Annotated in this window: 103 protein-coding genes, 3 tRNA genes and 1 other RNA gene (1 of these 107 running past the window's edge); 72 read left to right on the top strand and 35 right to left on the bottom strand. The window is 53.9% G+C overall.

Annotated elements, in window-relative coordinates; all coding sequences use genetic code 11:
* The 7 genes from N7326_RS08515 to N7326_RS08485 form a co-directional block, all read left to right on the top strand.
* Positions 1-1,032 carry the 3' portion of an ABC transporter ATP-binding protein gene (locus tag N7326_RS08515; protein ID WP_259289622.1) on the top strand. It extends 720 nt beyond the left edge of the window, so the window shows 1,032 of its 1,752 coding nt (coding positions 721-1,752); its start codon lies off the left edge, out of view; its stop codon occupies positions 1,030-1,032.
* A gap of 419 nt (positions 1,033-1,451) precedes the next feature.
* Entirely contained in the window at positions 1,452-2,573 is a 1,122-nt protein-coding gene (locus tag N7326_RS08510) for a hypothetical protein (protein ID WP_259158654.1), read from the top strand.
* A 133-nt stretch (positions 2,574-2,706) separates the two neighbouring features.
* The gene (locus tag N7326_RS08505; RefSeq protein ID WP_263088484.1) at positions 2,707-3,462 is read left to right on the top strand and encodes a ComEA family DNA-binding protein; all 756 of its coding nucleotides are present in this window, start codon (positions 2,707-2,709) and stop codon (positions 3,460-3,462) included.
* Positions 3,459-5,126, top strand: coding sequence for a ComEC/Rec2 family competence protein (locus N7326_RS08500; RefSeq protein ID WP_263088483.1), 1,668 nt, complete (start codon positions 3,459-3,461; stop codon positions 5,124-5,126). The genes N7326_RS08505 and N7326_RS08500 overlap by 4 nt, the downstream gene beginning before the upstream one ends.
* On the top strand, positions 5,123-6,064 hold the full coding sequence (gene holA / locus N7326_RS08495; RefSeq protein ID WP_259158657.1) for a DNA polymerase III subunit delta: 942 nt from the start codon (positions 5,123-5,125) through the stop codon (positions 6,062-6,064). Before N7326_RS08500 ends, holA begins: the two co-directional genes overlap by 4 nt.
* An 18-nt stretch (positions 6,065-6,082) precedes the next feature.
* A complete protein-coding gene (locus N7326_RS08490; protein ID WP_263088482.1) occupies positions 6,083-6,505 on the top strand; it encodes an ankyrin repeat domain-containing protein in 423 nt (140 codons plus the stop codon).
* A complete protein-coding gene (locus N7326_RS08485; RefSeq protein ID WP_259158659.1) occupies positions 6,492-7,127 on the top strand; it encodes a LysE family translocator in 636 nt (211 codons plus the stop codon). Before N7326_RS08490 ends, N7326_RS08485 begins: the two co-directional genes overlap by 14 nt.
* 38 nt (positions 7,128-7,165) lie before the next feature.
* On the opposite strand, the gene rpsT is transcribed toward N7326_RS08485, so the two are convergent.
* The gene (gene rpsT, locus N7326_RS08480) at positions 7,166-7,429 is read right to left on the bottom strand and encodes a 30S ribosomal protein S20 (RefSeq protein ID WP_259079752.1); all 264 of its coding nucleotides are present in this window, start codon (positions 7,427-7,429) and stop codon (positions 7,166-7,168) included.
* A gap of 175 nt (positions 7,430-7,604) precedes the next feature.
* On the bottom strand, positions 7,605-8,153 hold the full coding sequence (locus tag N7326_RS08475) for a growth inhibitor PemK (RefSeq protein ID WP_259079754.1): 549 nt from the start codon (positions 8,151-8,153) through the stop codon (positions 7,605-7,607).
* Positions 8,154-8,261: 108 nt separating this feature from the next.
* Between N7326_RS08475 and lepA the strand changes: the two genes are divergently transcribed.
* The 11 genes from lepA to N7326_RS08420 all read left to right on the top strand — a co-directional run bounded on the left by lepA (position 8,262) and on the right by N7326_RS08420 (position 24,536).
* Entirely contained in the window at positions 8,262-10,109 is a 1,848-nt protein-coding gene (gene lepA, locus N7326_RS08470) for a translation elongation factor 4 (RefSeq protein WP_259079768.1), read from the top strand.
* Positions 10,110-10,303: 194 nt separating this feature from the next.
* Complete coding sequence (locus N7326_RS08465) at positions 10,304-10,849, top strand: CAP domain-containing protein (protein WP_259158660.1); 546 nt, start codon at positions 10,304-10,306, stop codon at positions 10,847-10,849.
* A gap of 711 nt (positions 10,850-11,560) precedes the next feature.
* Positions 11,561-13,405 (top strand): BCCT family transporter, encoded by a 1,845-nt coding sequence (locus N7326_RS08460; RefSeq protein WP_396124772.1) that lies wholly within the window; start codon positions 11,561-11,563, stop codon positions 13,403-13,405.
* A 278-nt stretch (positions 13,406-13,683) separates the two neighbouring features.
* Positions 13,684-15,264, top strand: a complete 1,581-nt coding sequence (locus N7326_RS08455) for a SpaH/EbpB family LPXTG-anchored major pilin (RefSeq protein WP_259079775.1) — start codon at positions 13,684-13,686, stop codon at positions 15,262-15,264.
* 88 nt (positions 15,265-15,352) lie between these two features.
* Positions 15,353-16,219: a class C sortase gene (locus N7326_RS08450; RefSeq protein WP_263088481.1), complete on the top strand. Its 867-nt coding sequence runs from the start codon at positions 15,353-15,355 to the stop codon at positions 16,217-16,219.
* The gene (locus tag N7326_RS08445; RefSeq protein WP_263088480.1) at positions 16,220-17,503 is read left to right on the top strand and encodes an isopeptide-forming domain-containing fimbrial protein; all 1,284 of its coding nucleotides are present in this window, start codon (positions 16,220-16,222) and stop codon (positions 17,501-17,503) included.
* Between the two features lie 104 nt (positions 17,504-17,607).
* Complete coding sequence (locus N7326_RS08440; RefSeq protein WP_263088479.1) at positions 17,608-21,528, top strand: DUF5979 domain-containing protein; 3,921 nt, start codon at positions 17,608-17,610, stop codon at positions 21,526-21,528.
* An 18-nt stretch (positions 21,529-21,546) separates the two neighbouring features.
* Positions 21,547-22,446, top strand: a complete 900-nt coding sequence (locus tag N7326_RS08435) for a class C sortase (protein WP_259158665.1) — start codon at positions 21,547-21,549, stop codon at positions 22,444-22,446.
* Positions 22,447-22,486: 40 nt separating this feature from the next.
* Positions 22,487-23,029, top strand: a complete 543-nt coding sequence (gene nrdI, locus N7326_RS08430; RefSeq protein WP_259079796.1) for a class Ib ribonucleoside-diphosphate reductase assembly flavoprotein NrdI — start codon at positions 22,487-22,489, stop codon at positions 23,027-23,029.
* Positions 23,030-23,065: 36 nt separating this feature from the next.
* Positions 23,066-23,719 carry a hypothetical protein gene (locus tag N7326_RS08425; RefSeq protein WP_259079804.1) on the top strand — a complete coding sequence of 218 codons (654 nt, stop codon included), beginning with the start codon at positions 23,066-23,068 and terminating at the stop codon, positions 23,717-23,719.
* A gap of 547 nt (positions 23,720-24,266) precedes the next feature.
* Positions 24,267-24,536 carry a hypothetical protein gene (locus N7326_RS08420; protein ID WP_259079806.1) on the top strand — a complete coding sequence of 90 codons (270 nt, stop codon included), beginning with the start codon at positions 24,267-24,269 and terminating at the stop codon, positions 24,534-24,536.
* Positions 24,537-24,930: 394 nt separating this feature from the next.
* Here the strand turns inward: N7326_RS08420 and N7326_RS08415 are convergent, their stop codons facing one another.
* Positions 24,931-25,203 carry a hypothetical protein gene (locus N7326_RS08415; protein ID WP_259079808.1) on the bottom strand — a complete coding sequence of 91 codons (273 nt, stop codon included), beginning with the start codon at positions 25,201-25,203 and terminating at the stop codon, positions 24,931-24,933.
* 200 nt (positions 25,204-25,403) lie between these two features.
* On the opposite strand from N7326_RS08415, the gene N7326_RS08410 reads away from it, so the two are divergent.
* Together N7326_RS08410 and N7326_RS08405 are read left to right on the top strand one after the other, a co-directional pair.
* Positions 25,404-27,038: a dynamin family protein gene (locus N7326_RS08410; protein WP_259289614.1), complete on the top strand. Its 1,635-nt coding sequence runs from the start codon at positions 25,404-25,406 to the stop codon at positions 27,036-27,038.
* Entirely contained in the window at positions 27,031-28,599 is a 1,569-nt protein-coding gene (locus tag N7326_RS08405) for a GTPase (RefSeq protein WP_259158668.1), read from the top strand. The genes N7326_RS08410 and N7326_RS08405 overlap by 8 nt, the downstream gene beginning before the upstream one ends.
* 126 nt (positions 28,600-28,725) lie before the next feature.
* Here N7326_RS08405 and N7326_RS08400 read toward each other — a convergent pair whose 3' ends face one another.
* Both N7326_RS08400 and N7326_RS08395 read right to left on the bottom strand, forming a co-directional pair.
* Entirely contained in the window at positions 28,726-29,502 is a 777-nt protein-coding gene (locus tag N7326_RS08400) for a fumarylacetoacetate hydrolase family protein (RefSeq protein ID WP_259079817.1), read from the bottom strand.
* A gap of 214 nt (positions 29,503-29,716) precedes the next feature.
* Positions 29,717-31,657, bottom strand: a complete 1,941-nt coding sequence (locus tag N7326_RS08395) for a solute carrier family 23 protein (RefSeq protein ID WP_259079819.1) — start codon at positions 31,655-31,657, stop codon at positions 29,717-29,719.
* Between the two features lie 154 nt (positions 31,658-31,811).
* On the opposite strand from N7326_RS08395, the gene N7326_RS08390 reads away from it, so the two are divergent.
* Positions 31,812-32,438 (top strand): hypothetical protein, encoded by a 627-nt coding sequence (locus N7326_RS08390; RefSeq protein WP_259079821.1) that lies wholly within the window; start codon positions 31,812-31,814, stop codon positions 32,436-32,438.
* 270 nt (positions 32,439-32,708) lie between these two features.
* The gene (locus N7326_RS08385) at positions 32,709-33,293 is read left to right on the top strand and encodes a class I SAM-dependent methyltransferase (RefSeq protein WP_263088476.1); all 585 of its coding nucleotides are present in this window, start codon (positions 32,709-32,711) and stop codon (positions 33,291-33,293) included.
* A 44-nt stretch (positions 33,294-33,337) separates the two neighbouring features.
* Here the strand turns inward: N7326_RS08385 and pflA are convergent, their stop codons facing one another.
* The 3 genes from pflA to N7326_RS08370 form a co-directional block, all read right to left on the bottom strand.
* Positions 33,338-34,204: a pyruvate formate-lyase-activating protein gene (gene pflA / locus N7326_RS08380; RefSeq protein ID WP_259079828.1), complete on the bottom strand. Its 867-nt coding sequence runs from the start codon at positions 34,202-34,204 to the stop codon at positions 33,338-33,340.
* Positions 34,205-34,295: 91 nt separating this feature from the next.
* A complete protein-coding gene (gene grcA2 / locus N7326_RS08375) occupies positions 34,296-34,547 on the bottom strand; it encodes an autonomous glycyl radical cofactor GrcA2 (RefSeq protein ID WP_259079829.1) in 252 nt (83 codons plus the stop codon).
* Between the two features lie 127 nt (positions 34,548-34,674).
* Complete coding sequence (locus N7326_RS08370) at positions 34,675-36,756, bottom strand: pyruvate formate lyase family protein (RefSeq protein WP_259079833.1); 2,082 nt, start codon at positions 36,754-36,756, stop codon at positions 34,675-34,677.
* 565 nt (positions 36,757-37,321) lie between these two features.
* Between N7326_RS08370 and N7326_RS08365 the strand changes: the two genes are divergently transcribed.
* Positions 37,322-38,383 (top strand): sialidase family protein, encoded by a 1,062-nt coding sequence (locus N7326_RS08365; protein WP_263088472.1) that lies wholly within the window; start codon positions 37,322-37,324, stop codon positions 38,381-38,383.
* Here N7326_RS08365 and N7326_RS08360 read toward each other — a convergent pair.
* Both N7326_RS08360 and N7326_RS08355 read right to left on the bottom strand, forming a co-directional pair.
* Positions 38,380-39,516, bottom strand: coding sequence for an alpha/beta hydrolase (locus tag N7326_RS08360; protein WP_259079836.1), 1,137 nt, complete (start codon positions 39,514-39,516; stop codon positions 38,380-38,382). The two genes, N7326_RS08365 and N7326_RS08360, sit on opposite strands and share 4 nt — an antisense overlap.
* A 162-nt stretch (positions 39,517-39,678) precedes the next feature.
* Positions 39,679-40,419, bottom strand: a complete 741-nt coding sequence (locus N7326_RS08355) for a YggS family pyridoxal phosphate-dependent enzyme (protein WP_259079838.1) — start codon at positions 40,417-40,419, stop codon at positions 39,679-39,681.
* Between the two features lie 72 nt (positions 40,420-40,491).
* On the opposite strand from N7326_RS08355, the gene N7326_RS08350 reads away from it, so the two are divergent.
* Entirely contained in the window at positions 40,492-41,778 is a 1,287-nt protein-coding gene (locus tag N7326_RS08350) for an alpha/beta hydrolase (protein ID WP_263088469.1), read from the top strand.
* Positions 41,779-41,936: 158 nt separating this feature from the next.
* Positions 41,937-42,875 carry a bile acid:sodium symporter family protein gene (locus N7326_RS08345; RefSeq protein WP_263088468.1) on the top strand — a complete coding sequence of 313 codons (939 nt, stop codon included), beginning with the start codon at positions 41,937-41,939 and terminating at the stop codon, positions 42,873-42,875.
* 51 nt (positions 42,876-42,926) lie between these two features.
* Here the strand turns inward: N7326_RS08345 and N7326_RS08340 are convergent, their stop codons facing one another.
* The 5 genes from N7326_RS08340 to brnQ form a co-directional block, all read right to left on the bottom strand.
* A complete protein-coding gene (locus tag N7326_RS08340) occupies positions 42,927-44,378 on the bottom strand; it encodes a dipeptide ABC transporter ATP-binding protein (RefSeq protein ID WP_263088467.1) in 1,452 nt (483 codons plus the stop codon).
* Positions 44,378-45,205 (bottom strand): ABC transporter permease, encoded by an 828-nt coding sequence (locus N7326_RS08335; protein ID WP_263088466.1) that lies wholly within the window; start codon positions 45,203-45,205, stop codon positions 44,378-44,380. Before N7326_RS08335 ends, N7326_RS08340 begins: the two co-directional genes overlap by 1 nt.
* Positions 45,206-46,147 (bottom strand): ABC transporter permease, encoded by a 942-nt coding sequence (locus N7326_RS08330; protein ID WP_259158676.1) that lies wholly within the window; start codon positions 46,145-46,147, stop codon positions 45,206-45,208.
* Positions 46,138-47,676, bottom strand: a complete 1,539-nt coding sequence (locus N7326_RS08325) for an ABC transporter substrate-binding protein (RefSeq protein ID WP_263088465.1) — start codon at positions 47,674-47,676, stop codon at positions 46,138-46,140. The genes N7326_RS08330 and N7326_RS08325 overlap by 10 nt, the downstream gene beginning before the upstream one ends.
* Positions 47,677-48,030: 354 nt before the next feature.
* Positions 48,031-49,395, bottom strand: coding sequence for a branched-chain amino acid transport system II carrier protein (gene brnQ / locus N7326_RS08320; RefSeq protein WP_263088464.1), 1,365 nt, complete (start codon positions 49,393-49,395; stop codon positions 48,031-48,033).
* Between the two features lie 340 nt (positions 49,396-49,735).
* On the opposite strand from brnQ, the gene N7326_RS08315 reads away from it, so the two are divergent.
* Positions 49,736-50,233 carry a hypothetical protein gene (locus tag N7326_RS08315; protein WP_259289610.1) on the top strand — a complete coding sequence of 166 codons (498 nt, stop codon included), beginning with the start codon at positions 49,736-49,738 and terminating at the stop codon, positions 50,231-50,233.
* 26 nt (positions 50,234-50,259) lie between these two features.
* Complete coding sequence (gene idi, locus N7326_RS08310) at positions 50,260-50,799, top strand: isopentenyl-diphosphate Delta-isomerase (RefSeq protein WP_263088462.1); 540 nt, start codon at positions 50,260-50,262, stop codon at positions 50,797-50,799.
* Here the strand turns inward: idi and N7326_RS08305 are convergent.
* Together N7326_RS08305 and N7326_RS08300 are read right to left on the bottom strand one after the other, a co-directional pair.
* Positions 50,796-51,593, bottom strand: a complete 798-nt coding sequence (locus N7326_RS08305; protein ID WP_263088461.1) for a phosphotransferase — start codon at positions 51,591-51,593, stop codon at positions 50,796-50,798. The genes idi and N7326_RS08305 overlap by 4 nt on opposite strands.
* The gene (locus N7326_RS08300) at positions 51,590-52,801 is read right to left on the bottom strand and encodes an alpha/beta fold hydrolase (RefSeq protein ID WP_263088460.1); all 1,212 of its coding nucleotides are present in this window, start codon (positions 52,799-52,801) and stop codon (positions 51,590-51,592) included. The genes N7326_RS08305 and N7326_RS08300 overlap by 4 nt, the downstream gene beginning before the upstream one ends.
* Before the next feature lie 33 nt (positions 52,802-52,834).
* On the opposite strand from N7326_RS08300, the gene N7326_RS08295 reads away from it, so the two are divergent.
* The 8 genes from N7326_RS08295 (at position 52,835) to N7326_RS08260 (ending at position 60,044) form a co-directional block, all read left to right on the top strand.
* On the top strand, positions 52,835-54,895 hold the full coding sequence (locus N7326_RS08295) for a M3 family metallopeptidase (RefSeq protein WP_263088458.1): 2,061 nt from the start codon (positions 52,835-52,837) through the stop codon (positions 54,893-54,895).
* 4 nt (positions 54,896-54,899) lie between these two features.
* Positions 54,900-55,106 carry a hypothetical protein gene (locus N7326_RS08290; protein WP_259079861.1) on the top strand — a complete coding sequence of 69 codons (207 nt, stop codon included), beginning with the start codon at positions 54,900-54,902 and terminating at the stop codon, positions 55,104-55,106.
* 258 nt (positions 55,107-55,364) lie between these two features.
* On the top strand, positions 55,365-56,168 hold the full coding sequence (locus tag N7326_RS08285; RefSeq protein WP_263088457.1) for a glycosyltransferase: 804 nt from the start codon (positions 55,365-55,367) through the stop codon (positions 56,166-56,168).
* A complete protein-coding gene (locus tag N7326_RS08280) occupies positions 56,146-57,045 on the top strand; it encodes a phytoene/squalene synthase family protein (RefSeq protein WP_259079865.1) in 900 nt (299 codons plus the stop codon). The genes N7326_RS08285 and N7326_RS08280 overlap by 23 nt, the downstream gene beginning before the upstream one ends.
* The gene (gene crtI, locus N7326_RS08275) at positions 57,042-58,598 is read left to right on the top strand and encodes a phytoene desaturase family protein (RefSeq protein ID WP_259079872.1); all 1,557 of its coding nucleotides are present in this window, start codon (positions 57,042-57,044) and stop codon (positions 58,596-58,598) included. The genes N7326_RS08280 and crtI overlap by 4 nt, the downstream gene beginning before the upstream one ends.
* The gene (locus N7326_RS08270) at positions 58,595-58,924 is read left to right on the top strand and encodes a lycopene cyclase domain-containing protein (RefSeq protein WP_259079874.1); all 330 of its coding nucleotides are present in this window, start codon (positions 58,595-58,597) and stop codon (positions 58,922-58,924) included. The genes crtI and N7326_RS08270 overlap by 4 nt, the downstream gene beginning before the upstream one ends.
* Positions 58,921-59,190: a lycopene cyclase domain-containing protein gene (locus N7326_RS08265; RefSeq protein ID WP_259079876.1), complete on the top strand. Its 270-nt coding sequence runs from the start codon at positions 58,921-58,923 to the stop codon at positions 59,188-59,190. The genes N7326_RS08270 and N7326_RS08265 overlap by 4 nt, the downstream gene beginning before the upstream one ends.
* Positions 59,187-60,044 (top strand): prenyltransferase, encoded by an 858-nt coding sequence (locus N7326_RS08260; RefSeq protein ID WP_259079883.1) that lies wholly within the window; start codon positions 59,187-59,189, stop codon positions 60,042-60,044. Before N7326_RS08265 ends, N7326_RS08260 begins: the two co-directional genes overlap by 4 nt.
* Here N7326_RS08260 and N7326_RS08255 read toward each other — a convergent pair.
* The 3 genes from N7326_RS08255 to N7326_RS08245 all read right to left on the bottom strand — a co-directional run bounded on the left by N7326_RS08255 (position 60,041) and on the right by N7326_RS08245 (position 63,956).
* Positions 60,041-60,790 carry an ABC transporter permease gene (locus tag N7326_RS08255; protein WP_259079885.1) on the bottom strand — a complete coding sequence of 250 codons (750 nt, stop codon included), beginning with the start codon at positions 60,788-60,790 and terminating at the stop codon, positions 60,041-60,043. The two genes, N7326_RS08260 and N7326_RS08255, sit on opposite strands and share 4 nt — an antisense overlap.
* A gap of 14 nt (positions 60,791-60,804) precedes the next feature.
* A complete protein-coding gene (locus tag N7326_RS08250) occupies positions 60,805-61,725 on the bottom strand; it encodes an ABC transporter ATP-binding protein (protein WP_263088456.1) in 921 nt (306 codons plus the stop codon).
* A gap of 107 nt (positions 61,726-61,832) precedes the next feature.
* Positions 61,833-63,956: a 4-alpha-glucanotransferase gene (locus N7326_RS08245; protein WP_263088455.1), complete on the bottom strand. Its 2,124-nt coding sequence runs from the start codon at positions 63,954-63,956 to the stop codon at positions 61,833-61,835.
* A gap of 170 nt (positions 63,957-64,126) precedes the next feature.
* On the opposite strand from N7326_RS08245, the gene N7326_RS08240 reads away from it, so the two are divergent.
* The 17 genes from N7326_RS08240 to N7326_RS08160 all read left to right on the top strand — a co-directional run bounded on the left by N7326_RS08240 (position 64,127) and on the right by N7326_RS08160 (position 81,104).
* Positions 64,127-65,965: an AMP-dependent synthetase/ligase gene (locus N7326_RS08240; RefSeq protein ID WP_259079888.1), complete on the top strand. Its 1,839-nt coding sequence runs from the start codon at positions 64,127-64,129 to the stop codon at positions 65,963-65,965.
* Between the two features lie 158 nt (positions 65,966-66,123).
* Complete coding sequence (locus tag N7326_RS08235) at positions 66,124-66,798, top strand: hypothetical protein (protein WP_259079890.1); 675 nt, start codon at positions 66,124-66,126, stop codon at positions 66,796-66,798.
* A gap of 6 nt (positions 66,799-66,804) precedes the next feature.
* Positions 66,805-67,929 (top strand): radical SAM family heme chaperone HemW, encoded by a 1,125-nt coding sequence (gene hemW / locus N7326_RS08230; protein ID WP_259079901.1) that lies wholly within the window; start codon positions 66,805-66,807, stop codon positions 67,927-67,929.
* Positions 67,930-67,933: 4 nt separating this feature from the next.
* A complete protein-coding gene (hrcA, locus tag N7326_RS08225) occupies positions 67,934-68,929 on the top strand; it encodes a heat-inducible transcriptional repressor HrcA (RefSeq protein ID WP_259079902.1) in 996 nt (331 codons plus the stop codon).
* A 362-nt stretch (positions 68,930-69,291) separates the two neighbouring features.
* Complete coding sequence (locus tag N7326_RS08220; protein WP_259289604.1) at positions 69,292-70,152, top strand: hypothetical protein; 861 nt, start codon at positions 69,292-69,294, stop codon at positions 70,150-70,152.
* A 150-nt stretch (positions 70,153-70,302) separates the two neighbouring features.
* Complete coding sequence (dnaJ, locus tag N7326_RS08215) at positions 70,303-71,427, top strand: molecular chaperone DnaJ (protein WP_259158684.1); 1,125 nt, start codon at positions 70,303-70,305, stop codon at positions 71,425-71,427.
* A gap of 2 nt (positions 71,428-71,429) precedes the next feature.
* Positions 71,430-72,176: a 16S rRNA (uracil(1498)-N(3))-methyltransferase gene (locus N7326_RS08210; RefSeq protein ID WP_259158685.1), complete on the top strand. Its 747-nt coding sequence runs from the start codon at positions 71,430-71,432 to the stop codon at positions 72,174-72,176.
* 41 nt (positions 72,177-72,217) lie between these two features.
* Positions 72,218-73,195 (top strand): PhoH family protein, encoded by a 978-nt coding sequence (locus N7326_RS08205; protein ID WP_259079911.1) that lies wholly within the window; start codon positions 72,218-72,220, stop codon positions 73,193-73,195.
* Positions 73,196-73,197: 2 nt separating this feature from the next.
* Entirely contained in the window at positions 73,198-73,788 is a 591-nt protein-coding gene (gene ybeY, locus N7326_RS08200; protein WP_259079914.1) for an rRNA maturation RNase YbeY, read from the top strand.
* A complete protein-coding gene (locus N7326_RS08195; RefSeq protein WP_259079916.1) occupies positions 73,785-75,092 on the top strand; it encodes a hemolysin family protein in 1,308 nt (435 codons plus the stop codon). Before ybeY ends, N7326_RS08195 begins: the two co-directional genes overlap by 4 nt.
* A gap of 137 nt (positions 75,093-75,229) precedes the next feature.
* On the top strand, positions 75,230-76,123 hold the full coding sequence (gene pdxS, locus N7326_RS08190; protein WP_259079917.1) for a pyridoxal 5'-phosphate synthase lyase subunit PdxS: 894 nt from the start codon (positions 75,230-75,232) through the stop codon (positions 76,121-76,123).
* Entirely contained in the window at positions 76,124-76,702 is a 579-nt protein-coding gene (gene pdxT / locus N7326_RS08185; RefSeq protein ID WP_259079925.1) for a pyridoxal 5'-phosphate synthase glutaminase subunit PdxT, read from the top strand. It abuts the gene before it with no gap.
* Positions 76,703-76,723: 21 nt separating this feature from the next.
* Positions 76,724-77,575, top strand: a complete 852-nt coding sequence (gene pdxY / locus N7326_RS08180; protein ID WP_263088452.1) for a pyridoxal kinase PdxY — start codon at positions 76,724-76,726, stop codon at positions 77,573-77,575.
* Positions 77,576-77,611: 36 nt separating this feature from the next.
* Complete coding sequence (era, locus tag N7326_RS08175; protein WP_259079936.1) at positions 77,612-78,529, top strand: GTPase Era; 918 nt, start codon at positions 77,612-77,614, stop codon at positions 78,527-78,529.
* A complete protein-coding gene (gene recO / locus N7326_RS08170) occupies positions 78,529-79,254 on the top strand; it encodes a DNA repair protein RecO (RefSeq protein WP_259079938.1) in 726 nt (241 codons plus the stop codon). Before era ends, recO begins: the two co-directional genes overlap by 1 nt.
* 33 nt (positions 79,255-79,287) lie before the next feature.
* Positions 79,288-80,025, top strand: coding sequence for an isoprenyl transferase (locus tag N7326_RS08165; RefSeq protein ID WP_259079941.1), 738 nt, complete (start codon positions 79,288-79,290; stop codon positions 80,023-80,025).
* A complete protein-coding gene (locus N7326_RS08160; RefSeq protein ID WP_263088451.1) occupies positions 80,022-81,104 on the top strand; it encodes a VIT1/CCC1 transporter family protein in 1,083 nt (360 codons plus the stop codon). The genes N7326_RS08165 and N7326_RS08160 overlap by 4 nt, the downstream gene beginning before the upstream one ends.
* A 28-nt stretch (positions 81,105-81,132) precedes the next feature.
* Here the strand turns inward: N7326_RS08160 and N7326_RS08155 are convergent, their stop codons facing one another.
* The gene (locus tag N7326_RS08155) at positions 81,133-81,558 is read right to left on the bottom strand and encodes a Fur family transcriptional regulator (RefSeq protein WP_259079947.1); all 426 of its coding nucleotides are present in this window, start codon (positions 81,556-81,558) and stop codon (positions 81,133-81,135) included.
* A gap of 343 nt (positions 81,559-81,901) precedes the next feature.
* The gene (locus N7326_RS08150) at positions 81,902-82,237 is read right to left on the bottom strand and encodes an ArsR/SmtB family transcription factor (RefSeq protein ID WP_259079948.1); all 336 of its coding nucleotides are present in this window, start codon (positions 82,235-82,237) and stop codon (positions 81,902-81,904) included.
* A gap of 430 nt (positions 82,238-82,667) precedes the next feature.
* Here N7326_RS08150 and N7326_RS08145 point away from each other — a divergent pair, with 430 nt between their 5' ends.
* On the top strand, positions 82,668-84,053 hold the full coding sequence (locus N7326_RS08145) for a glycine--tRNA ligase (protein ID WP_263088450.1): 1,386 nt from the start codon (positions 82,668-82,670) through the stop codon (positions 84,051-84,053).
* Positions 84,054-84,058: 5 nt separating this feature from the next.
* A complete protein-coding gene (locus N7326_RS08140; RefSeq protein ID WP_259079950.1) occupies positions 84,059-84,613 on the top strand; it encodes a hypothetical protein in 555 nt (184 codons plus the stop codon).
* A gap of 60 nt (positions 84,614-84,673) precedes the next feature.
* On the opposite strand, the gene N7326_RS08135 is transcribed toward N7326_RS08140, so the two are convergent.
* Positions 84,674-86,740: a TPM domain-containing protein gene (locus N7326_RS08135; protein ID WP_263088449.1), complete on the bottom strand. Its 2,067-nt coding sequence runs from the start codon at positions 86,738-86,740 to the stop codon at positions 84,674-84,676.
* Positions 86,741-86,796: 56 nt separating this feature from the next.
* Between N7326_RS08135 and N7326_RS08130 the strand changes: the two genes are divergently transcribed.
* Together N7326_RS08130 and N7326_RS08125 are read left to right on the top strand one after the other, a co-directional pair.
* Positions 86,797-87,447, top strand: coding sequence for a YdcF family protein (locus N7326_RS08130; protein ID WP_263088448.1), 651 nt, complete (start codon positions 86,797-86,799; stop codon positions 87,445-87,447).
* A 4-nt stretch (positions 87,448-87,451) separates the two neighbouring features.
* Positions 87,452-88,729: a deoxyguanosinetriphosphate triphosphohydrolase gene (locus N7326_RS08125; protein WP_259079962.1), complete on the top strand. Its 1,278-nt coding sequence runs from the start codon at positions 87,452-87,454 to the stop codon at positions 88,727-88,729.
* Here the strand turns inward: N7326_RS08125 and N7326_RS08120 are convergent.
* A complete protein-coding gene (locus N7326_RS08120) occupies positions 88,709-89,137 on the bottom strand; it encodes a ribonuclease domain-containing protein (protein ID WP_259079963.1) in 429 nt (142 codons plus the stop codon). The two genes, N7326_RS08125 and N7326_RS08120, sit on opposite strands and share 21 nt — an antisense overlap.
* A gap of 71 nt (positions 89,138-89,208) precedes the next feature.
* On the opposite strand from N7326_RS08120, the gene glmS reads away from it, so the two are divergent.
* The gene (gene glmS, locus N7326_RS08115; protein ID WP_263088446.1) at positions 89,209-91,062 is read left to right on the top strand and encodes a glutamine--fructose-6-phosphate transaminase (isomerizing); all 1,854 of its coding nucleotides are present in this window, start codon (positions 89,209-89,211) and stop codon (positions 91,060-91,062) included.
* Between the two features lie 40 nt (positions 91,063-91,102).
* Positions 91,103-92,998 (top strand): DNA primase, encoded by a 1,896-nt coding sequence (gene dnaG / locus N7326_RS08110; RefSeq protein ID WP_259079966.1) that lies wholly within the window; start codon positions 91,103-91,105, stop codon positions 92,996-92,998.
* A 42-nt stretch (positions 92,999-93,040) separates the two neighbouring features.
* Here dnaG and N7326_RS08105 read toward each other — a convergent pair whose 3' ends face one another.
* The 3 genes from N7326_RS08105 to N7326_RS08095 all read right to left on the bottom strand — a co-directional run bounded on the left by N7326_RS08105 (position 93,041) and on the right by N7326_RS08095 (position 94,085).
* The gene (locus N7326_RS08105; RefSeq protein ID WP_263088445.1) at positions 93,041-93,622 is read right to left on the bottom strand and encodes a thiamine biosynthesis protein; all 582 of its coding nucleotides are present in this window, start codon (positions 93,620-93,622) and stop codon (positions 93,041-93,043) included.
* A gap of 29 nt (positions 93,623-93,651) precedes the next feature.
* Positions 93,652-93,897 (bottom strand): hypothetical protein, encoded by a 246-nt coding sequence (locus N7326_RS08100; RefSeq protein ID WP_259079970.1) that lies wholly within the window; start codon positions 93,895-93,897, stop codon positions 93,652-93,654.
* A 114-nt stretch (positions 93,898-94,011) separates the two neighbouring features.
* A tRNA-Ile gene (locus tag N7326_RS08095) sits at positions 94,012-94,085 on the bottom strand.
* Positions 94,086-94,256: 171 nt separating this feature from the next.
* Between N7326_RS08095 and N7326_RS08090 the strand changes: the two genes are divergently transcribed.
* From N7326_RS08090 to N7326_RS08075, 4 genes are all read left to right on the top strand, one after another.
* Positions 94,257-94,329, top strand: a tRNA-Asn gene (locus N7326_RS08090).
* Between the two features lie 625 nt (positions 94,330-94,954).
* A complete protein-coding gene (locus tag N7326_RS08085) occupies positions 94,955-95,716 on the top strand; it encodes a trimeric intracellular cation channel family protein (protein ID WP_259079971.1) in 762 nt (253 codons plus the stop codon).
* Between the two features lie 10 nt (positions 95,717-95,726).
* A complete protein-coding gene (locus tag N7326_RS08080) occupies positions 95,727-96,527 on the top strand; it encodes a serine hydrolase domain-containing protein (protein WP_396124964.1) in 801 nt (266 codons plus the stop codon).
* A 156-nt stretch (positions 96,528-96,683) separates the two neighbouring features.
* Entirely contained in the window at positions 96,684-96,983 is a 300-nt protein-coding gene (locus N7326_RS08075; protein WP_259079973.1) for a hypothetical protein, read from the top strand.
* On the opposite strand, the gene N7326_RS08070 is transcribed toward N7326_RS08075, so the two are convergent.
* Positions 96,933-97,253, bottom strand: a complete 321-nt coding sequence (locus N7326_RS08070; RefSeq protein WP_259289598.1) for an acyl carrier protein — start codon at positions 97,251-97,253, stop codon at positions 96,933-96,935. The two genes, N7326_RS08075 and N7326_RS08070, sit on opposite strands and share 51 nt — an antisense overlap.
* A gap of 124 nt (positions 97,254-97,377) precedes the next feature.
* Here N7326_RS08070 and N7326_RS08065 point away from each other — a divergent pair, with 124 nt between their 5' ends.
* Positions 97,378-98,349 (top strand): alpha/beta fold hydrolase, encoded by a 972-nt coding sequence (locus tag N7326_RS08065; RefSeq protein WP_259079976.1) that lies wholly within the window; start codon positions 97,378-97,380, stop codon positions 98,347-98,349.
* A 59-nt stretch (positions 98,350-98,408) separates the two neighbouring features.
* On the opposite strand, the gene aceE is transcribed toward N7326_RS08065, so the two are convergent.
* Positions 98,409-101,147 (bottom strand): pyruvate dehydrogenase (acetyl-transferring), homodimeric type, encoded by a 2,739-nt coding sequence (gene aceE / locus N7326_RS08060; RefSeq protein WP_263088437.1) that lies wholly within the window; start codon positions 101,145-101,147, stop codon positions 98,409-98,411.
* 356 nt (positions 101,148-101,503) lie between these two features.
* Here aceE and N7326_RS08055 point away from each other — a divergent pair, with 356 nt between their 5' ends.
* The 3 genes from N7326_RS08055 to cbiB all read left to right on the top strand — a co-directional run bounded on the left by N7326_RS08055 (position 101,504) and on the right by cbiB (position 103,086).
* Positions 101,504-101,932, top strand: coding sequence for a DUF3052 domain-containing protein (locus N7326_RS08055; RefSeq protein WP_259079989.1), 429 nt, complete (start codon positions 101,504-101,506; stop codon positions 101,930-101,932).
* Positions 101,933-102,058: 126 nt separating this feature from the next.
* Positions 102,059-102,134 (top strand) — tRNA-Val (locus tag N7326_RS08050).
* Positions 102,135-102,153: 19 nt separating this feature from the next.
* Entirely contained in the window at positions 102,154-103,086 is a 933-nt protein-coding gene (gene cbiB / locus N7326_RS08045; protein ID WP_259079998.1) for an adenosylcobinamide-phosphate synthase CbiB, read from the top strand.
* A gap of 33 nt (positions 103,087-103,119) precedes the next feature.
* On the opposite strand, the gene N7326_RS08040 is transcribed toward cbiB, so the two are convergent.
* Genes N7326_RS08040 through N7326_RS08030 form a run of 3 tightly spaced genes read right to left on the bottom strand, consistent with a single transcriptional unit; the run spans position 103,120 to position 105,146 of the window.
* The gene (locus tag N7326_RS08040; protein WP_263088428.1) at positions 103,120-104,064 is read right to left on the bottom strand and encodes an SURF1 family cytochrome oxidase biogenesis protein; all 945 of its coding nucleotides are present in this window, start codon (positions 104,062-104,064) and stop codon (positions 103,120-103,122) included.
* Positions 104,065-104,067: 3 nt separating this feature from the next.
* On the bottom strand, positions 104,068-104,544 hold the full coding sequence (locus N7326_RS08035) for a low molecular weight protein-tyrosine-phosphatase (protein WP_259158699.1): 477 nt from the start codon (positions 104,542-104,544) through the stop codon (positions 104,068-104,070).
* Complete coding sequence (locus N7326_RS08030) at positions 104,541-105,146, bottom strand: HAD-IA family hydrolase (protein ID WP_263088427.1); 606 nt, start codon at positions 105,144-105,146, stop codon at positions 104,541-104,543. The genes N7326_RS08035 and N7326_RS08030 overlap by 4 nt, the downstream gene beginning before the upstream one ends.
* Before the next feature lie 48 nt (positions 105,147-105,194).
* On the opposite strand from N7326_RS08030, the gene cobC reads away from it, so the two are divergent.
* The 5 genes from cobC (at position 105,195) to rnpB (ending at position 110,991) form a co-directional block, all read left to right on the top strand.
* Positions 105,195-106,259 (top strand): Rv2231c family pyridoxal phosphate-dependent protein CobC, encoded by a 1,065-nt coding sequence (gene cobC / locus N7326_RS08025; RefSeq protein WP_263088425.1) that lies wholly within the window; start codon positions 105,195-105,197, stop codon positions 106,257-106,259.
* Positions 106,260-106,366: 107 nt separating this feature from the next.
* Entirely contained in the window at positions 106,367-107,500 is a 1,134-nt protein-coding gene (locus N7326_RS08020) for a Nif3-like dinuclear metal center hexameric protein (protein WP_263088423.1), read from the top strand.
* 872 nt (positions 107,501-108,372) lie between these two features.
* Complete coding sequence (locus N7326_RS08015) at positions 108,373-109,095, top strand: zinc ribbon domain-containing protein (protein ID WP_259080009.1); 723 nt, start codon at positions 108,373-108,375, stop codon at positions 109,093-109,095.
* Positions 109,096-110,523: a histidine phosphatase family protein gene (locus N7326_RS08010; protein WP_263088422.1), complete on the top strand. Its 1,428-nt coding sequence runs from the start codon at positions 109,096-109,098 to the stop codon at positions 110,521-110,523.
* Positions 110,524-110,552: 29 nt separating this feature from the next.
* Positions 110,553-110,991, top strand: an RNA gene (gene rnpB / locus N7326_RS08005) — RNase P RNA component class A.
* A 12-nt stretch (positions 110,992-111,003) separates the two neighbouring features.
* On the opposite strand, the gene N7326_RS08000 is transcribed toward rnpB, so the two are convergent.
* The gene (locus tag N7326_RS08000; protein ID WP_263088420.1) at positions 111,004-112,260 is read right to left on the bottom strand and encodes a galactokinase family protein; all 1,257 of its coding nucleotides are present in this window, start codon (positions 112,258-112,260) and stop codon (positions 111,004-111,006) included.
* 143 nt (positions 112,261-112,403) lie between these two features.
* Between N7326_RS08000 and N7326_RS07995 the strand changes: the two genes are divergently transcribed.
* The gene (locus N7326_RS07995; protein WP_317630511.1) at positions 112,404-112,670 is read left to right on the top strand and encodes a hypothetical protein; all 267 of its coding nucleotides are present in this window, start codon (positions 112,404-112,406) and stop codon (positions 112,668-112,670) included.
* Between the two features lie 365 nt (positions 112,671-113,035).
* Here the strand turns inward: N7326_RS07995 and N7326_RS07990 are convergent, their stop codons facing one another.
* On the bottom strand, positions 113,036-114,130 hold the full coding sequence (locus N7326_RS07990) for a CYTH domain-containing protein (protein WP_263088419.1): 1,095 nt from the start codon (positions 114,128-114,130) through the stop codon (positions 113,036-113,038).
* Between the two features lie 846 nt (positions 114,131-114,976).
* Positions 114,977-115,343 (bottom strand): hypothetical protein (locus N7326_RS07985; protein WP_263088418.1); only part of this gene is annotated, 367 nt, incomplete at its 5' end.

The raw sequence follows: 115,343 nt of genomic DNA, 5'->3' as shown, positions 1-115,343 counted from the left end.
CTGTGGTGGGAGTTTCTCGCTAATGCCTTAACTGGAAGTTTGACTCAAGTTGTGGTGGTGGCCCTTATGACGCTCATTGCACAACTCAGTTTGGACGGTTCCCTTAGCCCTATAGAAACCATTGCTTTTATGGGGGTAACACTGCGCTTTTCCCAGTTGTTGCTGATCCTTGCGGAAAGTTCTTTCGGTCTGGAATCCAGGCGTAGTAGCGCCGAAGCATTCTACGAGGTGCTCACCGCTGAAGCGCTGCCAGAACCTCGTGAGGATGCAGCGCAACCTACGCCGGGCAGTGTGGAATTTGAGCACGTGACCTTCTCCTATCTAGAAAATACTCCCGTGATCAAGAATGTTAGTTTCCTAGTTCCACCTCGGTCGATGGTAGCCCTAGTGGGGCCTTCCGGAAGTGGCAAAACGACAGTGGCACGGCTGATATCGAGGTTCTATGAAGTAGATTCCGGAGCGGTCAAAGTTGGCGGTGCGAATGTCAAGGAGTTAAAGACACGCACCCTAATGTCGCAGCTATCGATGGTCTTTCAAGAAGTCTATCTTTTTGATGACACTCTGATCGCCAATATCAGGATCGGCCGGCCCACCGCTACCGATGATGAGGTCAAAGAGGCTGCCGCATTAGCCGGTGTGACCGAAATTGTGCGACGCCTTCCCAACGGATGGGAGAGCCCGGTCGGCGAGGGAGGTAAGTCTTTAAGTGGGGGCGAAAGGCAGCGCGTGGCCATAGCTCGCGCGCTGCTAAAAAATGCGCCCATCGTGCTTTTCGACGAAGCTACCAGCGCCCTCGATCCCGAAAATGAGGCAAATATCGTGGCGGCATTTGCCACATTGCGCGAAACCTCCACTGTCGTAGTTATCGCGCATAAATTAGACACCATTATGGGTGCGGATCAGATTGTGACGCTCAACGCTCAAGGCGAGATCGAGGATATCGGAACCCATGAGCAGTTATACGCTCGCACTGGGACCTACCGTGATTTCTGGGATAGCCGAGCGAAAGCCAAAGGGTGGCACCTAGCGTAGATACGCTTCTCCGTAAAAATATCGCTGTGCGCCCGCAAATTACTCACAGCTGACCGCGCACTTTTTCTAAACAGAGCGTTTTAGGCATAGCCCTCCAGACGCTCTGACAGACGTTCTTGCAACAGAGTTCCAGCACAGGTGGGTGAGGAGTCCCATCCAGAAACCAGCAGTGATCGGGAGAGCTCTTCGTTTAGGCACTGGGATGGTAGCTTCGATCCGGTTCGATACTGTGGGGGATCAGAGGTAGCAACGCGGCTAATTGGGTATAGGGACGGAAGTTATTCTTCAGCGGGGATCGACCCTCATCAATCTAATCCGATGGGGATTACCCCCATTACGGGCTTATCGAGGAGAAAAGTTCCAATTATGAATTAAATTAGGGATCGCGAATACATCCATTTTCTCTACCAAAGGTTGTTATGTCTCTTCCCTCCCGTCGATCCTTCTACCCAAGCCTCGTTGTGCTTGTCGGCCTCGTACTAAGCTCATGTTCTACACCATCTGATACCCCTCAAACCCAGGCGGTAGCTGACCTTGAAACTACCTCCAGCCCGCAACCAGCGTGCGAGAATCCACAGCTAGATCTTCTCGAAACTGAATTTGGGCTGTGGGGATCACCACAGAAAATAAATACCGAGACCGCAGGGAAAGACAATAACTATTGGTTGGAGACAGACGTTATTGATAACCACTTCGATCCATGCGCAGATTACTCTTATATCGTTATAGAAGGTCGACCACCTGAGTTTGTTGGTTCGCAACTTCCTCCCAAAAAGGCGGTGCTCTTCTTTGCTGGTGAGCACTTCATCCCCGGACAAGATATGCCTTTTATCAATGAGGTAAAAGATATCTCCCTTGATGGTGCTACCGCCACGGTTGATTACCAGAGCAAGATTATGTACAACGGTGAAACCTTTGATTATACAATAAACTACACGCTGAGCCCACAGGACGTGGTGGAAAAAGGCAGGCACGAGCCTACTGGCAATACCTCGAATATGATGCGCACTGATTTCCATCGCTCACCGCCACCCGGGGATAGCTTCAGCTATACCCGTCTCGGCAATATCTCCCACAAGCTCTATGATTACGAGGAAGATTGGGCTGGTTACTACGTCAATATACCTATCGGCGAGATCACCATGCGGTGCACACTTTTGAGCTCTTTCGATTATAACTTCACCGATCAGGTTGACTGCCTAGCCCCAGAACCCATCTTCCCACCAGTCGATACCCGCCGTGTGCCCGCCCCGCTAATATCTCCCGGCGAGAAAGGGTACTACTCGGTGAGTATGTCATTCTCGTACCCCACCGGTATCTATACCGACTACTTAAATCTCGGCAATGCTGACTCTTTTACTGATATGAAGGATGAAGCGATTACGAAGGTTGGCAATCTATTCTTCGATACTCGTGGAGATTCAGTGCGGATCACGGACTACCATATGGAATACGAAATAGGCCCTAATCTGGTCAGGGAAAATCCGGCAGACGAGGTCGATATGTCGCGGTGGCCTACTCGTTTAGATCACTGGCAATAAACGGCGCCCTAAATTTTATTGAATCCTATTCGCACGCAGCAGAGAGCAGAGAGCAGAGAATTTATCCACACAATCCTTCAAGCCCCAATGAGTTAAGTCGCGGTCCAGGCTGATCTACTCTTTGCTTGAAGGTATGGAGGATACTACTAGGTCTGAAGGCAGGTTCGCCGCCGTTGTGGATACGATTCGGCGGCGCGATCGACCGACGGGCTCTATATCTTCACGCCGCATCAAAGAGCTCTACCGGTCTCACCCTGCGCAGGAAGAGCTGGCCTTTGATAATCCTCTCGACTGCACCCCACGACTGACAGTGAGCCCTCTAGTTGCGCTGGTGGTGGTGAGCGTGGGGCTAATTGGGGTCATTGCGGTGTGGCTGGGAGCTTTCGCCTACGAATCTCCAGCTCCGCAACCTGTACTCCGTGTGACTGGTGCGATCCCCACCCCTTTACCAGTGGCGCCACCGAGAACGGAGATTGTGGTGGCTGTCGTCGGCGCCGTGGAGCACCCTGGGTTGTATCGCTTTAGTGATCCTGATGCGCGTATAGCGGATGCCCTTAAGCGCGCAGGCTTTGAGAATGCCATTTCTCTGGCAGGTATTAATCTAGCCCAGCGACTCACCGATGGTATGCAGATTACCGTGGAGTCCGACACAGATGCCTCGATCGCTGATGCTCCCGCGGTATCAGGCGGCACTCCGAAGCGGGTAGCTCTCAACTCGGCGGGGCGCGAAGAATTAGAGTCTCTTCCCGGTATCGGGACCAAAACAGCAGAGGCCATCATTGCGTACCGCGAGCGCGTCGGAGCTTTCAGTACTATCGAACAACTTCAGGATGTCAAGGGCATTGGCCCGAGTAAATTTGCGGCTCTCAAAGATCAACTCGTTTTATGAAAAACCAGAGCCAGGTACGCCTTCTCCCCAGCGCCGCGACTATCTGGGCGGCTATGTTTGCAGTATTCGAGGCCCGCTATCACGATCACAGTTATCTTCTCATTATCGTTGTCGGTTTTTTTATCCTATTCATCTTAGGGATCGTTCTTAGCCGTATTGATCGTGGCCAAGCAATCCTTACCAGCGGCAGCGGAAGTATAGCGCTTTTTATAGCAACGCTACGTCTCAAACAAGCAGAGAGCTTTTCTTTTTCCTCTCCCACCCTCATGCGTGCCCTCGATTCAGCCCGCGTCGGTGGCAGTGGCGCCGTGCAGCATTTTTCCCCTCCCGGCTACCCCGGATCGATCACGGTATTCTCCCCGCGGCCCTTGAATATTATTCCTGGTGAACTGGCAATGGTGAAGGGCTATCCTGACTATGGGAGGGGCCTGGGGTTAGATGCACTGATTTTCCACGCGTTGGAAGCAGTACGAGCGTCCCCGGTGCATCCCGTGCTGTCTTTTCGCCATGAGCTGCGACTAATCTTCCGTCATCACGCAGAGGAGATTATTGACGGTGACGCCGGTGCACTAGTTCCAGCCATGGTCTTCGGTGATATTTCGGGTCAGAGTCCCCAGTTGCGGCAGGATTTTATCCTCAGCGGTTTAGCCCATCTCAGTGCTGTCAGTGGAGCCAATATCACCATGATTCTCACAGCAGTAGTCGTGCTTTTTGCGCGCTGTTCACCGCGCATGCGCGCGTTTGGAGCGCTGCTGGTGATGGCGGCATATATTTTCGTCGTAGGTATGGAGGCCTCGGTATTACGCGCTGGGTTCATGGGAGCCGTTGGCATGATTGCGCTAGTGACCGCCGCTGTGCGCGCCCCCATGAACGCCTTAGCTATCAGTAGTGGAATACTCTTGCTTTACCACCCAGGTTTTGCCACTCACTGGGGATTTGCCCTCTCGGTGGGGGCCACGTCTGGAATTATAGTGATCAATCCGTGGATCTACTGGCATCTGCGTCATATGCCAGGGCCTGCGATAATATGGAAATCTCTCAGCGTAGCGCTGGCCGCGCAGCTGAGCACCATGCCACTTGTGGCAGGCATGGCGGGCCATATCTCGGTGGTGAGCATCTTCGCCAACCTTATCTGCGCTCCCGCGGTTCCGGTGGTCACGATTTTTGGCCTCATCGCCGCCGGTTGCGTGGGGCTCGGAGAGCTAGTAAGCCCGCTTGCACATATCGGAGATTTCATCCTGTGGGTGCTCGCCCCCGTAGCCCGCTGGATTATCTCTACCGCACATATAGCCGCTCATCTCAACGGAGCCGTGATCACCGTAGCCTCACCAGTGAAGTGGGCAATTGTCATTGCCTTGTGGGCACTCTATGCGATCTCGAAGAGCCGCACGTGGTGGGTGCTAGCCTTAGCTGCGCTGGTACTTGGAGTACTGTCACTGCCCCAGCATGAACTACCAGAGCCAGATCTGAGCACTATACGAACCTACGAAGTGAATTCGCTGCAAGAACTAACAGACCAACATACTATCCCAGCAGGTACAGAAGCTATTATCGTGCGCTCTCATAAGGACGTGTCAGCAGATTATCCAACAGTGACCCAAACCGGGATCCCGGTGTACTTTCGCGCACCTGACGGTTACTCACAGCTAGAATCGAGCCCATGAAACCTGTCCACCTCATTCTTGGCGACGAAGACTTTCTCATCGAGCGCACCATCAAAGAGATCAGTGCCGCTATCAAGTCGCACGCTCCTACGGGCACGACTATTGATATCACCCATATCCGCGCCGGGGATATCACCAAGGCGGAGCTTTTAGACTTACTAAGTCCATCACTATTTGGCGAGGATCGCATCGTCGTGATCGACCGAATGGATGAGGCAGGTAAGGAACCCGCTCAACTCATCGTCGAGCTTGCGCGAGATCCCGGACCCGGTATTTATGTCATCATTAGCCATTCGGGTGGAGGTCGGCAAAAAGCACTGGTGACGCCCCTGAAAAAGCTTGCCGAGGTCCATGAGATAGAAGCGCCCAAGCAGCACCAGCGGACCCAATGGTTGAACCAGGAATTTCGACGCCTCGGGGTCCAGGTCACCCCCGATGTGCTCCAGGTTCTCCTTGAAGGCGTGGGTTCAGATCTACGTGCCCTCTCCAGTGCCGTAGATCAGCTAGTGGCAGATACTGATGGCGAGGTTACGGCTGGAAAGGTACGTCAGTACTATGAGGGTGTTGCTGAGGTTAGCGGTTTCGATGTTGCCGATCTCGCTTGCCAGGGAGATACCTTCAAGGCCCTGGCTAGTATGCGACGAGCCTTACAGCTGGGGGTGGAACCAGCTGCACTTGCCACCGCTTTGAGCATGAAAGTATCGGGAATTGCGCGCCTATACTCCTCCCAACCGCACCCTTCCTTAGCCGGTCAACTAGGGATGCACCCCTATGTCCTGGAAAAGACTGCGCAACTAGCGCGGCGATGGCGGGGAGACAATATCAGCCAAGCAGTGATCATTGCAGCCGAATTGGATGCGGAAGTTAAAGGTCAGGGGGGAGATCCAGCCTTCGCCCTCGAGCAGGCGGTGCGTCAAATTTCGCAGCTGGCTGGCTAGATTCCTAAGATGGGGATAATGACGACCCCTTCTCCAGACCCTGAATTGCAAGCCTTTATCAACGAGCTCTTTCACCTCGCTCGCACCGGAGGCGAGCCCGCCTGCGATAGGCTGAGGACGCTCGTTAGTCTGGGGCTTAACCCCAATATTAGTAATGAGGAGGGCAATACTCTCCTCATGATAGCCGCCTATAGCGGCCATGCTGATATTGTCCGGGAGTTAATCAATATGGGGGCGGACCTTAATCAATTAAACGACCGGGGACAGTCCCCGTTGGCAGGAGCGATATTTAAGAAGTATCCAGAGGTCATTGCTACTCTGATTAATCACGGCGCTGATCCTCATATCGGTCATCCCAGCGCTTATAACACCGCAAAAATGTTTGGACTCAGCGACCTTGTAGCCCACCTTGACGCTCACGATTCCGGTGACAAGCGCTGATATTATCGGGTTGATCACGCTCAACCTCATTGGCATGATCAGCCCCGGACCGGATATATTTCTCCTCATCCGACTAGCCACAAAATCTCGGCCGCATGCCCTCGCCGCCACTCTCGGTATCGCCAGCGGGCTCACGGTGTGGGTGATCGCAACGGTTGTGGGAGCCTCCACCCTGCTTCATGCTTATCCATCGATCATGGGGGCTATTCAACTTATCGGCGGCTTATGGTTGGGTTTTATGGCGAAGAATGTACTCACGTCCGCTCTCGCCCAGTACCGGAAGGGTACTCAGCTCGATATTGATCACGCGGCACGCTTAGGTAGCCTCAAATATTGCTATCGCCTGGGCCTAGCAACAAATCTGTCTAATCCCAAAGTGGTGCTCTATTTCGCAGCGATTATCGCACCATTCCTGCCACCCAACCCACATATCGGCCAAGCGCTTCTCGTGGTGGCAGTCATGATAATGACCACCGTTCTAGGCTTTTCTACACTTGTTATGGCCTTCTCAGCTCGTCCGGTGCGCCACGTATTCTATCGCTTTAGCTATATCGTGGATTTTATCGCCGGCGGATTTTTTGCAGTTGCCTCAATTGGTTTAATCATCGCAGGGTTATTTTAAAAAAATCCCGCTGATCGGTGAGGATCAGCGGGATTTTTTTAAGCCATCTTATTTAAAGCTGTGGCCATACGGGACTTCTTGTTTGCCGCATTATTGCGGTGGAAGACACCCTTGGTAACAGCCTTGTCCAGTTGACGCGAAGCAACACGCAATTGGTTTTCGGCGCCGGCCTTATCGCCTTCGGCAACTAGAGCGCGGAATTTACGGATCTCGGTGCGAACCTTCGAACGGATTGCCTGGTTGCGCTGACGAGCCTTCTCGTTGGTGAGAACGCGCTTCTTTTGGGACTTAATATTTGCCATGTGTATACCTCTTATTCGGATATCTTAGTGCACCACGGCTGCTACGAGTTGAAGTTCGCGGCGATCCCAAGGTCCTGACCGCTCGAAGATGAACTTAACCACCATGGTGGTGTTGTTTCGGACAACGAACGAAAACCTTACCACCTCCGCTAACTAAAAGCGAACACGTAAGCAGTTATTTCCACCCGAATTCACGGCGCAAGCGATTGGCTATCGACTCCCACCGGCGCGGCGGGATCACAGCCCCCTGGCGCCTAATCACGATCTCTGGAACCTGCACTAATTTATCAAGCCTGGCCCAGGCATTCCGCCCCGTCTCATCCCACGGCCCTGCCCCTATTTCAGCCCATGATGAACTGAGCGCATGTGCAGGATTAGGGGAGGTAATCAGGCCCAAAAGCTTATCCCCACTGCGGCCCACCACGATGAGGGCTCGTTCGAAATCCGGTTCGCTCGGGCGGGTAAAAAAAACCACTTCGCCAGGATCGACTTGGCCATCCATATTGGGGGCATAAATAAGCCCGCGCGGATATTCAGCGGTGTCGACGACTGCGATATCAGCGCGCGCCGGAGTGCGAAGGTGGTGGGCGTCGATTCGCTCAGTGAGCCCGAGTTGAGAGGCGAGAGCCTTCAGGCCCTTATCGAGATTGGAGGTTTCGTCGCTTCGAAATAGCCTCACCATGATCGCCCGCAAGATACGTCGCACTAAGGAATCCGGCTTCATAATCTTTCAGTTTATCCTTCTGAAGCATCTCGAGGGGGCCTAAGTCGGGAGAGTATACAGAGGTGGGGTAAAGTCGGGAGAAGAATTGCAGTTGGAGAAAGGGATTAAATGGCCAAGAATTTCGCGGAGCAGACTTTTTCGGATCTCTCCAAGATCCGTAACTTCTGTATTATCGCCCATATTGACCATGGAAAATCGACCTTGGCGGATCGTATTTTACAGTACTCCAATGTTGTCGATGCCCGCGATATGCGCGAACAATACTTAGACAATATGGATATCGAGCGTGAGCGCGGCATCACTATTAAGGCGCAAAACGTTCGGCTACCCTGGGTGCCGCGTTCCGGTGCGCACAAAGGTGAAGAAATCGTGATGCAGATGATCGACACCCCGGGCCACGTTGACTTCACCTATGAGGTTTCTCGAGCGCTCGAAGCCTGCGAAGGAGCTATCCTCCTAGTTGACGCCGCCCAAGGCATCGAAGCTCAAACTTTGGCGAATCTCTACCTAGCCATGGAGAATGACCTCGAGATTATTCCCGTACTTAATAAGATCGATCTGCCAGCCGCAGATCCAGAGAAATATGCCCAAGAAATTGCCCATATTATTGGATGCGAACCAGATGATGTTTTACGGGTGTCAGGTAAAACCGGTGAAGGCGTTGAAGCTCTCCTCGATAAAGTAGCCGAATTGGTGCCGCCACCGACCACCGATCACGGCATTGATGCGCCGGCGCGCGCCATGATTTTCGACTCGGTCTATGACACCTACCGCGGCGTGGTTACCTATATTCGTATGATCGACGGGAAGCTGACCCCTCGACAGAAAATTAAGATGATGTCGAGCAGTGCCGTTCACGAGTTGCTGGAAATTGGCATTGTGTCGCCCACCCCCAAAAAGTGTGACGGCTTAGGCCCTGGTGAAGTGGGATATCTGATCACTGGCGTCAAAGATGTACGCCAGTCCAAGGTCGGAGATACCGTTACTTGGGCCCAAAACGGCGCCGAAGAGGCTCTGCAAGGCTATGCTGATCCCAAACCCATGGTGTACTCAGGGCTGTTCCCAATTTCGCAAGCCAACTTCCCTGACCTGCGTGAAGCACTGGAGAAATTACAGCTCAATGACGCTTCATTGTCCTGGGAGCCGGAAACCTCTGTGGCTCTGGGCTTCGGCTTCCGCTGCGGATTCCTTGGATTGCTCCATATGGAGATCACCAGAGACCGCCTCGAACGCGAATTCGGCCTTGATCTCATCTCCACTGCCCCCTCGGTGTCCTACCGTGTGGTAGCCGAAGATGGGAGCTCAACTCACGTACACAACCCTTCAGATTGGCCTGGTGGAAAATTACGCGAGGTGTGGGAGCCTATCGTAAAAACCACCATCATCGTGCCCTCCGAATTTGTAGGTAGCACCATGGAACTCTGCCAATCCAAGCGCGGACAAATGGGAGGCATGGACTATTTATCGGAGGACCGCGTAGAACTGCGTTATACCATGCCGCTGGGTGAGATTATCTTCGATTTCTTTGATTCTCTAAAGTCGCGCACCAGGGGATATGCCTCGCTGAATTACGAGGAAGCGGGGGAGCAGCAAGCCGATCTGGTCAAGGTTGATATTCTCCTGAACGGCGATCCAGTGGATGCCTTCTCGGCAATTGTTCACCGTGATTCCGCTTTATGGTACGGCAATAAGATGACGAAGAAACTGAAAGAGTTGATTCCACGCCAGCAATTTGAAATCCCCATTCAGGCCGCGATCGGCGCCAAGGTTATAGCCCGTGAAAATATCCGGGCAATGCGTAAGGACGTGACAGCGAAATGCTATGGCGGCGATATTTCTCGTAAGCGGAAGCTTCTTGAAAAACAGAAAGAGGGCAAGAAGCGCATGAAATCCCTTGGTTCCGTTTCGGTCCCACAGGAAGCCTTCGTGGCAGCACTGAGCACGGACGACAATTAATCACGGCCTCAGCCCGCGAGATTTTCTCCTCGCGGGAAGCTTAAAGATGCCAGCAACTTAAAGGCACCGGATATTCCCGGATATTCATGGGTGCTAGCTCATGAGAGTAGACCACTGCCTCAAAAAGCAAGTGACGTGTATCATAAGTACCCATATTCCCTATTCCGCAACCAGTATGAGGAGAGAGCTGCACCATGACAAGGATTCCCCGAACCCTATTAGCTATAACTCTTGCTGGTTCGATGATCACGCCTGGCCCCGCCCACGCACAGATGCCTCCTCTACCCGCCCTATCCTCTCAAGGATCATCTACTGATCTTATAGGCGACTTTTTGGTGCATATTAAACGCAGCGTGGATGATTTTCTAGCACGCATGAGCCCAGCACGGCCGCTGCCACCTTATGATCAGCGCACGGATGAAGCGGTGACCATAGCGCTCATTAACCAAGAGCGCACACGCCGCGGCCTCTATCCGCTCGTCTTCGATGACGTCTTGTATCAACAGGCACGCGGGCATAGTCAATGGATGGCGCATAATCAGTTCCAGCCAAGCGTCGGTATTACCAGTGGTGAACTAATCGCTAGCGCCCCTGGCGTGCTCAGTGGTCAAGCTTTCCACCAGTGGAACAGTGTCCCTGGTGAACGCGCGCTGCTGCTCAATCCGAGACTCACCAGGATCGCGGTCGCGGCACACCGAGCCGTGGATGGGCGCATCCTTTATACCGCACTCGTTCGCTAACAAGGATGTGTAGCGGTGCCGCCTGAACAGTCTCCGTTATGGGAGATGTTCTGCAAAGGTGGTTAGAGCTCCTACCGTCAGCGTGGACGAGTAACTGCCCGCATTCTCTTTCGATCCTCATCATTCGGGGTAGAAATATTAGGGAGATGCTAAGTGTGAGGTGACCTGCGGGTCAGGGTTTACCCTGCAGGTAGCAGAATATTTGCCTCACCTTACCCGTTAGTCGTATTCCTGCCGTCCCCGATCATGGCTCCTCATTTCTGGCTGCCCAGGGTCAAAAAAATTTGCCTGGCCCACTATGACAGACTTCAGCTTGGCTTAGGGCATGCCCGTAGCATCGCTATCTCCAAACTCATCTAAAAGATCTTTGTGAGTGATCCTCAACCTACGATGCGGAGCGATATCTTTTACACTCTAGATTCAAGTATTGAGGGGGCGAGCGTCGAGGTGCTCATCTTAATAGTGAGCTTGTCAGGCTTGTTGGTGAGTCTTAATTCAATACACAGGCAGTGCCCCAACTGCGCCGGGTAGAATACGAGCCTGCTTTTATAGAACTATGATCTTGGGAGTAATAGGCGGTCTAAAGGTTTTTAGAGTAACCTCCGCAGTGCGTGGTGGAGTCGGCGCTGACGTGCGGGATATGAACGAGTGCGTCATCAACCTATAGTATTAGAACCTGTTTGATTCTAAGGTACTTATATCTGATTAAGGATGTGCACGATCGCTACTTCACATTCACCGAGCTCCGCGACGTCGGATCCCACTCCGACTTCTGCTCGTAAACGGTTTCATTTTCACACTGACCCAACAATCTTCGCCATGGCGGCTGGGACCATCGGTGCATTCGTCCTCGTCACTTTGATATTTGGGGAGCGGATACAACCAATATTTGCCAGTGCATCAGCGGCCCTGCTGAAAAATTTAGGCTGGATGTATATCGGAGGTATTTCCTTAGCGCTGATCTTCCTGATCGGCATCTTCGCCTCCAGCTACGGCCGGATGCGTTTAGGTGACGACGACGACGACCCCGAGCATTCTCTCCCCGTCTGGTTCGCCATGCTCTTCGCTGGCGGCGTGGGCGCTGTCTTGATGTTCTGGGGTGTTGCGGAACCCATTAACCATATTTACAACCCTCCAATGAATAATGTGGAACCCATGAGCGCAGCGGCCGCCGAGCAGGCATTCGCTTTCACGTTCTACCACTTTGGTATCCATATGTGGGTCATTATGGCGCTACCAGGCCTGGCCTTGGGCTACTTCATCTACAAGCGCAAACTGCCACCGCGTCTGTCTTCAATCTTTGCCCCCCTCTTAGGCCCGCGTATCTATTCACTACCAGGCAAATTCATCGATGCCTTAGCAATTATTGGTACGGTCTTCGGCATCGCGGTCTCGGTTGGCCTAGGAACGCTGCAGGTCAACGCCGGCCTCAATAAGATTTGGGGGGTACCCCTGGTGGGATGGGTGGAATTACTCATCATCATTCTTATCACCGTGGTGGCCAGCTTTTCGGTCGCGAGTGGTCTGGATAAAGGTATAAAGATTCTCTCCAACCTCAATATTGCCATGGCCGTGATCTTCATGGTCTTTGTTGTCCTGACCGGCCCCACACTTACTCTTTTGCGTTCCGTGGTCGAGGCCTTCGGAATCTACGGTGATTGGTTGCCGCGCCTGATGTTCTGGACAGATTCTTATAGTGATAATCCTGGCTGGCAGGGCAAGTGGACCGCTTTCTACTGGGCGTGGACGATCTGCTGGTCGCCGTTTACGGGGATGTTCGTCGCTCGAATTTCCCGCGGACGCACGGTCCGTGAATTCATCGGCGGTGTGCTCATTTTGCCCACAATCTTCGGAGTCATTTGGTTTGCCATCTTTGGCCGTGCGGGCCTGGAGATCGAGCGTGCTCAGCCTGGCTTCCTCACTGTGCCAGTGGTGGAGCAGGGTGACGTCTCTGCAGCACTCTTTAATTTCCTGCAAGCGTATCCGCTTAGCTCCGTGGTCTCGGTCTTCGCCCTGATGATCGTCATTATCTTCTTCATCACTTCTATCGATTCCTCGGCGATGGTCAACGATATGATGTGCACGGGAGAAGAGAACCAATCGCCGACGGCCTATCGTATCGCTTGGGCCGTGATGATCGGCGCGGTAGCGGCAGTGCTGCTCATCGTTTCTCCCGGCACTGGTATCGATGTTCTCCAGCAGGTTGTCATTATCGTGGCCTTGCCCTTCTTCCTCATGCAGTTCGTCATGATGTACTCGCTTTTGAAAGGGATGAATGATGATCGCGCTGCGATGGCTCCCTTGGTGACGAGACGGTGGGAAAAAACCGATACCGCCGAGAAGCTAGCGACGCACGAGCAGCAACCAGCTCCCGGATTCGATGAGGACGGTAACATTTTGCCGACCCCAGAGTTTGAACAAACGGCGGATGGAACTGTCATCATTTCCGGCAATGTGATGATCGACGGCGAGTTAGGGATTACCGGCAGTGTGAACGACGACGTCGAAAAGGACGATATCGACAAAGAACGCGACCAAGGAAAATCCTCTCAGTAAAACTTTCCCTCAGGGCCTCCTTTTAGCATTGTGCTTAAAGGAGGCTTTTCCAATAAGAAATTCTAAAAGTTAAGAGGATTATCAGATCCATGAGCTGCTGTGATCACCCAAGAAGTGCTTTTTTGTCCATCTAGCTGCGCAGATAGATATTTGGATGCGCAGCAAAGGTGAGTTACCATGGTCGGTCGTATGCGGGACGGTTTAACTGACATAGGAAAACCTCATGAGTCCGCGCGCTACCAAATCTTGTTCGCAAATATAAATTTTTAAGGATATTGATGCTTTCATTAAAACCCCGAGCCATAGCCCTGTGTGCCGCCGTCACCGTGGCGTGCACCAGCATGGGTGTAGGCCTTCCAGCAGCTATCGCTGAAGATAAAAACCTGAGTATCGAGCAAACTCTTGGTGATGCCAACCTGCAGGCTGCGGCGCAGATCGATACTACCCAGACGGTGAAGCTCAATATCTACAAATATGACGGCGAGTACGAGGATGTAGAAGGCGCACCGCAAAACGCCCAACCGCTAGCAGGGGTCACCTTCAAAGTGGAGAAGGTCAAAGATGACGCAGGTAACGCCTTTGACCTTACGAAGGCTGCGAGCTGGAAGAAGCTCAACGACATCGTATCGGCCGAGAATGCCAATGCGACGATCGCAGCCCTTCAAGCTGACGACAGCGTAGCTGAGCAAAGCAAGGAAACCGATGGTCAAGGTCTCGCCGCTTTCGAATTTGCGAACGGCGCTGGCGTTTACCGCGTGACCGAAACTCAGACCCCCGAAGGTTATTCGGTGACCTCACCCTTCCTCATCACCCTACCAACCCCCAATGGCGATGGTGATCAGTGGGTATATGAGCGCACGGTTTATCCAAAGAACCAAAAGATTGAGCCGATTAAGGAAGTCAACGATGACACAGCCGCCTTGGGTGGCACCCTTAGCTACCGACTCAGCTCTCGGGTCCCATCAACCAATCTCACCCAATTCAAAATCACGGATGATCTGGTGGAAAACCTCCAGTACGTCGATGGTTCCTTGAAGGTGACCGTAGCCGCGCGGACCGCCCAGGCGGGAGATATCCCAACGCTGGTAGATACTGAGGACTTTACTACCACCACAGGCTCTAATCCCGGTGATGAAATAGTTGTTGACTTCACGGAAAAAGGTCTAGCCAAGCTCGAGGCTTTCTATAAGACGCACACCGATGCTCAGGTCTTTGTGGAATTTGACGCCACAATCGTCTCGCTTCCGGATAACGGGCGAATTGATAACAAAGCAACCTTTGATATCAACTCCAAGTCGTATTCCACCACCCGTGATGAGGACAACCCCACGCGGACGACCTTCGGCAACCTAACGATCACGAAAACTGCTGGTGAAGAGAATGTACCAGCTAATGAGCTGGAAGGTGCGGAGTTCGAGCTCTATCACTGCACCAACGATTCCGGCGCCTGGACGCTCAAGGGTAATGCTCTCAAGACCGCTACCCAGAGCACCGGTGTAGAGCAACAAGAAAAGCTGACGACCAAGGTCGTCTCGGATGAGGCCAAAGCCCAAGGATTCGGTATCCCTATCAAGTCCTACTCAACTGGTTCGGGAGAATCAGCAAATAAGTTCTGTGTCATCGAGACCAAAGCTCCCGCAGGCTTTGTGCGCAACCCAGAAGTTATTCCAGTGGTTGTGACCGAGAACGAGAACGGTCCGGCTGAGTTGACGGCAGAAGTGGAGAACCAAAGGACAACCTTCCTCAACCAGCTACCATCTACTGGTGCATGGGGAATAGTTCTCGTCTTCCTTGTCGGTCTGGCTTTGCTTGCCCGTGGTCTTTATACCACCCGCCGTGATTCCAAGGCCACAGCCTAAAAGCTGAGCTAAAAGAGCGGGGTGGATCCCGTCTGTCCAGCACCGACGGGATCCAGCTGCCAAAGAAGTAGGGAAGGGCTTGAAATTCATGCGTCACCGTCAGCGAAGAGCACGAGACCGGGTGCGCATGCGAGGCCCTCTCTATATCATCCTGGCTGTTGTGGTATTTCTCGCCCCTGTTGTTCTTACGCATCTGAAAAATAGCGAACAAAATCGCCTGGCCGAGTATTACTCGGAGAAGGTAATGCAGATGGAAGCTCAGGACCGATCCACCCTGCTTGACCAAGCGCGAGAGTATAACCAGAATCTGCCCGAGTTCGGTTCACCAGATCCGTGGGTGCACGGTGTTGATACCTCAACCCCTGGCTACCAAACGTACCTTGACCATCTGAATGTAGATTCCATGATGGCAAGGCTGCATATACCGTCAGTCGGTATTGACCTTCCCGTCTATCACGGCACCTCAACATCAACATTAGCTCACGGGGTAGGGCATCTCTATGGCACCGCCCTTCCTGTCGGGGGAGAGGGGACCCACGCAGTACTGACAGGTCACACCGGATTGGCTACGTTAACGATGTTTGACAACCTCACCCACGTAAAAATCGGTGATATTTTTACCCTTGATGTAGTGGGCGACACCCTCGCTTATGAGGTCGATGATATTCGAATAGTACTGCCTGAGGATATCTCCAGCATCAGGCCGATTGCAGGTCACGATCTTCTTACTCTCGTTACCTGTACTCCTTATGGAATTAATACGCACCGTCTGCTCGTCCGTGGCCGCCGCATAGATGTGCCACATCACCAGGATGAGCGCCGGTATCGCAGCCCTTGGCAGCTGTGGATGACGATAGCTGTAGGAATTTCGCTAGCCGCTTTGCTGTATTTAGTCATCTTTATGTTAAGGCGGCGAAATAAGGCGGATACGCAGCAGATGAACGGGGAGTTATAAGTGCTATTACACTCACACCCAAGAGTATTGGGCCTGGGGAGATCACTCATCGCAGCGCTGCTGGCAGTATCTACAATCGCCCTTGTCATAGTCCCCGCCCATGCTCAGGCTCCGCGACATTTACAGATTGTGAAGACCTTTGCTAATCCCACCCAGCGCACCGATGGCGTGGTGGGACCAGAGCAACTTATTGGTGCTACCTTCACAATTCGCCAGCTGTTCGGCTTAGGGAAACTTGACCCCAGCCAGTTGAATGATCTCATTCTGCAACGCCCTGAGTTGCTGACATCTGATCCGCAGGTCAATACCGGCCCTGTGATGCACGCGCGAACAGACGATAACGGAGTTGCTCTATTCTCAGGTCTCGAACCCGGTATTTACCAGGTGCGAGAAGACGCCCGCAGGATGGGAGATACTCCTGAACTCGTGTCGACGCCCTTCCTAGTGATCGTCGATCAGCCCTCGACCGCTGTGCGAACGAAAATTCAACCACCATCTGTGACCAAGCGTGCAGACCGCGAGACCGCCGATTGGGGTGAGACTATCGCCTATAGCATCACCGCCCAAGTGCCCCCGGTAGATAGCAACGGCCAACTTCACCGAGTGGAATTCTTCGACTCGCTCGATACCAACCTAGACTTCGAGGGCATCGACACTATCGTGGTGGAAAATCTCGACGGCTCAGTCCGCCTGGAGGCCAACGACTATCGCACCAGCGTGGAGGCAAACGAGGTTTCGATATCCTTGAGCGACGCTGGCCTTACAACGATATCGCGGCTTCGTGCAGGCCACCCCGAAACCACCGTGAATATTAGCTTTCGAGCACGGGTGAAAGCGCCACTCTTCCCAGGCACAAAGATTTCGAATACGATCTATGCCTCCGCGGATGGATACTGCCCAGCCGACACCCAAATGGCGGGATGTTTAGGCGCCTACCCAGCGCTGAAATCTGATACCGCAATAACCCACGCACCCCAGATTAGCTCTGGAAGCAGCATAATGACTGGTGTTGTTGTGCCACTTCTAGCCCTCTTTCTAACGCTCGGATTTGGGTGGCTGCCACTTAGTCAGTTACGGCTTCATCCGCCTAGTAGGCCCGACATCACGCAGGATAAAAATTCGTGGATGATGCAGTCGCCGATAGGTGCATTGGCATCGACGGGGGCTAGTGTTTTAGGACTCGTTGGACTAGCCCTTCTTCTCGTAACGGTGGGCGTGTGGCTGGTGGTCCGGCGGCGACCATCGGGAGACGAAGATGGTGTTTATCCTAAGAGCGAGTCCTAACAGCGGGAGCACAGATTCATATTAAAACCAGAGATTATCGAGGAAACATATTGACAAGCATAGTGCACCGGGGGTACGCCCTGATTGCTATAGTCATCGTGTTCATGGGGCTTCTTATAGTTGTTGGCGGGCCCAATACTCTAGCGCGCGCTGAGGATGCATCGGATTTTTCCGCAACTCCGGTAGCGTCTCGGGTGATCCCCACACCAACTCAGGAATATGAGGGTTGCGAATTTCGCGTGTCCAGCCCGGGGTCGGAAACCGAGCTCTTCGCTCCGCAATTATGCTGGTTAGATCTTAGCCAAATTGATAATCCATGGGACGGGCCGCAACTGGTGAGACAAAAGATTGGTGATCTCACCCTTGAGTTCAATGCTGAAATAGTAGCGGGCAGTTCCTATCTTATGGATGTGACTTCGGAAGTTATTTCTGGAGATGACAAGTCGATATTTGGGTATGATCGTGACGGAATGGTTAACTTCGGCCTCTCCACGGAAGCAGGGCGAAATGAGCAGTTAACTAGTGACCGACTCGAACTGAGCAAGGCGGGGGCTAAAGTTAAGCGACCCGTGCTGCGAGCATATCTGAAGCATACGTTTGGGGGAGAGGGAAAAAAGTACGCCGTGGTGCGTTTGAGCGATATCCGGGTGATTGGCCGAGATAATCGCGAGTTGAAGAAATACGACCTCGTGGTCATGGACGCCGAAAGAACCACAACACGCAGTAACAGCTACCATGAGGCGATTACTTTACAGGCCGACTCGCGCGGGAAAATCCTTCAGCCTCTCTTGCTCTACAACGACGACGGTAGAACTTGCAAATGGGCGAGTACCCTAAATTTCACGTTTGAAGGTAGGAATGCCTGGGGTTCTAGAGCTGCAGCTAACTGGGAAGTCGACGGAAAGACCTTCGACTACGCGTGCTTAGTTGATTATACTGTGACCCAACCCGGAGCCTTCTTAACCTCCATTCAAAATCCCACTTCTCTAGAGATTGGTCTCTATACGTCGAGCACGAGCGGCGGTAAACAAGGCGTCGCCATTGCGCTCAATGTGGGGCGTATAGGCGGCCATGTCGATGCTGATACCTCAGCCGAGACCAAAATTCTCGGGAATCAGACTGTTTTCGACTTTGAGGCGGGTTCTACCAAGGATGAATTCGAAGCAGTTGTGAATTCGAGTACCGATCAACCAGCGCGCCAGGATGCTGCACCCTTCGCCACGCTACTGCGCTCGGTGCGCTACGAAGGAGGGATCCCTCGAGCCTCGGATCCTTATACTTTCCGTTCTCAGGCCCGCACCCCAGATGGTACTAATGTCTTCGACAGATACGATCCCGAATGGACCTGTCAATTAGGGAACAGAAAGCTGCAAAAGGGAAATTTCCCAGCTGGTTTCGTGGTAACTAACGGCGATAATACTTCCACAGTGACCTACGCAAACGCAGAAAATGAGCCCGTTTACTGCGCAGTAAAGTGGAAGCCTAAGTTCAATAGGGCCTCTCTCACTGTGGAAAAAAGGATCGACGGCCTCGATCCACACATAAACCGCGCCTTTAATTTCCGCTACCAATGCACACCCCCTCCAGGCTTCGACAAAGCCTTCGGCAATCAGCAACTCGACGGAGACTTCGTGCTGGGGCAGGGCGGCGATCGCACGCTGACCCATCAAATCGACGGGCTCGTCGAGGGCGCGACGTGCCACGTCAGTGAGGATCTTTCCACCGACGACGTGCCCGATGGTTACAAACACACACTCACCTGGAATCCCGAGCAACAGGCAGGGACTTCTCCTTCTCTCACGCTTCGTGCTGGGGACGATTCAGCGAACCGGATCGTGGCAATAAACACATATGAGCGGAAATTGACCGCCCTTAATGTGACGAAAAAGCTCGGTGGGAGTGCGGCTGCAACGCTGGTAGCCCCCGGGCAACAACGCCAGGTCAACTTCGGCTTGACGTGCGAAGGCGTGGACGAACGCATAGTGGCCGTGGATCTGCGTAATGAAAACGGAACGGTGACCACGACCAAGGCGACAAGAGTACCAGGGCTTCCCGCGGGCTCTATGTGTACGCTTTCTCCAAAGTTCAAGGTAGACAACCCTGATATTGTGCTGCGCCATCGATATATTGTCCTCGATGGCAAAAATATTGAGCAGAATCAGTCTGGGGACTATATATTCCGGTTAAAAGATGAAGATGGTTCTGTGAGTAACCTTGCTATTGATACCGCGTACGATAAAACTACGACGGTAACGGTGACTGCAGCAGCCGCCGGCCCAGCCCGGGAGGTAGGGGAAGTTCCCAACCGCGATCTGAGCATTGGTTACCGTTGTGTAGCTGGGCAGGAGACGGTTCTCGAGGGGCGAGTTGCGGCTGCACCCGGCCAGTCTGTTGAGGTAAAAGGAGTCCCTGTCGGTTCCCTGTGTGCACTCGATCTCGATACCTCCTATAACTATCCTCAGGCTAGGTTGCTACGAGACCAGTCCACCGTGACCATCCGCGACGGTCGAGAGCGGACAATTCCGCTGCTAACCGCCGAGCAACCTGTTATCGAAATCAGGGATACTCAAGGGCAGCGCTCTCCAAACATCACTGTATCGGCATGGTTCGCACTGCGCAGTGTCCCAGTACGCATCGTGAATATCCAACACGGGGCTCCTCAAGGACTCGAACAGGCTGAGTTCATCAATAGGATTACCTGTAACGGAGAAGATTTCTCATCAGCTACAACCCTCGCTAAGGCTACGAGCGCTGCTGACTACTCCGCTGCTATGGCGCAACCGCCACAGGGTGGAATAATCGTAGAGCTGCCCGCTGGTGCTCGTTGCGAATACCAGCTCGATGGCAGTGCTCTGCAGGCGCGCCCAGACCTCGCGGTAACCGCCGATGACAGGAAACCTTATAGTCAGATGGGACTCTGGGACTACGCGGGAGTCGCAGACTCCCGGAACCCGCGAGATCCCTTAAGCGCGGACACCCGAGTTGATTCGACCATGAAGCAACCAGTTGTGAAGTTTTCAACCCCGAATACGGTTCCATCGCCTTCGAATCAGGACGTGGCTCTCACCCTCGCCTCGGAGACTTTTTTCCGAACAGCCACTGTGACAGTCAGCTTTCATAAGGAAGCGGTGGGTGCAGTCTCATCTAGCCAGGAATTCCAGTTCAGCTCCAATTGTGAGCCTTCTGATTTCACCTTACGGTCTGGTGAGACTCATCTCTTCAAAGACGTGCCCGTCAATACCACATGCCAGGTCACCGAATTGATCGACGATCATCACACGATTCCTCAGGCGCAGTGGGAACCGCATGATATTTCTCCGCGGTATCGCATCGATCAAGGCGAGATCAACCAGGCTGCAATGAGTCAGGGTGCGGTAACTGAAGGGCCCGCGTGGACCTTCACGGTTCTCCCCGTTGCCGAAGCGGAGGATACCGATAGGCACGGGGATAAATGGACAGTGACTGCCCGCAATACCATTCCTGGAATCGCACTGGACAAGCGCATCAAGGGGGCAGGGCTTTCAGCCCTCACCGAAGCGGTTGCAGGCACCGTTGTGCTTCCAGCGCAAGCGGAAGCCATGGATATAACCTACATAGTTCGTAATCGCTCGACTATTCCTCTGGAAGCAGTGACACTTCGTGATCCTTCTCTTGCAGGTGCGGAGATCCTCGCAGACGGTCAAACGCTCCTGATATCCGATGATGGCCTCATCCCCGCTGCAGCGTGCGAGATAGAAACCCTTGACACCGAGGCGGAGGTCGAATGCTCGATAAAGGTCAAGATCCCCGGGGACCTTCGTCGTTTTTATCACTATCGTGGTTCTGCAGCTGAGGTCACGGCAGTGACAACTGGGCAGGAAAATCTCCAACAGGTTAGTGATATCGCTGGTGCTAATGCGCTGCGACTATCTGCAGCTGTGGCTCAAATGTTGCCACAAACTGGATTGCAGTCGCTGGTACTCTTCCTGCTTCTGGGTGTGATCATTCTTGGATTTGGCCTGTGGCGTTATATGCGGGAATCGTAGAGAGGAACGGGATCTGTAGTGGCAGCAGTGGCACGTATTAAGCCCACGCACCATGCCCCTAAGCGTGGTAGAGGCAAAAGCCAACGGCGCCGCGGGATGCTGAATATCATCCTTGGGATTGCGGTATTGCTTTTCCCCATTGTCTCGACTTTGTATACAGATTATCAATTGGATACGAGGGCTCGCAGCTACGCTGAAAAGGTGCGAGAGATTGAGCCGAGCGAGTTGATACGCGAATATCTCCACAAAGCCCACGTATATAACCAAAACTTGGCGGAAAGCGGACATCATGCTTTTATTCCCACGCCCGAATCGCCTGGCTACGACGAGTATCTGGATATCCTCAATCCCCCTGAAACTTCTGGCATGATCGCCAGATTGGCGATCCCATCACTCGATATCGATTTACCCGTCTACCACACCACGCGCCCCGAGGTGCTCTACCACGGTGCTGGACATATGTTCGGCTCTGATGTGCCAGTTGGGGGGCCAGGGACAAATTCGGTCATCTCCGCACACACGGGGATGGTTAACGCCAGTATGTTTGATAATCTCCCGCGCATTAAAGATGGCGCGGAGATCTACCTTGATGTTCTAGGAGAAGTTCTCGTTTACCGGGTGACCGGAAGGCAGGTTGTTGCCCCAGATGACTATCAGGCTGTGACCTACGAAGCTGGCGTCGATAAGTTAACTCTTATCACGTGCACTCCTTATGGCATCAACACCGATCGTCTCCTAGTGTCTGCTGAACGCGTGCCTCGGGAAATGCCGGAAATTTCTCAATCATGGCGGCCGGTGTTGAGTTGGTGGATGATGATCGACCTCATCATCATTGCGCTGGTGATCGCGTTTGTTTTGTGGCGTGAGTGGCAACGGCGGAAAGAGAACACGAGGGACGCGGATAGTTCCAAGGACTAGCCTAAAGATTAGGGTACCCTAAGTTTTTAATCCTGATAGGATGGAACAAGCGACGCTAGCGGATAAGCGAATCGCTTGCGTTAAGCCCTGCCTGACAGATATCACAGGGCATCTACAACCCACCAAGGAAGTGAGAACCATCGAGAGCGCAACCGCGTCGACCCCCTTCGTCGTTTACTTTTCGTCGGTGAGTGAAAATACTCATCGCTTCGTTCAAAAACTAGGCTTCGACTCCGCGAGAATTCCCCTGAAACCCAAGCAAGAGGGGATGATTCGAGTAGACCGCCCCTTCGTTCTCATAGTGCCTACCTATGGGGGAGGCAGCATGAAAGGCGCGGTTCCGCCACAGGTTAAGGCATTTTTGAATATCCCCGAAAACCGCGCACTTATTCGCGGAGTTATTAGTGCGGGCAATACCAATTTTGGGGAGGCCTATTGCGCCGCGGGGCAGGTCATTTCGCAAAAGTGTCACGTTCCCCAGCTCTACCGCTTTGAGCTCCTTGGAACCAGCCACGACGTTGACATTGTCCGCGATGGACTCCGCAAGTACTTTGCCCCCGAGCAGGCCGCATCCCCAGTTTGATCCCACGGTACAACGCCACAGAAAGTCAGTGAGAACATGAATACGGATATCCCACTAACAGGGCGATTCCCGGTTCTCATCCGTAACTTCGGATCGGGTCGGTCCACAGAACTCACCAGAATGGGGTTGCGGGTTCTTTTGGAGCACGAGAAAATCGGCAGTCCACCCTATGAGTGGGGGATATACAGCCTGTATGGGCCAATCCAAAAATTTGGATCTACTTTCGATCGAACTGCACAATCAATGCGGGCAGCACTAGCGAAGCAGTACCACGGACTGAGCGCTAAAGATATCGAATTTGAGTATTTTGCTGATTGCTGTGTGCAGTCGGCGGGCGCGGATCCTTCCAAGGTGAGTCTTTGGCTTCGCTTCTTATGGGACCCACATATCATGTCTGAACAACGTGAGATTTTAAAGAACGCAAAACGGAAACTGATCACCCACCTACGACATAACCCAGAAACCTTCGCGCAGACCAACCTCAGTGGTTTCGATCGCTGCGTGCTTGTGCTCCCTCGAAGACTGCCCTTTAATCGACTGTCTGACTATTTCGCCCTCATGGGCGGCAGCTATATCTACCTTCTTGAAGACTTCGCTTCGGGTCAGACTCCCGACCTCTTCAACCCCACGTACGTGCCTGCTGCGGAGGAACTAAGCGGTGAGGTAGGGGAGTATCTTGATGGCCAGTAATGGCCAGTGATGGCCAAACCAAAGGAGGTAGTTGAAAATACCTACTCCGGCTCTCGAAGGGTGGGACTGCGAACAACAACAGTGTCCCTCTGAGAAAAAAGAGACTCTACGCGCACGATACACTCATAGAGTGTGGGAGCTATGGGCTCCGCGTAGTAGCTCAGCTGCGTGAGATATGCACGGATACTGGCGGTACGTACTTGGATAGCGGTTTTATAAGCTGCAACAATCCGCCCCTCCAAGGAGCGTTGTACAGTAAATCAATATCTTTCTCAACCACCTGTTGGCGTTCACATTTCGAGGGGAACCAAGAACAGATCACTCGCGGTGCTGGTCGGCCAGACGGGCAGTCTTTACTGTCTCGCTTTCAAATAACACCGAAGCATCAGTAATTAGCAGCTCGAGAGCCAACGGCTATAGTCCCCAAATCGCCACCTTATGCCCAGCCAACGAGGGCAAGCGTCTAAAAGACTCCCTGATTATTGACGTGAACGAACACGCCTCAAAAGTCGCTTACAAACACGGAGCAGCCGGGCGACCGGGAGACATGTCACCCGCAGCAAATCGCCTAACCATGGCCAGTCGCATACGCGGATACGTCACCACGTGCACAAGCTCGGTCTACAAAGCCCACAGCGCTAGCGAGAAAGCCACCAGCAGCGAACGCAAAGCACTCGCCACCATAGGGCGCAGGGGCGGGAAAAAGACCGCAGAACGTCTAAAGTTCGACCTCAACGGCGACTATGCCCAAGCCCAACGCCAGACACTCGCAACAACCAACACACGCCGAACTAAGAGCGCTAAGGCGGATATATGAACCATTGCGGGGTGGTTCCTTAAAGGAAACGCCGAGATAGAACAGTGGCCGACTATTGCGGACGCGATGGAAGAATTTGGGGTGCCGCAGCCTAGTGTTCGCACGAGGGAGTAGGAGTCCTCCAGTCTTTTATCGGAGTTGGGATGGTGACTACCTTAACTAACCTCGCATTTAGCGCAAAAGCTCTAGAAAAAGAAGTCTTTTGAGGCGTAAAACCTGCTGTTGAGGTTTCTACATGTCTCCATTTTCCTGTCGGTGTGCAGCAGTAGATGACAGTGTGCGACCAATCCCTACCATGAGCGCCCTGGCACGGTGATTGTGCTGGGGCGCTTTGGTGGTGCTGTTGTGGTCTTGGTGTCATTCATTTTAGTTCACGGTTGGTTAGTTGTTGTGTCTATGGTTGCTGGTTTCGCGGCTCGATTCGCCGTGGTGTTTCTTGAGGGCTGATTTTTCTTGGCACGATTTCATCGCTGCAGTATCTCACCATAATCTCGCTTGCCCGGACCCATTGAATCACTTCACCGAGGGCATAAACACCAGAGAATGCCCAGGAAGATGCGTCGAGGTGAACTACGATCGCAGCCACCTCGCGCGACAGAGCGAGAACCGTTGACCGGGCTGCCGTTATGTCTGAGGCAGTACGGGTACTTTCTGCAACGCAGCGCACAGACTGATCCGTATGACTGGCTGGAGGCTTGAGATTCCTTGTGCGCAGGCATTGTTGTGCAGAGTGGAGATATTTCGAAGCTCTCCTCGCCAACCGTGTGGTACTTTTGTGGGCGCCTTTTTACTGTGTGTGGTCTAGCTGCTGCGCGTGATACTGAGTCGGGCTGTGAAAACTTCAATTTTCCTGCAAGAATGAAAAACATGGACGGGACCCTTGAGCTCTTACGCCACACCCTTGATGGCGTTGTATACCCTGCTGATGCCGCTAAAGCGCAGACATTGAAGAATCAGCTGGATGACTATATTATCCCGAGGATCACTGATCTTGATGCCCCACTCCTCGTAGTCGTGGGGGGTTCAACGGGGGCCGGCAAGTCTACTCTTGTCAACGCGATTGTCGGGGAAAACGTGACAGCCGCTGGGGTTATTAGGCCAACTACCCGCCAACCCACCCTTATTACGAATACTGCCGATGCGCCATATTTTCGATCGCAGCGCGTGCTTCCCGGTCTTCCTCGTGAACACGGGGAACCTGATACCCAAGCGCTGAGCCTGCGCATTGTCGAATCGAATCTCATCCCAGCTGGCCTAGCGTTGATCGATGCTCCCGACTTTGATTCCATCGATGATACCAATCGCGCCTTGGCCTCCCAGTTATTGGCCGCCGCAGATTCATGGGTCTTTGTGACCACACCGGCACGTTACGCAGATCAAGTGGTGTGGAATTTCTTATCCGATGCTGCTGCCCGACATATTGAGGTCGTTGTGATTCTCAACCGTGTGGATCAACAAGCAGCGGACACGGTTCCCGATGATCTGCGCCGAATGCTCGAAGAGCGCAAACTCGACGCCGAGGTATTTGTGGTGCCATTTGTCCAGCACGAACTACTACCGGTGGAATCTATTGCCACTTACCTCCACGACCTTGCACTAGATACCGCCGCGCGTCGAGAGATCTCCCTGCGAACAGTAGCCGGTGCCCTAGATCAACTCGTTCAAGCCACCGAGGAATTGGCCGTTTCCTATGATCGTCGCCATGAGCAGGCAACCCAGCTAGCTGTAGCTTTCGATGATGCCTATTCGAGGGCCTGTCAGCATATTATCGACGCCACCTCAGATGGACACTTGCTGCGCACCGAAGTCATGGCGCGGTGGCAAGATTTTGTGGGAACCTCGGACGCGTTCCGAGTGATTGATCGCTGGTTTTCTCTCGCCCGGGATCGAGTGGGCTCCTTTTTTACCGGCAAACCCACCCCACTGCGCGAGGTGGAAACGCAGATTGAAACCGGCCTTCATGCGGTAATTATCGACGCCGCCGATACGGCTGCGGGGCGATGCTGGTCCTACCTCGGCTCCCAAGCGCCCAAGCTACGCGATCAGGCTTCACATGATCTAGCCCGCGCCGGTGAAGAGATATCCGAACGGGCCGCAACGCTCGTGCGGGATTGGCAGGCAGACTTGGTGCGCTATATTGAGGAAAACGCTGCCTCTAAACGCATGACCGCTCGCCTCGCCTCACTCGGACTCAATGCGGTGACCGTCGCACTTATGATTGTGGTTTTCGCTTCCACGGCAGGGCTAACTGGTGGTGAGATCGCTATCGCAGGTGGCTCAGCGGTATTGGGCCAGAAATTGCTGGAAACGATCTTCGGTGAGGAAGCCGTCAGGCGCATGGCGAAACGCGCGCGCCAGGATCTCGATGAACGCGTCGCAATCCTTATGGCTGATGAGCGGGCTCGCTACCAACCGGTGACTGAGCAGCTCATTGTAGGTACCCCAGCTGAAGCGCTGAGAAGCTCAGCTCGTCAAGCCCTCGCAGAGGTTAAATATGTCTAAGCTTCAGCACCGTCTTCATGCCCTCGAAGCAGCGCTCACATCTCAGTATCTCTCCCCAGAGGATCGCGACGCTATGAATAAAGTGCTTGTTCATGCGGCTGCGAGGAGAAAACTGTCATCTGAGCACACGGTGGTGGGATTCTTCGGTGCCACAGGCTCAGGGAAAACATCACTTTTTAATGCCATAGTCGGAGAAGATTTGGGTGCCTCCTCACCGAGACGCCCCACAACCTCGGCACCGTTAGCTGCGATCTGGCAACCAGAGGGGGCCAGCGAACTCCTCGACTGGTTAGGTATTGAAGACCGGCGCACCCGTACGGGTAGTTTCACCGCAAAGTCTGGGCCGCTTATTCTGCTTGATCTCCCAGATTTTGATTCAGTTGATCAGAGTAATAGAGAAATTGCGAGCCGGTTGGCAGCCCAGGTTGATGTGCTCGTGTGGGTGACCGATCCGGAGAAATATGCCGACCGGATTATCCATCAGGATTTTATTCGGCCCCATGCGAGTCATTCCGCTGTCACCCTTGCCGTGCTCAATAAAGCTGACAGATTAGCCCCCGCCGATATACCGGAGGTGACAGCATCGCTAACAGGGCTTTTAAACGATGACGGGTTAGACAATGTTTCGGTACTTGCAACCTCCACTCTTACGGGAAGTGGTATCACCGAATTGCGCGAGGCTATCGCCACTATAGCGGCGAGCAAAAACGCTCAGAGTGCTCGGATAGTAGCAGATATTCACGCTCTGAGTAACCGCTTGGTGCCTGCCCGTCATGGGCAAGTAGGGGCGCACGCTAAAAAGGAGCTTGATCGCTCCCTAGCCCAGGCAGCAGGGGTCGATCGCCTCGCTGAGATTACTGCCGCAGCGTATCGACGGCGATTAGGTCTACGCACAGGTTCACCCCTTCTGACTTGGGTACTAAAACTGCGCCCCGATCCTTTGCGACGCTTGGGATTGCGGGAGGAGCAGGATCACAGCGATGTGCACCGCAGTTCATTGCCTGCCCTTGATGCCGCAAGTAAAGCGATATCCAATAAGGCGGTGCGCACCTATACGCATGCAGTGGCAGATCAATTACCGCACCCGTGGGATTTAGCGGTCATTGAGCAAGGAAACGACAGCGCCCACGCACTTCCAGAAGAGTTGGACCGAGCAGCAGCGCGCACGAAACTGCCCGCCCAACCTTCGGCAGCGTGGGGGCTTTTGACCTTCATCCAATGGATAGCGCTCTTTATGGCGCTTATGGGGGTGCTGTGGTACCTCGCTGTCGCCTTCATCCCTGGGGTGCTCACGCCGCTGCTTGGCGATAGCCTCATACCCGCCATTGAGGGATGGCCTTATCCTACCCTTTTGATACTTGGAGGAATACTTATAGGCATACTTCTCAGCCTGATGGGAGCCGCCTTTGGTGGGGTGATTGGAGCGGTTGTTAAAGCGCGGACGCGGCGGGCACTAAAGAAGGAGATCGCACAAATATCTACCGCGACGGTCGTGCGTCCTGTTGCAGTTATTCGTCAGGATTACGAAGATTTAGCGCGCGCGCTTCGATCACTTGCCTAGGCGTATCAGCCGCCGCCTAAAAAGGGCGCTTCGGCTATGAGACAAGAAAAAGCTCACACCAATAGGCTTATTGGTGTGAGCGGATAGGTATGAGCTCTGCCGGGTCAGAAATCTGGCAAGGATACTTTAGATGAAGTGTACTGGGTTCTCGAGGGTACCGATTCCATCAATGGTGATGCTAACCGTATCGCCTTCTTCCACAGGGATAGGACCTGGAGGGCACCCCAGGCTAATCACATCTCCCGCCTTCAAAGTTATATATTCCGAACAATAAGAAATGGCCTGCGCAGCGGACCATATTTGATACCGCGTAGATGAATCGACGAGGTCAAGGCGCTGACCGTTGCGCGTAAGGTGGGCGGTGATATGAGCATCATCAGGGTTATCGAGTTCGGTTTCGATCCACGGGCCGATTGGGCAGAAGGTATCGAGGCCTTTGCCCCTCGACCATTGGCCATCCTGCCCCATCAATGCTGGTGCCGACATATCATTGCAGATGGTATAGCCCAGCACATATTCTAGGGCCTCATCCTCGGTCACTTTCTTACAATCCTTGGCCATCACCACTGCAAGTTCAGACTCGAAGATGGATCCGCGTGCTACTTCTGGGACCTCGATATTATCCCTAGTGCCCACAACCGCAGAGCTCGGCTTGAAGAAAATAAACGGAGCGCGATCCTTCTCGGGATCAAAGGGCCGATCATCGGCTAGATACGCACATGCGAGGGCGACCACTTTCGATGGCGTGACGGGGCTGAGGAGGCGTGCCGATGTAGGGATTTTTTCGCCAGTTTCTTCAGCTGTTAGAGCAGCAGTGAGGTTGTCGGCGTCGAGCACGTGGTATTCCTGATCAACGCGGGCATATAGCTCGCGACCGTGCCACTCGATTCGAGCGATCTTCATGGTTCTTCTTTCTCTTCATGAGTTCCGAGGGTGCTCGGTACCTTTCTTAGATTCTTAACCAATTATTAGCTATTCGCAAGGGTTTTCATACTGTTAGATTGCTCCCATTCACAGCCAACGAGAGTATGCCAAAGCACAAAAATCCATCGCCAGGCCATAAGCATTGAGCCAGAAAAAAGCCCCACCAGATACGGTGGGGCTGCTACGGGGTATTTTAAGAATCGACTTCAGTAAACTTTCGATCCCACGCCGACCGAACAGGGTTGGCGTCGGCAAGCAGGAGATCGAAACGATCATTGGCGATTTCCACAATTTCGGCGAGAAGAACGCGCCGCTCTTGCTCATCGGAGTTGCCCAATCGGCGAATACCCGATTCAATGATCGATTCCACAGTGTCAGTAGTATCAAGGTAGGCCACATAGGGAAGGCCGAAGCGTTCCTTATAAGCACGAGAGATATCTTGGATCCGTTGGGTTTCTACGTCATCGAGATCATCGATACCGATAGAACCACGGTCGGAGGAAATTTCTCGCGAGCTGACGGTATCGGCCATCAAGAGAGCCGCCATATCGGGGTAATCGTTAATCAGGTTGAGTTTGTCCGTTTCGCCGGCGGTGAGCACAGATACCTGGATAGCGCTGCGTAGCTCGTTAATATCAGCGAAGGGGCGAGATTGCCAAGCGCGCTCCAGCGGCCAGGTTTGCTGATTGAAAAGCGGCCGCAGTGCCGCAACGAACTCTGCCTTGTTCATAGCGTTGAGATCGGCTAAAGATACTCCCTTATCGCCCGTTCGGGCGATATCCGAGCCCGCCGGTTTCCCGATATGGAAGAAGAGGAGATTGAGCACGATCGCTGCGATAGCGCCGATAGACATGCCCGAGGAAACGAAGATACGTGACCACTCGGGAAGAGCCAGCGCAATTGACGGTTTGAAGGTCACCAACATGGCCAAACCGAGAGCGGTGCTCACGATGACGGCATTGCGATTGTCGTTGAGATCAGCCTTCGCGATGGTTTGCATTCCCACCCAGGCAACTGCAGCAAACATTGCGAGTGAGGCGCCCCCGAGCACGGGGGAAGGAATCGATGCGACAATGGCGCCCGCCTTGGGAAGGAGGCCGAGAATGATCATAAATCCAGCAGCAGCCGCAGCAACCCAGCGCGATTTCACATTCGTAATCCGCACCAGCCCGACATTTTGGGCGAAGCAAGTATAAGGGAAGGAATTCATAATGCCGCCAAGGAAGGTGGAAAGACCATCTGCCCTCAGCGCGCGCTTAATATCATCTCGGCGGATTCGTTTTTTCACGATCTCACCAGTGGCAAAAACATCGCCCGTCGTCTCCACCATGGTGATAATCATGACAATAATCATCGAGATAATGGCCGCGATATTAAATTGCGGGATACCGAAGTAAAAAGGCGTAGTAATCCCAATAGGAGCGGCTTCGGCAACTTTATCGAGGTTGGCATCGCCTAGAATTAATGCCACCGTGGTGCCCGAAACCAAACCGATCAGGATGGCAAGAGTACCGAGAAATCCTTTGAAGAAGCGCTGAGCGAGAATAATAACCAGCAGCGTGCCAGCTGCGTACGCGAGATCTTTGGTGGCCGGGGTGCCGTCAGCATAATTGGTGAAATCATTAGCTGAGACAAAAAGGAGCGAAGTACCCATGACGAGGAGGACAGAACCTGTCACAACAGGGGGGAAGAATTTTAGGAAGCGAGCGAATATGGGGGTGGCAAAAAATGTAAAAAGCCCTGCTACGATCACGGCTCCGTAAATCGTTGGCAGGGCTTCAAGGCCACCTTCACCATTGGTGACTCCCATCCCGATGGCGATGATGGGGGCGACCGCAGTAGTGGTCACGCCTTGAATAATAGGAAGGCGCACACCGACGTGCTTTCCAATGCCTACCGCTTGAATCAGGGTAGCAATGCCGCAGGTCAGTAGGTCGGCATTAATGAGGTGGATGGTAGTTTCAGCGTCGAGATTGAGCGATCCTGCTATCAAAAGGGGCACGATAACCGCACCGGCGTAGAATGCCAGAACGTGCTGAAGGCCGAGAGCGGCGAGCCGCGAGGCACCGGGGACTTGATCCACTGGGTGAATAGGTGGCTGTATAGGCGGCGTAATGCCTGCAGCGGAAGTCACAAAAATCTCCTTGGGAGTGTGCAAATCGAAGTAGTGTAGGGAGAATTTTAGCCGTGTGCGCAGCGAAAAGTCCTAGGAATAGCGACCCCTTGTGGTTAAACGAACAGTGCCATATAAACTGTGGTTTAGATCATGGGGCGGGTGAAGGAGAATGATGAGTAGATTCAATCAAGCACAGGAAAGAGCGACCGCAGCCCTCATGGACGCACTGCGCCAGTGGGTGGGGGTCAAAGACTGCGAACTCGGTGAAATATTAGTAGCCGGCACCCCATGCCCAGAATTTCACTGGGCCTTTAACCTCAACGAGATTAGCGTAACGATAAGCCGTACTGGCAGCTATGTATTCCAGGCGATATTTGTCAACGAAATAGATAGCCAAGAAGAGTATGAAGAGATTGACCAGATTCGGACCGCTCTTACTCAGCACGGAGCCATTGATCCTACGCTCGCCCTCAGCGACCACCAGCGCAGTCAAGCCCTGCATGCCCGCCGATATATGGCAGTACAAGGCGCCCCCGAGCCCTTAAGGACGTGGGTCCACGAGCTGTTCGACGCGCTTATAACCTTCCACATGCCCATAGAACCAGCGATTAGAATCTCTGATTTCATTGAATTACACATGCGGAGAGGAACTGATTACTATCTGCTCGGTATCGTAAAAAACGATAAATATATCCTGGAATACGAAAACGCTCATGGTGAAATCACTGGCTGGCAGGAATCAGATCCTAAGAAAATGCTCGAAAGACTATTAGCTTTGGATCTAATCGTCCCCCTATAAATTTGCGGCGGGGAAGGATGGCTCAGCTTAATCAAAAGGATCTGTGTGTGGGCTACGCCGCGATGCATGGGGTGACGGATCCCCGCTACCTAGCTAGGGAGCGAAACGCCTCGAGATTACAAGAATCAGTACGACCATACTGAGGGCGCTGTTACGCAGCGGTGTCGCTACGTAAGACTTTCCGCTGCTAGTGAGAGCGTCGTGTTCGGTGCTTAGGACATGAGCCTTCGACAGCTCGTAATTGCCAACAGGCCTCGATACACTGTGGCTATGCCTACATGGAAAGAAATTCTCGACCATAACCCCAACCACTCCGAGCAGTACGCCCAGCGCTGGTATCGATTCCAAGCGGAGGGCCGCGATATCGTTGGTGAAGCACGTTTAATTGATGCGCTCGCGCCCAGGGGGGCGAAAATCCTCGACGCCGGCTGCGGAACAGGCCGGATAGGTGGATACCTCTCCCAGCAGGGTCACCATGTTGTAGGCACAGATCTCGATCCCGTGCTCATTGATTATGCTCGCAAGGATTACCCCGAGGCGCGGTGGGAGGTCGGGGACTTATGCGTTGATCCACTCCCGGGTGACAATTACGATCTAATTGTCTCAGCCGGCAATGTGATGGGCTTCCTGCCACCTGAGGGAAGGTTGCCTGCTTTGAAGAATATCGCGCGAGTGTTGAGCGCGAACGGTCGCGCTGTTATTGGGTTTGGAATCGGCCGTGGCTGGCTCTTTCCCCACTTTCTCGAGATGGCACGCGAAGCTGGTTTTAAAGAGTCACTGCTGCTAGAGAGTTGGGATGGACGACCTTTCGAAGCCGATTCTGAATTTTTAGTTGCCGTTCTAGAAAAGGCCTAAAATATTTACCCGCATGCCAGAAGTGTGGCACGCGGGTAAATTTTTTAGTAAACGGTGAAGCCGAGTTGTCTAAAGACGTCTCGAGTCTTCTCCACTGACTCTGGTGTGGGAGGTTTGACCCCCTCGAGGGTGTACTTCATCCCCATGCTCTTCCACTTATCTTCACCCATATTGTGGAAGGGCAAGACCTCAATGCGCTCGATATTGTCCTTCCATTTGCTCACAATATCGGCGACTGCCTGGATATTCTCCTCGGAATCAGTGAGTCCTGGAACAAGGACGAATCGTATCCACACTTTCTTACCGAGGGCGTTGAGGCGATCGCCAAATTCCAAGGTGGGTTGCAGAATGCGCCCTGTAACCTCATGGTAGACCTCCGGGATACCGCTTTTAACGTCAAGGAGCACGAGATCGATATTTTCAAGATCGTCGTCGCTCAGACGTGAGCCAAGGAAGCCTGAGGTATCGATGCAGGTGTGAATGCCGGCATCATGAACCTCTTTGAGCACTCGCCTGGTAAAGGCGATTTGGAAGAGGGGCTCGCCGCCGGAAATGGTCAGCCCGCCGCCGCTGGCCCGGAAGACGGTGGAATAGCGCTTGATTTTGCGCACAATATCCTCGACCTTCTCGAGGGTCCCTTCCTTCATCTCCATGGTGTCGGGGTTGTGACAGTATTGGCAGCGTAGTGGACAACCCGAGAGGAAGAGTGTCATGCGGGTGCCAGGGCCGTCGACGGCGGTGACAAGCTCCCAGGAGTGAACGAGGCCGATATCGCCAGTGCGACGGGCGGCAATGAGTTCGGGGCGTTCGATGGTGAGGTCGATGCCTGCACCGATACCCTGGGCAACACCGCGAATACGCGGGCCCGAGCCAGGGGCGAGAGTTACAGTGGTGTTAATTCCATCAGCCATAGTAAAAGTTCACGTCCTCGAAAGAAGTATAAGAAAACGCGCGAAAGCTGCAAATTATCAGTTTTCGCGCGTCCGAAGATCTACGCTCTATTTAAGCGTTGTGGTGGAAGGTACGCGAGAGAACGTCGCGCTGCTGCTCCTTGGTGAGCTTCACGAAGTTCACAGCATAACCGGACACACGAACGGTTAGGTTCGGGTACTTCTCTGGGTGCTCCATAGCATCTTCTAGGGTAGCGCGGTCGAGCACGTTGATATTGGCGTGGTAGAGGCCAGAGCCCATATTGTTGCGGGAACGGGCAGCTTTCATATCAGCCATGCGCTCTTCGAAGGATTTTGCAGACATTGGGTAGAACCTTTCTGAAACTAAGTAGTTGTATATGCACCTCAAATATTTGAGGATTTTTCCTGCTTGGGGCCCATCTTAGTCGAAGATGAGCCCCAATTTCTAGACTTTTAGTCTGGAATATGGCCTACCCGTTTGGGCAGGAAGTATCCATGATAAAGCCAGCGTCGAGGATGCCAACCAAGTTCGCAACCTGCTCTTCCTTGGTACGGCCCAAGCCGGAAGGAGTGATCGTATTGGTCAGCGAAATGCCGTCAAGGGCGTCCTCATAATCCAGCTTGCCCACCGAGAGCATGGAAGCAACCATACCGTGGGAGTCGAGGCTGTTCTCTGGGTTAGCGCCCGGTGCAAATGGGGTACCAGCCTTGTGGCCGGATGGGAATGCACCAGTAGCCTTGCCGTAGACCACATTCGAGGTGATGGTCAGCACCGACTGGGTAGGAATGGCGTCGCGGTAGAGTGGGATCTCTTTGATCTTGCTCATCACGGTGTGCACGATGGTGGCCGCAATATCGTCGGCGCGATCGTCGTCATTGCCGTAGATCGGGAAGTCGCCCTCGGTGACGTAGTCGACGATGAGACCTGTTTCGTCGCGAACGGGAGTGACCTTGGCGTACTTAATGGCGGCTAGGGAGTCTGCCACGATGGACAGGCCAGCAATGCCGCAGCCCATGGTACGAATGATCTCAGAGTCGTGCAGTGCCATCTCGATGGACTCGTAAGCGTAGCGGTCATGGCAGTAGTGGATGATATTGAGGGCTTCCACATAGGTGCCAACAACCCAGTCCAGCATGGCCTCGTACTTATTCCACACATCGTCGAAATCGAGTGGGCCATCGCCCTGAACAGGCTCATATCCTTCAACGATCTGCTTGCCAGTCACCTCGTCACGGCCGCCATTGATGGCGTAGAGGAGGGACTTGGCAGCGTTGACGCGAGCGCCGAAGAACTGCATTTGCTTACCAACCGCCATCGGGGATACACAGCAGGCAATGGCTGCGTCATCGCCCCAGCGATCACGAATCTGCTTATCGGACTCGTACTGTACTGAGGAGGTCTCGATGGAGATTGCCGAGCAGAATTCCTTATAACCGTTAGGCAGGTTCGGATCCCAGAAGATGGTGATATTAGGCTCTGGTGCTGGCCCGAGGTTGCGCAAGGTTTGGAGCAGACGGAAGGAGGTCTTGGTGACCATGGGGCGACCATCTTCGGCGAAACCAGCATCGGACCAGGTTGCCCAATAAGGGTCGCCCGAGAAGATCTGATCATAATCGATGGTGCGCAGGAAGCGGACGATGCGAAGTTTAATAACCAGAGCATCGATAATTTCCTGAGCGTCAGCCTCGGTAATCAATCCACTCTTGAGATCGCGCTCGAAGTAGACATCGAGGAAGGCAGACAGGCGTCCGATGGACATAGCGGCGCCATCCTGGCTCTTCACAGAGGCGAGGTAGGCGAAGTAGGTCCACTGCACGGCTTCTTTAGCGGTGGTCGCGGGGCCTGAAATATCAAAACCATAAGACTGTGCCATGGTCTTGAGCTTTTCGAGGGCGCGAATTTGCTCCTGGTGCTCCTCGCGGTAGCGTGCCCAGTGCTCAGAGAAATCTGCACCATTGACAGAATCCTTTGCGGCCTTCTTCTCATTAATGAGGAAGTCCACACCGTAGAGGGCTACACGGCGGTAATCACCAATAATGCGGCCGCGACCGTAGGCATCGGGTAAGCCGGTAATGATATGGGAAGATCGAGCCGCGCGAATGCGAGGAGTGTAGATATCGAAGACCGCCTGGTTGTGGGTCTTGCGGTATTTCGTGAAGATTTCCTTGACGCGCTCATCTGGCTCAAGCCCAGCCTCGCGAATGGCCGTCTCAACCATGCGCCATCCGCCGTTAGGCATCATGGCGCGCTTGAGTGGGGTGTCGGTCTGCAGACCGACGATAACGTCATCGTCTTCGCTGATATAGCCAGCTTTGAAGGCGTCGATATCCGCGGGGGTTTCGGTATCAACGTCGTAGACGCGCTTCGCGCGCTCCACTTTGAGGTAGTTATTTTCTAGTTGATCCCAGACGCGGAGAGTTTTTTCGGTGGGGCCTGCAAGGAATGAGGCGTCACCTTCGTAGGGGGTGTAGTTTTCGAGGATGAAATTGCGAACGTCAATATTTGTTTGCCAATTTCCGGGTGCAAAATCCTGCCAAGCAGTGGTGCTCACGAGTAGTCTTTGACCTTTCTGCATATATTAATTTTCTAAGTCGACTGTAGTGCTGAGGAATAATCCCTGAAGTTCTCGGCGCCCCTGGATGGTCGAAGTATGACCTCGACGTGCACCGCTTTCGGCATGCCGCTTTTCAGCAGGCACGCTGTTCCTCAACGTCCTTACCTTCAACCAATCTACCCGTTCTAATAAGAATTTCCATAGATTCAATGTGTGGGCTTATTGACAAATAAGCCCGCTCGGACTTTTAGCAGTTCAGGGGCAGTTAGGGTTATAATCCGAAAATGTGCAGTTTTCGCCGCTATTGAAACTGGTTTTATAGAACTTAGGGGGTGGTAAATCGGGAAAAAGGGGGTGAAAGTAGCAGGTTTTACCGAACTTATCTAATCGGGTAGGGGGTGTGGAGCCCCCGATTGTGGGGCGTATATGCGGCGAGTCTATTGGGGGTGATAGGGGGTATTTTCTCTGTGATATTAATGCGGTAGATGGGGGATAATCGGGGGTACTTAGTGGGTAAAATCACAAGGTGATCCCCGGTCCATCATCTGTACCATCGACATTTATGATCCCCCACCAACCACCCCACCTTCTCGTGAATGCCGCACAGCTAAGTGCCGCCGGCACCGTTGATCCCCGTACCGTAGAACTTCGGATCCCAGCCATTGCATTCCTCGATGGGAGTGATGTGCTGCTCTTATGTGATAGCAGATTGCCGGCTGACGACGACACCGGGCTTGGCGGCGCGATGCCTAGCGATTTACCAAATCCCAATTCGCTCATTATCGGTCGCGGTACTATCGATGGACCTATTGAATACGAGATCTTCCGTTCCGGATCCACTCATCCACGTCAGGGATTCTCTGATCCCGCCATCATTGTGGATGGTGTTAACCTCGCAGTAGTGTATGCGCGCAGTCATACGGTGGGATTCTTCGGCTCTCAAGGCCGTGACAGCGACCAGGTTTTGCACAGTGAAATTGCGATCTCCCACGATTGTGGACGCACCTTTAGAACCCACTCTCTCACAGATATGGTTGTCGGCGATTATGCAGGGGCTTTTGTGACCTCTGGGCATGCGGTAGTCAACCAGGGGCACTGGATTCTTCCCGTCGTTATGCGCGACCACCAGGGCAGAACGTGGCATCGCGCACTGATTAGCCACGATAAAGGTGACACGTGGAGTGCGGGAGAGGTTATCGGCGACGATATGGATGAAACCTGCTACGGCGTTCACTTAGGCCAGTTATATCTCTCCGCGCGCCGTACCTCAGCCTATGAAACAGGGGAGCTTGGCCGCTATAGGGCAATCAGTTCCGATTATGGGCGCAGCTGGAATACTATTGGTTTTTCCTCCACGCCCCCGGCTGCAGCCTGCAATGCCAGCTTCGTCGATACGCCTCACGGCCTCGTCTTCGCCTACAGCGGAGCAGGGCGACAGGACGGTTTCTTAGAGATCGTCGACCCCCACACCTACTCAGACCCCACCCAGCCTATCTCGCAGAAACCGCCTCTGCGATTCCACACAGGGCCGTGCGGGTATATCGACCTTGCCTACCATGATGGTTATCTGGTGGTGGTCTACGAGGTCCTCGGCGAGATCTGGATGTGCAGCTTTCGGTGCTAGGAACTAGCCGGCTCTTTGTCGGACACGCGGCTATAGACCGAGTTCCACCCTTTGCACAGCTGGGGGCCGTAATAAGCCCACGCGTGCACCCCGCTGTGTCCAATATCAGTTTCAGGCTGTGGGAGGCCCAGTTCGCGCATGCGCTTGATAAGGATGCGGGTCGAGCGATAGGCTGCTTTTTCCAAAACCACCGCACCTGGTAGTTCATAGCGAGGATGGCCGCGGTGCAGCCTGATATCCTCATCCGTGATACGACCATTAGCGGTAAAAAGATAAACCGGAAGTGCTCCGAGCCCGTGAGGATGATCCGCAATATCTGCGGCCAAGCGTCGCTTTGTCATCCCATGACCCCAAATATTATCGGGTTCCGCCCCCACGCAGCGCACAATGGCTAGAACCATTCCACGTCCGAGAGCCCCAGACGTGGAATAGCAGCCTGAGAGACCAATAACACCGTGGAAAATATCGGGATGACGGGCCGCAATTCGTACGGCTCCAGCGGCTCCCATAGACAATCCGCCGATAATATGGTGTCCGTTAGCTTTAATCCCATTGAGAGGATCTTCTATAATGGGGAGCAGTTCTTTGCTGATAAAAGACTCCCATTGGTGGCGGCCCACAACTGGATCGTCGTGCACCCAGTCCTCGTAGAGGGAACCAGGTGCCTGGGTAGGCATGACCACCGTGGCATTAGTGGTGGCGAGGAACTGCGAGAGCTGACCTTCGCGAAGCCAACCAGACTCCTTGGGGGCCGATACCCCATCAAGTAGCACGAGGGTGGGAGCGGGGCTATCGCTATCACGCGGGCGTACCACCTGAACCTCGACGACGCGCCGCATACTCGGACTGCCGATTGACCACCGTTCGACCCCCTCGTGCTGAGGATCTGGGCTGATGCCTACGAGGGTGGCTGCGGCAAAATCCTGGCGAGGTGGAGTTTCGTCGAGCATATAGGAATAAATGGCAGGAATTCTGCGCCAGATTAGGGGCGTGGATTGCACCACTGCAAGGGCCAGCGGAATCAGCGCATCAGCGATGGGGCTGTTGAAAATTCGTTGCATCCGCCGTCCGAATACGTCATCGGCTCCAGCGCTATCCGGCATCGTGACCTCATCTATCCGTAGCTTTAACATAGCTTTTATATAAAGGGAAAGCGGCACCAGGGCTATCACTCCTAGCCCTAATGTCGCGAGTGCGCTAACAGTATAGCGCCAATAAGGGCCATGTGCGTTACCGGAAACCGGCCTGTTTCTTATGCACATGATCCCAAAGATCGTATGCCTAGGAGTACAGCTTTAGGAATAAACTGAGGTCGGCCGATGGCCAAATATGGCTGTTCCTAGCCGCACAATAGTGGATCCTTCGGCAATGGCCCAGCGAAAATCACTGCTCATCCCCATCGATAATTCCTTCAGTTCAACCCCATCGGGTATAACGCACAGGAGTCGATCACGCAGCAGCCGCAGGCGCTCGAAAGCCCCTCGGACAACCTGCTCCGACGGAGAATAAGGAGCAATTGTCATCAGTCCGCGAATATGCAGGCGTTCGAGCGGAGCAATGTCGGCCATTATCGCTTCAGCGTCGCTCGGGTGAATTCCACTTTTAGATTCCTCGCCCGAAGTATTGACCTGAATGAGTACGTCGAGATGCCGATCGAAGTGCAGAAGGCGTTTATTTAAAGCCTGGGCTAAGCGCACAGAATCGAGTGAATGCAGCCTGGTGGCATACTGGGCAACCTCGCGCGCTTTATTGCGCTGGACAGGGCCGATAATATTCCACTGCAAACCCGGGAGTGCTTGGGCTTTGGATGCCATCTCTAAGGGACGATTCTCCCCAAATTCCTTGATGCCCGCTGCAACGGCGAGTTTAATTATCTCAATATCGAAGGTTTTTGAGACGGCCAAAAGTTGGATATCGGGGCCATCGCTGCGACCGTAATCAGACGCGGCGGCGCTGATCTCCTTTTTCAGAGCCATATAGCGGGTGTGAATATCGTCTGGACTCATAGGGTGCTCGGGAATTGAAATAGACATCATGAATAAAGTGTAATCGCTAGAGGGTGGTGTGCTCGCTGTACGCTGCCTAAAACCCTGCCTACAATTGACGGCATGAACGCAACAAGCACCCAACCCATGCGGTATTTTGGTCATACCATCATTGACCACCGACTCGAGGTACCGTGGGATCCTAGCGACAAAGATTCTGATACTTTCACTCTTTTTGCTCGTGAGATCTACGCCGATGAAAATCTTCCCGCTATGGTGTATTTCCAAGGTGGACCAGGTTTTCCTGCGCCGCGGCCGGTATCAGCGTCGGGTTGGCTGAGCTTTATGTTGAAACACTATCGCCTAATCCTGCTGGATCAACGCGGCACCGGGTATTCGCATCGGATCGACGCTGCTAGTGATCCCCGCGATCGAACCTTCGAGCGTCTCGTATTGTTGCGGCAAGAAAATATTATCGCTGATGCTGAGGCGCTCCGAGAATATCTTGGCATTGATCAGTGGAGTGTCATGGGGCAGAGCTACGGTGGTTTTTGTATACATAGCTATTATTCCCTGCACCCCGAGGTCATTGACAAGGCCTACCTCACTGGTGGAATTCCAGCAATCCACCACTGCGCTGATGAAGTTTATACCCATACCTACCGCAAGCTAGCGCAGCGGCATAAGGAATTCTACCGGCATATCCCTTGGGCTGAGAGCCGGATTCGAGAGATCGCTTATCACCTTGATAACTCCGAGGAGATCTTGCCCACCGGGGAACGCTTGAGTTCGCGTCGCTTTCGAACTATTGGGATAAACCTAGGCCGCGGGAGCGGTTTTATGGATCTGGCGTGGCTGCTGGAAGAACCCTTCCACATAGTTAGAGGAGAGAAGCGGCTCCGCCGCGATGTCCTCGATCGGATCTCTGCACAGGTAAGTTTCGAACAGGGTCCGCTCTATGGAGCTATTCACGAGTCCATTTATGCCGGAGTCGGCGGATTAGGAGCCACGAAATGGTCAGCGGAGCGAATGCGGAATCTTATAGACGGTTTCGCCGAGGATCTCGACCCCATTACAGCAGAGAATTACTATCTGACGGGCGAGCATATCTATCCGTGGCAATTTGATGAGGATCCAGCTTTACAGCCCTTTAAGGAGGCCGCGGAGAAACTGGCCCACCACGAATTTACGCATTCTCCCTATAACCCCGAGATCCTTGCCGGTGCATCGCGCATGGCCGCAGCTGTGTACGTGGATGACATCTTCGTCCCTTTTGAATTATCCCTAGCTACAGCACATACCTTAGGAGATATGAGGATGCATATGACGAATTATTACCAGCACGATGGTCTGCGTGAAGACGGAGCAAAAATTCTCGAAATTCTGCACCGCAAATTGCTCGATCATTAGAAATATAAGGTCTCGTTTGAAAAGAAGTCCAATTTCTCATACTATCGACCTCACCGCGCCCATCCGCGCCGCGGTGAGCATTATATATTGAGCGCTGCAGCCCACCCATAGCCAAAAAGTGCCGATTCCCATCAGTTAATTAGAGAAGGATTATGGTTTTGGCTGCACCCGAAGCCCGCCGCGCACAGGCGATTGTTCTGATATTTCCGGCCTTTATTGTTCTCGGCTCCATTGTGGCTCTCATTTTTCCAGCCCCTTTCGTCCCGATTACCGGATATATAAACTATTTTCTCATGGTGATTATGTTCGCCATGGGTCTCACCCTGAGCATTCCCGATTTCAAACAGGTCATGCTCAGACCACTACCGATTATCATCGGGGTTATCGCGCAATTTGTCATAATGCCTCTTTTGGCTTTAGCGGTTGGACGCGCCCTTAACCTTGACCCCGCCCTGGCCGTCGGGCTGCTCATGCTTGGATCCGTACCTGGCGGAACCTCTTCCAATGTCATTGCCTTCCTTGCTCGCGGCGATGTCGCGCTATCAGTGGCAATGACCTCGGTGTCCACTCTTATTTCGCCGATCATGACCCCGCTGATTATGCTCTTGCTTGCCAATGCTCATACTGGGGTCAATGCCACCGGGATGGCGTGGGCCTTGGTGCAAACGGTGCTTATTCCAGTGGTATTGGGTTTGGTTATTAATCGAATTGCTCCCCATCTAGTGGCGCGTATCGTGGGATTTTTGCCGTGGATCTCTATCTTCCTCATCGGGACGGTGGTCTTCGGGGTGGTGGGAAAAAACGCTGATAATTTAGCTACGGTTGGTTTGATTGTTTTCCTCAGCGTTCTCATTCATAACGCTTTGGGTTATCTACTGGGATACCTCACCGGCCGAATCACGGGACTATCGAGAGCACAGCGCCGCACTGTCGCTACCGAGGTTGCCACCCAATCTGCCGGTCTCAGCTCTGGTATGTCCGCGCAATTCTTCAGCCCCGAAGCTGCCCTACCCGGCGCGGTGGCGGCAGTATGGCACAATATTTCCGGCGCCTTCTTTGTGGCATTATGCCGCCGTCGAGATATAACCCACCCATAAAATGAAAGCATAAGATAAAGGCCACGATGGAAAATCGTGGCCTTTAGTGATTTAAGCGTGGCGGATGAGGTCGGGGACCGCGTCAATGAGCGCCTGCGTATAGGCGCTCTGGGGAGTACTCAGTACGTCTGACACGGGACCCGACTCCACAATATGGCCTTTATTCATCACCAGGACATCGGTGCACACGCTTCGCACCACGTGGATATCATGGGATACAAAAATCAGGGTGAGTCCTAATTGATCAACCAAAGAATCGAGCAGCTCGAGGACTTTCTTGCGAACGCTAACATCGAGCGCGGAGACGGGTTCGTCGGCAAGCAGGATATCAGGACGAGGAGCCAGGGCGCGGGCTAATGACAAACGTTGCCGCTGGCCGCCCGAGAATTCGTGCGGATAGCGATCCATCATCTCGGGATCAAGACCCACCTCGTGAAGAACTTCTCGTATTCGGGCATCATCTCGACGAGGAAGAGTCTCGGAAATGATATCGCGTATCTTCATTCGCGGATTAAGGGAGCCCATGGGATCCTGAAAGACCATCTGTATGCAACCCGTGGTGGACAGAGCCCCGGACGTTGGCTTTTCTAATCCAGCCAACAGTTTGAGTGTGGTTGTCTTCCCAGAACCAGAACCACCAACAATACCTAAACGCTGCCCACGGTAAACCGTGAAATCAATATCGTCGACCGCAAGGCTATGGCGTCCAAAGCGCTTTGACACACCGCGCATATCAGCCACGATCTCATCGGATACTTTAGGTTTGCGAGCCTGCGGGAGGATAGACGCTGAGACCAGCATCTGAGTATAGGGATGCTGTGGCTGGCGTAGCACCTGATCGGTGGTGCCTGTCTCCACAATTGTCCCCTTGTTCATGACGAGGATGCGCTCGCAGGTCGAGGCCACCAACCCGAGGTCGTGGGTGATAAAGAGCAGTGAGGTGCCACGTTCACGCACCAGCTTCATAATGAGCTCAATAATCGCCCGCTGGCTGGTGACGTCCAATGCTGTGGTCGGCTCATCGCAGATCAGTAGCTCTGGATCGTGCGCAAGCGCCATGGCAATAAGAACACGCTGACGCTGACCGCCGGAGAGCTCGTGCGGATAACGTCCTAGTAATTCACTATCTAGTTCTACTTTGGCTAAGAGCGCCGCTGCCTTGCGGTCGGCGTTGGTGCGCGAAACCTTTTTGTGGATCCGCACCGCTTCGGAGACTTGCGCCCGAATAGTCATCAGAGGATTAAGCGCCGTCATGGGTTCCTGGAAAATCATGGCGACTTTCTTCCCCCGTAACCCGCACAAAGCCTGCTCCGAGAGCTGATCGAGCCGGGTTCCATCCAGGCTGATGGCGCCAGTTGAATCGATCAGACGCATAATGCTTAAAGCAGTGAGTGTTTTACCGGAGCCTGATTCTCCGATCAAACCAACGCGTTCGCCCCTGCCAATTTCGAAGCTGATGGCGTCGATGACGCCATGGGTTCTCAATTCTTCGACTTTTAGCATTACAGAGCCGCCTTTCTATTAAAACGGGGATCTATAACATCGCGGAGGCCGTCGCCTAAGAGGTTGAACCCGAGCACCGTCAACGCGATGGATAGCCCCGGCCACAGGGCAAGACTAGGAGCGGTTGCCAGCGAGGACTGTGCAGTCTGCAACATTCTTCCCCAACTAGGATCAGGGGGAGGAGTGCCTAAACCGAGGAAGCTCAGTCCTGCCTCCGCCAAGATGGCTAGCGCAAAGGAGACGGAGGCTTGAACGATAATCACACCCAAGATATTGGGCAGCACATGGCGGTAGGCAATATATATGTTGGACTTCTGTGCAGTTCGCGCTGCTGCCACATATTCGCGCCCCATTACCGATAGCGCCGCCGCCCGGGATACGCGAGCGAAGGCAGGGATTGAGGCGATACCAATGGCGACCATAGCAGTGATTGTGGTGGCACCAAAGATTGCAGTGGCAATGATTGTGAGCAGCAGGCCGGGGAAGGCCAGTAGGAGATCTGAGGCGCGCATGATGATGGTTTCCGCCAGGCCTCGGCGCATCGCAGCCCAGATCCCCAAGGGCACACCACATAATAGGGCCACTGCTACCGCAACGACACCCACCAGCAAAGTGATACGTGCGCCTACCATGATCTGGGAAAAGACATCCCGCCCGAAGCGATCGGTGCCCATGATGTGGGCAAAAGAGCTTGATTGTAGCCGTGCACTGGGATGAGCTTGTAAGGGATCGTAGGGAGTCCACACCAGTGAGATGAGAGCAAGAATGACCACGCAACCGATAATGGCTCCACCGATCATGGCGGTGGGGGGAAGTTTCCGCAACATTTAGACACTCCTTCGGGTGCGGGGGTCAACCAGGGCATAGGTGACATCAACAAGGGCATTAACCACAACCGCGAAGATCACCAAGATCATCACAATTGTTTGAACCGTAGGAAGATCGCGGTTAGTCACAGCGGTGAGGAGTAAGGAACCCAAACCTGGGATCACGAAAACCTTCTCGATGACCACCGCGCCGATAAGAAGCGAGGTAAGTTGCAAACCCAAGACCGTTATCACGGGCAAGGCTGCATTGCGTAGGCCGTGAGCTCGCAATGCCTGCGCGGGGCTTAAGCCCTTAGCTCTCGCGGTGCGCATGAAATTCTCGTTCATAACCTCCAAAATGGCGCCTCGAATATAGCGGGTCATAATGGCGCCTTGAACAAGGCCCAGGGAAATAACGGGAAGGATGAGATGCGAAAGGAATCCCCCAAAATCCTGATTAGGCACCTCCCAGCCATTGGCTGGGACCCAATCAAGCCGGATGGCGAAGGTGGCCACTAAGAGGATCGCAGCGAGAAAAGAGGGGACCGCAATACCCACTTGGCTTAGAGCGGTAATGATCACTCCGTCGAGATTGTGGGCGCGGTAGCTAGCCCACATACCTAGTGGGATCGCGATACACAGGGACACAACCATCGCGCAGATAACTAAGATCATGCTGACCTGAAGGCGATCAAATACCTGGGTAGAAATATCGGTGCCCGAGGTGAGCGAGATCCCCAGATCTCCTCGTAAAAGCCCCCCAATCCATTGGGCATATTGGATCCACATGGGTTGATCAATACCCATCTTCGCCTCTAGATCAGCTACCGATTCCGCCGTGGCGGTGACACCCAGGGCGATCTCAGCCGGATTACCAGGGATAATACGCAAGGCGATGAAGATAACCACGCTGGCGATAAATAGTGTGAGCGCATAGCGGATCAGAGCGTTAACTATTCGCATGCTTGGTCTCCTTGGGTGGAAATATCGGCAAGCAGGAGTCCATCTGCCACCGAATTAATTGGGATACCGCACACTCCTTGGCGAGTCACCACCACGAGCGGCAAATTATAAAGAGTATCTGCTGGGGCCTGCGCCATGATTTCGGCGACGACGTCTTTCATCATCGATGGGTACTCAGTCGCGGGCGCTTGGTCTGCGGCCTCGAGGAGATTTTGAACCTTCTTGTCGTTATAGCCTAAGTAATAGTCGGGATTGCCGAAGATATTGGGGATATCGCGCGGTTCAACATGCGCAATGAGCGACATATCATAATCTTTAGCCTTATAAACTTTCGCTAACCACACCGCTGGAAACTCGGTGGATTCGATGGTGACCTTAAAGCCAATATCGGTCAGTTGAGAGTAGAGTAATTCGCTCGCAGCTTGGGCGTAGGGCAAAGAGGGGACCGAGATCGTAATCGGAGTGCCTTGAGCGTTGGCCTCTTTCATGAGCGCCTGGGCTTTTTCCAGGTCATAGTGATAGCTGGAGGTGCCGGTGTACCACGGATCGGTGGGAGCGACAGGAGTGCCACCAGTATCGGTGCCATAGCCCTCCCAGGTGGTATCGATAACGGCTTGGCGGTCGATCCCATACATCACCGCTTGGCGTACCCGGATATCGTTAAAAGGTGCCCGGGCATTATTCATGCTGAGTAGAGCTTCGCCGTTGGTGGTACCAACCTCAACGGATAGATTCTTATCAGCCCTTAAACTATCGAGCAGCTCTGGGGATTGGATGCCGATGGCGGCATCGATATTATTACTGCGCACCGCGTTGGTAAGAGCGATTGCATCGGTGAAATAGCGAAAGACCGCTCGGGAATTCTTTGGGGGATCCCCCCAATAATCTTCACGTGCATCCAAGCTTAAGGACGTGCCCACGGACCACCGGTCGAGGGTGTAGGGGCCGGTACCGACGGGTGATTCCGCGAGGTTGTCTACCCCATTCGGGCTCATCATAGCGCCGACGAGGGTACCCATGGCCCATAGCCAGGTATTCGATGGACGTTTGAGAGTGACCTTGAGCGTGAGGGGGTCGATGACCTCTACTGAGTCCACGACATCCATTTGCTTTTTTAATCCATTCGACCAAGCATCACCAAGGACCCGTTCGATTGAAAAGCGGGCGGTTTCGGCATTAAAACTATCACCATTAGAGAAGGTGACACCCTCGCGGAGATAAAAGATATATTCGGTACCATCGGGGGACTTATCCCAGGATTGGGCTAAGAGGGGCTCAATGTCCCCCTCCTGATTAATGCGAACGAGACCTTCATAGATATTGCCCATGAGGGCTTGAGGAATCGCCGCGCCGCCGGTGGTCGTGAAGTCAAGACTCGCAGGGGCGGCGGAGACTCCAACGGTTACGGCGTTGGAGTCTGAGAGCTGTTCGTGCACGCTTTGGCTGGCGGTACTGCCCGCAGAGCAACCAGATAGAAAAATTCCGGCTCCCGCGATGCTAGCAAGCGCGATGCGAGTGTTATTGGACATGGTTCAAGAGTAGTGGTTTGCGCGTGTAAAAAAAATTTTCACACACACTTAAATCCCCCCGTATGGACACTAAAGTCAAGATTAAAGAGACGGTATTTGAGGGAGGGGATCCACATCAAGAATCGACCCTCCTCGCCGGGGGTGTGACGCCCCCAATGACAGGCGTGGTTTCAGCCTCGGAACTGGCAGTTCTGCATCGGTATTGAGATGATTGCCATGAGGGTAGACAGGAAGAAACCGGACTGGCCTACGCGGTAGAAGTTATGTCCGGTTCTTATTTAGTTTTCACAATTCTTTTTCGAAAATTGTGAGCACTCATACTTTCACTGAATAAGTATTAGTGATTATTTAATATTACTGGGTTTGGATATTCTCGTATGCCTTCTTAATGGCGGCACGAGATCGCTCAGGATTGAAAAGATCTAGAAATAATCCAATGGTTAGAGCCACCAGAGCGGGAATCAACCACCCAAAATTGGCTTCCTGAAGTGGAGCGGAGCTTAATAAATCAGGCATGACGGTTGTGGTAAAACTCCATGCCGCCACCGTCCACACGGCAAAGCGGAAACTATAAAAGAGCGGTAAAGGCAGGAAATGACCGAAGAAGGTCAGGGCCACCACCGTAATAGCAATGGGGTACAGGAAAATGATAATCGGGACAGCAAGAGCTAATACCGTTTCCAATCCTGTGGTGGCAATCACGCAGGAAATAACGGCAAATCCCGTCAACCAGTAGTGATAACGCACCGCTGGAACCAGAGACTGAAAGAATTCACTGGTTGCAGCCAACAACCCAGTAGCAGTGGTCATACACGCCAAAACCACAATGCCTCCGAAAACAACCTGGCCTTGGAAGTTAAGGACTCGCAGCGCGGCAGCAGATAATAGGGCAGCACCTTCGGGATAGCTTTGGCTGTCTTCTAAGTGGAGGCCGATATAGGCCAGTCCGAAATAAATAATTGCCAAGAGCAGCCCCGCAACTAAGGCGGCTACCGTGGTGGATTTATGAACGGGAATTGAGGTGCCAGCCGTCGAGCGCTTGACAGCGGAAATAACCAAGATGCCGAATGCGAGGGCGGCCACGGAATCCATAGTCATATAGCCAGCAAATAAACCGGTAGCCAGCGGGGAGGTTTCGTAATCCGGCAGTGGGCTAGGGGAGGGGTTCTTGAGTTTAAAAAAGCTCATCACAATCAACACGGTGAGGAGGAGCAAGAGAGCGGGAGTCAAAATGGCACCCAAGTGATTCACCAAATTGCCAGGCCTAAAGGCTAATGCATAACAAATAACAAAGAAGAGCACGCTAAAAAACAAGGAAGCACTCGTTGAAGTCCATCCCGTGATGGGGCTAATAGCCACGGAATAAGCCACGGCAGCGGTACGCGGAATACCGAATAAAGCGCCAATTGCTAAGTACACGGCAACAGAGAAGGTAACGGCGAAGATCTTGCCGGCACGCGCTGGCAACGAGCGAATATCATGCCCCGATAACCCCATGGTGATGACGGTAATAATGGGCAAGGCCACAGAACCGAGAAGAAAACCAATAATCGCGGGTGTGAAATTAGCGCCTGCGCCAGCCCCCAGAACGGGCGGGAAAATGAGGTTTCCAGCGCCGAAGAACATCGAAAAGAGCATAAGCGCGATGGGGGCTAAGATCCGTGGGCTCAGTATCGAGGCACTGCCGGATTTCTTAATCACGGTGGGTTGAGAAGACATAGGTAGCGGGAGCTTTCCTTAAATTAATCGTTAAAGACTGTGATCGAGTAAAGCAGCGGTGATAGATGCTCAACTCATCGCTTATTTCTTGGTATCGCACAGAGCGGCCTCGTAGCCGCTCATCAAGACCGTGCCCCTACCAAAACTGGATACTTAAGGTAGCTGGTTCATCCTGCGGTGATGGTGGCTGCAGACAACCAATAAAGGGTGTAGAACAAGTTGTACAAACTATACAGCAACGCGGGCACTTTTCTCATCTGAGATCGAGCCGTGACTAATCGGCTCATTTATTGCTACTATTTTCCTGAATATAGTTCACCAACAATATGGGTCGAGGACGATGAAGATACTAAAGTCTGCGAATATGCTTATCGCTGCGGCACTGGCATTAAGCCTTGGTGCCTGCGCGGCGTCGGAACAGCAAGAGCCCATTAAGACGCAGGTGGCCCAAGCCCAGGAAACGTCAGCCGCACCCCAATTTAGTGCCGTCGATATTCCCGAGAAGATTGTCACAGACTTAACAAAACCCGCCGAGGACCCAGGGCTTAATATCAAGGTGGAACTGCAAGCAACTGGATATAACCAGCAAGCAACAGGTTCAGTTATTTACCTGCTTGTCACCAATACTGGCGATATAGCGCTTCCTCCTCAAGAACTACAGGTGAGCTTAGATGGTGCTGAACTCGTTCCTGAAGGCACCATCGACCTAGACCTTCCTTTAGGTGCTGGGGCTTCGACGAATCTGCAGTATGCCTTTGCCATCGATTATTATCAGCTCTCCCAAGCGCGGTTGAAAGTAGGTAACCTCGTCTTTGAGGGCAACCTCAATAGCGTATAAGTACCCAACCAAGAAGAGGCAGTGATATGACAGATACCGTTGTGCTTGTCGACGATGAGGGAACCCCATATTCCACTGCCCCTAAAGCAACCGTGCATAGCAGCACCACACCATTGCACTTGGCTTTTTCCTGCTATGTTTTCAATCCCCACGGCCAATTTCTCATGACCAGGCGAGCCCTCTCAAAGGCCACGTGGCCTGGAGTGTGGACCAATTCCGCGTGCGGGCATTTAGGCCCACACGAAACCGCCCTCGACGCCGTGCACCGCTGGGTTCCCCACGAGCTGGGAATAGAGAGCCTCGATGAGGTTGAGGTTGTGCTGCCGGATTTCCGCTATCGTGCCGTTGATTCCAGCGGGATCGTGGAATACGAAATCTGCCCCGTTTTTATCGCCCGCATTAGTGCCGACATAGCTCCCGATCCAACCGAGGTGGATTCCTACCGGTGGGTGAATGCCACCGATCTCATCCGTGCCGTTGACTCAACCCCTTTTGCTTTTAGCCCGTGGATGGTTGAGCAACTCGGTCACCAGCAGTTGCGCGAGCGACTCCTCGCCGGCTTTTAGGAAAGTAGCGTCCGCGCCGCATTCAGGGGAATCTGCACCCAATCGGGACGGTGATGTGCTTCGTAGTCGATCTCGTAGAGCACCTTATCCACCATATAGGCCTCAAGAAGCTGTGCGTCATAGTCACCGTAGCCAGTGAGGAAATCCTCCCCATAATCGAGACCAGCATAATCGAAGCTCCGGATCATGCCCGCGAGATCTCGCATAGGAGAATCCGGGAGTCGGCGCTGGGATAGCGGAACAGTAGGCTCACCTTCGAAATCTATGAGGTAAAACGCCCCGTGTGATCGAAGAATTTGGCCAAGGTGAAGATCCCCATGAATGCGTTGCACAGGGATAGGGCGATCAAAGATCGAGTATATCCGCTCCGCCGCGGGGAGAAATTCCGCAATAATCTTGGTACGCGAGGCAAAAAGGTGTAGGCGTTCAAGAAATGTCTCCCGCAGATCCCGCCGCTGGCCCGTAGCAAAGGCATGGGCTAGATCTTCGTGCACTTCTTTAAGGATCGCGCCCATTGCAGAGGCATCATGAGGATCTAGTTGCTCTCGTGCCGCCCAGCAATCTTGGGCATCGGGCAGGACAGAGGTGATGATGACCGCGGTGGCATCACCGTCGCGAATCTCACCAATAAATTCTGCAACGTGTCGGTGAAGCGCAGCTGTGATTTCAACATCAGGATGAATTCCAGGTTCCGGATGCGCCAGCACCTTCCACACCTGATCGCCGAGAATATAACTGGCATTGGTTTGGGTACCGCTGAGGCGTTGAAATGCCGGCCCCGCAATACTAATCATAGGCCGAGAGTCACCCGCAACTGCCCATAAGGGTCACTCTCGGGATAGGGCTCGCGTCCGATCGGTGCAATAAGAACCTGTCTATTGGCGGAATAATCAGGCCAGGAGGGAAGCACACCGCGAAGGTAGTCCTTGACAATATTAAAGATCGGGGGATTGGGGGCGCTTCCGAATACCCAGCGTAGATCCGCCCCATGAATGATCGGAGGGTCTCCCTGGTAATCAATAAGCCACGTATCTTTTGGTCTCACCTGACCGATACCGAGGGCCCATTGCCGGATCATAGTATCTCCGACAAGTGAACCGAGCAGGGGACCATCAGGCTCATAGCTTTGTGGCATCCCGAAAATCCTACGCAGGATAGAACCCGGAATAAAGGGCTTCTCTTTGAGGTCAAACATCTCACCATCGGTGCAGCTAATAATAATGGGCAGATCCGCCATCTCCGCAGGCTCGAAAGGATAAGGGCCGAAAGCGAGATCGCTTGCTACCAGTCGACTAAATCGCTGCGCGCCCTTGTCCAGCCGGCTAGGTCCAAGACGCCTCAGGTCGTCCTGAGTCAACGGTACGCGCAAACATGCCCGCAAGAGATTTTTTCTGAAAGGATGGCGCGGAAAAGCGGGACTAACAGCCAGGATGCGTCGAAAAGTGCCGTCGTAATGATCCTTGCGCCCCAACCAGAGAGCTATGCCTGCCCCCGCAGAATGCCCCACCACCGTTATATTGGTGGGATCACCGCCGAAGCGCTCAATATTATCAGCCACCCACCCAATTGCTTCACGGCAATCTTCGATTCCGCGATAATCCTTCTCCCCTGAAAAGCGAACGAAGCCTTCGATAGCCAAACGGTATTCCACGCTCACTACAATAAAGCCTTGCTCAGCCAAGGCCGCAGCCTCAAATACTGGTTCGCGGAAATGCCCCGACTCATAACTACCACCGTGAATAAAAACCATCACCGGGCAATCGTGCAGTGGCTCAGCCGACTGTGGTGCCGTGATGAGAAGGGGGAGTAAAGATATCTGATCGGCACCGCGATGCGGCTGCGCTAGGGTGAGGGTGCTCAGGGCCTCGCCGGCAAATGTGGTGCGATAGGAGGGCTCAAAGGGGCGGTAGCTGGCATAACTGGCCAGGAAATACCGCACCGCAGTAGACGGTGCCAAGGGATTGTCGATCGCTTCGACCGTCGGTTGCACATCTGGTTGCATAGCCTTAGATTTTAGCAGCTAGCATAGGTAGCCATGAGCGAATATAACCCCCTTTTAGTCCCCTCCACGTTGCCCTACCAACTTCCGCCCTTCGCGGACATCAAAACTGAGCATTTCCAGCCAGCATTCGCAGCGGCCATAGCCGAGCACGACGCTGAGATCACCGCGATTGCCACCAACGAAGATCCAGCAACATGGGACAATACTGTAGAAGCTTGGGAAAAATCCGGTCGCAATCTCGAGCGCGTAGCCGCGGTCTTCTTCAATCTTCTTGGCACCGATTCGACTACCGAGTTAGAAGATATTGCGGCCACCGTCGCCCCGCAGTTAGCAGCCCATACTGATGCTATTTTCCTCAATGCTCAGCTCTATCAGCGGCTTAAGGATGTGCAAGTTCCCGTTGCCCCTGAATCTCAAAGACTTTTTGACCACCTGATGCGGCAATTTACAAGGAGGGGGATCAATCTCAGCGCGGATAAGCAGCAGCGGTTAAAGGAGATCAACGCGCAGCTCTCTTCGCTATCCGAGCGCTTTAATTCCGAGCTTCGGAAATCCACTACTCAGGATGCGCCTACTTTTGACCGGGAAGACCTCCGTGGGCTCGATGAGGCTACTATTCAGTCAGCCCGCCATTATGCTCAGGATCTAGGGCGCGAAGGCTATGTCTTGCCACTCGAGCTTCCAACCGTACAATCGGCTTTAAGTCATCTAGAAAGCCCCACGGTTCGGGCCACTCTCTATGAAGCATCCAAGCACCGGGGTGCGAGCAATGCTGAGACCGTTATCAAAACGGTGCAGCTGCGCGCTGAGAGAGCTGCTTTATTGGGCTATGACAATCACGCCGAGTACGTGATCGCAGAGGAAACCGCCCCTGATAGTCATGCAGCCTCGCAACTGCTATCAGATTTGGCACCCGCTGCCGCCACAAATGCTCGCAATGAATTCAAATTACTCCATGAGGCCGCTGATCTGGACAGCGAATCAGACCACGGTGCGACTATCGGGGCAGCAGACTGGCCTTACTGGGAAACTTATATACGCCACCGCGACTACCACCTCGATGAAACCGAACTGAAGAAATACTTCCCGCTCAGTCGGGTTGTTAACGATGGCCTCTTCTATGCAGCTTCTAGGCTCTATGGCATCACTGTACAGCCACGCCCCGATTTGGTGGCCTACCACCCGGATGTGAAGATTTATGAGATCCTGGAAGAAAATGGGGAAGGGATCGGGCTAGTGCTCACGGACTATTTCGCCCGCCCATCCAAGCGTGGAGGAGCCTGGATGAGCTCATTTGTGGATCAGTCCGAGCTACTGGGGGATAAACCGGTCGTGGTCAACGTGCTCAATATTAATAAGCCCGTCGATGGCTCCGATCCGCTGCTGAGTCTCGATGAAGTCACCACACTCTTCCACGAATTCGGCCACGGTCTGCATGGACTGTTTTCCCAGGTGAAATATCCCACCTTTTCGGGTACCCGGGTGCCTCGAGATTATGTGGAATTCCCCTCCCAGATCAACGAGAATTGGGCCTTTGATGACGCTATCCTCTCCCACTACGCCTTCCATATTGACACAGGAGAGCCACTTCCCACCCAGATGCGAGAGGCCATGACAAAGGCCCAGCAATTCGGTCAAGGTTGTGCAACCTCTGAGTACCTCGCCTCCGCAATCATCGACCTCGCATGGCACAGCCTCTCTCCGGACGAAGCACACAAACTGCGCCCTGAAGATATAGCCGAGTTCGAGCGCCAAGCTCTTGCGAAGGCGGGGCTTGAGGTGGCCCATCTAGCCCCGCGCTATGGGAGTCTTTATTTTGCGCATATTTTTGCTGGCGGTTACTCAGCGGGCTACTACTCGTATTTATGGGCAGAGGTTCTCGACGCCGATGGATTTGATTGGTTTACCGAATGTCACGCTGCGGGAGCACACGCTGGCGATGCAGCGGCTCGGCAGGCAGGTCAAAAATTCCGTGATCTCGTTCTCTCCCGGGGTGGAGCCGATGATTACCACGAAGCTTTTATCAAGCTGCGCGGCCGAGAAAAAGATATCACTCCGTTGCTGCGCCGTCGTGGACTAGCGGGTAGCTTATAAAATTATGGATGCCTTCACCCAATTCCTCACCACCACCAATTTCTGGTTGCAGGTTGTTGTGGTGTTTGTTGTGGTGGTCCCCCTCGGCGCTATGATCGCTGTGGTGTGGCTGCGGGTGGTGGATATTTCAGGGTCACTGTGGCTGCGCATAGTGGCGTGGGTGAAGAATGCCCGTGTGAAAACCGTGAATACTGGGGATGAAAGGAACTAATGGCTAACCCCGAAGAACTCCGGAAAAAAGATCAAAACCTCCCTAAACGGAGGCGTAGCTATCCACGTTCGCGAGTCACCCAGGCACTGTATCTGTTGCTAGCGGTCGTTGTTATCGCGTGGATAATAAGCCAATATTCTTAAAAAGGAAGCCCCCGCAACTGAGGGGTGTCGATTAAGATAGAAGGACGCAGCCACCACCGTCGCCATGCCACTCGAGCCCGAGTCAAGCAGAGGCAGTCTGGAGAAACCCCACTTGATGCATTCTCGACGCATATCCATGATCATCCCCTGCCTCAATGATGCCCCCCTGTTAGCGCGGCTGCTGGAAAGCCTGAGCGACCAGACTATTCCTGCAGATGAAGTCATTGTGATTGATAATGGGTCGGAAGATCATTCCGCTGAGGTGGCAGAAAAATTTGGGGCGCGAGTAGTCAGCGAACCACACCGCGGAATAACTCGAGCGGTGTGGGCCGGTTTCGAGGCGAGCACGGGCGATATTATGGTGCGCACAGACGCCGATGCAGTTCTGCCCCGTGACTATATTGCAAAGCTGCACACCACCTTTGATCGCGCAGATAAAAATCCTGGTCTGCGCGTGGTAGGGATCACAGGCAATGCACGATTCCAATTACCATCCCCCTGGTCTCGTATCGCAAGCAAGCTCTATGTGGGTAGTTATCTCTCCACCACAGCTTCCGCATTAGGGCACTACCCGTTCTACGGAACCAATTTTGCCATTCGGCGCAGCTGGTGGGAAGAGGTGCGGGATCAGGTCGATTTCACTGATACTTTCGTCCACGAAGATTTGAATCTCTCCTTCGCGGTGCGCCCCCATGAGACCGTCTGGTACCAGGATGATCTCCTCGTTGAGATGGATCCCAGAGCGCTTTTCGGAGCGCGGCAGCTCTTTATTCGCTTCACACGAGGTTTCTACACCATGTTTAAGAATTTCCGTACCCAACCTCCACCACTGCGTTTGAGCCACCGCGGTGCGCTGGGTTCCACCATGCAAAAACTAGTCAGTGGGAGGGAAAATAATGCGACTTCGCCCAAGCCTTAGCTACTTAGAGCGCTACGATAACGCCTCCTCTGCCGCTAGTCGGGAGATTATCAGTTCGTATTCCACCAGTTTTTCCTTGGCAACGAAACTTCTGGCACCCCGCGTACGACGCGATATCGCCCACCTTTATGCCATGGTGCGCATTGCCGACGAAATCGTCGATGGGACCGCCGGCGAGGCTCAGCTCAGCACAGCCGACGTAAGTGCGGAATTAGACGCCTATGAACAGCGGGTTTTACTAGCTCCCAGGCAGCGTTTCCATACTGATCCGGTGCTGCATGCCTACGGTCAAAGCGCTAGACGCTGCGGCTTTAAGGAAGAATATATCCGGGCCTTTTTCGCCTCGATGCGCCGCGATTTACATCAAACAACATACGATGCTTTAGATTTCGCCGCTTATGTCTACGGCTCAGCTGAAGTCATCGGACTATTATGTTTGCAAGCCTTTATCGTCGATATCCCTATCACAACCCAAGAAAGAGAGCTCATGGAGGAGGGGGCAAGAGCCTTGGGAGCAGCATTCCAAAAGATCAACTTCCTCCGCGATCTATCGGAAGACTCCCACGCTCTCGGTCGCCGATACTTCCCCCAGCTTGCAGAACGCGAACTGAACGATGCAACTAAAAAAGAGCTCATCGACGATATCCGCCATGACCTCCGTCTCGCCCGAACTGTTATTCCCCATTTGCCCTATTCCTCTCGCATGGGGGTGATCGCAGCTACTGATTTCTTTGCGGAGTTAACCAGGTTGCTCGATCAGACACCAACCTCGGATATCTATTCCCGGCGAGTCAGTGTGAGCTCGATCACGAAAACTAAAATCTTTGTGCGCGCAATCCAGCGCGCATTTACCACTACATCAAAGGATAGGATATGAAAGTTCTCATCATCGGCTCCGGTTTTGCGGGCCTCGCCACCGCCGCACTACTGGCCAAAGCGGGTATGCAGGTGGAAGTGATAGAAAAAAACAGCGGCATCGGAGGTCGCTCCGGTGAAATCACCGACCAGGGGTTCCGGTGGGATACTGGCCCGTCCTGGTATCTCATGCCCGATGCCTTTGATCATTTCTTCGAGCTCATGGGTACCAGCACCGGGCAGGAACTCGATCTTGTGGATCTCGAGCCCGGCTACCGCCTGTTCCCAGAAGGGCGCCCGCCCCTTGATATTCCCTCCAACCGCGCCGCCGCCATCGAATTATTTGAGAGTATCGAAGAAGGGGCCGGTGAAGCCCTCGAACTCTACCTTGATAGCGCCAAAGATGCCTACGATCTATCCATCGAGCGCTTCCTATATACAACATTTTCCTCCATCAACCCCTTTATCCACCACACGGTTCGCCAACGCCTCGGGCGCCTGGCGACATTGCTGTATAAGTCATTAGCGGATTTCGTCGATGAACGCTTCAGCGATACGAGGCTGCGCCAGGTCCTTAAATACCCAGCAGTCTTTTTATCCGCCCGCCCAGAGACGACACCCGCGCTCTATCACCTCATGAGCTATACCGATCTGGACTTGGGAGTAAAATACCCGCAAGGTGGCTTCATGGCAGTGGCGAAAGCCATCCACCGCCTCGCCGAGCACCACGGTGCAATATTCCGCTTTAATACCTCCGTCGTTGCTATTACCACCGAGAATAAAAAAGCCACCGGCTTGCGGGTTCGCAACGAAGACGGTGACCTCGAAGAACTCCCCGCCGATATCGTGGTGTCTTCCGCCGATTTACACCACACCGAAACCCGGCTACTTCCCACCGAGCTGCGCACCTATAGCGATGCCTACTTTGGTAAGAAAAATCCAGGCATTGGCACCGTGTTGCTCCTTCTTGGCGTGCGCGGCCGGCTGCCCGAATTAGATCACCATAATCTGCTGTTCAGCAGGGACTGGTCCCACGATTTCGATGCTGTTTTCTCTGGCCCCAGTGATCAGCGTCCCCTCGAAGCATCCCGCTCGATCTATATATCTATGCCGTCGAAGACAGACCCTGAGGTCGCCCCCGAGGACCACGAAAACCTCTTCGTTCTCATCCCGGCCCCGGCGCGCACCACCTTCGGCTATGGGGATGCTTACCGCGAGCAGGCAGACCCCGCGATTAGTGCAATTGCCGACGCCGCCATCGAGCAAATCGCTGCATGGACCAAGGTCCCAGATCTCGCCGAGCGCATTGTGGTGCGCAAGAGCCTAGGACCGAGCGATTTTGCCGAGCACTTCCATGCCTGGCGGGGCGGATCGATCGGTCCGGCGCATACTTTGAGCCAGTCCGCTTTCTTTAGGGGCAAAAATAAGTCCTCGAAAGTCGCAGACCTCTACTATGCTGGTGCTACCACGCTGCCAGGTGTTGGGGTTCCCATGTGCCTAATCTCTGCAGAGAACGTACTTAAGCGCATCAACGGCGACACTTCTCCTGGTCCTTTAGATACGGTGGGTTCATGACGGGTCTGGTCTATCTGCTGATCCTGCTCGGTTCACTAAGCGCTATGGTGGCCTGCGACTACCGCTATCGATTAGCATTCTTTCTCAACGCCCGTCACGCCGGGATCATCATTGCCCTGCTCGTGCTGATCTTTTTAATCTGGGACGGGCTAGGAATTATTACTGGAACATTCTTTCGCGGGGGATCGCCGTATATGACGGGGATTCTTCTCGCTCCTGAACTTCCTCTCGAGGAGCCAATCTTTCTGATATTTCTGTCCTATCTGACCATCAACCTCACCACAGCTGTGAGGCGATTGAGCCGCGCACAGGAGGTTCGGCAGTGATCTATACCCTGATTAGTGTGCCCTTTGTGCTCGGGGCTGGGGTAATGTGGTGGCGATCTGAGCACCGCAATATTAAAGAACTGGGCATCGTGACTGCGTTGTTGCTCATTCTCACCGCTATTTTTGACAACCTTATGATTTGGGCGAAGCTCGTCGCTTACGGCCAGGATCAGCGCCTTGGACTACACCTCGGACTTGTTCCCGTTGAAGATTTCTTCTATCCCATCGTAGCCGCCCTCTTTATTGCCGCCTGGTGGAAGCCATGACTACTTGTGTAAATATCCTTAAAGCCTCTCGGCCTATTAGCTGGGTTAATACGGCCTTTCCTTTCGGATTAGCCTATCTCTTAGCTGGCGGTCAGGTTGACCTGCTCTTTTTCGGTGGGGTTTTCTTTTTCCTCATTCCCTACAATATTGCGATGTACGGCATCAATGATGTCTTTGATTACGAATCCGATATACGCAACCCACGCAAGGGTGGGGTAGAGGGCGCCATCTTGGCGCGGTCTATGCACAAGCCACTGCTTATCGCCTCCGTGGTGAGTACGGTACCCTTCCTCATCTGGTTCTTCCTTGTGGGTACATTCACCAGTGGAGCGTGGTTGGCTCTCTCTGTGGGTGCCGTGGTGGCATATTCTGCACCTCCGATGCGCTTCAAAGAGCGTCCGGTGCTAGATTCGATTACGTCCTCGGCGCACTTTACTACTCCCGCACTGGTGGGGTTGACCATTGAGCACCCGGATTTTCCGCCCACGTATTGGCTACCTATCCTCTCCTTCTTCTTCTGGGGGATGGCTAGCCATGCTTTAGGGGCAGTCCAAGATGTGAAGGCGGATCGAGAGGGGAATCTGCACTCGATCGCAACCGCACTAGGGCCTAGATTGACCACAAGATTAGCGGGTCTATTCTACCTCGTGGCTGCAGTGATGCTCTTCGCCCTGCCCTTCCCGGGTTGGCTCATTGGGGTGTGCGGTCTGGGATATGTGGCCAATACGGCACGGTTTTTCTTTATCACCGACGAGACCTGTGAGGAGGTCAATAAGGCGTGGCGGGTATTTCTCGTGATGAATTATTTCACCGGGATGATCGTTACCTTCGCCGTGATTTCGCTCTATTACTAAGCCCGGTTTTTATCCCGCGTTGCTGCGTAAATACAACCAGTGACTAAGATCGTGGTCCAGATCCCGAAATTGGCGAAGGCAAGGGCCAAAGAGGTGGTCATCAGCCCAGCATCTTGGGTGAATTGAGAGCCTTCTGCCACGAAATACCGGGCTAATACCCCGCTGCCAAACATCGGGGTCCACTCCCCCCACCGCACAATTGCCTCCGGCATGGGCATAAAGAGATTGCCTAGAAAAGCCAGCAGCACGATCGAGGTTGTGGCGATAGTAATCGAGGTGGAGGAGGGGAGGAAGCTGGCCCATAAGAGCCCATAAAAGCCGAAGGGGACAGCGACCGCGACGGTGACGAAAAAAGTGAGTATCCACTCATCCATTCGTGCGCCCAGCATATAGCCAGTCGCAAGAACGGCCGCCACGGGTAGCATCGTAAAAGCGAAAATCGTACAGATTTGGGCAGCGATATAATGCCGTAACCGCAAGGGCGTGGTAGCCATCATGCGACCCCACCCACTGTTTTGGTCAACCACCGCGCTGCCAGCGGTATTGACTGCCGCCACTACCCCTCCATAAAGGGCGAGACCGATGAGAATATAGGCTTCTACATTCCCACCTTTAAGCGTTACCCCCTGATAGTCCTGGGCGGCACCGAAAATAATATACAAGGCCACGGGCAGACCCGAGGTGAGGATGACATTAGTGGTGTCTTTAAAAGGACGCTTAATGGATAACAGATAATAATCGAGCACAGGCGGCCTTCTTTCTAGTTCTTCTCTAAGGCAAAGAGCTCGTCCAAGCTCATGGCACTAATGCGAAGATTCTGAGTACCGTTCAAAGATAAGAGCGCCTTGGCGAGATAATCAGAATCGCGTGTTAAGAAGTGGTGGGTGTGCCCATGACGACTGTACCCAGAGCTGAGATCAATAATATGCGGGGGAATATCACCCGGGTAGTCCACATCGATACTGATTTCACCTTGGGCTTGGAGAATCTCCTGTGGAGTCCCAGAGGCGATAACGCGGCCTCGTTTAAGGATAATAAGCCGGTGGGCGAAGTCTTCGGCTTCCTTTAAATAGTGAGTGGAAAAGAGTACCGTTTTGCCGCGCGCGGCGAAGCGTTCGAGAGCATCCCATAATTTTTGTCGGGCACTCGGGTCCATCGCCGTGGTGGGTTCGTCCAGGAGCAGGAGGTGTGGATCGCCGAGGAGAGCAATGGCGAGTTTGACACGCTGCTGCTCTCCGCCAGAGCAGGCGGCAACCTTGCGTGATGCCAGCTCGTTGAGTTCGCAGATCTCGAGAATTTCCTCTAAGGGGAGATGCTGGCTATAGGTTGCCTGCACCATTCTTAAAGTTTCACTAACGGTGAGGATAGGCAATAGACTGCCGTTTTGGAGCATGGCGCCTACCAGTCCGCGAGCAATAGCCTGGCGGGGTTTGAGTCCATAGACTTCTATGCTGCCCGCGGTAGGGGAGGTCAATCCTACGATGAGATCGATCAGGGTTGTTTTGCCGGCTCCGTTATGGCCGAGGAGGCCAACGACCTCGCCTTCTTGGACATCAAAGGAAATACCGCGCACGGCATGAATAGAGCCCCTGCGGAAGCTTTTTGCTAGACCGCGGGCGCTCAGGGCTGGAGCTGGAGTCATGGAAATCTGTGCCTTCTTGTTCACTACTTGAAGAGACATACATTTCTGCGATGACACTTCGTACTCCATTTATTCTACGCAGATGAGGCCGCATGCGTCAGCGAGAATTAAAAAATGCAGGCCCGAAAGCCTGCATCAGAAGCGCATTAGGGTCGCGCGGAGGCGGCCGCAATATGCTGGAAACTCGAACTCGAATACAGATCCTCGATCAGCACTGCCTTGCCCTCATGATCGGTAAGTGGCACACACCAGTTCGGGTAAAGATCCTTCGTGGTACCTGGCTGATTCTGCACGCGCCGATCGCCAACCATATCTACCAAAGCTGTGCAGGTCAGCGCGGATGGGGTGTGGGCGATAAAGCGGTGTAGAGCTGCGACGAGAGTTTCGGTATCGCCGCGCTCATCGCGGGCTACGCCGTGGAAGTTTTCCACTGAGTTATCCTCGCCCTCGAAACCGCCCTGCTCCTTGACCCGGTTGAGTACTTCAGCCTGCCAATTCAGATCTTCGGCAATTTCCTGGTCTGCATCAGTAATCAGCAAGCCGAGCTGATCGCGCAAAGTGATATGGCGACCTTCCAAATACCCGCAGGTAGGAGGAAGATCATGGGTAGTCACCGAGCTTAGTGCAGCCTGACGGTACTCGCCTTGATAGCGTGGCCCTCCCTGAGATGGCGAGGATTCAAACCACAAGACGGAGGTGCCCATAATGCCGTAGTCGGCGAGAGCCTGTTGTACCCATGGTTCGAAAGTGCCGAGATCTTCGCCAATGACTACAGCTCCTGCGCGCTCAGCCTCGAGAGCCAGAATGCCGACGAGAGCGCGGTAATCATAGTTCACATAGGTGCCAGTGGATGGGTCTTGTAAGCGCGGAATCCAGAAGAGCCTAAATAAGCCCAGCACGTGGTCAACGCGAATGCCGCCAGAATTGCGCAATACTGTGCGCAGCATATCGCGCCATGGCTTGTATCCAGCAGCAGCGAGTTTCTCCGGATGCCACGGAGGCTGCGACCAGTCCTGGCCTTGCTGGTTATACGCATCCGGTGGGGCGCCGACGCTGGCGTCGGGGGCCAAATATTCGGCGAGGTTTTCTGCATCGGATCCACCTGGGTGTACGCCCACCGCAAGATCGGCCATGATGCCAATCTTCATACCGGCATCGCGCAATGCCTGCTGGGCGGCAGCGAGTTGGCTATCGCAGATCCATTGCAGCCACATATAAAATTCCACAGCATTTGCGTTATCCATGGCGTGGCCGCCGGCGAGTTTAGCTTCCTGTTTGGCACACCACGATGCAAAGCGTGCGAGACCTTCGCCTTCGCGGGCAATATATGCCTGGAATTCAGCTTCCCGTTTCTTATTTCGCCCGGCATTGAAGACCTCATGAAGTACCTGTAACTTCGCCGCATAAATGGGGTTGCGGTCAATGATGGAGGCATCACGATTCTGGGATTGGAATTCCTCAGCAATATCAGCAATATCTTCCAAAATATCGCTATCAAGGAGATCAATCTCGGGGATATCTTCGATGCGTATATAAATCGGATTGGTAAAACGACGTGAGGTAGGCAGGTAGGGGGAATCCTCCACTGGGGGTAGCGGCTCCCCAGCGTGCATCGGATTGACCAGGAGGAAGTCGCCTGCCTTCTGCTCGGCGATAAAAGCACCTAAGGTGGCAAGATCGTGAAAATCGCCGATGCCCCAGCTGTCTTCGCTGCGCACCGAGTACATTTGTGCCATCACTCCATGCACCGGCCGGTCGATATACGTAGCGGTGGTAGACAGTCGCGCAGGGGTCACTATCAAAGGACAGGTCTCACGTATCCCTGTAGAGGTCAGCGTAATGGTGTGCCAGCCTTGCGGGAGTCCGGCTGGGATCTCGAAAGTTGCCTCCCCCCATGTAACACCGGCAATCGTGCGAGCTGGAGTCCAGTTCTCTACCTGATCGGCCTTAGCTAAGCTACCATCTTCGAGCGTGATGGAAATATCTGCGGGCGCACCATCATGGACGTGCACATGCAGGTAATAGTTGGCTTCATCGATCATGACCACACTGCGCGGCAGCGGTCTTGAGAATTCGCCGTCGTGTCGCTCTTGGAGCTTGCGGTGAATCTCCTCCTCGGAAGGGTGATCGCTGATATCAACCTCTAAGGCTTTCAGCGTCTTGATTAAGGTGTCGTCAGACACTTCGATGGGCTGTCCACCGAATCCGGTGTAGCCCGTTGATATTGCGTATGCAGCGGCTAATTCGCGCAAAGATTCTTGATAACCCACAGTTGCCCATTGTGCCACCACCGTGAGTGAACGTGGGAATTTTTCAGCCTAAATGTGATGAATATGATGATCTCTTAAGTTACGCGTGGCACGGGCTTCCTGGGCAGGCGGGGGTATAGTGCTAGGTCGAAGATGCACCTCGGAGAGAAGATGGAGATGAAAGACACGTTATGCAGTTAGTGACTACCGAAGCTGAGTACACGATAGGCAAGCACGATACATGTCTGACTGCCCTGATGGCTACCGCTAAAGCCCGCCCGTATGGGGTGATGTTTACCAGGCCTAAGAATTTCGAGTGGGTCAATGTCTCCGCTAAGGAATTCATCGACGAGGTTTTCGAAGTAGCCAAAGGCTTTGTAGCCAACGGGGTGCAGCAGGGCGATCGCATTGCATTGCTCTCTGAGACTCGCTACGAGTGGTCGCTCCTCGATTTTGCCATCTGGGCGGCGGGAGCGGTGAGTGTGCCCATTTATGGTTCCTCCTCGATCAGTCAAGTGCAGTGGATTATTGAAGATTCGGGTGCGGTTTTCGCCGTGACCGAGACACGTGAGCATACCGAGCTCATGAAGAACCTCGTCCTCGACGAGTCGGGCACACCGCCACTTCTTCGGTCCACCTCGCAATTGCGCCGGGTACTCGAGATTAATGCCTCCGCTATTTCAACGTTAAAATTTGAGGGCCGCGATATACCCGATGAGGATATTTCCTCCCGCATCGCTGCAACTAAGAGCTCCGATCTCGCGTCGCTGGTCTACACGTCCGGTACGACAGGGCGGCCGAAGGGATGCCGGTTAACACATAAAAACTGGCTTGCCGAAGCGTGGGGATTATTAACCAACAAAATTGGCAGCATTGCTGCTCCGGGAACTCAGGTGCTTACCTTCCTCCCGCTCGCGCACGTTTTCAGCCGATCTGTATCACTTGCGGTGGCAATCAGTGGCGCCACGCAATCGCACTGGTCAGATTTCTCCACTCTCGGCGTGCAATTCCAACGCTCTCGCCCCAATCTTATCTTGGGGGTCCCTCGAGTTTTTGAAAAGGTGCGCAACTCCGCAGCGGCTAATGCCGCGGAGGGGGGACCGGTGAAGGCGGCGCTATTTGCGCGTGCAGAAAGAGTTGCGATCGAATATTCCAAAGCACTCGACGATCCTGAGGGGCCATCTCGGGTATTAAAGATTAAACATGCAGGCTTTGATAAATTGATCTATGCGAAGATTCGCCAAGCCATGGGTGATTCAGTGAAATATGCCATCTCCGGCGGCAGTGCGATGGATCCAGAATTGATGCACTTCTTCCGCGGGATAGGAGCCCGCATCTACGAGGGTTATGGCCTCACTGAAACGGCCGCTGCCGTAACAGTGGACTTCGAGAATCAAAGGATTGGTACCGTTGGCCCACCCATCGGCGGAATGAGTGTCCGCATCGCCGAAGACTCTGAGATTCTCATCCAAGGTCCCACTGTGTTTGATGGTTACTGGAATAACCCCGAAGCCACCGACAAAGTCTTTGACGAAGAGGGATGGTTCCACACAGAAGACCTTGGCGAGTTGAGCCCCGAAGGTCACCTCATTATTACTGGGCGGCAAAAGGATCTCATTGTCACTGCCGGCGGCAAGAATGTTTATCCCGGCCCCATGGAAGACTCGCTACGATCTCATCCGTTGATCTCTCAAGCCATGGTGGTTGGTGACGGCAAACCCTTCGTGGGCCTATTGGTCACACTCGATGAAGAGGCCATGAAACGGTGGAAATTGAATATGAATATTCCGGAATCGCGCAGTATCGCCGATCTCGCTACCAACCCTATGCTGCGGGCTGAAATACAGGATGCCGTCAATCAGGCCAATGCGAGTGTTTCGCATGCGGAAGCGATCAAAAAATTCTATATTTTAGATCGCGATCTCACCGAGGGTGATGATGAACTCACCCCCACCATGAAGGTAAAGCGCGCCGTGGTACAGCGCCGCTACGCAGCCGAGATTGAGCACCTCTACCAGCGCAATCAGTAATCTTCCAGGGTGCGCTTGAGTAGCGAAGAAGAAATTATAAAGGGGGCACGGCGAGCCGTGCCCCCTTTGCTTGTCAGATGTTTTAGAGTGATCGAAGCGAGGGCGACAACCTAGGAGTGCCGCCTACAGGTCTCGACAAAAAAAGGGGGTGTAAACGGGTGCTACATGTTTTCGATGCAACCGTTCGACACCTGCAACTAACTCAGGAAATCTTTAATATCGGCGATGAAGTTGCCACCTATATCGAAAACTTGGCCGAAGCCATCGCCGATTGGGATGCCGAATTGGTTGAGGATTGCCTCGAAGAATTTTCCCTGATTGTCGAAGACGCTCGCGATGATTCTCGGCGCGTGATGGCCGAGCTGATCGGCTTGCGTCAGGCCCTAACCTCTGGTCTTGCCTCTGGAACAGTATCTATGGCTGCGCCGCGATTAAAAGAGACGGATCGGCCCGTGATCGTCAATAGCGCTAGTCTCAGAGAACGTTTTCCGCTCCGGCAATCGCCGGTGAGTGTTCAAGAACTGAGCATAGCCTTGCGGGCTCGCACTGAATTCATAGGCGAATATTTAGACCATATTGTGCAGTGGGAACTCAAAGAAACGGAACGCGCGGCTCGCGACGTTGACAGCCTTAGTCTGCCGCTGCTGTATGCCCGCACCTTTGAAGCAGTCACAGCGGCCAGCGATGCCTGGTTGCAGACGGTAGCAACCGAACACCCACGTTTTACCGCTGGGCTGCGCGGATCTCACCCACCGGCTTTCTTGAGTGAGCGGGCGCGTATCGATGCTGTGGTGGCTCGGGTCAAAGCCAAAAAACACAACAAAGTATCCTAGGTTCAGATGTTCGGCGTATATATCCACGTCCCCTTTTGTCAATCCCGGTGTGGTTACTGCGATTTCAACACCTACGTCCCAGGCGAATTAGGTGCGTTTTCACCCGCTACATACCTTGACGCCCTGGAGCGCGAGCTTCAGCTCATGGTTCAAAGCTACGATATAGGTCCAGCACATACCGTTTTTATTGGTGGGGGAACCCCATCAGTTCTCGGGGCTAAGGGGCTGAGCCGAATCCTCGATGCGATTAGATCTACGTGCGGAATCGCCCGTGGTGCGGAAATAACTACGGAATCCAATCCCGAGTCAACCTCACCCGAGTTCTTTGACTCTCTGCTGAAGGCGGGGTTCACCCGACTCAGTCTCGGCATGCAATCTGCGAGCCCTAGGGTTCTTAAAGTTCTTGAGCGCCAACACACCCCCGGGCGCGCCTTCGAGGCGGTGCGGGAGGCTCAGCGGGCGGGCATTAACCATATCAATCTGGACATGATCTATGGCACCCCCACTGAACGCGACTCAGATATACGCGCCACCCTCGAGCAGATCCTTGCTTTAGATATCGACCATATCTCGGCCTATTCCCTAATTGTCGAGGACGGCACGAGGATGGCCCGGAAAATTAGAAACGGCCATATTCCCGCACCAGATGAAGATATTTACGCTGACCGCTTTGAGATGATCGATCGTGCCTTACAGGCCGCAGGCTTTGATTGGTACGAGGTCTCTAACTGGGCAAAAAAGGGCGGGCAGTGCCACCATAATCTAGGTTATTGGCGCAATCACGACTGGTGGGGAGCAGGGCCAGGGGCTCACTCGCATCTAGACGGCACACGCTTTTATAACGTTAAACACCCCGCGCGGTATGCGCAGATGATCAATGCAGGTCAGTTGCCTATCGCAGAACGCGAGGTGCTGAGCACTCAAGAGCGCCACGAAGAGCAAGTCATGTTGGGGCTTCGGCTTAAGGAAGGTTTGGGAAAAGAGCATTTCAACGAGCTGGAGGTGCAGGTGATTCAGCGGTTCGCCGAACGCGGCCTCCTGACGGTGGGGCAGCGCGTCGCGGTCAGTGATAGGGGGCGACTACTTGCCGACGGAATGATTGCAGATATCCTAGTAGCAGGAGAAAGGTAGGGATATGAGCACACTGAAGCGTCGGCAAGAAGTGTTGCGTGCAATCGTCGCCGATTATATTCGCTCCCAAGAACCTGTTGGGTCGCAAGCCTTACTCGATCGCCATCAACTCAACGTGTCCTCCGCGACCATCCGCAATGATATGGCCGCACTAGAGGCAGAAGGCTATATCGCGCAGCAACATAAGAGTTCAGGCAGAATTCCGACGCATAAAGGCTACCGGCTTTTTGTCGACTCACTGCACGAGGTAAAACCCCTGAATCCCGCGGAGCGTCGGGCAATCTCGAGCTTCCTCGAAGGGGCCATCGACCTTGAAGAGGTGCTCAAGCGCTCGGTCCACCTGCTCGCGCAGCTCACGCATCAGGTGGCAGTGGTGCAAATGCCGACTTTAAAAGCGGCGCGCGTTAAGCACCTCGAATTGGTGACTCTCAATCCCACCAGGCTGCTCTTAGTGCTGATCACCGATACCGGTCGCGTAGAGCAGCGCATTGTCGACCTCGACGCCGCTATCGACGAGGATCAAGTAGCGCGCCTGAAATATCTGATTAATAGTGCCTTGGACGGTGTCTTCTTATCCGAGGCCGCCCTAGCGCTCAGCGGGCTGATGGCCCGTGCTGAAGCAGATTTAAGCCCGCACCTCATCAGCTGTGTGAGTGCGTTGGTCGATACTTTTATCGAGCACCCTAGTGATCGCCTCATCTTGGCTGGAACCCCGCACCTGCAGCGTTTCTCCGCTGATTTCCCCCGTGTTCTGGAGGCACTCGAGGAGCAAGTCGTGGTGCTGGAACTTTTAGCGAATGTGCAAGATCTCGGGACAACGAGCGTGATGATTGGCGAGGAAACCCGTGACGATAAGATGCGCGAAGCATCTGTGGTGGCCACCAGCTATGGGGTGGGCGGTCTGGGGGTTGTAGGGCCCACCCACATGGACTACCCAGCAACAATGGCCAAGGTGCAGGCGGTAGCGCACTATGTCTCTAAAGCTGTGATCAATTACTAGAAGAAGAAAAATCTAAGGGACCTAGAGCGAGAGGATCGATTACGCTTGAGCTTGCTAGCTTAAGCGCTATCGATATGAGAGCGGCCCTGCGTCGGAAAACTTATTGTTAGAGACCTGAGAATTTTCGCCCATACTCGACGCGGCGCAGTCCAAAGCCTTAAGAATCATCAGCCAACGATGGTTAATACCTATAAGGGATGATGACAGCGGGCAGTAGATTCGATTTTTATCTCCAGTATGGCCAAAAATGCTCCGAAAATAAGGGTTGAGCTTTCGTTTTGCAAGGGAAAATGGTGGGAGCTATATTTTTCTGGACATATTTACCAATCTCTAGTGCCCACGACAGGAAAGGTCATCTCATCATGAAGCCTCGTATCTTCGCTGGTTCGCGATCCATCACCCGGTTTGGAGCTGCCGGCCTCCTCGCGGTTCTTACCGCTGGCCTCATCGCCCCTGTGTCCCAAGCCCAAACCCAGCCTCCACAGGGAGTTGAATTTCCGTGGCGCACAGTCGCTTGCGATCATGTCTCCACCCATCCTGAGGTCACCGTGTCATGGCAGGATCGCGATGCGCGCGCTGGCGATACAATTTCCTACGAACTGGGAATCCGTAATAATGGCTTCTCTCGTGGGCCGTTCTATGTCGGTGTCACAGCTGATCCCTTCCTCAATTTCCACACCAACAGTGATAACCTCTTCCTGTTGTACCTACCTTGGCACGTCAAGGATGGACGGCGAGATCCGGTAGTCGAGAACGGATCATCGATCTATCTCACTTATACTCGCACGCTGACTCACGAAGATATCGCCGCTGGCACCGCACACCTAGAAGTGTCTGCACCGATTAGCGAGGGCCCCTCGGCTGAACCCATCTGCTCGGCGATCTTCACTCTCGACACTCCATTGATATCGAAGCGCCATGCACCCAGCTCCACACCGCGTCCTCATGCACCCAGCTCGACGCCACGTCCTCATTCTCCCAGTAGCACCCAAGAGAAGCCCGCTGTAGAAAAGCCACGGCCTATCCCTACCGCTACCAAAAACCAGCCTCAACCTTCTCAGCCTTCGCAACCTGCTCAGCCACTTCCTCCGGCAGACCAAGACTCCCCTCAGCAGTCCACCGGAAGTAGCCGCGGCGCCATCATTGGCTCAGTGATCGCAGCACTCATTTCGATTGTGGGAATCTTTGGTGGGCTATTCAATCACTTCCTCCTCGGCCGGTAGTATGAGTTTCTCTCTCCCGCCCCTCGGTCAAGTTAGCCGAGGGCGGTTTATCCATTGAGGGCGATTAGGGCCTAGTTATGGGAACGTGACTAGAATGTGCTTTTTAGACACGATCACCGTTTCGAACTAGTAGATAATAAAGGACTTTTTGTGGCTCGCGATTACTACGGCATTCTCAATATCTCCAAGGATGCATCTGATAACGAAATCAAGAAGGCCTACCGTAAGTTGGCTCGTAAATACCACCCGGATGTCAATGACACCCCAGAGGCGGCAGCGAAATTCAGTGATATCTCCCTCGCCCAAGAGGTTCTCCTCGACCCGGAAAAACGTCGCATTGTCGATATGGGCGGTGACCCCATGCAGCAGGGCGGCGGGGGACAGCACCCGGGCTTCGGCGGCGGTTTCGGAGATATTTTCGACGCCTTCTTCGGTGGCGGTGGTGGCGGACGGGGCCCAATAAGCCGGGTACGCCCAGGCGATGACGCCCTGGTGCGGTTGTCGATCACTCTCGAAGACGCTTTCCAAGGTGTCGATGAGGAGATCACCATCGACACCGCCGTGGTCTGCGATATCTGCCACGGTTCGGGATCGAAAACCAAGGCTCAGCCCGTCAGGTGTTCTCGATGCCAAGGCTCGGGTCATATCGAGCAGATGCAGCGCTCCTTCCTCGGCAATATGCTCACCACCGTCGCATGCCCAGTCTGCGAGGGCTTCGGCGATATCATCGAAGACCCGTGTGATAAGTGTGCCGGCCACGGCCGGGTGCGCACCCGACGCAATAAGTCGGTTCGTATCCCAGCGGGCATTGCCAGTGGTATGCAACTGCGTTTAAGTGGCGAGGGTGAGGTGGGCTTGGGCGGTGGCCCTGCCGGTGATCTGTATATCGAGATCACCGTTGCACCGCATCCTATCTTCGAGCGAGAAGGCGATCACCTCCATTTCCGGGCCAATATCCCGATGGTTGATGCGGCCTTAGGCACCGACTTATCAGTAACAGGTCTGGACGGGGCCGAGATCACTTTCGAGATCCCAGCCGGTACCCAGCCCGGTGAAGTTGTCACTATCGAGGAAAAGGGCATGAAGCAGCTGCGCGCGGACAGCTTCGGCAATATGATTGCCCATATCAATGTCATGGTTCCGCGAGAATTGGATGAACAATCGCGCAAGATTCTGCAGTCTCTGCGAGATCACCGCCAAGATTTAGCACAAGTCCATGAATCCGCGGATGATAATTCATTCTTCTCGCGGATCCGTAATAAATTCCGGAAGTAGTCATGTCACTACCAGTATTCCTCCATTCCGCCCCGCTGCCCCAAACAGGCGCCGTTGAACTAACAGGGTCGGAAGGGCGGCATGCGGTGAGCGCTAAAAGGATTGGAATCGGGGAACATATTGAGCTTGTCGACGGCCACGGTTCCCGGGCGTTGATCGAGGTTCAGGAGATTTCGGGCAAAGATACTCTGCGCGGAATGATCCTCCAGTGCGATAAAGAAATTCCTCAGTGCCCACATATTACGGTGATTCAGGCGCTGCCGAAGTCTGAACGCAGTGAGCTCACCGTCGACCTGCTCACCCAAGCTGGTGCGGATGCCATCGTGCCATGGCAGGCGAGTCGGTGCATCGCTCAATGGTCGGGGCCTAAAGCGGACAAGGGAATAAAGAAGTGGCAATCCGCAGTCCTAGCCGCCGCAAAACAATCCCGGCGAAGCTATCTCCCCGAGATCTATCCCCTGAGTTCGACACCTCAATTAAGGGAGATTTGCACCGAAATGGACCTGGTCCTCGTGCTGGCGGAGGATTCTGCGCAACCTATTGCTCAGGCTCTGCGTGATTATCCCCACGTCCAGCGCTTAGCACTCATTGTTGGCCCGGAGGGGGGAATCAGCCCAGAGGAATACCAGGTTTTCATCGACCTCGGAGCGCATTTGGTCAAATTGGGCCCCGAGGTACTGCGCACCGCTGCAGCTGGAATGGTGGCCTTAGCGGCTCTGGGCGTACTCACCCCACGGTGGTCGCTCTGATACTGTGAGGTGGACACTATACTTGTGGAAGGTAAATTTTTTTGAGTCAGATAGTACGCACGGTCGAAGTAGATAGTAATCATGCGCCGGTAATTTTCGGCATTAATGATCGCCATATCAAGGTCTTAGAAGACCACCTCGATTGCAGCATTCATATACGCGGAACTGTTGTCACTCTCAATGGGGTGGACCATGAGGTCTCCAGGGCGATCAAAGTGCTCAAGGAATTGCAGTCTATGGCGCGCCGCGGAGTGGAGATCACACCAGATGCTGTGAAACATACGCTGTCGATGATTACCATTGAGTCCCCCCAGTCAGTAGCCCGGGCGCTCGCTAGCGATATTGTGGTGCGCCGCGGAAAGTCAGTGCGCCCAAAAACTTATGGCCAAAAGGAGTATGTGGACGCGATCGACGATAATACGATCGTTTTCGGGCTGGGTCCTGCGGGCTCGGGTAAAACTTATCTCGCCATGGCTAAGGCTGTCCAAGCTCTCCAAGCTAAGCACGTGAGCCGCATCATTTTGACTCGCCCTGCTGTTGAAGCAGGGGAGAAGCTGGGCTTTTTACCCGGCACTCTCAACGACAAGATTGATCCCTACTTGAGGCCTTTGCACGATGCGCTGCGCGATATGGTGGAGCCGGAAGTTATTCCTAAGCTCATGGAAGCAGGTATTGTCGAGGTGGCTCCGCTTGCATATATGCGCGGCCGCACCCTCAACGATGCCTTCGTTATCTTGGATGAAGCTCAAAATACGACTGCGGCTCAAATGAAAATGTTCCTGACCAGGCTTGGATTCGGTTCCAAGATGGTTGTTACAGGCGATATCACCCAGGTGGATCTTCCTGGTGGCCAAAAGTCTGGACTGCGCCTCGTGCGCTCCATTCTGCGTGGGGTGGAAGGTGTCCACTTTGCTGAACTCGGTGCTGAGGATGTGGTGCGTCACCAGCTCGTCGGTCGCATCGTTTCTGCTTATGATTCCTATGAGGCCGCGGAAGAAAAGCGTCGACAAGAAAGATAACAATGAGCATCGAAATTCTCAACGAATCTGGGTATACGCTCATCAATGAGGTAGCACTCGTCGATTGCGCTCGTTTTGTGTTGCGGGAGATGGATATTCACCCGGAGGCGCTCTTGACTATTTCGTTGGTGGGTACCGCCACGATGAGTGATTTGCATATGCAATGGATGGACCTGCCGGGACCGACGGATGTTTTGAGTTTCCCCATGGATGAACTCACTCCGCATTCGCAGCGCCCAGATGCTGTGGACCTAGGGCCAGCAATGCTCGGCGATATTATTTTGTGCCCCGAATTTGCCGCTCAACAGGCTGATAAAGCCGGCCACGATCTCGCCCATGAATTGGCGTTATTAACCGTGCACGGCTGTTTGCATCTCTTAGGCTATGACCATATTGAGCCGCGCGAAGAGCAATATATGTTTGCCCTCCAGAATGATTTATTGCGGGATTGGTACGACGATTGCGCCGCGCGCGGTCTGGACTTCCAGCCTCGCCCCGAAAATGAGGGGGCTTTTCCCACCGCGGCCCAGCGGTTGGCCCTCGATCAACAGATGGACTCTGAGCAGTCAATCCCTGCTATTGGAGAACAGTGAACTCGCTTAGCCTCATCGTCATTATTGTCTTAAGCCTCCTGATCGCCACAACTCTAGGCGTCATCGAGGCCGCTATCGCGCATGTCTCCCGAGCGCGAGCGATCAAAGATGTCAAAGATGCCCCCACCCAGACCCATAAGAGCCTGGTTAAGGTTCTAGAGCGCCGCGAAGAACACAGTAATATACTTGGTCTCGCTCGTACCCTCTTCGGTGCTATCGCAGCCGTGAGTGCGGGCTTCCTCGCTGACTCCACGTGGCACCATTGGGGAATCTCGGTGGGCCTGGTTTTTGCCACTCTTATCGCCTATATGCTGCTGGCCGTTATTTCTAATTCCATTGGCCGGGCCGCCCCTTATGCGATTAGCGTGAATGCGGCAATCTTTCTGAATACGCTGGCCGTCATCCTAGGCCCGCTAACTCGGGTTTTAGTCTATGTGGGAAATCGCATAGCGCCCGGCGCTGGCTATGGAGATGGTCCGTATTCGACGGAGATCGAGCTGCGTGAGATGGTCGATATCGCCTCGCAGCAGGGCGTCATGGAAAACGAAGAACGGCGGATGATCCAAAATGTCTTCGATCTAGCTGATACCACGGCCCGCGAAGTGATGGTGCCGCGCCCTGAAATGGTGTGGTTGAACTCCGGCATTACTACCCGCCAGGCCACGGGAGTCTTTGTGCGCTCGGGTCTGTCTAGGCTTCCTGTAATCGGGGAGAATGTGGACGATATCGTCGGTATTGTCTACCTCAAGGATGTGATGAAAAATACCTTCCTCAACGATGATGCCGGCACTACACCTATCGACGATATCCTCAGGCCAGCAAAATTCATTCCAGATTCAAAAAAACTCGATATTTTACTGCAGGAGATGCAAACCGAGCGTTTCCACCTGGCCATCCTCATCGACGAATTTGGAGGAGTTGCTGGCCTGTTGTCGATCGAGGATATCTTGGAGGAAATCGTTGGCGAGATCGCTGATGAATACGATCAGGAAGAACTGGCTCCAATCGAGGATCTCGCCGATGATTCTTATAGCTACCGCGTGGTGGCACGCCTGAATCTCGAGGAACTAGTGGAGCATATCCGAGAAAAGCACGGCATTGACTTCGAATTCTCAGATGAAATTGAAGACCAGGTGGAAACCGTGGCGGGGCTCATCTCCTTCGAGGAAGGCCGCGTGCCCTTGCCTGGCACGGTCGTTGAAACTAACGGTCTGCGTTTACAGGCCGAAGGGGGACGGGACACGCGTGGGCGGGTACGTGTGCGCTCTGTTCTGGTCACCCTTTTGGACACGCATCAAGAATGAGGGATTTTTGAATAAAAGTCCACTGATGTGGACGTTTTCGATGAAATCCATTATTAATAACACCTGGGTGAGGGCGTGAAGCCGGCTCACCCCTTATGATAAAGCAGTACCTTTGTACCTCACTTCAAGGAGATTTGATGAGCAGCGAAAAGTTTACTGGTACCGCGCGTGTTAAACGTGGCCTAGCGGAGATGCTCAAAGGAGGCGTGATCATGGATGTGGTCACCCCGGAGCAGGCCAAGATCGCCGAGGACGCGGGAGCCACCGCTGTGATGGCACTCGAGCGTGTGCCAGCCGATATTCGTGCCCAAGGTGGGGTATCGCGCATGTCAGATCCCGATATGATCGACGGCATCATCAACGCCGTCACCATCCCCGTGATGGCCAAAGCGAGGATCGGACACTTCGTGGAAGCTCAAGTACTGCAATCTCTAGGGGTAGACTTCATCGATGAGTCGGAGGTGCTCAGCCCTGCCGATTACACCAACCACATCGATAAATTCGCCTTCGACATCCCATTCGTCTGCGGGGCAACCAATCTCGGAGAGGCATTGCGCCGCATCAACGAAGGTGCAGCTATGATTCGCTCCAAGGGTGAGGCAGGCACCGGTGATGTATCCAATGCAGTCACTCATATGCGTACCATTCGTGCTGAGATCAATCGCCTCAGCTCCATGTCTCGTGATGAACTCTACGTGGCGGCCAAGGAGCTCCAAGCCCCTTATGAATTAGTCGTGGAGGTAGCCAGCACTGGGAAACTCCCAGTTGTGCTCTTTACTGCTGGAGGCATTGCCACCCCAGCTGACGCCGCCATGATGATGCAGATGGGGGCGGAGGGAGTCTTTGTCGGCTCTGGCATCTTCAAGTCCGGTAATCCAGAACAACGGGCCCGCGCAATTGTTCAGGCAACCCAAAATTATGACGACCCCGATACGATCGCTCGCGTTTCCCGCGGTCTGGGCGAAGCCATGGTGGGCATTAATGTCGATGAGATCCCCGTATCGCATCGCTTGGCCGAGCGCGGTTGGTAGATGATCGGCATCTTGGCGCTCCAAGGGGGCGTCAGCGAACATGCTCGCATGCTCGAAATTTTGGGTCGGGAGTACCGGTTGGTTCGCCGGGTCGAGCACCTTGAGGGGCTTACCGGGATTATCTTGCCAGGCGGCGAATCCACTACGATATCGACCTTGCTCGAATTAGGGGGCCTATTAGAACCGCTGCGCCACCTGGTGCAGCAGGGCTTGCCCGCCTATGGCACATGCGCTGGCATGATCCTCCTTAGTTCACGTGTGCTTGATACCAGAGCAGATGCGCACTGCCTAGGGGCACTAGATATAACGGTGCGTCGCAATGCATTTGGGCGTCAAGTCGATTCATTCGAGGAAACTCTCGATATAGCTGGTAAGAAGGTCAATGCAACCTTTATCCGGGCTCCCTGGGTGGAGGAGATTGGCCCCGGCGTCGAAGTTCTCGCTCGTACCGCGAACGGGGCGATTGTGGCGGTAAAGCGCAATCATGTGCTTGCTACTAGTTTTCATCCCGAGCTGGGACAAGATACCACGGTCCACGAGCTCTTTATCGACATGGTGGATAATTCCACTTCCGCCTAGGAGCGTGGAAGAATACTCGATATGAGCATTCTTTCGATTCAATCCCACGTTTCCTATGGGCACGTGGGTAATTCTGCGGCAGTTTTCCCCCTCCAGCGTATCGGCCACGAGGTGTGGCCCGTGCATACCGTTAATTTTTCTAACCATACCGGTTACGGAGATTGGGGTGGTCAGCTCATTCCGGCTGACCACGTTCGCGATGTCATAGCCGGAATTTCCGCCCGCGGTGCTTTCGCCAATATCGAGGCCATTATCTCGGGCTATCAGGGTGGATCCGATATCGCTGAGGTTATCACCGAGACGGTTGCTGCGATAAAGAGAAAGAATCCTTCAGCTCAGTATGCCTGCGATCCCGTTATGGGTAATGCGAAGTCGGGGTGCTTTGTGTCGGAATTAATCCCGCCCTTGCTCCGCGACGTCGTCGTGCCTGTGGCAGATATCATCACCCCCAATCAGTTTGAACTGGGCTATCTCACGGGGATGGAGGCGAGCGATCTTGAGTCCACTATCGCTGCAGCTGATAAGGCGCGCGCCCTCGGTCCGCATACGGTTCTGGTGACCTCTGTGATGCGTCCGGGCCGGCCAGAGCACACCGTGGAAATGGTGGTTGTTAATGATGAGGGTGTGTGGATCATCCAAACCCCTTATCTCGACGTTAAGCGTAATGGCTCCGGGGATGTCACCGCAGCTTTATTTACCGGCCACTATATTCGCGATTTCGATGCCAAAAAGGCATTAGAAAAAACAGCGGCCGCCATCTTTGATCTTATTTCGATGACGTACGAAGAAAACTCTCGGGAATTGCTGTTGATTAAGGCCCAAGATTCCTTTGTGAATCCACACCATCATTTTGTGGCGTCGAAAATCCGCTAAGCTAAAGAAATCCCAACACTCAATCTAAGGAGAAGGGTGAATTTTACCGATACCCCCGAGGGATTCCGCTCCGGTTTTATCTCATTTGTAGGACGACCCAATTCGGGAAAGTCCACGCTCACCAACGCACTGGTGGGAGAAAAGATTGCGATTACCGCCAATCAGCCCGAGACAACCCGCCACCCCATTAGAGGCCTGGTGCACCGCGACAACGCCCAAATCATCGTCGTGGATACCCCGGGTCTACACCGCCCGCGCACGCTTTTGGGTGAGCGCCTCAATGAGGTGGTCAAAGATACCTATGCGGATATGGATCTGATTGCGGTCACGATCCCAGCCGATGAAAAGATTGGGCCGGGTGATCGCTGGATTGTGGACAATATTCGCAGCGTCGCCCCGAGAACGCCTCTGATGGGCATTGTGACCAAGGTGGATAAGGTCAGCCGCGATCAAGTGGCCGTGCAGCTGATGGCTTTGCATGAACTTCTCGGTAGTGAGTGCGAGGTGGTACCAGTCTCGGCGATCACGGGTGAACAGCGTGAGGTACTGATCGATGTGATTATCAATCAGCTTCCCGAGGGCCCGAAATTTTACCCCGATGATCACATCACCGACGACGATACCCCCACTCGGATTGCGGAGATCGTGCGCGAGGCCGCACTTGCTGGCCTCAAGGAAGAATTGCCTCACTCGGTGGCCGTGGAGGTTGACGAGATCATCCCGAGCACCGAACGTGAGGGAGTTCTCGATGTTCATGTTGTGATTTATGTGGAACGCCCGGGGCAGAAGAGCATTATTATCGGTCGCGGCGGACGCGGTCTGGGCCGGATCATTTTTAAAGCTCGACCCAGAATTATCGAGCTACTTGGCAGCAATGTTTTCCTTGACCTGCGGGTGAAGGTGTTGAAGAACTGGCAGTCTGATCCAAAGCAGCTCGGTCGCCTTGGATTCTAGTGGCTAGACAATCATATAAGGTGCGCGCGGTTGTCGTGCGCACTTATGATTTTGGAGAAGCCGATCGTATCGTTGTTCTCTTAAGTAAAGAGCATGGCATTATCCGTGCGGTAGCTAAGGGAGTCAGGCGCGCAAAAAGCCGCTTCGGATCGAGGCTGCAGCCCTTTGTGGAGATAGATGTACAGCTTTATCCGGGTCGTAATCTGGAGACTCTTACCCAAGCAGATACGGTGCGTTTTTTTGCCACCGGAATTGTGGAGGATTCGCAGCGTTTTATTGCCGCCACAGCAATTCTTGAAGTGGCGGAGCGCCTGGCTGAAGATGATCTTTATGATCTCGTTCTCGACCATATCGAACTGATGCGGCAGACGGCTTATCCCACGGTCGTCCTGGATGCATTCTTATTGCAAGCCATGCATATCGCGGGTTGGGCGCCCAGCCTCTTCCTGTGTGCGCAATGCCAGAAACCGGGGCCCCATCATGCTTTTCACCCGGCACCTGGGGGTGCGGTATGTGTGAATTGTCGGCCCCCCGGTTCCAAGGAATTAGATCCCGAAGCCTTGCATATAGCGTGGCTTCTCGAGCATCAATTCCTTGACAACGCGATCGAGATCATCGCGCAATCTTCGCATTTTCAGGCCGAAGTTCATCAGTTCGTGCGCCTCCATTTTCAGTGGTATGCCGAACGCAAAATTGCCGCCTTAGAAGTTCTCGATCAGGTTTAGGACTCGGCTGTCGCTAATGGCAAGATAGGAGAGGTGAGCGATAATCTACAGGCACCTCAAATAGATCCGCAGTTTATCCCCAATCATATCGCCCTCGTTATGGATGGCAATGGGCGGTGGGCTACGCAGCGCGGCTTAAAGCGTACCGAAGGGCACCAGCGCGGCGAAGCCGTACTGTTGGATATGGTCTCTGCTTGTTTAGCGCTAGGGGTGAAAAATCTCTCCGCCTATGCTTTTAGCACCGAGAACTGGCGGCGCAGCGTAGAAGAAGTGCGCTTTCTCATGGGCTTTAACCGTGATGTATTATCGCGCCAAAAAATGTGGCTTCATGAGCGTGGGGTGCGAGTTCGCTGGGTTGGCCGGCGCCCACGGCTATGGCGCAGTGTCATTAACGAACTTGAAGCGGCGGAAGAGCTCACCAAGAATAATGAGGCGATGACGCTGTATATGTGTGTTAATTACGGTGGTCGCGCGGAGATCGTGGACGGGGTTCGCGATATTGCCCGGAAGGTTCAGCAAGGCCTTTTAGATCCAGAAGACATAACGGAGAAGAATTTTCACATCTTTCTCGACGAGCCCGATATGCCCGACGTGGACTTATTCCTGCGACCGTCGGGGGAAAAGCGAACCTCAAATTTTTTGTTATGGCAATCTGCCTACGCGGAAATGGTTTATCAGAATAAGCTCTTCCCCGATTACACACCTGCTGATCTCTTTGACGCAGTTATTGAATATGCTCATCGTGACCGTCGTTTCGGAGGAGTGAAGTGACCCCTACCCCGGATGCCAAAACAATCCGCAAATGGCAGCAGTATCTGGCCAATGAACGCGCCGAGGCCGCGGTTTATCGGCAGTTAGCTCATAAGAGAAGCGGTGAGGAGAAAGAGATCCTCTTAAGTTTGGCGCGTGCCGAAGAACGCCACGAGAAATACTGGCGCGAAAAGTTGGGTGATGATGTGGGGCTCCCGCGCCGCCCAGATTTTAGCACCTTAGTGCTGGCGTTTATGACCCAGCACTTCGGTTCTCTTTTTGCTCTTGCATTAATGCAAAACGCGGAAATGCGCAGTCCCTATGAGAAGGATGCGGATGCCACGGCGCAAATGCACGCTGATGAGATGATGCATGGCGAGGTCATTCGTGGTTTAGCTGCGGATGCCAGGGAGAAAATGAGTGGCTCCTTCCGTGCTGCTATTTTCGGTGCAAATGACGGCCTCGTCTCCAATTTGGCGCTCGTCTTGGGAGTGATGGGATCGGGCGTCGATTCCCGCTTCGTCCTTCTTGCAGGTATCTCTGGTTTGCTCTCAGGGGCTCTGTCTATGGCGGCCGGAGAATATATTTCGGTGAAGAGTTCTCAGGAGCTGCGCGAGGCGTCCGCCCCGGATCAGAAGGCGCAGCGCAGTGTGGCGGCACTCGATGTGGATGCCAATGAGCTCGCGCTGGTGTACCGAGCACGTGGATTAGGTGATCACGAGGCTCAACTCAAGGCGGAGCAGGTCTTAAATTCCTTAGCGGATTCCCATGATCAGGCGTTGATAGAAGAGTTTGGGGAGAACAGCGACATCGACTCCAAGGAAGCTATTCATGCGGCCATCTACAGCTTCTGTTGCTTTGCTGGGGGAGCATTTATCCCGCTTATCCCGTTTATCCTGGCTTTTCAATTTAGTGGCCTCGTCTTGGGTCTAGCAGGCATTGTATTAGTTGGCATCGCCCTGATTGCTACGGGTAGTCTCACCGGTGTACTCTCCGGGAAACCTCCTGTGTACCGGGCGATCCGTCAACTGCTAATAGGACTCGGTGCTGCAGGTATCACCTATGTATTGGGTATGGCCTTTGGCACGATTATCGGCTGAACCCAGGGTTAGTGCCCTGGGTTAGGGGCTAGATAGTTGCGGCGCACTGTGAGCACGTGCCGTATATTTCGGCGTCATGTCCTGTAAGGGTGAAGCTATGGGCGCGGGAGACATCCTTCGCCCACTCTTCGACCGGGCCACCTTCGACCTCAACTGTGTGTCCACATTGGGTGCACACGAGGTGGTGATGGTGAGCGTTATTGAGGCATTGCCGATAAAGGGTTTCGCCGTTGGACATGTGCAAAGCGTCGACTGCTTTGATCTCAGTCAGCGACTGCAGGGTGCGATAAACGGTTGTCAACCCTACCTTGAGATTTCTCTTGGTGAGTTCCTCGTGGATCGTTTTTGCGGAGGCGAAATTATCAAAGTCGCGAAGAACAGTGACGACAGCGGCGCGTTGGCGGGTGCTGCGGACACCGAGCTTCGGAACCCTCGGTTCTAAAGTGCGGTTCATGATTCCATTCCCTTTTATGATTTTTTAGCTTCATACGCGCCTGTCAGAGCGCTATTGGCACCAGGTAGGGTGTCAGACCTAGGAGGTGGTAGATGAAGCAAAACGTTGCTATAGCTAGAAGTAAACAGGCCACGTGATGGAAAATTTCAAGAGCCTGAGCTGACTAGCTTCCATAGGGTGCTCACTGGTCGCGGGGACCGGTCAGCTGGAACAAACAGCACTTTACAGTCTAGCTATGACTCAAATCATACTAGATTTCGCTTTCATTAGCCGCAAAATGCCATCATGGGTTACGGTTTGATCCCGGATTTTCCGAGGGGTTGTTTTTTGTTTTAAAAGATATTTATCTCGATGATTCCGCTTGCATGGTGACCCGTTGAACAATGTCGAGCGCGAGGGGATTGCTAATGTGGTAAACGATTTTTCGGCCTTTTCGGGTACTACCCACGATGCCAGCTGTACGAAGTATCTTCAAGTGCTGGCTAATGAGCGGTTGGCTGCAGTCTAAGTGTTCGGCAATTTCGTTAACAAATAGGGGGCCGCCGCTTAAAAGCTGGATGATGCTTAAACGAGTGCTGCAGCTAAGGGAGGTAAAAAACCCCGCAGCCATTGTGAAATCGTGGCCCCAATTCATCGAGGTATTGCGGTTTTCTTGGGTACCGGTTAATGATCCCATCATCTCTCCATCGGTCGTTGCGTTTGGCTAACTAAACACTGTTCAATCGATATATCCCCTTCGGTGTTAATGGAGGTGGAAAAATCGATAGGTCAACAGTGGTTACGTGTATATACCTAAACTGTAGCGTTCCTGATACTTAAATATAGCGGAGATTCTACCTCGTACCACTTCCTCGCTCAGAACTTTAAGAACTGCTCCCGAACAAAAGCCCATATATAAGGTATTTGGCCTGTTTGTTTACTTAGGTAAGCCTTATACTTCTCAAAAGTGCTTGCCGTAGGGCACCAATTCTCTTAGGGAACTCGTGGAGGAGATTCTCTTCGGCAATCGGCTTAGGCTTCTCAGTCAAGAACTAGTAAAGTTGGAGGAACTCCCCGCGATTAACTGGGGGAAGGCTAATTACTAAGAAACCTCAAGGAGACCTTTTTCCATGGCTCAAAGCTCAGTCATTGATACCGTAGTAAACCTCTGCAAACGCCGCGGCCTCGTATACCCGTGTGGCGAAATCTACGGTGGCACCCGCTCCGCGTGGGACTACGGCCCCTTGGGTGTCGAGCTCAAAGAAAATATTAAGAAACAGTGGTGGCGCACCTTCGTTCAAGGTCGCGCCGATATGGTTGGGCTCGATTCTTCTATTATCCTGCCGCGCCAAGTCTGGGAGGCCTCCGGCCACGTAGCCACATTCACCGACCCCCTCGTGGAGTCGTTGCACACCCACAAGCGCTACCGCGCCGATCACCTAATCGAAGCTTACGAGGCTAAGCACGGCCACAAGCCCGAAAATGGCCTCGCTGATATTCCCGACCCAGAAACCGGACAACCGGGTGCGTGGACCGAACCCCAGATGTTCTCCGGACTGATGAAAACCTTCCTCGGCCCAGTCGATAATGAGCAGGGGCTACACTATATGCGCCCCGAAACTGCTCAAGGTATCTTCGTCAACTTCAAAAACGTCATGACCACCGCCCGCATGAAACCACCCTTTGGAATCGGCCAGGTTGGTAAAGCCTTCCGCAACGAAATCACTCCGGGCAACTTCATCTTCCGAACCCGTGAATTCGAGCAAATGGAGATCGAGTATTTCGTACCTGAAAATCAGGCTCAAGAAAAATTCGACCAGTGGGTTAATGACTGTTGGAACTGGTTCATCGACCTCGGTATTAACCCCGACAATATGCGTCAGTTTGATGTCCCAGAGGAAGAGCGCGCTCACTATTCCGCCGGCACCATCGACTTCGAATACCGCTTCGGCTTCAAAGGTAGCGAGTGGGGCGAATTAATGGGCGTGGCTAACCGTACCGACTATGACCTCGGCTGCCATATTGAGCATTCCGGTGAGGACCTCTCCTACCACGACCAGGTCAACGGCGAGCGTTATGTCCCACATGTCATCGAGCCCTCCTTCGGCCTCACCCGCGCCATGATGGCGTTCCTATGCGATGCCTACTACGAGGATGAAGCCCCGAATGCCAAGGGCGGGGTGGACAAGCGCGTAGTTTTACGCCTCGATCGCCGTTTGGCTCCCGTCAAGGTCGCGGTATTGCCACTATCGAAAAAAGACACCTTAACCCCAACAGCAGAGCGCATTGCGCAATCGCTGCGGAAATTCTGGAATGTCGATTATGATGTCGCGGGTGCTATTGGACGCCGCTATCGTCGACAAGACGAGATCGGCACCCCCTTCTGCGTTACGGTCGATTTTGATTCACTCGACGATGACTCCGTAACCGTGCGCGAACGCGATACCATGGAGCAAGAACGCGTCAAGATCTCCGAACTGGAGTCCTATCTAGCCACCCGATTGGTAGGTTGTTAACAAATATGTCCGATCCCATATACACCCAGTGGGCCAAGCGCACGGGCGAGTTTGCACGCCTGCTCGACCCCGTGGAAGATGAAATCGCGGTATTCCCACTCAAGGTCGGCTCCGAGCCCGATACTGCCATGGTGGGAACTAGTCCGTGGAAGGTACGCGCCGATAAGAACGAGCTCGAGGCCACGCTGCCAACCGCGCAGGTGTATCGCGCAACCACTGGCGATAAGCCCTTTGGTCGATCGCATGAGATCACCATCGATCTTGCCGGAACTAAAATCCGAGCCGTCAATGAAGGTGGTCAAGATTGGGTATACCTCGACGCCACCAATCGCAAAGTCGGGCAGTTTTCTGGCGGCAATAACGGGGTTCGGAAAGCCATTACCGAATTCGCCGACGAGACCGGGCGCAGTACCGACGATATTCTAAGCCCTGAACAGCGCGTATTCCTCTCGTGGGTGACTCGCACGCAATTAGAGTCGAAGATGATGTCAATGACTCTGGCGCTCATCCTCACCTCCCTCATGGCCATTGCGATTACAATATTTACCCTGCTGACCTAATCGCACTGACCCAGTAAAAAGATCCGGTTCACATAGCCTGTGAACCGGATCTTTTTGGGACTAGAAGCTGCCGCCGCGGGAGCCTCCACCGCCGAAACTGCCGCCGCGGGAGCCGCCCCCAAAACCGCCTCCCCCAAAGCCTCCGCCGCCGAAACCGCCACCAAAGCCTCCGCCGAAGCCCCCGCCGCGGCGGCCACCGCTCAGAAGTTCATTAATGACCATTCCGGCGACAAATGAACCTGTTCCACCCCCGGAACGCGGAGTGGAGTGACGCATCCGGTAATCGTCATCATCGCGTTGCGCTAAGGTGAGCGCGGACTGGGCTAATTGAGCCGCCTGCCTTGCGTAATTAATCGCCTGACGGGTATGACGGTTACGTTCATTTTCAGCCTGTGCATAGGACCGCTCAGCCTCCGCCAACTTGGTGCGCGCCCCCGCCCGGACGATGCGCCCTCGCGTAGAAATCAGATCCCGCGCGGCCCGAATATGAGCAGCAGCGACATCAGCTTGTTGCGTATATACCTGCAGAAGGCGAGCATGACTTGTGGTACCCTCCTGGATTTGCTCGAGCATCTCATCAAGACGCGCATCGCAATCACTCAATAGAGTCCAGGTACCCAAGGGATCAGTCTGGGCATTCGTCCGAGCTTGCTCAACCACGTGGCGCGCCTGCTCAATAGTCTCTTCCACAGCCTGCCAATTCATCGGAGTCCCCTGAGATTCGCCCTGCGCGCGAATATCTATGGCTTGCTGGATCTCCTCCTCAATTTCGGTAATGAGACCTCCGATGCCTGCACGCGCGCGATTAATATCACTGTGCGCATGTTCGATAGCTTTAAGCATCCGATCAGTTTGCGCACTCGCGGCTTCGGCCAGGCGAATGGCATCGACGAGCCCACCTTGTTCACCTGCGGGGCGATTAAGGAGACTGCGCCCGATATCAAGCTGCTGGTCAGCTTCTTTGAGGGCGGCTTGGGCGATCTCAATATTATGAGCGATCGGGCTTAAGATTGGCTCCTCAAATTCTTCCTTGAGGGCGTCGAGCTGCGCCTCAGCCTCAGGGAGACGTGCATATAATTCCACTGTCTCTCGCGTAATTCGGTCTAAATTATCCTGGGCGTGGACAAGTAGGTTGCGCAACTGGGCAAAATTATTTGCCTGTGCCTCGAGTGCATCATCGGCTTGGCCACACGAGGAAATAATATCGACGAGCAATCCGCGTTTTTCGACCTCGCCCGCATAGAGGCCGCCGTCGAGTTGGCGCTTTAATTCAAAGGCCTTCTGCAAGGTATGTGTGGAATGATTCATTGCGCTGGTGAAGGCCCGAGTGCGTTCGGCCCCAAATTCTGCCATAGCGATATCGAGCTCGGTGCGCGCCCGCTGAATCGATTCATCGGTACTCACCAACTCCTCAGCAGCAAGCTGCTCTAAAGTATCCAGCGGTAGTTGCTGCAACGCAGAGGGCTGGGCGGGATCAAGAGCGCGCGCCTTCTCTAAAATCTCCTGAGAAGATTTCTTCGACTTCCGACGAGTTGCGGCATATATCCCCCCTCCCGCCAGGGCAGTGGCGCCGAGACCTCCGACAACCCATCCCCACGAACCGTCTGAGTCCGAGGCAGGATCTACGGCAATCATGGTGCCGGCAGGATGTGCGGCATCCATCAACGCCACGGCAGATCCCGCAAAATCTCTCGCACTCAACGCCTGCGAGGAGGCATTCCACATGGCATCGAGCTCAGCGGAACTAAAGCCAGAGCCACCGGTAAAACCATAACTATTCGCCCCAATCACCATAACGATATCCCGGGGGCGCGCCGCACCCTCATTGAGGACCTGCTCACTCCAAGCCTCGGGGGTCAAGCCATCAAAATCATTGACCATTACCAAGGTAAACGTGCCATCCTCACCGGCAGCATAATCAGCAGCACGCTCATTAATCCACTCGATATCATTGGCGCTTAAGCGATCGGTGAAATCAGTCACGACTTGGGGATAGCTCACCGCGGGTTCCGCGATAACGTTCAGGGTGCTGGCATAGGCCAGGGGAGCAGCTGCTAAGAATCCGCAGACGCTGAATCCCAAGATCCCCACGGCAGTAGTAAAGGTGCGTGATAGCAATGATGTCATACCCTCTACAATAGCTAATCACAGCCATATCTCTAGGGGCGATTACACTGGCACCCATGTTTCGTCTCGTCCTCCTCCCGCCCTTTTTTCTAGGCCTCACGATCTGGAGCTACGGGGTGCTGCGCACAGGCAGCGTGCCCCATACGCACGCCCCGTTTCTCGTACTAGGTGCAGCCCAAAAAGAGGGCCGGCCATCGCCCATATTCGCCCAGCGCCTTAAGTGGGCTGCAGAGCTTCACCAGCGTGATCGCAATCAAGAGATCATGACGGTGGGCGGAAAGATGCCGGGAGAATCCCACTCTGAGGCCGACGTGGGCCGCCAGACTCTTGAAGAGATGGGGGTAGCAGCGGACAAGATCCGGGTGATCGCCTCAGGTCATGACACCCGCGGCTCCCTTATCGATGTCGCAGCTATGTGCCCACCACCGTGGATCGTGGTTACTCACCCCTCCCATGCCTTGCGGGTGCGTCTTTTGGGGGAACTGGAAGGCTTTGATTTTCAGCTGTCACCTACGCCTTATCATTCAGGTGTAGTAAAAGTGGGTCCGCTCATTCACGAAATGGGAGGAGTGACAGTATTAGCAGTTGAGCGCTTTATCTCGCCCAGGCTGGCCAAAGTCGTCCAGTGCTGGCTTCGCCGCCTCCAGGCATACTTAACACCACACCGCCTTGCTCGGGCAAAGCTATTGGAAAAAGCCTTAGAATAGGTGCATGATTTCCGCATACGGCTACTCCGACCATGACCGTCAGCGGCTTTATGAGGAGCCTGCTAAGCACCACGGTTTGGCTTCCACCCCTGAGGAACGCGGACCGTTCGCCCGTGATCGCGCACGGGTCCTGCACTCAGCAGCCCTGCGGCGCCTTGCTGACAAAACCCAAGTCGTAGGTCCCCGCGACGGAGACACCCCCCGCACTCGGCTCACCCATTCGCTCGAGGTAGCTCAGATTGCCCGCGGTATCGGGTCGTCCCTGGGGCTGAATGCCGATCTCTGCGAGATGGCCGGACTCACCCACGATATTGGGCATCCGCCTTACGGCCACAACGGGGAACAAGCCCTCAATATGCTCGCCACCGAGTGCGGAGGCTTCGAAGGTAATGCTCAGACCCTGCGCATCTTAAGCCGCTTAGAACCAAAAGTGCTTCTTGATTCAGGGGAGAGTGTAGGACTCAACCTCACGCGCGCCAGTTTGGATGCGGCATGTAAATATCCACGCACACGCACCAACCCTGACGGCAGCACCAACCGTAAATACGGCTGCTATGACGAGGACGCGGAGCTTCTTGAGTGGGTGCGCGCCGGACATGAGGATCAACAAAGCTCCATGGAAGCCCAAACTATGGATTTTTCGGACGATATCGCCTACAGCGTTCACGATGTCGAGGACGGGATCGTGTCCGGCCGCATTGATCTAGCAGTGCTCTGGGATTTCGTCGAGCTGGCTGCGCTTGCGGATAAAGGTGCGGAGGCTTTCGGAGGTAGTATCGACGGCCTCATCGATGCAGCCGGCGCACTGCGGGAATTACCGGTGGTCAAACGCGCCGCAGACTTCTCGGGGACTTTTCAAGGCTATTGTGATCTCAAGGCTTTGACCTCGCAGCTCGTTGGTCGGTATATCTCGGCGGTAGTCGCCGCAACCCGGTTAGCCAACGATATGCCCGTCGGACGCTGCTTAGGCACACTCGTGGTACCTGAGACCGTTGTGAACGAGGTCACCTTACTCAAAACCATTGCGGTGCTGTATGTTATGGAAGACGAGCACCACCAGCAGCGTCAAGATCGACAACGCGATCGACTCTTCCGAGTCTATGATTATCTTGAGGCCTCGGGTCCAGGTGCCCTTGATCCGCTCTACGAATATTTTTTCGAGCGGGCCCAAACCTCAGCCCAGCGTCAGCGGGTAATAATCGATGCCATTGCCTCCATGACAGAGTCGCGCCTCGAGCGAGTGGCGCACCGTAGCGCTGAGCTACGGTCCTACTTCAGTTAGGCGATTACTCTCCGCATCAGGGATCAGGCAGAAAGACTGATAATGATCGGGGGAGAAGTACCACCTATCCGGGTCTGTGTCACTTCCACCACCTGTGACGATGCGCAGGGGGCCGCGGTGGTTGAGGCCTGGAGTTTTAACTGTGTACTCGCGGTACTGCGAGTCTAAAGGAAGCAATCCCTCGTAATTGCCAAAGTGCCGATTATCATCGGCCGGAAAATCATACGGCCCACCACTGCGGATATCGCGGATAGTCTCCCACGCTTGGTCGGGGAGATCTTTAACATAACACTCGGAAAAAGCATTACCTGGAAAATCTGGGTAGCTCATATCGGTATTAAACTCTTCGCCGAAGAAAAACATGGCTATTATCATCACACCACCGAGGGCTACGAGGAGTCGACGCATAGTTATATATTCTCGCAGATTTTTAAAAAAAAATTAGTGCAAGAAAGCAGAGCTGCAGTACATTTGGGACTATGTGCGGAATTGTAGGATATATTGGCCAAGATCAACCCCAAGCTCTCGACGTGGTCCTTCAGGGACTCAAGCGCCTCGAATACCGAGGTTACGATTCTGCTGGTGTGGCGCTCATAGCTAACGAGCAGCTGTATATGCGCAAAAAAGCCGGGAAGGTCAAAGACCTCGAAGCAGAGATCGCGGCTCATCCTGTGCAGCCTTCTCGGATCGGGATCGGACACACCAGGTGGGCAACCCACGGTGGTCCCACCGATGCCAATGCGCACCCGCACCTAGCCGATCATGGGGCGCTTGCACTCGTTCACAACGGCATCATTGAGAATTTTGCTGAATTAAAAGCCGAGCTAATAAGCACTGGCATCGAAATTATTTCTGATACCGATACCGAGATTGTCGCTCACCTTATTGCCTATGAGCTACATCAGTTGGGTGATCTTGAATCCGCAATGCGGGCTGTCTGCCAGCGGCTGGAAGGAGCGTTTACACTCCTGGCCATACACCAGAATGCCCCCGACCGAATCGTGGCCGCTCGCCGCAATTCTCCTCTAGTACTCGGTGTGGGCCATAACGAGATCTTCCTCAGCTCCGATGTCTCCGGCTTTATCGACTACACCAGGGATGCCGTTGAGATAGCAAATGACAGCATCGTGACGGCTACCGCCACCGGATACGAGATCACCGACTTCGACGGAGCCCCCATCACAGGAAGCGCATTCAGGGTGGAGTGGGATGCCAAAGCCGCCGAAAAAGAGGGCTTCGACTCCTTTATGGAAAAGGAAATCCACGACCAGCCCGCCGCCGTTCGCGATACTCTTCTCGGGAGGGTCGATGCCACCGGCCATATTGTTCTAGACGAACTCCATATCGACGAGAGCATTCTGCGGTCGGTGGATAAGATCATTGTCATCGCCTGTGGTACCGCCGCCTATTCTGGCCTGGTGGCGCGCTATGCCATCGAACACTGGTGCCGGATCCCTACGGAAGTGGAACTCGCTCATGAATTCCGTTATCGCGATCCCATCGTGAACGAAAAGACCCTCGTTGTGGCGGTCTCCCAGTCTGGGGAGACCATGGATACCCTCATGGCGGTTCGCCATGCCCGTGAACAAGGAGCCAAAGTGGTGGCCATCTGCAATACCCACGGATCCACAATCCCGCGAGAATCCGATGCAGTAATTTATACGCACGCCGGACCCGAAATCGCTGTGGCCTCCACGAAAGCATTCCTAGCCCAGATCACCGCTTCCTATATCCTTGGACTCTACCTTGCGCAATTGCGCGGAAATATGTTCAGCGACGAAGTAGCAGCCATTTACGGGGAACTGCGCCGCATCCCAGAGAAGATCGCACGAGTTTTAGAATCCGAGCCTGATATTCAACACCTAGGGCGCAGGCTCTCTACGGCACAATCTGTTCTCTTCCTTGGTCGCCATGTTGGCTTCCCCGTCGCCCTCGAAGGGGCTTTAAAGCTCAAGGAAATCGCCTATATTCATGCGGAAGGGTTCGCCGCGGGCGAACTCAAGCACGGCCCCATCGCCCTCGTTGAAAAAGGGCAGCCTATCTTCATGGTGGTTCCTAGCCCGAGAGGACGAGGATTACTACACGCCAAAGTGCTCTCGAGCATTCAAGAAGTTAATGCCCGCGGCGCCTATACCATCGTGATCGCCGAGGAAGGGGATGAGAAGGTGGCAGAATGCGCGCACCATATTATCCGCGTTCCCGCCACCCCCAGCCTCATGCAGCCATTGGTTGCAACCGTGCCCTTGCAGATCTTTGCAGCAGCCGTCGCTAAAGCCAAGGGCTATGACGTGGACCAGCCGCGCAATCTCGCAAAAAGTGTGACGGTGGAATAGGGAGCGGAAAAATTATCGGCTCTTGTTACACTCATACACTATGGGCAAAGGACGAATTCCGGAATCTGATATTCAGGCCATACGCGAACAGGCAGCGATCGAGGAGATCGTCGGCGAGTACGTCCAGCTCAAACCCGCCGGAGCCGATAGCCTCAAGGGCTTAAGCCCCTTTAAGGATGAAAAGACTCCGTCTTTTCATGTGCGCCCGCAACACGGCTATTTCCACTGCTTTTCCACAGGAAAAGGCGGAGATGTTTTTACCTTCCTCATGGAAATGGAACATATGTCCTTTCCTGAGGCAGTGGAAGCAGTGGCCGAGCACATCCATTACCGCATCAATTACCAAGGCGGAACCACAGGTGCGCCGGCCGTTGAGCCCGGCACCCGCAAACGTCTGATTGAAGCCAATCGGGCCGCTCACCGCTTCTACCGGGAACAACTTGAAACTCCCGAGGCAGAGACGGCGCGCCGTTTCCTGCTTGACCGAGGCTTTAGCAAGGATCTTATCTATACCTTCGAATGCGGCTACGCACCTGAAGGGTGGGATACCACGACCAAGCACCTGCTGAAATCCTTTAGTTTCAAAGAGTTGGAGGCGGCCGGAATTTCTACCATGGGCAAACGCGGCCCCGTGGATCGTTTCAGGCGGCGGCTAATATGGCCCATTAAATCCACCTCCAGTGATGTTATCGGCTTCGGCGCCCGCAAGCTGTTCGATGACGACACTTTGGGAAAATATATGAATACCCCTGAGACCATCTTGTATAAGAAGTCCAAGGTGCTCTTTGGTTTAGATAAAGCCAAAAAAAGTATCGCCCACAAGCATCAGTGCGTGGTCGTCGAAGGCTATACCGATGTCATGGCTATGCACGCGGCCGGCGTCGACACGGCTGTAGCGTCCTGCGGTACCGCTTTCGGCCCGGATCACCTCCAGATGATTCGGCGGCTCATGCTTGACGATAGCTATTTCCGCGGTGAATTAATCTATACCTTCGACGGCGATGAAGCCGGGAAAAAAGCCGCGGTGCGTGCCTTCGATGGGGATCAAAAATTCACCGGACAGTCCTATGTCTCCGTCGCTCCCGACGGGATGGACCCGTGCGATTTGCGGCTGGAAAAAGGCGATGCAGCTCTGCGGGATCTGGTGGCGCAGCGCCAACCAATGTTTGAATTTATCATTCGCAACCTCATCAGTGACTACCCCCTTGATTCCGCCGAAGGGCGCCTCCAAGCCCTGCGGCGCACCGTCCCTATCGTCGCTGGTATACATGACCGGGCGCTGCGAGACGAGTACGCACGGCAACTCGCCGGATGGGTGGGCTGGCCCAACGAAAGAGAGGTTCTCAACCAGGTACGAGCGGCAGCGAAATCCCCTCAACAATCCCAACCGCCTAGGCGTGCCCAGCGCTTTTCTCCCAACACCGACCAGGCTCCTGCCACCCAGATGCTCAGCCACCCCGATCCTAAAGATAGTCAGCTATGGCCGGAGCGGGAAGTGTTGAAACTGGCGCTGCAATTTCCTCAGACCGCGGGGAGCTTTTTCGACGGATTGAGTGAGGAGAGCTTTGGGCACGAGACCTATAAGGTGATCGCCCGGGCCATTGCTAAGGTCGGGGGTTGTGAGCACGCTGCTGAAGATTTCATCGCCCAGGTGGCAGAAAAAATTCCTGACCTTATTGGACGCTCCGTGCTTTCGGAACTCGTAGTGGAAGAATTCCACACTGATTTTGATGATCCATCAGATCTTGATGCCTATGCTACGAAGGCCCTCTCACGCCTGCAGGAGAAGCGAGTAGGTAATCAGATTGCCATTTTGAAAAGCCAGCTGCAAAGAATGCGCCCCGACGAGGACGGTGATTCCTACCGTGATCTCTTCGCCGATTTGGTGGCTCTTGAGCAGGCCCGTCGAGAACTCATCGAGCGGATATTCTCCTAAAGAAAAAGCCCACCGAAGTGGGCTTTTTTATTCTTGAGATTTCTAGGCCTTAAACGCAACAGGGATGGCAGCAACAGGGCGGAAGCCCTCAGTGTGATCACCGAAAACCTGCAATAAGCAAGCATCAGTGGAACAATCGACACCCTCACCAACAGCGGTAGCAGTCAAGGTAAAGGTAGCGGTGCCGTCGTCGGAGATCTTCACGGTGCCGCTATCGTCGCCTTTCAGCCACGCAGCGGTATTGGGGTCAGTCAAGGTGCCTGTACATAGTGGTGCAGCACCATCGGGGGTGGGAGTCTTGCAAATAGCCGTATAATAACCAGCTTCCGCGGCCAGCCCAGTGATCTCTACATCGACGAGCTCTCCCTCAGTGAGTTCGGTTGCGGAGAGAGCTACCGTGACGTTTTCTTCCCTGGGTGCGGCTTTTTCCACACTCGTGGTCATCTCGGCGGCTTCCTTATCCTCCATACCCTCGGTGCTCTTAACGGCCACCTGACCGTCTACCGCGGTATCGACTTTCTTGTCGGAATCAATATGAGAAGGAGGGGTACATGCCGCAAGGCCGAGTCCTGCAATGGTGAGGGATGAGAGGGCGACTGCGGAGAAGCGCAGGGAACGTGCCATAATCGTGTCCTTAAATGTCTTTCTAGTCATTAATCGTGGTCTACTTCAAAGATTTCGGGGTCGTTCTTACTCTTCTTCACGCCTTTGACTTCGCGCAAACGAGGCTGAGGGTCAAGCTTATTGGCAAGAGCGGAACGAGTTTTTCCGAGCGCGTATTTGGTGACGGGGGAGTTCATCGTCGCCCGGTAACCCCGCTTCATTTGTTCGTACCGGCGTCTACCGGCCTTGGTGCCAAAAATATAGCCAGCAGCGGCCCCGACGACGAATTGAAACATCTGGATAAAACTCCCTTTGCTCGGTTGAAATCTGACTTCCAACTCTACCGAAAATACCCTTGATGTGCAGCTAAGAAAAAGATCCCTGCACCATACAGGTGCAGGGATCTTTTGTGGGGCCACCGGGGCTCGAACCCGGGACCAACGGATTATGAGTCCGCGGCTCTAACCGACTGAGCTATAGCCCCAAAAAATAAAATACCAGCTAAGTACTCAGAAGAATAATTGGCAAAACTCATCTCAGATCGCGAGTAAAATTATTGGCGATGAGCTGCTAATTTGTGCCACTTTGCGGTCCTGTGTATAGTTTCAATCGTTGCCACGGAGGCGCTTTAAGTACAAAGCTTCTCAAAGCATATTCCCCCATAGCTCAATTGGCAGAGCATTCGACTGTTAATCGAAGGGTTACTGGTTCGAGTCCAGTTGGGGGAGCATAACAACCCAGGCTGATAATCAACAGTCTGGGTTTTTTCGTATGCGTTTTGCCTTGCTTCGCACATGCTCCCTTCTGGACCTTAGCTGGTGCGAATTTATTTGGTGAGCCGCGCCCAGATGCATGCAGTCCACACGCCTGCCTGCAGGGGAGTGCTATCTCCCTACGATCTACACGCGAGGAGCGAGCACTAGTGGAGGCCCTAGCAGCAGCCAGTGCAGGATCTCTGTGCTGTAGTGTGCTCAGACCGTAACGAGCTCACATTCACGCTGCTCAGGGCTATATCCGGCGCGACCTCCTCGAGTAGATCGCGGGGTTCATGTCCACAAGTTAAAAACCTGGGAGGTGTGCCTCATCTAACAACCGAGAAAATTAAAGCGGAGAATTGCACCCTACCCTTAGATCGCACGCCTCACATGCTAAAGCATGATCAGGTGAGAAAAATATAAATTCAGCTCCTGACTGCTGGCTCGCATTTATGTCAGTAGACCCCAACGAATGGACTGCTAGATTTTCCCACGGTGGAGGATGAACCACTCTTAGGATATCGCCAAAAATTTTTGTACAGTTAGTGATTGCTGTGCCATTAGATCGTCGTTGTACAAAAAGAAAGCTCGGTGCGAAGTGGCTGACGTCGACCCCTTGATTTGGAATCTCTACCAAATTTTTGACCTCATAGGGGTTGTCCTCAATGGAATCATTGGGGGCACGATTGCGCGGCAGCGGAATTTTGACTTCGTAGGTTTTGTCTTCCTAGCCCTATTTTCGGCACTCGGTGGTGGTATGATCCGTGATGTGCTCATGCAGCGCGGTACCGCTGCGGCCATCGCTGATCCCACCTACCTCCTCCTTGCCCTACTCGGCGCGGTGATTGCCCTCGTCACCGCACTCAAAGGTCGTGCGTGGGAGCTCTTCAAGGTACATGCCGATGCCATTATCCTAGGTGTCTGGGCTGTCACCGGGTGCGTGAAGGCAGTGACCTTCGATATGCCGCTTGTTTCTGCGGTATTCATGGGCGTCATAACCGCCGTGGGCGGCGGAATGATCCGAGATGTTGTCACCGGGCAAGTGCCCACAATTTTCGGCGGAGGCACACTCTATGCAGTACCTGCTTCTGCGAGTGCCGCAGCCATGGCCTTTAGTCATGCTGCAGGCCATGACGTTATCGGGATGATTATTGCGCCACTAATTGGGGCGGGTCTTGCGATTATTGCCTACTGGCGCGGATGGGTCCTCTTTAGAAGCTCCGAGTGGGCACCTGTGAATATGACGGCAGCCCAGCTGAGAGCTCTTATCAAGCGCGCGGAGCGCAAGGGGTGGAATAAAGGGCGCGGTTCTAATCCCACCTTCGAGGGGGAGTTTAAAAACACCAAGCAAGCGCGCTAAGTTAAGAATTATGTCTTCCGATTTCAGCCAGTGGCCTGTCGATACCGTGTCCGCAGCAATCATGAGCGATCCTGCGCAGCCACCTCAGCTATACGGCGATCCGCAGCATATTTTTGAGCTCGCAAGTGTGACGAAACTTCTTGCAACCTACGGCTTCCTCATCGCCTATGAAGAAGGCATTTTCGAGCTGGACGAGGAGATCTTCCCCAACAACATCACCGCGAGACACCTGCTCAGCCACGCCTCGGGAGTCGGTTTTAGCGCCTCTGACAGCGCAAAGCCACCACTGACGCGGCGCATCTACTCCTCCTACGGGTTTGAGATGCTAGCGCAGAAAGTGCAAGCAGAAGCAGAGATGAGCTTTGCCACCTACCTCGATGAAGCGATATTCCAGCCCTTAGGAATGACTGCTACTTCTTTATGGGGATCGGCAGGGCACGAGGCGCGAAGTTGTGTGCGAGATCTCCTAGCGTTCATGCAAGAGCTCACTCACCCTCAGCTACTTGCCTCTGAAACCCTAAAACAGGCGTGGACCGTCCAGTATCCACAGCTAGATGGGATTGTGCCAGGCTATGGCATGCACAAACCCTGCCCCTGGGGCTTAGGATTCGAGATCCATGGAGAAAAATCGCCGCACTGGTTGGGTCGGTCCATGCCTGCCGATATAGTGGGCCACTTTGGGCAGTCGGGCACTTTTATGTGGGTGCACCCCCGTAGCGGCAAAGGTGCGGTGGTGCTGACTGATCGCCCCTTTGGTCCGTGGGCTAAAGATCTGTGGGCTGTGGCCAACGAAGAGATCTTTAAAGCTTAACTTTAGCTTTAATACATAGGTGGTGAGCTGGGGGTTAAAGCTCGCCTTGAGAGTTGATTTGTGGCTTCATTCTGCGTTGAATCATAGGGTGATTCCTTTTGTTTATTCACAAGTTTGTTGGGGAAGACAGAACTTGTTAAACGAAAGGACACCACCATGCCCACCACCTTGAATTTTGCAGTCTTAAAAATCTGGGGGATGCCGACTCGCTGTCGCATGCGAGTCGAAGAAGCAATGGCCTCGGCATTACAGTCTGAACCTGTCGCAGCATTGCCGGGAACAGACTATTTAGACGTAGCGCAATGCACAACATGGCGAAAGTCGCGTAAAAGGGGTGCAGTAGACTGCCGTCAAGTACTTAACGCTGAAGCGAAAGAGTTCGCGGAACTAGAGTCCATGATGAAATCACTCGCCGCCGAGTTCGGATTCCTCGTCTCCCTCACGCCCGTCAACTAAGGCGCGCAGATCGGCGACTGTCTCAACCTTCGCGTAGCGTTCAAAGCTTGCCTTTAAGCCCCACTGATCTTCAATCCTAATGGCGATTTCTATAAGATCCAGCGAGCTTAAACCAAGCCCTTCCTTAAGTGTTGCCTCCGGGAGGATGCTCTCGGCATCAATTCCACTGAGGCGGGATAGTAAAGCCCGAAGCTGGGGATAGTCCTCGGACATTTCCTCAGGTTCATCGGGAGTAATCAGAGCCTGCAGTTGATCGTGGAGTGATGACATGATTGGGGGATCCTTCCAACGCGCGCTGAGAAAGAGGGAAATGTCAACTATCTCATACCGCGCTCTTGTTATTTTTTAACTATCACATCTAAGGCTACGCGCCTCATGCGGTAGTGTAATATTTATGCTCCTGAGTCAGTTAAAGAAGCGCTATCAGAGATGGCGAATCGCACAGAATACCCGGGAGCAGGAGTATCGACCACCCCAGTTCAGTACTGGCTTCAACGCCGACGGCGTCCGCTATTACTGCGAAGGGGAACCCTCAAACGACGCACCCGTGACGGTCGTATTCGTCCACGGGTATACCCTGACCGCCACCTCATGGCACTTACAGATCGCATCGCTAGCTCATCAGGTTTCCTGTGTGGCTATGGATCTGCGGGGGCACGGCAAATCAGAGGTCATCCCTGTCAGTGAATGCTCCATCGATGGAGCTGCCGATGACGTTATGCTAGTTATTGACGATGCTGAGATTACGGGGCCAATTATTCTGGTGGGCCACTCGATGGGTGGCATGGTGATTCTGAACCTCTTGCGCCGCTACCCGCAGCTGCGTTCTCGTTGCGCAGGAATTGCCCTCATTTCCACCTCAGCGAGGCCATTTGCTCATTCGGGGCTGTCACAGGTGCTCCAACTTCCTATCGTGGACGATATTCGCTCGATAGCGCGAGCCGCAGCGGAGGAGACTGACTATGTGCGCGAGGTATTGCAAACAACCCTCGTGCCGCTGTTGAGCAATTTAGCTATCGTGACGCGCTCCACGGAGGAGACACGCAAGCACCACATTAAGATGATCGATGGGACTCCAATTGAGACCCTGGTGGGCTTCCTCGACGATTTAGAAACACATGACGAGTCGGAGGCGTTGAAATATATACGGGATATCCCCACCCGTATCATGGTGGGCGATAAGGACGATTTCACCCCCGAATCGCAGTCAAGCTTCATGTTGTCCCAATTAACCAAGGGCCGCCTGGTGGTGGTGCCTGATGTGGGACATATGCTACCCATGGAGAATCCCGGGATCGTCAACGCCGAGATCGCCGACCTCATTGCACAAGTGATAGAGGATAATCATCACAGTCGTAACCGCTAGAAAAAGAGGGCTTCTCTTTCCGGTTAGGAAAAAGAAGCCCTCTAATTTTTATCTAGGACCTAGGCCTTTGTTGGATCCGTGATGTGGAATCGCTGAGCGGCCTCGGCGGCAACGGAGATATCAAGTTGACCGTCGCGCGCGAGAGCACTGAGAGCAGCAACCACAACAGATTCAGCATCGATATTGAAGAAGCGACGGGCTGCTTCGCGAGTATCGGAGAAGCCGAAACCATCGGCACCTAAGGTGGTGTAATCACCGGGGACGAAAGCACGAATTTGCTCCTGCAAATCGGTGGCGAAATCCGAGACTGCAATATACGGGCCTCGAGCCTTCTTCAACTGGCGTGTCGCAAATGCTTCCTCGATGGTCTTTTCGGGGTGGCGTAACTGCTCCCTCGACTTAGCGTGACCCTCGCGAGCAAGCTCGACCCACGAGGTGACAGAGAAGATATTGGCGGCTACATCATAATCATTAGCCAAAATCTCCTGGGCCCTGATGGCCTGCTGCATCCCGATACCAGAAGCAAGGAGAGAAACCTCGTGCGACTGTGTCTCCTCGGCCTTCTTCCACAGGTATATGCCCTTGTGGAGACCCTCGATATCAAGATCCTCGGGCTCCGCTGGCTGCGTGATGGGCTCATTGTAGATGGTGAGATAGTACATGACATTCTCACCGCGGCCTGGACCGTACATACGGTCAATACCTTCGTGGAGCAGGTGGGCAACCTCGTAGGCAAAGGCGGGATCGTAGGACACTACTGCCGGGTTGGTAGAGGCCAGAATCTGGGAATGGCCATCCATATGCTGCAAGCCTTCACCCGTGAGCGTGGTGCGCCCAGCGGTGGCGCCTAAAATAAAGCCTCGAGCCATTTGGTCGCCGGCAGCCCAGAAGGAATCGCCGGTGCGCTGGAAGCCGAACATCGAGTAGAAGATATACAGCGGGATCATGGCCTCGCCGTGGGTGGCATAGGAGGTACCAGCAGCCATAAAGGCGGCAGCCGATCCCGCCTCATTAATACCCTCGTGCATGATCTGACCATCCTTGCTCTCCTTATAGGAGAGCATCAAATCGTGATCAACGGGCACGTAGTTTTGGCCATGAGGATTATAAATACCCATGGTGGGGAACCAGGAGTCCATACCGAAGGTACGAGCCTCATCGGGGATTATAGGCACCACGCGCCGGCCGAGATCCTTATCGCGCATGAGTTCCTTGAAGGCACGGACGACCGCCATGGTGGTAGCAACTTGCTGCTTCCCGGAACCCTTGCGGAGGCTGCGCATCTTCTCAATAGGCGGCACCTGGATGGGGGTATAGTCCACGCGGCGCTCGGGGAGATATCCGCCGAGTTCCTTACGGCGCTCGATCATATATTTGATCTCTTCGGAATCTGGACCCGGGTGATAATACGGAGGCAGATAAGGATCCTTTTCCAAAACCTCATCGCTAATGGGGATTTCCATCTTATTGCGGAAGACTTTGAGATCCTCGAGAGTAATCTTCTTCATCTGGTGGGTCGCATTGCGGCCCTCGAAGTTATGGCCTAAGCCGTAGCCCTTGATGGTATGCGCGAGAATAACCGTGGGGCGATCCTTGACTTCCATCGCGCGCTTATACGCGGCATAAACCTTACGGTAATCGTGTCCACCACGAGGCAGGCGCCAGATCTCATCATCAGTCCAATCCTCGACTAGCTTGGCGGTACGCTCATCCCTATTAAAGAAGTGCTCGCGCACATAGGCGCCGTCATTGGCCTTATAGGTCTGGAAATCGCCATCGGGGGTGGTATTCATCAATTCCACCAGGGCGCCTTCCTTGTCGGCGTCGAAAAGTTTATCCCACTCACGACCCCAAATAACCTTAATAACCGACCAGCCAGCGCCGCGGAAGAATGACTCGAGCTCTTGAATGATCTTGGTATTACCACGCACAGGACCATCGAGACGCTGCAGGTTGCAGTTAATAACAAAGGTCAAGTTATCGAGATTATTCAAAGCGGCTAGCTGAATGAGGCCACGCGACTCGGGCTCGTCCATTTCGCCATCACCAAGGAAGGCCCAGACATGCTGCTGCGAGGTATCTTTAATACCGCGGTTGTGCAGGTAACGGTTGAAGCGAGCCTGATAGATCGCATCCATAGGGCCCAAACCCATAGACACCGTGGGGAATTCCCAGAAATCGGTCATTCCGTGCGGGTGTGGATAGGAAGGTATACCACCCTGCGGGCGGGATACTTCTTGGCGGAATCCATCAAGATCATCCTCGGATAGGCGACCTTCGAGGTAGGCGCGGGCATAGATACCAGGAGATGCATGTCCCTGGAAGAAGATATGATCGCCGCCACCTGGGTGATCTTTACCCCTAAAGAAATGGTTAAAGCCAACCTCGTAGAGGGGAGCGGCACCAGCATAGGTGGAGATATGGCCACCAACACCGATACCAGGGCGCTGCGCGCGGTGAACCATCACTGCGGCATTCCATCGCATCCACCGCCGGTAGCGCTTTTCAATACTCTCATCGCCGGGAAATTCCGGCTCCATGGTGGTAGGAATGGTATTGACATAATCGGTCGAGGTCATCGGCGGCAGCGGGACGCGCTTCGCCGAGGCGCGCTCGAGTAGTCGTAGCATGATAAAACGAGCACGCTCCGGACTGGAATCGGCGAGCATGCCGTCGAGTGATTCCATCCATTCGCGAGTCTCTTCAGGATCAACGTCGTTTAAGTAACTGGCCACGCCGTCACGGATCATGGCGAAATTGGTGTCTTCTGTGTGCTTACCGTTTACTGGTTCAGCCATTCCACACCTCCAAGGGGGGGTAATTGGGGTTAGTAAAAAATATGTAGTTATCAGATTGCCCAAACTCACAGCGAACGTGAGAGCGCGCAGCTTCAGGGGGAGGAAAAGACCCCGAAAGAGTGGGTGCAACTCCCCTCATAGTCTATAGACAGACTACGTTAACTTTTTACTTTACGTGCCTTGCCACCATTTTAGGTAGTGCCGCCCCTTTCGCCTTGATGCACCTTTATGGCCCTGTGGTGGATAACTAGGAAAAGCATTTATGTCGTGCCCCTCACCACATGGGGGTAAAGGTGAGGAAGCGGCCGAGGATTGAAGGTGTAGAAAAGCAGGAATGCTTGTATTCTGGTCTTCTGATGAACGCTGAAGATTTGAATCAGAATACTCCTACCACCGGCACCGAGCGTCTCGGCTTCAAACCCGGGATGGTAGTCCAAGAAATAGGTTGGGACGAAGACTGCGACACAACCATCAGTGAAGCAGTCGAAGACGTCATTGGCTCCGAGCTTATCGACGAAGACTCGATTGAACCCTGCGATGCCGTCCTTTTGTGGTGGCGCAGCGAAGACGGCGACCTTGTCGATACCCTCGTCGACACCATACGAGTCCTCGATGAGGGAGGCTGTATTTGGCTTTTAACCCCAGGAACTGGGCAACTAGGCGCTCTCGAGCCGGGAATCATCTCCGAAGCAGCACAGCTTGCCGGGCTCGTACAAACTAAGGCGGAGCGCCTTAGCCAATGGCAAGGGTCCTGCCTGGTGCCAGGTGGAGTCAAGCACAGTTAAAGCGGTAGCAGCGCTCGTTAAAAAGATCTGTGTTAACGTGTATAAGCTGCTGTTTTGTATAACCTAAAGATTTACTGTTAGAGTATCTACTCGTTGCAGTACGCAAGACGTACACAGCGAGTATAAGCGCCTTTAGCTCAGCTGGGAGAGCAGCTGGTTTACACCCAGCAGGTCGGCGGTTCGAGCCCGTCAGGGCGCACCAAGAGAAAAGATCAGCAGCCATGTTTCTAGGTATCACCTTAGGCATGGCTGCTGATCGTTTATGCGGTGACCCCCCTAATGCGTACCACCCGGTAGCTATCTTTGGCCGGTATGCAATATGGGTTGAAAAGAGAATTTATCAACCCACCCGCACAGCTGGGGCCGCCTATGTGGCACTCACCGTTATCCCTCCAGTAGTTTCAACTCTAGCTATCAGTAGAATGCTGCCCCCACGCGGACGCGATCTTCTCCTAGGACTTAGCCTTTTTTCCTCACTCGGTGGCACCACCTTAGAGAGAATTGGGGATAGAATGGCATCCGCGCTCGAAGCTGGGGATGACGAGCACGCCCGCTCCTATATCCCTTGGTTATGTTCGCGCGACCCTGAGCTACTCAACCGCGCCGAGATGGCCCGTGCTACCACGGAATCATTGGCAGAAAATACCTCTGATTCTGCGATAGCCCCGCTGTGCTGGGCACTCTGTGGCCCAGCGGGAGTGGTTTTTCATCGCACTATTAATACTCTCGACGCCATGGTGGGGTATAAAAACCCCCGCTATCAAGAATTTGGGTGGGCAGCGGCACAGCTCGATGATATAGCCGCATATATTCCGGCCCGGGTGACAACCTTCTTCCACCTCATCTATGCGCTTAGGACGGGTCGATTGCCCGAGGGGATACGAGCGCTACGTACCCAGGCCCCCCATCATCCCAGCCCTAATGCAGGGCCCGTGGAAGCCACCGCTGCCGCCGCGCTAGGAATACAACTCGGAGGTCCAACGCACTACCACCATGGGGTGGAAATGCGACCCATTCTAGGTTTCGGCCAACCCCCAGATGTGCCAGCAATTAAGAGGGCCATTAAACTCTCCCGCTTTACCCAATGGGGTACGTATTTCGCCATCGCGCTCCCGCTCATATGGCGAGCACATAAGAAGCGCTCAACCCCTTAAATCGGCGATACCCCCCTCGTACTGCTGGGATTGTCAGTAATCGCGCTGGTAGTAGTTGCGCTTCTGGTCACCGTAGCGAGAGCGCATCTTTCTATCAATTGCGTCCTCTAGGCTTGACTCTTGGTTCTTCTCTATGGTGTCTTCAGCCGGTATATCTGTACGTAGCGGGTCGGGGCCACTGGGATGATCGCTTGCCAATTGGGCCATCTGCTCTTCTTCCTCGCGTGCCCGCCTACGCTCTTTTGATTCCGTGAGAATGAAATACCCCAGACCCAATGGGGCCATCACCCCAAAGGCGATCCACTGGAAACCGTAGGAGAGATGATTACCTCGATCCAGCTTAGGGATGGGGATGGTTTGTAATCCACCGGGCTGATCTTCAGCTAATTGCGCGTAATCTCGCCCCAGATCAGCCCCAATAAGCTCAGCGATCTGTGCAGTATTAATGCCGTAGACCTGGATAGGTTGAGTCGAGGTCATAGGCTGAGTCGAGGGCACAGATTCATTGGTGCGAGCATGAGCAATAATCGTGGTTTCTCCGGTGGGTGCCGGCGGGATGACTGTGGTTGATCCGGCCTTTGATGGGATAAAACCTCGATTGATGAGGATTGTTGGACCGGAGTCGAGCTGAAAAGGGGTCAGTGAGTGGTACGCAGGGGTGCCACCTACGGGCCGCAGCCGTAGGGTTACCGCCTGATCGGGGAGATAATGCCCGGTCAGACTGACCCGCATCCATTCTTGATCATTGGTAATTGCCCCCGAGGCATCGAAGATTTCTTCATAAGGCTGCGGAGCCTCTTTGAAGGCTTGTTCAATATGGGCATTGCGGGAGACGATCATGGCGTCTTTGTTTAACTGCCATGGGGACAAAATGGTAAAAGCCGCATAGGAAAATGCCACGACCAGGAGAGTGGTGATAACCCAGCCGGGGCTAAGAAATGCTTTAATGCCAGTGGTGGTGGGACGAGAACGCATCATGATCTACTCGTCGAGATCAAGTTCGTGACGCAAGAAATTCAAGATACCTGGAACAGCCCGTTCAATCTGCACCCGGGCCACCTCAAAATCCGAAGGATAACCATAATAGGGGTCCTCCACCTCGAGGGAATCCGCATCGGGATCAAAGCTGCGCAGGAGGCGTACTCGAGAGGGATTCACTCCGTAGTTTTTGAGGAAATCCACATGGGATTGATCCATCGCTATGATGAGATCGGCGTTCTCGAAGTCCTCGCCAAACTGTTGGGCGCGATGCTGCGAGCCGTCATATCCAGCCTTGTTCAGTTCGGCGACTGCACGTTTATCGGCGCCTTGGCCGATATGCCAGCCGCCGGTGCCGCAGGAGTCCACGCGAACGAGATCTTTTAAGTTCGCTGTGGTTATCGCATCGTTTAAGATCACGTCGCCCATGGGGGAGCGGCAGATATTCCCCGTGCACAGCACAGTGATGTGATAACTCATAGTAATCCTTTCAAATCAGCAGGTCTGGTTAACTTATAGCGGGCCTGCTCCCACTCGTGAGCGCTCCCATAGCCCCACGTCGCGGCCGCAGCGGGAATCCCATTGAGCTGAGCGCCAAGAATATCGTGGTCCCGATCGCCAATCATAAGCGTGGTCTCTTCCGGTCGCGATTTAGCAAGAGCCTGGGCAATGACCTTTTCTTTGGAATCACGCTCTGGGGTGGAGCCAATAATCGCTGCAAAATAATCGGCGAGGCCATGAATCTGCAGAAATTTTTCAGCCGTGGCCTGAGGTTTATTAGTCGCCGTGACCAGCACATGCCCCTTATTTAGCGCAACCTCGAGCACGTCGATGATGCCAGGGTATACCGACGCGTGTTGGATGCCGGAGTCGAGATAATAACCCCGAAACCGCCCTACGGCCTCATCGCCTAAACCGATACGGGCAAAACTGACGTTAATCTGTGGTCCGAGGAGATCCTGAAACCACTGCTCATCAGGGTCTGGAACCCCCAGATCATTAAGGGCACGTCGCACGCTGTGGATAATCCCAGGTGCGGAGTCGATGAGTGTTCCGTCGACGTCGAAGATCAGCAGGGCCATACGCTCTATAGTGCCACAGATTTTTCTCCTGCTATTAAAGTGGTAGCCATGCTTTCTCGAACCCACGGCGATACCGACGCCCTCGGGGCCCACCTCGATTTCGCGGTCAATGTCACAGGGCCACCACCACCATGGCTACGCACTGCACTCATCGATGCGCTCGGGGAGATCCACCGGTACCCAGCGGCCCCAGAGGTAGCGAAAGTGGAAGAACTGATCGCTGATTATCATCAGGTCCCACCCGATCATATTCTGTTAATAAGCGGCGCCTCCGAGGGTTTCGCGATGCTACCTCACCTCAAACCAGCGCACCCAGCGGTGATCCACCCTGGCTTCTGCGAACCCGAGCTCATGCTTATCGACGCTGGCTACACTCCAGAGCAGCTCATCGTGGATCCCCCCTTTGATCAGCTGCCTGAGATTCCCGATCACATCGATATGGTGATTATTGGCAACCCCACGAACCCAACAGGCCAGGTTCTTACTCCGGCGCAGCTGGCCACGCTGCGGAAGCCAGGCCGAACGCTCGTCGTTGATGAAGCCTTCCTCGATTGTGTGAGCGAAGAATACTCTATGGTCGGTGCTATAGCAGCAGCAGGTCCAGGGCGAGTGATCGTGGCGCGCTCGCTAACGAAAACCTGGGGGCTCGCTGGTCTGCGAGTCGGTTACCTCATAGCTGACCCCGCTACCTTGCGGGAATTATGCCGTCGGCGCGCCCATTGGCCGGTGAGCTCCCTAGCGATCGCTGCGGCGCGCGCTGTCTTTGAAATAGGGATACCTCAGGGTCATCTAGAGCTAGCTCGTGCAGAGATGAGCGCCAAGCGCACGGCAATGATTCCACAGCTAGAAGCAGCGGGTCTGACCATAGCTAGTAACTCTTCCGCCCCCTTCCTGCTGGTTCGTGGGGGGAATGAGCAGCTACGAAAAAGGCTTCGCTTAAGAGGAATCGCGATCAGAGGGTGCGAGAGCTTCCCTGGTCTTGACCAAGGATATTGGCGGTTAGCGCTCAGAGATAGTTCCGAGGTTGAAAAGCTGATAGCTGCCTTCCGCGAAGAGGTCTTGCTAGATACGAACCCCTCAAGCGCGCCCCGTGGTCACAGTTGGTTCGCATAACAGCCGACCGCGGTGACGATATGATTGTTAGCTCTTAGTATTGGCACTTAGAGTGGGAACAGCTCGACAAAAAACAGATAGTTTTCTCCCCAAAGATATAGGCGAATATGATGCACCTTAAAGATATAATCCGCACCCTCGATCAGGCCTACCCGCCCCATCTTGCCGAAAGCTGGGACGCCGTCGGGCTGGTATGTGGTGACCTTGAAGCAGAAGTGAAAACTATATGCCTCGCCCTCGACTGCACCGATGACGTTGTCGATCAAGCCATCGCGCGCGGCGCCGACCTGATTATCACCCACCACCCCCTCCTCATGCGCGGGGTCACCTCCGTGGCCGCTCATACTCCCAAAGGGCGTATCGTGCATGCACTGATCCGCTCGGGCTGCGCTCTTTTCTCAGCCCATACCAATGCCGATAGCGCTCGCCCCGGAGTCAATGACAAATTAGCCGAGCTGGTGGGAATCACCCCAGGGCGCCCCATTGCACCGCAGCTCGACTCCCTCGATAAATGGGGTGTCCATATTCCCCCAGAGCATGCCACAAACTTAAAAGAAGCACTTTTTGCCATAGGCGCCGGAGCAATTGGTGGCTATACCGAGTGCGCCTTCCAATGGGAGGGGCAAGGAGAATTCCGGGCTGGCACATATGCCAACCCCACGATCGGGACCGCCGGAGAAAAAGAAACCCTCAAGGAGGTCCGCATTGAGTTCGTCGCCGCGCGAGGATTGCGCGCACGCCTTATGGACACTCTCCGCAGCGCGCACCCGTATGAAGAGCCAGCCTTTGATATCACCCCACTAGCCCCCACCACGCAGCTCGATAGCGCGCCGGGTCTGGGGAGAATCGGCGAGCTCCCAGAGCCCATGCGCTTTGCTGATTTCGTGCAACAGGTTGCTAATGCACTGCCTGAGACGGTGTGGGGGATTAGAGCCGCAGGTGACCCAGAGCGCATGGTGCAAACGATCGCTGTGAGCTCCGGCTCGGGCGATAGTTTCTTAGAGAAGGTGCGACAACTCGGCGTAGATGTTTATCTCACGAGCGATCTGCGCCATCACCCTGTGGATGAGCACCTGCGCGCCGGTGGTCCGCTGATTATTGATACCGCCCACTGGGCTAGCGAATACCCCTGGACCCTACAAGCACAAGAGATCCTCCGCCAGGCCCACCCCGAGCTTGATATAGAGGTTTTAAACTGTCGGACCGATCCGTGGACGCTCTCGGCACACCCGGAACACTAGGGCCCACAATCAGAGGCACCCACCAGCGGAGGCACTCACGGCCAAGGAGCCCAAGACCGGGTGTGCAGGATGTGCACCTTACGGTGGAGAACTGGCGGTGCTTGATGCCGCGTAAGCGAAAAAAGGGGGGGGCTTACCAAGGCCCCCTTTTTTACTCCTGGGACGTGGAGGCTGGAGAGATAGTAGAAAATGCGCTCCATCCCTTTACCAGCCTCAATCTTCGCACCGCTTCATCTTCGCGGGATAGCAGACTGTTCAAGTTCTGGCGCAAGTTCATCCCCTGAAATCTGCTCTCGAATGTTCAGAGTGGAGGAGCAGCTTTTTATTTGTGCATACCTAAGGACCCACCAGTTTTCCTTTCCTACGAGATCTCTTAAGGTCTTTAGATTTCCACGTACTGTGGGTGGGCGCATCATAGCGCATGAGAAAAGAAAAACGCGGCGGCAGAAATCGAAGCAGGGACACTGTGGCTCCAATAACCTTGGCCCCCACCCAACCGGTTAGCGACGGTAATCCTGTACTGTCTTACCGGGTAGCAAGCTGGTCATAGCCTCATAATTGTCTGTGCAGTGATAAAGCGAGGAGCAGAATTTTAAGGCTGCAACCCATGCGCATACGCAGCACGAAGTTACAGATTCAACAATGTGCAGTAGCCTTAAAATTGTAGACACTCCAGCCCACCTCGATCTCCGATTGTGATTCGCTGCTGTTAATCGTATTGGCGCTTATGACGAGCGGATTTTCCCCCGATAATCGTCAACAGCGAGCCATCGCACTTGGGTGGACATACCGCACACCGTGATGAGGTGCGAAACTAGGGTGAGAAGAGAACTCGATAGTTAGACCAAAAGGCACAAGGACAAAACCGAACCGTGAAACTAGAATCCCACTTGCAACCCTTACTCCTCGAACTTGCCACGGCTGAGCGCATTAGCGATACCGGGATCGCTCCAGCGGTCTCGGCAGAACAAAGCGAAGTAGACGCTGCGAAGAAAATTCGCAGCCGTGCTCGTGATTCTCTCGCTGCAGCACAGCTCGCTGTCGACGATATGGAATTGGAAATCCTGCGTATCCAAGAAGAAGAGCGCAAGATGCGCCGCCGCAAGGAGGACTCCGCACGGCAGCTCTCTGCCGCAACCGATAGGGAGTTGCGCAAAGACTTGGAAAAAGACTTGTATTCCTCTAATGCGCGAATCTCTGATCTCACCGGAGAACTCCAGGAAGCACACAACCACATCCACGCGCTGCGCTCCAATATCGATCTTCGTCGTGCTGATCTCGCCGCCGCCGATAAACGCGTGGAAGACGCTGAGAAGGCTCTTGAGAATCTAGGTGAGGATACCACTCTTATCGATCGAGCCTCGCGCATTACTGAGATTAGACAGGCTCTCCCCGCCGATGTTATTGCAGAATACGAGGCGCAGCGCCTCGAGAATGGAGTAGGCGCCGCCCAATTCAATGGTCGCAGTTGCGGTGGGTGCTTTATCATCCTGCCCCCTGCCGATCTCTCGGAGATCCGCCGTACCCCGGCCGATGAGCTCCCCCAATGCCCCGATTGTGGCTCCTATCTCATCCGCAATATCCAAGGGGCCTAGATGAAGCTGGTGATCTATTCCGACGGGGGCTCGCGAGGAAACCCGGGCGTGGCCGGCGCGGGCACCGTCATCTACGACGCAGATAACAACGTTGTAAAGCGCATTGCTTATTGTGTGGGTACAGCGACTAATAATGTTGCCGAGTATTATGGCCTGCTCAATGGGCTCATAGCGGCTCGCGACTTAGGGGCGAGTGATTTAGATCTTCGTCTCGATTCCAAACTGATTGTGGAGCAAATGTCGGGGCGCTGGAAAATCAAGCACCCCGATATGAAAGAGCTCGCCCTGAAGTGTCGCGGGGTCATGAAGTCTTTTAAGAGCGTAACTTTTACATGGGTGCCCCGCAAGGACAATGCCGCCGCTGATGCCCTCGCAAATGAGGCCATGGACGCCCTTGCCAAAGGTGCTGCGGTTGGTTTTCTGGCATCTGGCGGTGACCGAAAACCAACAGGTGATACTGCTGCGCCGCAACCTAGCCCGTCCTCCTTACAGCAGCCGGATACAGACACCGCACACCTGAAATCCTCAGGAACATCGGCTCGTTCTACTCAGGGCGAGCGTGGTAAAGACTCGCAGCCGACTGCGCCAGCTCGCTCTAAGTCTCGTGACCGGAAACCAAGTGTCATCCCTGAGGCGGGCTCTCAGCTGATCTTCGACGTGGATCTTCCCCCGAATTCGCCCGTGAAACCGGAAACATCCGCAGCTCAAGCCCCCACAATATCTCAGCCAGCTGAAGAGAATCAGCATCTTAATGGCAGCGATCACAAAGAGTTCCAAGGGGCAACTCCTCGGTGGAATGGCGCAACCACGCAGCCCACACGGCTCCTGCTTTTGCGTCATGGGCAGACTGAGTATTCCGCGCACAAGCGATACTCGGGTCGCAGCGATCCACCCCTTGATGGGACTGGTGCCCAGCAGGCTGCCGCCGCTGCGCAGTATCTCCGCAATCGAGACGATATCAGCGCCATTATCAGCTCCCCCCTTAAACGCTGCCAGGAGACTGCCCAGGCGGTAGCCGCGGAACTCGGCCTAGAGGTCACCACCGTCGATGCCTTTGTAGAGCTTGATTTTGGAGATTTTGATGGGTTGAGTTTTACAGAAGCCCACGATAAAGATCCTGAGTTTCACCAGTCGTGGCTGGGGAATCCAGAGATTGCAGCCCCCGGGGGAGAATCCCTTAGCACAGCTTATGAGCGCGTGATGGCCGGCCTTAATGAAGTGCTAGCGGAGCACGCTGGTGATACCGTTGTGATTGTCAGCCATGTCACCCCTATTAAATCCATTATTAGGGCAGTCCTTGGGGGTGCTCCGTCGATGGTGTATCACTTATATCTAGATCTGGCATCGCTGTCGACTGTGGAGTTTTATTCGGACGGGCCGCGCTGTATGCGCGAATTCAATAACACGTCTTATCTTTCAAAGAATTAAGTCAATGGGGTAAGATTTTGAATCGCGAATGAGCCGGCCAGGCGATCGCGGCGCAACGTATCTACTCATCCTCATGGGGTGAGATTAGACGATGCGCCGAGGAAAGTCCGGACTCCAAGAAAGCACGGTGGTTGCTAACAGCAACCCAGGGTGACCTGAGGGATAGTGCAACAGAAAGGAAACCGCCGCTGCGTGCATATATGGACGTGGCGGTAAGGGTGAAAGGGTGCGGTAAGAGCGCACCAGCATCTGTGGTGACACAAATGGCTATGTAAACCCCACCGGGAGCAAGGCAAGAGGGCGCATCATCCCTAGTAATAGGAGGGTGTACCTGCCGCAGGCGCAATCAGGAGCTTTCTTCCGAGTCTGCGGGGTAGCTGCTTGAGGTCTCTAGCAATAGAGGGCCCAGATGGATGATCGCCCCCGAGTATATCGGGACAGAATCCGGCTTATCGGCCGACTCATTCGCCTTCGCTTTTCTTATCTTTCAAGGCGTGCTGGTTGGCCGGCATCGATCACCGAGACGAATAAACCATCGGCGCGAAGATCTGCCACCATATGATCCACGATCCGATCGGGAATAATCGCGATAACAGCGGGGGAGACCCCAGCTCGCGCCGCCCGTGCAGCCAGAGCTCCGCGCGACGATAGTAATTCCGCGAGTAAACGCTCGCTTTGTGGAATATTCAAAGTTTCGCTCATCACATGCTGTGAAGAGGTGAGGATAGGGTAAATCTCGGGGAGGCGACGCGAGCGCAAAGCAGCCGTTGCCTGCTGCACCAATTCCAGTTCTGTGGCATAAAAATGGAGCCAATTACGAGCCTCTGATAACGAGGGAATCGGGTCGATCTGGGATAGCAGATCCTTCGCCCCGGCTCGGTGGATTGCCCTGAGCCAATCCATAACCCGTGTTTGGGCATCGGGGAGAAGACGTAGAGATTCCGCTGCGAAAGCCTTAGTGGCCTGTTCAAAAAAGAGCTCGCGGCGCTTAATGCCCGCACCATCGCACTGTGCTTCTGGTGCCATCACCACAATGGCGCGGGTGTGGGTCGAGGGCTCGGTGGGATGCGCTGCCTGAGTGACAGAGAAATCCCCATAGTCGATGATATTAGTCATTTCAGCCTGTCCCCGGATCATGGCTGTATAACGCGCCCGGAGCGGGAAGTAATCCCCTGAGGCTACCGCCGTATGGTAGAGAATGTCGGCCAGCTTAGCTCTGATTGGCGCGTTATGCAGATCCTCCTTGTGGAAAGCAACCGCTAGTGCAAAAGCGGTATCTATTGCAGCCCTGGAACCCAGACCTGCGCCTTGAGGGATATCGTTGAGAACGGTGATATCAAATCCGCGGGTATCGCGTGACAGCATTTGGCGCTGGATTAAAGCGTTCGCGATGGAGGTCATCCGTGGGGCGAGGCCGCCCTCATCGGGTTGTATATGGGAGCCTACAGGTGTTTGAGAACCACCGCTATGAGCAGAGCTGGGCTGGGCGTCCTGCTGCATAATCTGGACGTTGATTTCATCATCAGGGCGTGGACTAATAGCAACGCTCGCTCGTTTATGCGCTAAGCCCATGAGTACGACGCCGCCTGATTGATCGATATTGTCCCCAATCAAAGACCAGGTGGCGGGAGCGCTCGCTATTGCACGTGGATTGACCCCGTAAAAATCGCGGTGCATATCGCTGAGACGATCACGTGAGGATGCGGAATTCTCAGTAGCAGCGGGCGACGTACTCATGGGGCATGCTCCTTGGGGTAAAAACGATATCCTCATTATGGTAATCCCTATAAGTAAAACAGGCAGATCGAGAATCCGCCATATATCTCGACTGCCTCCTATCGACCTCATACAGCCGCGACACTATTAAGGATCAAACACCAATGGATAACCCCAATACTCAGCCTAGCTCCAGTAGACCTATAGACTCAGCTCCCACCAAGGGTTCCGAGAACCAGTGGTATTACAACCTTGCCTCGGGGGAAGTGGAAAACGGGAAGATCACCAGCTTCAGCAACAGAATGGGACCGTATCCCACTAGAGATGCTGCCGAGCGGGCTCTTAAGATCGCGGCCGAGCGAAATGAGAGAGCCGATGAGGACGAGTATCAAGACGATGATTGGGGAGTTCCTCCGGCATATGGGAATTAGCCCGGAAAATCGACTGCTGCTCCGCACCACTCGCGCGAGTTCTTCAGACGATACCCTTCTGAATCTTGGTGCGTTCTGAAATCCCACGGGCGTATAAGAGAGCGCCTGGATACGGACACACGGCTGCGTCGACATGTGTAGTGGGCGCGCGGGCTTTTTCGAGGGTAACCATGACCCCACAGCGCCGCTCACCCAGTAGGGTTGGCGGCAATTAAGCTAGTAGAACTTCTATGAGAGGATATTCAAAGACCCTGAGGGCCGATCACTCAGCTGACGAGCCGTCCCCTCATCAGGTTGTCACGTCTGAAGAAGGGTAAACCTCCTTTGGTTCTTCCCGGACTACGACCACTCCTCCTTCGCCGCGCTTAAGCGATCTCTTCATATGGAGGTTGGGACAATAGTTCATCGAGGTTATCGAGCATGGACCAATATTCTTCGCTACTGAGATACGAAGCGAGTGGGGTATGCGCTAAACCACGTTCGAAAGGAGTGTCACTAGCGTTCTCGGAAGTGATAGCCGTACTCCCTGCGAAAGACGAAGCCTTCGTAGATCCCTCCTGCAGCAGATCCGCTGACCGATCGGTTAAATCAGCGAATATGCTTAGTTGCGCACTCAAGCTTTTTATTTGTGTTTGATCTACATAACCTTCGAGGTCCTGGAGGTGAGCGAGTAGGACACGGAGGACAGCACCGAGGGGCCTAAGATCATCTTTATAACCAAGGCGGATACGACGATCATGAGCGAGCACCTCATCTCTGTGCTGTATCAACTGAGACCACTGAGAATATAGGGGAGATTTAGGATCAAGCTCAACTGGTAGTGGGGGAGTAGGTGCACTATCAAAACCGCGCCCGAGGGCAGTTTTGAGTTTCGAGGGGCTAGGTGATGGCTGAGCTCCCGCAGCGATCAGTGCTTCTGAGGCTGATCTGAGCAGCTTCATTGGCTCTGGTCGCTGCAGGGCTTCTTGACTTAGTTCTACCTCCCATTCTCGCCATCTCAGGGGGGCGCCGCCAGGTAGAAAACACTCAGATTTTACGCGGTCATCACAAACTTCAAGCAGAGGCGTACCAGTATCATCATGCAGTGTCGTTTCCACCCGTGTGTTATTTACTCGCGCCACCGGTTGGAGGCTCTGACCACGGGTGACGGCTTCGATTACATAGGTCAATTTCTCTGGAATCCCATGATCGTGAGGGGCATCCGAATGGATTTCGGTGCGACCTTTCATACCTGGAAGTTTGAGAGTCCATCCCTCATCAGTGCCTCCGTGGCGGTACCGCAGGGTGATCCTCGCGCGACTGAGTCGAAGATCCCTGGTGTCATAATAAAGGGCTGAGAGGTCGTGCTGTATCTGCTGTGATGGGCCGGCCAGCCGCGTGATGGCTGCGAGGTCTGGGAGGGTGGTGTTGTTGTCGATTGAGAATTTCTCTTCAACCTCGATTTGGTGTGCGGTATTCATTTATGTCGATTCTAGACGCCAGCAGAAAATTATGCCTCGATGATTTTTTTGGACAAAGCACGACGTTTGCACGTGGGTCCAACGTGTTTGCAACTTCGGTAAAGATGCAAGCTGTGGTTGCGATTGATGGTTTGCAAAATTCTGGGAGAAGATGGCAGTTAGTAGTATCTTTCCGGCTGTGATCTTGGTCAGGCGATTGGAACTAAGGTAATGCGAGTTAAAAAGTTTCAAAAGTCTGGGTTCGAGGAGATAAACTACGACGGATCAGGCTAACTGACTACCCGTGTCTTTGATTCTAAACACCAGTCAGATCCGTATCACGCAGGATTTCTACTACCCCTTAAAAGAGCTCGAATCTAGGTGTCTGATCACGCCGGTAGCTGACCGAGGAGCTAATACCTCGGGTGTGCTACATATGATGGGGTCGGGATGCGACACTATGCACGTATTGGTGGTCGCCAAATTTAGCCTGCGAATTAGGCGCCGGCTCATTGATTAGCCATCTTGCATTCCGATCAGACGGCTACGGGCGGGGGATGGGAAAGGGAAAATTCAACCTATAGAACTGCCTATCGCGGAGAATGAGCCATGAACACTTGAGTTAATTTTATTATGGTTGAGATTCGAATAAAACCGAATAGTCTTCACCGCAGAGGAGGAGCGTAAAATTTTCTATTGCTATAACTCTTAGCTTATCTTGCTGAAGACAGTGCGAATTAGGCGGACTTACCCTTGAATCCAAGGAACTTTGGTGGCAAACGAAAAAAGACCTCCACCTCAGTATTACTGAGGTGGAGGTCTTGATTTCAGGTGAAGCTGTTTGAACAGCAACCCGCTAGGCAGGACTTATTTTACAAATCCCTTACCCTTCGCGATTCCCTTCTTCAAACCTGGCTTCATAGGCTTCTCCGGCTGTGGCGCAGGAGCAGGGACGTGGAAGATTCCCTGGAGGAATGCCGTGATGGCCGGGATATTGAGGAGTAGGAGGATGGCACTGAGCACTCCAGCGACTATCCCTGCAATGGCACCAGGTGTCATTGCCTTGGACGAGCCGGAATTGTCAGGGCCCATGCCAGTGCCCGCAACGTTCGGGTCGGTCTTCTCGTCGGTTTGGGCGGGATTAGGTACGGTCTTGCCGTTCTCGTCAACCATGGTGTTGATCTCGTCGCCGTCGTTAACGCCGTCGCCGTCGGTGTCAGCAACCTTGGGGTTG

Source organism: Corynebacterium sp. ES2794-CONJ1, from assembly GCF_025660615.1.
Lineage (GTDB): Bacteria > Actinomycetota > Actinomycetes > Mycobacteriales > Mycobacteriaceae > Corynebacterium.
This window is presented reverse-complemented; position numbering and strand designations above follow the sequence as displayed.

Bases quoted from the DNA above. Each gene is read 5' to 3' on its own strand.
- N7326_RS08510 (WP_259158654.1), top strand. From the start codon at position 1,452: ATGTCTCTTCCCTCCCGTCGATCCTTCTACCCAAGCCTCGTTGTGCTT.
- N7326_RS08505 (WP_263088484.1), top strand. From the start codon at position 2,707: ATGGAGGATACTACTAGGTCTGAAGGCAGGTTCGCCGCCGTTGTGGAT.
- N7326_RS08500 (WP_263088483.1), top strand. From the start codon at position 3,459: ATGAAAAACCAGAGCCAGGTACGCCTTCTCCCCAGCGCCGCGACTATC.
- holA (WP_259158657.1), top strand. From the start codon at position 5,123: ATGAAACCTGTCCACCTCATTCTTGGCGACGAAGACTTTCTCATCGAG.
- N7326_RS08490 (WP_263088482.1), top strand. From the start codon at position 6,083: ATGACGACCCCTTCTCCAGACCCTGAATTGCAAGCCTTTATCAACGAG.
- rpsT (WP_259079752.1), bottom strand. From the start codon at position 7,429: ATGGCAAATATTAAGTCCCAAAAGAAGCGCGTTCTCACCAACGAGAAG.
- N7326_RS08475 (WP_259079754.1), bottom strand. From the start codon at position 8,153: ATGAAGCCGGATTCCTTAGTGCGACGTATCTTGCGGGCGATCATGGTG.
- lepA (WP_259079768.1), top strand. From the start codon at position 8,262: ATGGCCAAGAATTTCGCGGAGCAGACTTTTTCGGATCTCTCCAAGATC.
- N7326_RS08465 (WP_259158660.1), top strand. From the start codon at position 10,304: ATGACAAGGATTCCCCGAACCCTATTAGCTATAACTCTTGCTGGTTCG.
- N7326_RS08460 (WP_396124772.1), top strand. From the start codon at position 11,561: ATGTGCACGATCGCTACTTCACATTCACCGAGCTCCGCGACGTCGGAT.
- N7326_RS08455 (WP_259079775.1), top strand. From the start codon at position 13,684: ATGCTTTCATTAAAACCCCGAGCCATAGCCCTGTGTGCCGCCGTCACC.
- N7326_RS08450 (WP_263088481.1), top strand. From the start codon at position 15,353: ATGCGTCACCGTCAGCGAAGAGCACGAGACCGGGTGCGCATGCGAGGC.
- N7326_RS08440 (WP_263088479.1), top strand. From the start codon at position 17,608: ATGGGGCTTCTTATAGTTGTTGGCGGGCCCAATACTCTAGCGCGCGCT.
- nrdI (WP_259079796.1), top strand. From the start codon at position 22,487: ATGGAACAAGCGACGCTAGCGGATAAGCGAATCGCTTGCGTTAAGCCC.
- N7326_RS08425 (WP_259079804.1), top strand. From the start codon at position 23,066: ATGAATACGGATATCCCACTAACAGGGCGATTCCCGGTTCTCATCCGT.
- N7326_RS08420 (WP_259079806.1), top strand. From the start codon at position 24,267: ATGTCACCCGCAGCAAATCGCCTAACCATGGCCAGTCGCATACGCGGA.
- N7326_RS08410 (WP_259289614.1), top strand. From the start codon at position 25,404: ATGGACGGGACCCTTGAGCTCTTACGCCACACCCTTGATGGCGTTGTA.
- N7326_RS08405 (WP_259158668.1), top strand. From the start codon at position 27,031: ATGTCTAAGCTTCAGCACCGTCTTCATGCCCTCGAAGCAGCGCTCACA.
- N7326_RS08400 (WP_259079817.1), bottom strand. From the start codon at position 29,502: ATGAAGATCGCTCGAATCGAGTGGCACGGTCGCGAGCTATATGCCCGC.
- N7326_RS08390 (WP_259079821.1), top strand. From the start codon at position 31,812: ATGAGTAGATTCAATCAAGCACAGGAAAGAGCGACCGCAGCCCTCATG.
- N7326_RS08385 (WP_263088476.1), top strand. From the start codon at position 32,709: ATGCCTACATGGAAAGAAATTCTCGACCATAACCCCAACCACTCCGAG.
- pflA (WP_259079828.1), bottom strand. From the start codon at position 34,204: ATGGCTGATGGAATTAACACCACTGTAACTCTCGCCCCTGGCTCGGGC.
- grcA2 (WP_259079829.1), bottom strand. From the start codon at position 34,547: ATGTCTGCAAAATCCTTCGAAGAGCGCATGGCTGATATGAAAGCTGCC.
- N7326_RS08365 (WP_263088472.1), top strand. From the start codon at position 37,322: ATGATCCCCCACCAACCACCCCACCTTCTCGTGAATGCCGCACAGCTA.
- N7326_RS08360 (WP_259079836.1), bottom strand. From the start codon at position 39,516: ATGTTAAAGCTACGGATAGATGAGGTCACGATGCCGGATAGCGCTGGA.
- N7326_RS08355 (WP_259079838.1), bottom strand. From the start codon at position 40,419: ATGATGTCTATTTCAATTCCCGAGCACCCTATGAGTCCAGACGATATT.
- N7326_RS08350 (WP_263088469.1), top strand. From the start codon at position 40,492: ATGAACGCAACAAGCACCCAACCCATGCGGTATTTTGGTCATACCATC.
- N7326_RS08340 (WP_263088467.1), bottom strand. From the start codon at position 44,378: ATGCTAAAAGTCGAAGAATTGAGAACCCATGGCGTCATCGACGCCATC.
- N7326_RS08335 (WP_263088466.1), bottom strand. From the start codon at position 45,205: ATGTTGCGGAAACTTCCCCCCACCGCCATGATCGGTGGAGCCATTATC.
- N7326_RS08330 (WP_259158676.1), bottom strand. From the start codon at position 46,147: ATGCGAATAGTTAACGCTCTGATCCGCTATGCGCTCACACTATTTATC.
- N7326_RS08325 (WP_263088465.1), bottom strand. From the start codon at position 47,676: ATGTCCAATAACACTCGCATCGCGCTTGCTAGCATCGCGGGAGCCGGA.
- brnQ (WP_263088464.1), bottom strand. From the start codon at position 49,395: ATGTCTTCTCAACCCACCGTGATTAAGAAATCCGGCAGTGCCTCGATA.
- N7326_RS08315 (WP_259289610.1), top strand. From the start codon at position 49,736: ATGAAGATACTAAAGTCTGCGAATATGCTTATCGCTGCGGCACTGGCA.
- idi (WP_263088462.1), top strand. From the start codon at position 50,260: ATGACAGATACCGTTGTGCTTGTCGACGATGAGGGAACCCCATATTCC.
- N7326_RS08305 (WP_263088461.1), bottom strand. From the start codon at position 51,593: ATGATTAGTATTGCGGGGCCGGCATTTCAACGCCTCAGCGGTACCCAA.
- N7326_RS08300 (WP_263088460.1), bottom strand. From the start codon at position 52,801: ATGCAACCAGATGTGCAACCGACGGTCGAAGCGATCGACAATCCCTTG.
- N7326_RS08295 (WP_263088458.1), top strand. From the start codon at position 52,835: ATGAGCGAATATAACCCCCTTTTAGTCCCCTCCACGTTGCCCTACCAA.
- N7326_RS08290 (WP_259079861.1), top strand. From the start codon at position 54,900: ATGGATGCCTTCACCCAATTCCTCACCACCACCAATTTCTGGTTGCAG.
- N7326_RS08285 (WP_263088457.1), top strand. From the start codon at position 55,365: ATGCATTCTCGACGCATATCCATGATCATCCCCTGCCTCAATGATGCC.
- N7326_RS08280 (WP_259079865.1), top strand. From the start codon at position 56,146: ATGCGACTTCGCCCAAGCCTTAGCTACTTAGAGCGCTACGATAACGCC.
- crtI (WP_259079872.1), top strand. From the start codon at position 57,042: ATGAAAGTTCTCATCATCGGCTCCGGTTTTGCGGGCCTCGCCACCGCC.
- N7326_RS08270 (WP_259079874.1), top strand. From the start codon at position 58,595: ATGACGGGTCTGGTCTATCTGCTGATCCTGCTCGGTTCACTAAGCGCT.
- N7326_RS08260 (WP_259079883.1), top strand. From the start codon at position 59,187: ATGACTACTTGTGTAAATATCCTTAAAGCCTCTCGGCCTATTAGCTGG.
- N7326_RS08250 (WP_263088456.1), bottom strand. From the start codon at position 61,725: ATGTCTCTTCAAGTAGTGAACAAGAAGGCACAGATTTCCATGACTCCA.
- N7326_RS08240 (WP_259079888.1), top strand. From the start codon at position 64,127: ATGCAGTTAGTGACTACCGAAGCTGAGTACACGATAGGCAAGCACGAT.
- hemW (WP_259079901.1), top strand. From the start codon at position 66,805: ATGTTCGGCGTATATATCCACGTCCCCTTTTGTCAATCCCGGTGTGGT.
- hrcA (WP_259079902.1), top strand. From the start codon at position 67,934: ATGAGCACACTGAAGCGTCGGCAAGAAGTGTTGCGTGCAATCGTCGCC.
- N7326_RS08220 (WP_259289604.1), top strand. From the start codon at position 69,292: ATGAAGCCTCGTATCTTCGCTGGTTCGCGATCCATCACCCGGTTTGGA.
- N7326_RS08210 (WP_259158685.1), top strand. From the start codon at position 71,430: ATGTCACTACCAGTATTCCTCCATTCCGCCCCGCTGCCCCAAACAGGC.
- ybeY (WP_259079914.1), top strand. From the start codon at position 73,198: ATGAGCATCGAAATTCTCAACGAATCTGGGTATACGCTCATCAATGAG.
- pdxS (WP_259079917.1), top strand. From the start codon at position 75,230: ATGAGCAGCGAAAAGTTTACTGGTACCGCGCGTGTTAAACGTGGCCTA.
- pdxT (WP_259079925.1), top strand. From the start codon at position 76,124: ATGATCGGCATCTTGGCGCTCCAAGGGGGCGTCAGCGAACATGCTCGC.
- pdxY (WP_263088452.1), top strand. From the start codon at position 76,724: ATGAGCATTCTTTCGATTCAATCCCACGTTTCCTATGGGCACGTGGGT.
- N7326_RS08155 (WP_259079947.1), bottom strand. From the start codon at position 81,558: ATGAACCGCACTTTAGAACCGAGGGTTCCGAAGCTCGGTGTCCGCAGC.
- N7326_RS08150 (WP_259079948.1), bottom strand. From the start codon at position 82,237: ATGATGGGATCATTAACCGGTACCCAAGAAAACCGCAATACCTCGATG.
- N7326_RS08145 (WP_263088450.1), top strand. From the start codon at position 82,668: ATGGCTCAAAGCTCAGTCATTGATACCGTAGTAAACCTCTGCAAACGC.
- N7326_RS08140 (WP_259079950.1), top strand. From the start codon at position 84,059: ATGTCCGATCCCATATACACCCAGTGGGCCAAGCGCACGGGCGAGTTT.
- N7326_RS08135 (WP_263088449.1), bottom strand. From the start codon at position 86,740: ATGACATCATTGCTATCACGCACCTTTACTACTGCCGTGGGGATCTTG.
- N7326_RS08130 (WP_263088448.1), top strand. From the start codon at position 86,797: ATGTTTCGTCTCGTCCTCCTCCCGCCCTTTTTTCTAGGCCTCACGATC.
- N7326_RS08125 (WP_259079962.1), top strand. From the start codon at position 87,452: ATGATTTCCGCATACGGCTACTCCGACCATGACCGTCAGCGGCTTTAT.
- N7326_RS08120 (WP_259079963.1), bottom strand. From the start codon at position 89,137: ATGCGTCGACTCCTCGTAGCCCTCGGTGGTGTGATGATAATAGCCATG.
- glmS (WP_263088446.1), top strand. From the start codon at position 89,209: ATGTGCGGAATTGTAGGATATATTGGCCAAGATCAACCCCAAGCTCTC.
- dnaG (WP_259079966.1), top strand. From the start codon at position 91,103: ATGGGCAAAGGACGAATTCCGGAATCTGATATTCAGGCCATACGCGAA.
- N7326_RS08105 (WP_263088445.1), bottom strand. From the start codon at position 93,622: ATGGCACGTTCCCTGCGCTTCTCCGCAGTCGCCCTCTCATCCCTCACC.
- N7326_RS08100 (WP_259079970.1), bottom strand. From the start codon at position 93,897: ATGTTTCAATTCGTCGTCGGGGCCGCTGCTGGCTATATTTTTGGCACC.
- N7326_RS08080 (WP_396124964.1), top strand. From the start codon at position 95,727: ATGTCTTCCGATTTCAGCCAGTGGCCTGTCGATACCGTGTCCGCAGCA.
- N7326_RS08075 (WP_259079973.1), top strand. From the start codon at position 96,684: ATGCCCACCACCTTGAATTTTGCAGTCTTAAAAATCTGGGGGATGCCG.
- N7326_RS08070 (WP_259289598.1), bottom strand. From the start codon at position 97,253: ATGTCATCACTCCACGATCAACTGCAGGCTCTGATTACTCCCGATGAA.
- N7326_RS08065 (WP_259079976.1), top strand. From the start codon at position 97,378: ATGCTCCTGAGTCAGTTAAAGAAGCGCTATCAGAGATGGCGAATCGCA.
- aceE (WP_263088437.1), bottom strand. From the start codon at position 101,147: ATGGCTGAACCAGTAAACGGTAAGCACACAGAAGACACCAATTTCGCC.
- N7326_RS08055 (WP_259079989.1), top strand. From the start codon at position 101,504: ATGAACGCTGAAGATTTGAATCAGAATACTCCTACCACCGGCACCGAG.
- cbiB (WP_259079998.1), top strand. From the start codon at position 102,154: ATGTTTCTAGGTATCACCTTAGGCATGGCTGCTGATCGTTTATGCGGT.
- N7326_RS08040 (WP_263088428.1), bottom strand. From the start codon at position 104,064: ATGATGCGTTCTCGTCCCACCACCACTGGCATTAAAGCATTTCTTAGC.
- N7326_RS08035 (WP_259158699.1), bottom strand. From the start codon at position 104,544: ATGAGTTATCACATCACTGTGCTGTGCACGGGGAATATCTGCCGCTCC.
- N7326_RS08030 (WP_263088427.1), bottom strand. From the start codon at position 105,146: ATGGCCCTGCTGATCTTCGACGTCGACGGAACACTCATCGACTCCGCA.
- cobC (WP_263088425.1), top strand. From the start codon at position 105,195: ATGCTTTCTCGAACCCACGGCGATACCGACGCCCTCGGGGCCCACCTC.
- N7326_RS08020 (WP_263088423.1), top strand. From the start codon at position 106,367: ATGATGCACCTTAAAGATATAATCCGCACCCTCGATCAGGCCTACCCG.
- N7326_RS08010 (WP_263088422.1), top strand. From the start codon at position 109,096: ATGAAGCTGGTGATCTATTCCGACGGGGGCTCGCGAGGAAACCCGGGC.
- N7326_RS08000 (WP_263088420.1), bottom strand. From the start codon at position 112,260: ATGAGTACGTCGCCCGCTGCTACTGAGAATTCCGCATCCTCACGTGAT.
- N7326_RS07995 (WP_317630511.1), top strand. From the start codon at position 112,404: ATGGATAACCCCAATACTCAGCCTAGCTCCAGTAGACCTATAGACTCA.
- N7326_RS07990 (WP_263088419.1), bottom strand. From the start codon at position 114,130: ATGAATACCGCACACCAAATCGAGGTTGAAGAGAAATTCTCAATCGAC.